The organism is Sphingobacterium humi (assembly GCF_009768885.1).
In the GTDB taxonomy this organism is placed as follows: Bacteria; Bacteroidota; Bacteroidia; order Sphingobacteriales; family Sphingobacteriaceae; genus Sphingobacterium; species Sphingobacterium humi.
The window spans coordinates 1-115343 of sequence record NZ_WSQA01000014.1 but is presented as its reverse complement, the minus strand read 5'-3'; the positions used below and the strand labels follow the sequence as shown (position 1 = coordinate 115343).

Here is a 115343-nt window from a genome sequence, read left to right as displayed (position 1 = left end):
TGAGGTTATCAGTGAATCCAGCATAATTAGTACATGAGCACCAAAAGTACTCAATATGATCAAAATAAAAAAATTCTTAATATAATTTCTCCCTTAGCTACCCAGGAGCTCCATGCACGCGTTTCTCCATCAACATTTTCTAGAATTGTAACGCTTGACTGAAAGCCCACATGTCAACCCATTTTAGGAGGGAAGGCTTGCCACTTTAATTTCAGTTTGTTTATCTTCGTATAAACCTAAAGAGCTGTAAAGCGTTCCCATGAGATATGATATCGTCTTTTTAAGGTGCATTGCTGTATTATCCGTCGTCCTATACCATCTGCGGGTACCTCTGTTCGCAAATGGATATCTAGGTGTAGACATTTTTTTCGTCGTCTCCGGATTTCTCATCAGCCAAATAATTTTAGAAAAGCAAAAACAAAAACGGTTCAAAATCACCCAATTCTACATCCAAAGAGCTAAAAGGATTATTCCTCCGCTTGCAACTATGCTCGTTGCGACGCTCCTATTGATCTATATATTAATCCCACTGAAAGTTTATGACTTCGCTCGCTTTGGATTCAGTAGTATTTTATTTCTCTCGAACGCTTATTATCATTCCATTCAGGATTATTTCGCACCATCCGCTCAGTTGAATTTTCTGCTTCACACGTGGACACTTTCCTTGGAATGGCAATTTTACTTGCTCTATCCGCTCTTGATCATTTCTTTTCAACCAGGGGGCAGGAAAAGCACCTTTAGGACTCTAAAAATACTAAGCGTTTTGATGTTATTGTCCTTTGTCATTTACATGCTATCGAACCATATCGCGCCCCGCTTTGCGTACTACATGCTTCCCGCGCGCGCTTGGGAATTTTTTGCAGGAGGGATTATATCCATCACTGGTTCGGAGGTACCAAAGCGCTTATCGCTAAAGTTTAGACAATGGGGCGGCGCGATCGCAATAATATCTCTGATGATTATTATATTGTCTAAAGATTTAGCAGCGGTAAGGGGTATCAATGTATTATTAACAGTAGCACTCACTTCGTTGGTTTTATGGTTAGAACCGAATTTCAGTTTATTTCGCCATCGATTAAGCAAGTTCTTTGGCAACATCTCATATTCGTGGTACCTATGGCATTGGCCCCTGATTGTTCTGGGAATATATTTTGGAGGAATAAATGAGTGGTGGATCAAATTAGCGATATTCTTAATATCGCTGATATTAGGTTGGACATCTTGGCACTATGTAGAAATTAAACGGACATCATTAAAAGTTGGCCCATTAGCTCTATGCTACGCTATTACCTTGAGCGTATTATTTCTGGGCACTAAAATTATCTTCGTTGCCCAAATAATGACGCCTATGAGCAGCTCGCTAACAAGATTTATGCACTATTATCCCCGAGTGGAGGCACACGGGCAGTTTGGATTTGGAGAAACCCATTCAACCCGTGCCTATCCAGTGACGGTTGATGATCTAAAGCGTAACGCACGGCTTGTGGATTCTTCGAAAAACTATTTGCTTCTGGGCGATTGTCACGCCGGAATGTTTGCAAGAACAATTGAAGAGCTATCGAAGGAATATGCTGTGAACCTCATTCAAGTTACACTAGATGACACTTTCCCTGCACCATCCGCCAACTCTTCCTTTAATGGAAATTATGATCTAATGAGTTATGTATTTGACAGCTACATACCTAATCATTATCAAAAGATTGATAAGGTCATTCTATCCGCAAATTATGCAGGTTACAGCAAGGATGAGGTAGCGAAGCTTATTACTGATACTGAAAAGTACTTCGCGCGATATCAAATTCCGACCGTCTATATCGGTCAAACTGAAGCCTATAACGTAGAATACCCTGTTGTCTGGTACATGAAGCGAGAGTATGACATCCCTGGGCATCGATTTTTACGTAACAATAGGACTTTAGTGAATGAAACGATGAAGAAATCATCTATCTCGAAGAAATATGTAGACGTTTATTGTAGCGATATATACAAGGATGACCAGCAGGGTATCTATATGTACGATACTGATCACTTCTCGATCTTTGGAACCGATGGTTATAAACCGCTGTTGCGAGAAACGATTTTCAACACCATAAAATAATGGAAAATGAAAACCCCTTCCATTTCGCGTTGGAAGGGGTCTAACCAAGTATATAGTACCTCCTGGAAGCACTAACGGGACGAAACTACAAAAAATGAAATCTAAATTTAATACTCGCCTTCGTGCTTGTAGCGATATAACGACTTAGCTGAACAGAAAACGCAAGTTCGCAGAGGCGTCTCTCGAACATTTATACTAAAACCATGAGTCAGCAAAAAAGGACAGCTTGTCTATTTAGTAAACATCGTAATTTCTGCGCTGGGATTTTTGCAACCCCTAGTGCATCTAAATGCTTACATCCGATGGTGGAGATTCCCGCAAAATTGCGTGTCGGGTATGCAAGAACAGGCAGTGCGTGTTGGGCCTGTCCACTTGCGCAATAAATTTCCTGCTGCATGGTTTATAAAAATGAGGTAATGAAGTAAGGATACCAAACAAAAAGAACACAGTTTTACCGCTGTACAGCGAACTTTAATCATATGTGGAGTTCCCCTGGCTCCTTTCATTAGGTTGTTAGCGATCAACACTTCACAACACAAAATTAAGCCAGGCCACAGCTTATTATAAGGACATAGGCATGCCATATGTTTTCGGTACTGCTTTTCATGTCTCAAGCAACATTTCGGAGCATACAGCAAATGGAAAGGCAATGACTGTTTGTTTTGACCATAAGCGTTTACGATGTACTTACTCAATGGAGTCCGCGTCGCCCCCTTAGCGTGGAAGCAAACTATATTCAAAGACAAGTGCTGCTCGTTTATCCTTTTTCCGTTCGATAGATCAATTATTAGGATATGGGCGGTAGCAAATCTATCCTTAAATTTTTTCAGATGAACATTCGGATTCGCTAAAAGTCTGATGGCTCAGGACTTGTTATTCGAGAACTTTATATGCAGCCACAAAAGAAATAGATCTAAACTATTCTTAAAGCCCCCTTGTATAGCCTATTCCTCTTGGAAAAGATTATAGTGTGAAGTTAACAGAACATATAATCGCATTAATTGTTGCTTTTAGCAATTGAGCAGTTACCTTAGAGCGATCCGAGTCGCACCTCGAATTCAAAATAGGAATGCGATTACCCAAACTTTAGCTAAATAGGATAGTCTTGGGCACTGAATGAGCTACATACACGTCGTGCGTGATAAATACCATGATTTTATCCTCGCCCAAACTTATCAGATTTTTCACGAGCTTACTTGCAGTGTCAGCATCTAAGGCAGAGGTCACTTCGTCAAACAGCCATATCGGATAATCTCCCAGTACTGCTCGCGCTACGGCGATGCGTTGCATCTGACCTTCCGACAATCCATAACCGGATTCTCCGATCTGGGTGTCTATCCCCTGCGGCAAATCAAAAACAAATTCCGCACAGCAGATCACGAGCGCTTGTCTTATCTGCTCATCGCAAAGGGAAGCCGTTTCTACATTTAAATTTTCGCGTATGGTTCCACTAAAGAGCTTATCTCCCTGAGGGACATACCCTATGTTGACACGGTGGCTCTCCTCAAGATCTATGCATTGACCATTCGTTCGGATTGAAATCTTGCCTCTCTGGGGCTCGAGAAGCTTAAGAAGTAAGCGCAACAACGTGGTTTTTCCTTTTCCGCTTGGACCTAGCACTGCGGTAGGAACACCTCTAGCAAAAGATACATTGAGCCCATTAAGAACCTGTTTATCTTCATATTGAAAGTATACATCGCTCAAGGAGATTTCCTCAATGACTTTTAATTTTTCTTCTTTGGGTTCAGTATAGGGTCCACCGGCAATTTCCAAGACGCGGTCTTTCGCAGCATTGAATTTCACCAAAGTAGGAATAAATCCCATCAACGATAGCGCAGGCCCCTGAATCCTCACCACCAGTTGAAGAAAAGCAGAAAGCGTCCCAAAGGAGATTTCGCCGACACTCAACTTACCTACGCCCCAATAGAATGTGACAAAAAATCCGACGCTTGCAATTATATTTATGGTACCCCGAGAAAATGTCGAAAAATTGATAATCGCGGCTTTTAAATCGTAAACATGTTTCTGGCCTTTGCGCAGCTTATCTATCCGTGACCCATACATATTGAATGAAGCGATCAGCGTTCGGAAGCGGAAGTTTTCCTCAAAGGTATTACCTAATTGTCCTTCAGCTGTCTTTAGACGGCCATGGAGATGTCGCAAGCGGCGAAAGTATACTTTTGAAATCAGCAGCAAGGGACAAATCGCCAAAAGAATAATTGCGAGTGCTGGATCCATAGACCATAGGAGGGCTGTCGCCCCGAGTAACCGTAAACCCATAACGATTGCAGAAATAATTGATTGCCCTAGCACCTGCACAACTTCTTGTGCATCAACATTCGTTCGATGCATTAAGTCCCCCGTATGGCTGGAGGTCAAGCTTGCCCAATTCGTGTAGATATTTGGAGCAAATATCCTTCCTTGGATATCGATGAGCATGAGCGCAAGCGTTCTCTCATTTAGCCATTTGGCATACTGGCTCGCAAACAATCCTGCACCCGCAGCTAGACCAAGGCCCAATAGTGAGCGTTTCATGGAAAGTATTTCACCGAAGACAGCAAAGTCGATTGCACGTTTAGAACACCAAATAAACGTTAGTCCCATAATTATCGAAAACGTTTCAAGAAAAAAATATAGCGTTAATTTAGCCGCATAGGGTCGCAAAAAAGCTAGGACCCATTTCTTTTCATTGCTTAACACCCTTTGTAAAAACATAATCAATTAACGATCGAATTTTGATGACAGAGGCAACAGGTAGCGAGTATCATCTGCTGTCGAGCTATCGAGTTTCAACACAGATACCGGTAGAGGTAACTGGCGCGAGGAGAATGGATTAAAATGGTTCGCAAAAACGAGACATCGTTTTAGGATCTGGAAAAAAACATAAATCAGTTTTAGCATAACAACCTATTTATAAATTTAGCATAAATGATCAGGATCAAGCTGCCCTTTAAACGAGGATAAATGGAGGCCACATTAGAAATGTTTCTAAAATTGATTCCATACACAACTGGAGTTCCAAGATGTGCGCGTTAACGCTACTCGGCCAATGCACAAGGTCATTTTCATCTGCCATCCCCTAAAGGTTCCAAATTTAAGTTAAATGTATCTATTTATTTTTAGAAATTTATCGATCACAATCCAGCATACTCTTATTGAAATAACTGTTATGCAGCAGCGTGCACACCGCGCGGATATTTTTAGGGGTGGCTACCAAGCCATTTCCCTTACATTTAATCGATGAATGTAAAGATTACGAAGCAAAGAGGAACAAATCAATGTTTTAACGATAATAAGAAGGGCTATCCATAAGGACAGCCCGTTTATACATATTACTATGGAAAAACTCTCTTAATAAGATGGGTATGGGTTGTATGTTGCTTGCTGGCTTTTTGCAGTCCACGATGCGTCTCTCACACAGCGTACATTATGAAATCCAGAACCCACAAGCCCTAAATTTAAAAGATCGATATTTAATACCCCTGCACTTCGAGCACCAATAGCACGCTCTGGACGAGGCGGAATCGCAATTAATCGTGCTGGTGCGGTAGATCCCAAATAACCCCAGGCCCCAACTTCAACTATTGACAAATCAGCTACACGGTCACTCGACCAAAGAGAAGCCAATTCCCCAACGTTCAATAAATTTAAATTAATCAGCCCACTTACTAAACTCACGTTGGTTTGCAAACCATTATAATTAAAACGCAGATTGTTAGTTGCGTCATTGTATGCTGGGTTTGGATTATTAGTAACCGAATATTGAATATAATTCGCTCCAAAAGTAGCGCCAGTCGTACCTGGTTCCGGGAAAACTGCTGCTAATAAGTTCGTAACCAAATCAAGAACAAGCCCATTTGAGCTCGTCAAAGAACTTAGTTCTTGATCACTAGGCGTTTTCCACAACCCTGCAGGATAAACCAGTGAGCACGGATCTTTTTGCAGCGATTCTGTAGCGTTCGCTAGTCTCCGAGGAAGATGTCCTCTAAATGAAAAAAAGCTCTTATTCTGTTCAGCCGCAGTTTGCGTAAAAGGATTCTTGTGAAAGAAACGATATGAATTATATGCCCCATCCTGATAGTAAAGATTCGATCTCGCCCAACGTACAGTAGTACCATTACGAGACGTAGTAAGAGGTGTTTCAATAAAATTTAAAATGATATTCTGCTCCATTCCAACTTGGGGTGCAAAACTTTGAGATAGCGATGAGGCACCGAAATCCCTTGTTGTATTATCGTCCAGCTGAATTTTTAAATTAGATACGCTCACATTGATATTTTCGTCTGAGTTACCTGCAAGATAAGCTGTTGCGATTCGACGTTGGCCTTCTGTATTTGGTACAGGCGAAAAGTTTGCAAATGTGATCGTTTGAGGCACAGAAGTTCCGACAAGCTCGCCTGTTACCACATCTATAGCATCAGGTTTAGCATAAGCCCCCGTAACTGTAGCGGTTGCCGAAGTGGGTGCAGCAAACATTCCCATTGTATTAATTTCAATATTTACTTTACTAACTCGGGGTCTGAAAACGATATTCAATGGCACAACTACATCACCATTTCCTGTAGGTACAGAAAATGTGCCCTTCGCATAGAGCAGGCTAGCGCCATCGGCAATTTCAACGATATTATTTGTTGCATCTGGCACGGTCGTAGCATTATTGTACGAGAGGGCGAACCACTCATAAGTTTGACCTTGCTCAACTGCTATGCTACCGGCAACACCTGCAGTGAATGGTGATGAGGTTAATCCAATCTCACCCTGCTTGCGTAGGTACAGGCGATATAGCGATCCTGTTGGCATCGGTGTCGCGGCTGCCTTAATTCCTCCGCTGGAACTTGACTGGGTACTATTCATCTTAACATCTGCCAGCGATTGACTACTAGATTGTGAGATCAAAACATCGAACCCATCTCCTTCTACCAATTTTGTTTTTAAAGCGTTTGTTGAAATTCCCACTCGATCCAAACTCTTCGAAACTTGCCCTTTAGATTCAATTTTCCCCATCTCGTCTATTCCTCCCACATTCACTACCACGCGAGTCCCTATTCCAGGTTCAGAAATGTCTTCTTTGGAATCCTTAGCACAGCTATTTGCAAATAGAATGCTCGAAGTTAACACCATACCGAATGCCAACTTACTAATGCAATTTTTTAATTTTCTGTTCATGTCCTTTCGTTTTAGATGGGAATTAAAATCCACTGTCATCTGTATTCCATCCCGTTGAACTTGAACCTTGTCCGAATGTATCATCAATCTGAGGTGACGAATTAAGAGAAGCGGCGGCAATTCCCTGCTCTAATTCTACGACTAGCACTTCCATGGAGGGCGCTTCGTAAGTTTTTTTTAATTGTGTTTTCATACTATATACTTTATGGTTAAAAATGCTAACTGAATGTTTAGCCAGAATCGGATAACTTCCTTTTCGCGATATTACTAAAAGAAGGCGGAATGCTCAGGCTGCATATGCTATTGTAGGTTGGCTTTTTCATTTCTAATTTATTTAAATTCCTTCATTGAGCAATTAAGATTAAATAAATATTGATGTCTTATAGAGAAGTTTTCTCGTAGGCTAATTGCGTTTATAACAGTAAAACACCTATATTACAAAAAAGTTTTAATATTAACAAGATTTTGTTCTCATTGAAATAAAATATTGAATATACTGTGCTCAAAAAGCCTACTAGCAATTTATAAAAAAATCAATTGTTTAAATAATGTGATGAGTAATTCATTGATCATGAATTGGAGTTTTCACATAAATACATTGCTCGGAAATTTTGCACAAGGGATTAGGTAAGAAGTTTTCTGAATATAAAAAAAGCACCGTAGCACTGCTGCCTTGATGCTTTATCATACAATTAGATGGTTTACAACCCCGCCTGCTTGAGTTTATAATACTTTTCACCAATAATTTCTCTGGAAAAGTCCTGTAAAATATAATAAGAAGTTTTCAAGAAAGATTTCTTTTCACCTTTTCTATCAATCACATACCCTTTTACAACAATACTTTCCTTTTGATCTTTTAGATTTACCAAACCTCTATTGCTGATGGAAAAACCGATTGACCTCATTGCGCTTTCGCTAGATTTTCCAGGAGTCAAAAAGAAGTTTAGTTTTTCGAATGCATTAACACGGATGTGCTTATTGCTGACATGCACACCCGTGATTACAACTTCTTTAACATGTTCCCCGTAGCTAGGAAGTTGAAAAATTATGCATCCGTAATGGGAAGTAAAATCCCCAATATTCTGATCTAATAGTACACTCACTGTTAAGTCAGCATAGTGATCGAAATTGCTATAGATTATTCTTCTATAAATGTAGAATAGACCAACGGCTAATGGAATAATAGCGGTTAATAATAAATAATTCATTAGTTAAACTTTTAATGAAATAAGTTGACATCCAAATATACAGGTATTAGTTACAACATGTCAAGTTCTGGGGGGTGGACATTGGGTGGACAAATGCATATTAGTGCCCTAACAGCTTTAAAACATAGCTTTTCAGAGGGAGCTACCTTCCGGGTAGTGTAATGAAATGGTTGAGTATAGTTTAGGTTAATGAACAGTTTCTAGTTTTTTTTTCAGCCTTTGCTTCGCTTTTTTAATTCCATCGACCGTGACACCCAATAGTTCACTCATATTTCTATTAGACAATTCTAATTTTATTAAGGCTAATAATCGAAGGTCGTTATCTGATAAGTTTTCAAACCTTTCCTTTTGGCTTGCAAGATAGCCAGGATAAACCCTATCAAATATTAACTTGAATTTTGTCCATCGATCTTCTGTCATAATATGACTATCAAGCATACTATTCAAATTATCATTAATTTGGTTATAAAATTCATGATCTATTTTTTCTGATTGATTCAATTCTTGCCTTAACTGGTCTATGGTTTGGTTATTAAATTTGATGGTGTCCGTAAATTCTTCTAAGGAGTCTTTGAGAACAAGGATTTCCTTATCAAGTTTATTTTTTTCAAATGCAAGTTGCAACTGATCTTTTTCCAGAAGGGTCGATCTTATTTTTTCTTTATTTCGGAGCCTGTTGATTAGGAGGACTATAATTACAAAAATCAAGAATAACGATATCGCTATAAATTGGTATTGGACTTTTAGCTGGTTTTTTTTCTGTTCTGCCTGAATTATAGATTGTTGATGCCTTTCACTTTCCCATTGCCAGTAGATTTTTTGCATCCTATCAAAACTTATGGATTTCGACAAGGTATCCCGATAGGAAATATAGTCCTTTAAGTAGTGTAGCTCTTTTAGCTTATTTCCTTCAACTTTGGCAACCTCTGCCATTGTCTTAGCAATATCCATTTTATAAGGAAGGAAATAGGGCTTGTTTTCAATATACCCTTGCGCCTTATATAGTGAAGCCTTAGCTGCACGGGGTTCATTTTTTTCGAGATAATACTGTGCTAAAATTATATAAGCACGCATTGCATCTAAATATTCTTCAAATTTTTCACTTAGGTATATGTTTTTATAGACCAAGTCTATTGCCTTTTGTAAGTTACCTCTATCTCTTTCAAACTCTGAAATATTTCCAGAAATAATACCAATCCAAACCGAATCTCGTGCCTGTTCAGCAACTTCTAAGGCTTGCAGAAAATAGCTTTCCGATTTATCTGGAATGGAGTCTTTACGAAGATATACGCCTATTGAGTTCAGCATATCTATCCTTTTGCGACTATTAACCCTTGTATAGGGGATGGCGCGCTTGAGGTATTCTACGGAAGAACCGTGATCACCAATGTAGCTATAAAAGCTTGCCATGTAGCTAAAATGATCTGCAACCAAAGGAATTTTCGATGGTGGTATTCTGTTTTTGTATTCGCTGGCCTTTAAAAAATAGGGGAAGGCTTGCTTGACTTTTCTATAAATGTAATAATAATAGCCCCACCTAATTTGGGTTACCATATACAGGTTAGTGAGCTCCTGATTATCATTTACTAGCGAGTCAGCCTGCTGGTAATAGTATAGAGATTTATTGTTTATATTATCATAATATACAGAATAGGCATCTGCCATTTTTATGTTATAGAGCCATTTAAGCTCTATAGATTTTTTTTCCTCTGCTAATTTCAACAGGGGATTTAACATCTCTGAAATTTTTAATGAATCCTCTCGATAATCTAGGTGAGCATTTAGGATGTACTCAAAAGCTTCGGTATTATTCTTATTCTTTATTACACTAACAAAGGAATTATTGTTTTGGGCCTTTATCGGAGAAATTAAGAACCATGAAAATATAAAAGGAAAAAGGAGTCGAAAAGGCATAACATGAAAAACCACAATAAGTCAAAAAATTTAGGATTTATGCTCGGGATATGATCTTTTTAACGTAGTCATAATATGGAGATTTCTTATTTTCAATACTTTTTATCAACTCTTGTGATTTTACATAACCTTTGGAAAAGGCGATCTCCTCGATGCAGCCAACTTTTAAAGATGTTCTTTTTTCAATAGTCTTAATAAACTCTGTTGCTTCAGAGAGCGACTCATGAGTACCCGTATCAAGCCAAGCAAAGCCTCTACCTAATAATTGCATATGAAGGTTATCCTCTACCAGATACGCTTGATTCACTTCAGTAATTTCTAATTCACCCCGTTTTGAAGGTATTACTTGGTGCGCGATATTAATAACCGAATTTGGATAAAAATATAATCCAACAACAGCGTAATTCGATTTTGGCGTATGCGGTTTTTCTTCAATATTTAATACCTTACCAGATTGATCGAATTCTGCAACACCGTAACGCTGAGGGTCATCAACATAATAACCAAATATAACAGCCTTTTTATCATTTTCTACAATATTACGAGCATCTATCAAAAGGCTTTGTAGTCCCGCACCATAAAATATATTATCGCCAAGAATCAGGCATACATCATCATCCTCAATAAATTCTTCTCCAATTATAAATGCCTGAGCTAATCCATCAGGATGAGGCTGCTCAGCATAGCTTATCCTAATCCCCAGCTGCACTCCATCTCCTAATAATCGAATAAAATTAGGTAAGTCTTGCGGTGTCGAAATAATCAAGATCTCCCGAATTCCGGCCATCATTAAAACTGATAGCGGGTAATAGATCATTGGCTTATCATAAACAGGCAACAATTGTTTAGACACCACCTGTGTTAATGGGTGCAGTCTAGTTCCAGAGCCTCCAGCAAGAATTATTCCTTTCATTTTATAGCTTCTATTGTCAATCTGACACTCACAATTCTGGGTATTGTTCTAACATTTTTGTTAGACTTTCCTTCCAGTGAGGGATTGTGATATCAAAAGTACTCTTAATTTTTGATTTATCTAACAAGGAGTTTTTCGGCCGCTTTGCTTTGGTCGGAAAGGCATCACTATTAACGGGTAGTACCTTACAGTCGAGTTGTGTTAACTGCCTAATAGCTATAGCAAAATCAAACCATGATGCTTCTCCTTCATTAGAATAATGATAAATACCGGGTATCCACAGGTCCTTTTCGATAATATTTAGCAAGAGGTCTGCCAGATCAAAGGCATTTGTGGGGCTCCCATGCTGATCGCTTACAACCGATATTTCATCCTTTGTGCGCATCAATTGCAACATAGTATTAACAAAATTTTTCCCAAAAGGGGAATAGACCCACGACGTACGAATAATTATACTTTGAGCGTTCACTTCAAAAGCCGCCTTTTCACCATTTAATTTACTACGTCCATAAACGTTGACTGGCGCAGTAGGTTGGTTTTCATCTAAGGGAAAGGAAGAGCTGCCATCAAAGACATAATCGGTAGATATACTCATAAATTTGCAATCGTATTGCGCAGCATAGGCAGCCATTTCCCTGACAGCCAAATGATTCACACGCTCGGCAAGCTCAATTTCTACTTCAGCCAAATCTACTGCGGTATAGGCTGCTGTATTTATCAAAACATGTGGCTGCAGGCTTTTTAACGAGCGAACCACCTGCTCCAGGTTTTCTAATGGAAGTTCTTGCCGATCTAAAAAGATAAACTCAAAACCAGGGATGCCTTCAGCACGTTCTTTTAAAGCTTGTCCGAGTTGCCCTGTTGCTCCTGTTATTACGACGCGTTTATTGCCATTCATCTTTTAGAACCAGTTTTCAGCGGTAAAAGGAGGATGAAGTTCATCTTTTTCCGAAATAATAAGTGCCTCTTTTGGCAGTTTCCAGTCAATGCCAAATGCCGGATCATCAAATCTGGCGCCGACTTCTGCTTCCTTGTCATAGCCATTATCGCATTTATAAAAGACCTCAGCTGTTTCCGATAAGACCACAAACCCATGCAAAAAGCCTCTAGGCACAAATAATTGCTTTTTGTTTTCTGCGGTGAGTTTGACCGAAATATGCATTCCAAAGCTTGCTGATCCTTTCCGAACGTCCACAGCCACATCTAAGATTTCACCTTGCAGCACACGAACTAGTTTAGCCTGCGCGGAATTCCCTCGCTGGGCATGAAGCCCACGCAAGACACCATAACTGGAAAAAGATTGGTTATCCTGAATGAAGTGAATGGATTGGCCAATTTCAGCTTGGAATTTCTTCTCATTAAAAGATTCAAAAAAATAGCCTCGACTATCGCCAAATACCTTAGGTTCGACTATAAAACAACCTTTTAATTCTGTTTCTATTAATTTCATAGATATCTTAACCCTCTACTGTTGGTAATGGTTCTTATAGTATTTTTGATAAGCTCCTGAAGTAACTTGTGACAACCACTCTGGATTGGTTAAATACCAATCAATAGTTTCTGATAGTCCCTGCTGAAAGGTGACGGTAGGATTCCAGCCTAACTCTTTATGCAGCTTAGTAGCATCAATAGCATATCGAAGATCGTGACCAGGCCTATCCTTAACAAAATTGATCAATTTCGCTGAGGTTCCGGTCTTCTTGCCTAATTTCTCATCCATTTGTTTACAAAGCTCTCGTACCAGATCTATATTCTGCCACTCATTAAAACCACCTATATTATATGATTCACCCCTTTTACCACGATGAAAAATTAAATCAATTGCCCTGGCATGATCCTTTACGTAAAGCCAATCGCGAGTATATTTACCATCACCATAAATTGGTATAGATTTACCCGCTAAAATATTCGTAATACATAATGGGATTAATTTTTCAGGGAAATGATTTGGACCGTAATTATTAGAACAATTACTAATCACAATCGGCAATCCATATGTATCAGAATAGGCGCGAACAAAATGATCAGAAGATGCTTTTGAAGCTGAATACGGGGAGTGGGGATCATATTTTGAAGCCTCGGTAAAGAGTCCTTGAGCTCCTAATGACCCGAAGACTTCATCAGTTGATATATGATAGAAGAGTTTGCCCTGAAAATGTTCTTTCCAATTCTCTCGAGCAGATTCTAGGAGATTAACCGTCCCTAGAACATTGGTATGAACAAAGCCTAATGGATCTGTTATCGATCTATCCACATGCGATTCAGCGGCTAAATGGATAACGGCGGAGGGATTGTACGCAGAAAATATTTCTTGAAGAATAGATCGATCTGTGATATCTCCTTTGATAAAAGTGTAATTTGGGGCGTCTTGAACATCAACGAGGTTCTCTAAATTTCCAGCATATGTGAGTGCATCAAGATTAATAATTTGGTACTTAGGATAATTTAGGACAAAATGCCGAACTACATGGGACCCAATGAATCCAGCTCCTCCGGTAATCAATAAACAATGATTCATAGGTCAAAAATACAAATTTTTAAGTCATTGGAAATTTAAATAAAGCCTTCAAAAGGCTTATTAACATTTTCACTGAAAACAATTCCTCTAGTGAAGCTTAAAAAAAATCTAACGAAAAAGATTATAGAACGTATTTTATTTTTATTGGCAATCCTAGAAATGGTTCAGAACAGCTAAATTAATAACAAGCCTACTTAAAATTATTTAGAAAAGTGATCCATTAACATTAATACATTCATTTAATGGTGAGTTTGTTGTTGGAGGAATAACCAACTGTTGTTGTCTTCCTATTTAACAACGGAGTCCAGAAATTCCCAAACTAATATAAAAGTGATCATTCCTAAAAACAAGGAAATAACAAGCTTGATTACATTCTGCTGCTCTTTCATATTATTATAACATTAATTCAATCCATTAGTACCTATTTCAAAGATAAAAATAACATACTAAACTATCGGAGGAACACTTGATTTATCTTCCACCGAAATTTATAAGTGCCACAATTATTTAGTATTAAAACAAGCTAAATCCTTGAATTAAAGTAAAAAAATCACAATATAAAACGAATTGTGATAATTTAGACAATATAGCTGGTGATCTATTTCTCGTTCCAAATTACAGCCAAATTTGTACATAAAAAGTCACTTATTAATCAACTTTCGACCTAACCGATTTATTAAACACAATTATGGTTACACATTTATAAGCTATAAAACAACAATAATATAACAATCTTATTTTATTGTATTTCCTGTAAAAAATGAACCCGACCTTTTAAAATTTTTGAATATTTAGGAATAAGTACTCTCATAAGGTAATTATTTCCTATGAACCGCTATTACCTCCTGAAATAATAAAAGAAGGTCGTTTATAACTACAATTTTTATTTAACTGTTTTTACATTATAATTTTTTTGGTCCTTGTTTTTATTCGCATGTTAATTGAATTAAATCGGTTCTGAAAATTTAAACTTTGCAATCAAGATTTTCTTCTTATTTTGCATGTTATAGAATGTTTTTTGTCTTCCCTTACCTAGACCGAAAAGTAATTCTCTAAACTGTTAGCAATGAAAGAGATAAAATGTGAGGATGAAAAAATTGGTTTTCTTGGTAAAGTTCAGAATATAGGATTTCTACTAATTTTCAGCAGTTCTGGAAATTTAGAAGCCTATAGTGATAATATCGAAGATTTCATAGGTAATATAGATCCTAATCATTTGATAGGAATCCATTATTCAGAATTTTTTGAGCGCCATTTGACATACCATGGTTTTGATCCAAGCCCGGTGAAGCATGAACATGGAAGAATTGAATTTCAGGAATTTTCTGACATATTAAAAATCGGAAATAACGAATTTTACCTTAATGCTTACGCTTCCGATGACCGTATATTCATGGAATTTGAAATAGGAATGCCCCAAAACATCAATTTGAATCGCATTTTAAATCAAAAGATTCTAGAAATTCAAACGGCCAAGAATGACCCTTGGACATTGTTATCCAATATCCTATCTAAACAATTGGACGTAGATCGGGTCATGGTCTATCAATTCAATGAAGACAAAAGTGGCAAAGTAATCGCTGAGACTTTAAGATCGCCGGAATTAGATTCTTATTTAGGGCTTAATTATCCAGAATTTGACATTCCTCAGCAAGCAAGGGCTCTATATCGCTTTAAGCATTGCCGTTTTGTTGTGGACTGTATCAGTGAGGGCTCATCTATCTTAGGACTCCAAAGCCAAGATATAGACCTCAGTGAAGTATCTATAAGAAGGCTTTCCCCTATCCACTTACAATATCTAAAAAATGGAGGGTTCCGTTCTAGTATTAGCTTTTCGATTATCATTGAGGGCGAATTATGGGGCTTGGTTTGCTGCCAGCATCAAGAACCCATGCATATCGATTTGAAGATCCGGGATTTTTGCTTGTTAGCGATCAATTTTACAAATAATAAATTCCAACAATTAAAGGACGCTAGTAAATTAAAATACTTACAAGAAGTTCAGAAGCTGGAGCTCCTGTTAAAAGAAAAGATATTACTAAAACCGTATATATTTCCGGAATTAAAATCTTTCGCCCCTACTTTGATGCGCTTATTAGCCTCCGATGGCATGGCCATAGTGTATGATAATACTATTTATATGGAAGGATTGCATCCGGGAAAAGAAGTTTTACGGTCGCAACTACAGCTATTAAAAGGATGGGCGAGTGAAGGACTTTTTATAACACATTCCCTTTCTAGCTATTCGGAAATATACGAAGCTTTTGACAAAAAAATCGCAGGAATCTCATTCGTAGAAATTGATAGTCAATCAGGTTTTTATATCCTTTTTTTTAGAGGAGAAATTGTTTTTGAAAAGGTGTGGGCTGGAAAACCTGAAAAAAACTATATAAAAGAAAATGGAATACTTCAGCCTTCTCCTCGGACTTCCTTTTCTAAATGGAAAAATATAGTGCATGGCACTTCCTCTATTTGGAATACTAAGGAGCGCCACTTTATACATAGAATAAGAGAAATTCTTCGGGAATCCTTGCTACAAAAATCAAGCGAAATAGAATCGCTAAATAAACAGTTAATTGAAACCAACAATGCGTTGGATACATATGCCTATACGATAAGCCATGACCTAAAAAATCCATTATCTGCTATTAAAGTATCCACTGAATTTATTCAGTATCGGCAGGATCTAAAACCTGAAATATTAAGCAAGATGACAAAAAACATTTTAGAATCCGTAAATATCATTCTAAATATGTTAGATAAAATCCATCAATTTTCTAAAGCCAGTAGCTTCAATTACTTAAAAGAGATTGTTGAACCTGAAGATTTCATTCCAGAGATTGTGGAAATTAATAGACACAGGTTTGGGTCAAACAATCTCCAGGTCCGTATAAATAATCTATTACCGGTACAAGGTGAAAAAATTTTACTGTATCAGTTATTTCTAAATTTAATTTCCAATGCCATAAAATATTCATCCAGCGTCGAGCAATCATTGGTAGTAATCGAATCTCACCAAACTGATAACGGTGTATTGTACCTTATCGAAGATAATGGCATCGGTATAGATAAGCAGGAACTAGAGTCTATTTATGAAATTTTTAAGCGTATGTCAAATGCCCAAGCATTTGAAGGCTCGGGTGTCGGAATGGCTATCGTAAAAAGGATAACAGATAAGTTAGGGATAGATATTACTATAAAGAGTAAATTAAACGAAGGCACTGTTGTTAAACTTTTGTTTCCCGTTTAATTTTCTTGAAATAATCTCTGGAGTGATAAAAACATTTTATTCGAAAATTCAACTGCAACTAAGTGATTACCATTGTCCATCTTACTGTCTAAAAACTCAATAAATTTAGGCCAATTTTGCATGTTCGTCGTTATCTGATCATTAAAATAATGAGAAGAGGAAATTACACCAGTTTTCTGTAGCATTTTACCAATGTGCGATTTGCCAAATGAAGACCCTTGTAATATATATTGGCCAATTAAAGCCTCTAAGGAATTATTTATTTTCGGGAATTGGTGAGAAATTTCAATGGAGCTACTTCCCCCTAATGCTAAAATATCGTCTTTTATATTCGCTGAACTTTTTTCAAAAGAACATCCTAGGTCTTCAGATTCCAAATAATCTGCGGTCGACTTCTCCACATATTCAAAGAAGGCTCGGAACTTATTTAAAAAAATTAAATAAGCTTCTTTATCCTTTATTGATTTTATTTGGTTAATAATAACTTTCTCGCTACTGATATGGGCATCCTTTGAATGATCTTTTAAGAACTGATAATACTTTAACATGAATATTTACATCAAACTATTTAACAATCCTTAGGCAATTTTTTTTTCATGGTCATGATTTTTTTCGAACATCGTTGCATTGCGAATAGGACATTCCTTTAACAGCTCCCGAACATCGTATTTTGTCACCAAGCCTTTTAATGCTTCCAGGTGTCTAGTATGGTGCATATCGGTGCCTACAAAATCATACATCCCTGCCCTAATCAATGTTAATGCTGCTGTTTTCACATGTTCACCATAATATTTACTGATGGAAAGCAAGTTTAGTTGCAACATACAGCCTGCATTTTTAATATCTTCGAAAATCTTGAAATTGTTGTGGTAGTAATTATAGCGTTCAGGATGCGCTAATATTGGCTGAAAGCCCTTCTCCTGCAAACTCTTGATAATGCTAAACAATGCTTTTGATTCCGCAAGGTAAGACATCTCGATCAGCACATAGTTATTAGGCATGCTACAAAGCTGATCTTCTTGAATCAAATGATCGAGCTGATCATCAATCATATACTCAGCGGAGAATTTTAGTTCAAAATCAACATCCCCCTGTTTTAGTGCAGCTTGAAGCTGAGCAAATGCTCCCTTTATTGATTCAGGGGTATTATCATGCACTCCATGCATAATGTGTGGTGTTGAAATAGAGCGGTGAATTCCTAAATCTTTTAGGCCTGCAATCAATTCTAATGATTGATTGGTATCTTGACATCCATCATCGATTCCTGGCAGGAGATGATTATGGATATCCCAACTCATCCAAGCCAATTTGTTATGATACGATCTTTCTTTCTTTTTGTCTCCTCCGAATAAATTATTCCAAAATCCCATAGCGTTCCAGTGTTGTTATATTGGATGTAAAAGCGTACAAACTTAAGTCTTTTGTTAAATTAACTTTAAGTTTCCGTAAATAGAATACGTGAATTGTAAAATAAACGCTACAGCAAAAAAAACTAAACTAAAGGAGAATTTTCTTTTTCTAATAATTCGTATACCTGTTTTACATCTTGCGCACGATTTCTGTCTAAGACCAAAACTGCATCCTCTGTATTGATTAACATGCAATTTGAAAGGCCTACAAAAACCGTATGCTTATTCGTACCTACAACAATGTTGCCATTTTCATCAACGGGGTATCCTTTTTCCTTCAAATAAGCAAACAAGGAGTCAAAAGCCCCCATATCAGACCATTGAAAGCGTGCCGGAACTACCTTTATCAGCTCACTACGCTCGAGAACGGCGTAGTCAATACTCTTTGATGGGATCTGCAGGGAATGTTCTTCATCCAGTACCAAATCATGCGCAAATTCAAAAGCTTTTTCGGCAGCCGTATAAAGCTTCGGTTCAAAACGCATAAGCTCCTCCAGGAAAACACCAGCCTTAAAACAGAAGATCCCCGAGTTCCAGAGAAAGCTCCCTTTTTTCAAAAACTCACGCGCGGTTTCCTGATTTGGTTTCTCGCGAAATGCCAATACCGTATTGCCATCATGCTCAATATAGCCATATCCCGTTTCCGGACGTGTTGGAACAATTCCAAAGGTGGCGATAAAGCCTTCCTGAGCAAAAACGATCCCCTGGTTAATCGCCTCCTGATAGCTTGCTTCACCTTCGATTAGGTGATCGGACGGTGTTACGATTAAAATATCGTCTGGTTCAGCATGAAATGCTGCGAAAGCAATAGCTGCTGCTGTATTTCTAGGTGCTGCTTCAGCGATAATATCACTATTTAATCCTTTTAAATAAGGCTCTGCTAAGTCTTTATTTTGAATCGACCCCACTAGGGTCACTTTAGACACCAAGGGTTGATTGCGCTCTACGGTTAATTCAAATAAGGTTTTACCTTCGAAAATCGGCAGGTATTGTTTAGGCTTGGCCCTTCTCGATAAAGGCCATAATCTTGAACCTACACCTCCTGACAAAACCACATTTATTATTTTACTCATGATTAACCGATTTTTAAATTACTTTTTACTTCATCTACCTTTAAATACAACTCTGCAGTTGCCCGGGCATCCGATAAGGCATCGTGATGTTGCAGGGATACGCCCATAATCTCACAACAGATACTCAGCTTGGTGCGCTGAAAGCCTAGTGCACGATATATTTTACTTGTACAATCCCACATCTGCGGCAGTTTTAAATCGCCATAAGGAAGGTTGTAGAATTTCATGGTTTCCTTCAGCACCGAACGGTCTAAGAGTTCATCATGCGCCACCATATGCTGTTCTGCTAAAAGGGCATTGATCTGCGGGAATAAATCGACAAAGGAAGGCGCGGACTCGGTATGCTTCGGCTTAATGCCGTGCACCCTTGAGGTTTGCCACATATATTTATTATCTGGTGGTCTTACTAAACTATAAAATTCATTGCTAATTATTCCATCGACAACATTTACGATGCCTACAGCACAAACACTGCTATATGCGGCAGTGGCCAATTCGAAATCTATACTTGTAAATGTTTTTGACATAGTGGGCAAAAGTACACAAATAAATTAATAGCTATATTTCTCTTTCCAATGCTCGCGTAGGGAAAGGCGGAGCTTCTCTTCCGCAGCATTCCTCCCTGGTTCGTATAATTTAACGCCGGAAAGTTCTGCCGGCATGTATTCCTGATCTACAAAATTACCCGGATAAGCATGCGCATATTTATAATCCGTGCCATAATCCAATTCCTTCATTAATTTCGTTGGTGCATTCCGTAAATGAATAGGTATGGATAAATTTCCGGTCCGTTTCACCAGCTCCTGTGCTTTATTTATCGCTTCATAAGCGGCATTACTTTTTGCCGAACTGGCTAAGTAAGTCACCGTTTGTGCAAGAATAATCCGCGATTCTGGCCAACCAATTACATTTACTGCTTGAAAACAATTATTCGCCAGCAATAAAGCATTCGGATTCGCATTACCAATATCTTCGGACGCCGAAATCAGCAACCTGCGGGCAATAAATTTCGGATCCTCTCCCCCTTCAATCATACGTGCCAACCAATACACAGCGGCATTCGGGTCAGATCCTCGAATCGACTTAATAAAGGCTGATATAACATCGTAATGCTGATCGCCAGATTTATCATATCGAATTCTATTTTGCTGCACATGTTGAGCCACAAATGCATTGGTAATGGGCTGCTGTTGTTGGATTGCGGCCTGGGTCACCAATTCCAAAATATTCAATAGCTTGCGGGCATCTCCAGAAGAAAGTTGCAACAAGGCCTCATACTCTTGAAGGTCGATTTTTTCGCCCTTTAAAAACTCATCTTCTGCCAATGCTTTATCCACGATGCTAATCAGGTCCTCCTTACTTAATTCCTGTAGCACATATACTTGACATCGCGATAACAAGGCCGATATCACTTCAAAAGAAGGATTTTCCGTGGTGGCACCAATGAGTGTCACTGTGCCACGCTCCACTGCCCCTAATAGGGAATCTTGCTGTGATTTTGAAAAACGGTGAATCTCATCAATAAATAAAATGGGCTGTTCCTGATTGAATTGCCGCATCTGCTCGGCCTTCTCAATTACTTCCCGCACCTCTTTCACACCGGATTGAATCGCACTTAAGTTATAAAAAGGACGATCGATGGCCTTGGCGATCAATAGGGCCAGGGTAGTTTTGCCAACTCCCGGGGGCCCCCAAAAAATCATGGAAGGTATTGCCTTTTGTTTCAAGGCATTGTTTAAAACTGCTCCCTCGGCAATGATGTGTTTTTGCCCTACATAATCTGTTATGGATTTAGGGCGCATTCGCTCTGCTAAGGGAATTCTTGTACTCATATAAACAAAGCTAGAGATTTTTAATGGCATCGGCAATGGTTTCCCAGATGCATATAATGTTAAACCACAATCCATAAATAATTTTCAAAGTTGATGATTAATAAATGAATATTTAGTATTTGCTTAATGGCTTCTCTCTAACCCTAATTATAATTTATCGCCCTAATTTTATAAATTGTTATATCTGTAAAATTTGCTTAAACAAAAAATTTCGACTTCAAGAACAATTCACTACAAACCACTTAAGATTGTGGAACTGAATAAAGAAACTAAAAACACATTTATATGGCAGTAAATTATTAGTCGATATATTTTGCTTTTATTGATTAAAGAAAATCGATAAAAAAAATAAAACCAAAAGTGATTGATCTTGTTTAGGATATGAAGTTAATATGTAATTTAAAAGTGAGAGCATCTATCTAGTATAGATGCTTTTTTTAATTTTAATTTGATAAATGAATATTGATTTGTTAAATTTATTCTAGCTTAAAATTACTGAATATTATAAGTCTCCTACCATCTTACCTTAAATAGATACGGGGTATTACATCACTTATTAATCTCAGAAAAATTGGATATATATTTTGAAAGGCCTGGTGAGTATTTATCAGGCTTTTTTGAATATTAAAATTCTTAGCGTTCTCTCAAAAGTAGCTATTATTTCTCCAAATCATCTTTTATAACATCGGTTTGTTTTGAAATTTACTTTCTGAAAGTATACAACTGAAAAACATTATCATTAAACAACTATTTTTAATAATAAAATCATATATTTAAATATTAAATCCTTTTAATAATAGACATACAACACTTTTAGCAAGGTATCTGATTAATTAATCGGGGACCTTGCTATTTTTTTAATATCGATTGCTTTTTAATATGAAGGGTTCTGATTGAGAAAATCTGACACTTATTTTTAGTTTGATAGTTGTGATTTTTCCTTGGGAATGTTAGAAAATCATTAGAAAGTTTTTGAAAATTTATAATTGCCAAACTTGCTTTTTTCATTAACTAAAAGAGGAGAATGCATTTACATATTAGGTGCTATTGGAATATCATTTTTTTGGAGGCACCCGAATTGTTGTTTTAATTTAGCTAGCTCTTATTTTATGAAAAAGAATGATTTATTTGAGGGTGACGATAATGAAGTAGTAATTTTTTTAATCACTATTATAACCATACTAATATTAGTCTACACTATTGACTATATCCTAGATTTCAAAGATAATTCCCAAATATTAATTTTATAGATTAATAGAAAGGCATTATTAGCAACGTTAATAGCAGTAGTGGCAATTGTATTTGTCCTTATTACCTACGCACTTCACATAAGGATTAATCTTCACATCATAAATATATAAATTTGATTATTGATGATTGAAAGTTTAATTAATATCTGTGTGGAAGGTTAATAAAAATTCATAATCCCTCCTAATTTATCTCATTCGTCAGCTTATAGAAAGATTTAGTGGTTAAAATCTAAATCAGCTAATTATTGATTTATTTAACAGGAAATATTTGATAATATGGATGTTTTTAAATCTGCTTCCAAAAAATTGGCAAAGTACAAGAGGATTTAATAAAACTTTTAATCCACTGTTTTGGGAAGGGAATCAAGGTGAGTTTTTAAAAAAATTAGTTAAATATAATTTAGCAATTAATTACATAAGCATCATTTTCATAAGAATGAATCTTATTATATAAAAACTAAGATCTTATTTTAATATAATCTAAAGATGTTAATATAATAAGATTTTCATAAATCAATTTTTTCTATGGCAAATGTTAAAACTGTCTAAATTATGTAGAATAAACCTTCTAAATTGGGAAAAATGACATCCAAAAGTATTAATGGTCAATTATAGATTATTTTTTCAATTCTTCTTAATATGGAAATCCATTTGCGGAAATGGTATTTCAATACCAGCATTATCAAGAGCTTCTTTACAGCTAATAAGAAGTTGCTCCTGCATAGTCCAGAAATTTTCATTATTAGTGGATACTCGAATTGATAGAGTAATTGAACTATCACCCAGAGTCGTCACCACCACTTCAGGAGCGGGCTCCGAAAATGCATGTTCATTATCACTAATACATTTCAGTAAGATTGATTTGGCCATGCGCAGATCTGCATCATACGAAATACCGATATCAAACCAAGTTCTACGGCCCCCCAGTTCGGTATAGTTGGTAATATTACTGTTCGAAAGCTCTCCATTAGGGATGATGACCAATTGATTTTGCGGTGTCACGAGTTTGGTATTAAAAATATCGATAATTTTAACCGTACCATCTACCCCCGTAGAAGAGGATATATAGTCACCTACTCGAAATGGTTTGAATAGTAAAATCAATACCCCGCCAGCAAAATTAGACAATGACCCTTGTAAAGACATGCCTATTGCTAAGCCGGCCGCACCAATCACCGCGATAAACGTGGAAGTTTGCACCCCCAATTGGCTAACGACCACAATAAAGAGCATTACTTTTAGAATCCAATTAATCAAGTTACCAAGAAATGTCCGAATACTCGGTTCAATATCTCTTTTTACAAAGATCCGATCCACTAGTTTTCGAACTATACGAATCAACCATAGTCCCAGGAATAGTACCAGTGCTGCTGACACCAATGAACTGATTAATATGGGAGCATATGCAATAGCGCTATCAATAAATTTCTCGATTTTCCCTTCTACGTTTTCCAATTGTTCTACTTTCATGTGTTTTTATTTTATACTTCGTTAGTGAAATTACTCTCCTCCAGTTCTCTGACAAAATCCTCCCCCCAATAATGAATGTCATAATATTTAATTTGTTCTAGGGACCTTTTGATTCGCAAACGTGCCTCATCTCCTTGCATGGTAAGAGCTTGATGTAAAGATTCAATCATGCTCCGGCGATCATATGGATTTGTTGGAACACAATACGGTAGTTCGACCGATGCGCCAGCAAATTCCGAAAGCACTAATACACCAGACTGGTTCAAGATGCCTTGTGTTGCCACAAACTCTTTGGAAACCAGATTAAGTCCATCGCGTAGCGGCGTAATCCATGCGACATCGGCCAGCGCATATTGAATAAGAACCTCTTCAAAGGGGAGTGCTTGGAAGAAATATTGTATTGGAGTCCAATCCAAAGTAGCGTACTTACCATTGATTTCTCTCACAGCCTGATTAACTTGATCCCTGATTTTATCATAAATACGCATACCCTTCGATGGTGGAGTACAGACGTTAATTAGTTCGACCTTGCCCCGAAATTCTGGGTATTCCTTCAAAAATTCCCCGAACGCCAATACCTTTTCTAACGGCCCCTTCACGTAGTCCATTCTTTCGATAGATACAATACGTTTCATATCTTTACGGGCTGCCTCCACTCTGTATGTTTCGATTCGCTGTGCGATCTCTTTTTTAGCTATCAAACTATCAATCAACTCATAATTAACGCCAACTGGTTGTGCCCCCAATCGAATCGTTCGTCCTTCCACAGAAATCATTTTGGTCATCTCTTCGACACCTAGAGCCATACTATAGGTAAGAAAGTGTTTAGATACATTGACTGTTTTCAGGCGCTCAAACGGAGTGTGACTGCGCAACACATCAATAAAATTTTCAACATACCTTGGGATATGAAAACTAATAAAATCACACATTAACAAGCTTCCTATAATCTCCCGTCGCCACGGAATAGTATTAAAAATATCCGCCGCAGGAAAAGCTGTATGGTGGAAAAAGCCGATTTTGAGATCCGGGCGCATCATTTTCAAGAATGAAGGAACCATCCAAAGATTATATTCGTGAATCCAAACTAACGCTTCCGGTTCGGCCTCCCGTGCTATCCGTGCCGCAAATAGCTTATTAATTTTTAAATAATGTTGCCAATCCAGATGATTAAATTTTGCCTTATCGACAAAAGAAAAAATTGTCGGCCAAAATGCCTCCTTAGAGAATACTCTATAAAATTTATCAATGTCTTTTTGGGAAAGTGAGATAGCCGAAACATCAAGGTTAGGAAATTTATCGACATCAACTTTTTGCCTCATATCCTTATCTCCATTCCCTAAATCAACTTCCTCACCAATCCAAATGCCCGGTCTACCCTTTTCAAAAAGCCCTAATAAAGAAGGAATAATACCATTGGGGCTTTGCGGAGGAACTTGCTTAATCTTACCGTCGTCCATAACACGTTAGTAAGGAAGCCGATGGTAAACCATTACTAGCTGTCGCTCCTTAGAAGACTGCTGAGGTAGTGGTTCTTCCGTAAAATTATTCAGGTAGGGAGCAAAGCTTTCGTAGGTCTCCATACTTTCAATTATGCCCCCCGCCCCTAAACGATCTGCCTGATATACATTCGAAAGACCTTCAGTCGCCTCTAGGAGAGCAATTTCGGACTGCCCTACGGCAACACCTTGATATCCGGTTTGAAACAATGAAAGGTCATTTAATGTATCTCCTGCGACTAACACTTCGCCAGCGGTGACCTCCAAATGAGCTACTAACTTTTTCAGTGTACTTCCTTTATTCACCCCCTTAGGAAGAATATCCAAATATTTATCCACAGAGGTAATCACATCACAACCTTTTTGTTCTGCAATAGCGTGCACCTTAGCTAGATTGGTATTTTCATCGTAGTAATACGAACAACGACGTTGCTGAGGAACACCTTGATACACCAAACTGGGAACCGCTGAAAATGCTTCCTGAAGTTCATATACCGATGGCCAATTACGTTCAATCTCATGCTGGATCTCGTCAATTGCAGTGAGTGTGGCACCGTCACATACCGTTGCGCCTACATCCGCAATTATATATTGCGGCATTGGAATCGTAGGATCATTTAACAGCGGAATGACCGATTCTAGTCCTCTTCCGGTTACAAAAACCAATTGAATAACCTTATTTTCTTTAATAATCTGGTAGAGCTTTAGGCGATCATCCATTGTTCCGCCTAAGAATGTCCCATCTAAATCTGTAGCTAATAACATTATATTAATTTTTCCTCCAATTTTTTAAACCCTGTTTCTATTGATTCTTTTCCAAAAAGTATTCGATAGACAGTGGTCAAAATAGGTAGATTCAATTCCTTTTCATTCGCATAACCAAAAAGTCCTTGAGTTGCATGATAGCCTTCAGCGACCATCCCTAATTTATTCACTGCTATTTCCGCCGAGTGCCCTTGGGCTATTAATTCGCCAAAACGACGATTTCGACTGTTATTCGAATATCCCGTAACCAACAAATCACCAGCGTAAGTAGAATTTAACATTTCTCTTTGCTCAGCGGGTGTCGATGCTAAGATATTTTGCATTTCGAACAAAGCATTGCTAACAAGTACAGCCATGAAGTTATCTCCATACCCTAAACCTGTGGCCATACCACTAGCGATGCCCAATACATTTTTATAGATAGAGGCATAGCCAACTCCCATTGGGTCGTCGTTACCACAAACTTTGATGTATGGTCTTCTAAATAAAACGCTTAACCTATCGACCGTATCCTGGTTTGTACAAGACAAGCTTAGGTAGGTTAGTTTGCTTGCTGCAATCTCTTCCGAATGACATGGTCCAGCAATTGTCGCGATTTGAGTCGCTGGTATATTCAATATTCTGCTTATAAAACTGCTCGGAACTTCATTATTCGCGCCAACAGTTCCTTTCATCGCGGATAAAACCATTTTATTTGTAAAAAGAGAACTGTCAAGCTCATTACAAACCGCTTGTATCGCTGCGCTAGGAACGGCAAAAATGACAATCTGCCCCCGCTCAATCACTTCCAACAGATTATCGCTGGGAAAAATAAATAAAGGATTAAGACGCACTTGCGGAAGATAACTAGGATTACTTCCTTTTTCTTTGATATGCTTGACCTGCTCATTTCTTCTCAGATACCAATTCGTTGGGATCTTATTTTCGGTTAATATTTTTACTAAAGCAGTAGCCCAACTTCCACCACCAACAACACTTACTTCAATCAAACTTTGGGGGATTTTTTTTTGCAGAATATAGGTTCGAATTCTGCTGTTATATAATTAATGAGCAACAAAGATAGGTAAAAATAAACTAATAAGCAAATTCACCTATAATTGAAAGCGCTTTAGAGAATTCAGCACGATTTTATAACTTTGAAAAAACCGAAGAGATTTGAAGAGATTCTACAACCCGGCCCAGCTTTTTGCTGGGAGTTTTATTTTGCTAATTCTACTAGGGACCTTACTGTTATACCTACCTATGTCAAATACCGTACCTATCTCTTGGATTGATGCGCTCTTTACAGCAACAAGTGCGGTATGTGTCACTGGACTAATTGTGGTTGACACGGCCTCCGCATTTACTCCACTAGGTAAATTAATCATTATGTTACTTATCCAGCTCGGAGGATTAGGCATATTGACGTTTGCCTCCTATTTCGCCTATTTTTTTAAAGGCGGTACCTCCTACGAAAACCAACTGGCGAGTAAAGATATGGTGAATTCGGAAAAATTGGGTGAGGTCTTCCTACTCCTAAAGCGTATCATCCTCATATCCTTTTCGATTGAGGCTGCTGGCACGCTATTAATTTATCTATGTACACCCGAATTCAGACATTTGGGATTTGGACAACATCTCTTCTTTTGTTTATTCCACTCGATATCATCCTTTTGTAATGCTGGATTCTCAACTTTACCTCTTGGACTAGCAGAAAAGTCCGTCCTTTTCAATTACCCTTTTCAGTTAATCATAATTGCATTATTTATCCTGGGCGGTCTGGGTTTCCCAATTGTAATTAACCTAATTCGTTACCTGAAGCATTTGATCAATAGAATTATAAAACGATATACAGAAAATCAATTTACGCACAAACCATGGGTAATCAACATTAATAGTAAGATCAACTTAATAACAACACTGAGCATCACATTGTTCGCTACGGTATTGCTTTGGCTCTTTGAAAGTCAAGGAGCATTCAACGAACATGGAACATTTGGACAATGGGTAACCGCATTATTTACAGCTAGTACTCCACGGACTGCTGGGTATAATAGTATAGATTTTGCACACCTACAAGTACATAGCATTCTTTTTATTATCTTTTTAATGTGGATAGGCGCCTCTCCGAATTCAACAGGTGGGGGAATTAAGACTAGTACATTTGCAGTAGCGGTATTCAACATTCTCAGTTTGGTCCGTGGAAAAGAAAGATTGGAAATATTCAGACGAGAAATTGCAGAAATTACCATAAAACGTGCATTTGCCACAATGACTCTCTCTTTATTTATTATCGGATTATGCATTTTGCTCATCAGCGTATTCGAGAAAGAGTTCAGTCTACTACAAATTGCGTTTGAATGCTTCTCAGCCTACAGCACAGTGGGACTTACATTGGGAATAACATTTAAACTTTCTACTGCGAGTAAAGTTATATTGATTGCTTTAATGTTTATTGGAAGGGTCACGATGCTGTCAATAATGATCGCACTGTTCAAAAAAGTAAAGTTTACAAATTATCGGTACGCAAAGGAAGAACTAACCATAAATTAATTATATGAAATTTATTATCATAGGACTTGGAAATTTTGGCGCCTCGCTAGCTATAAAACTCACAGCCCAGGGAAACGAAGTTATTGGTGTAGACATCAAACATGAACGCATCACTGCCCTTAAGGAACACATTACGCACACGATTTCTATCGACGCTTCCGATCCTATTGCCTTTAATTCCCTTCCTTTGAAAAACACAGACGTAGTCATTGTGGCCATTGGGGAAAACGAAGGGGCGAACATTATGGTGACCGCGCTATGTAAAGAAGCTGAAGTAAAACGACTAATTAGCCGCGCGGTCAACAGTTTACATGAGAAAGTGCTCAATGCAATAGGAGTTTCCGAAATAGTTCATCCCGAAGAAGAAACCGCAGAACGCTGGTCTAAGAAACTCTGTCTTAGCGGCTTAGTCGATTCCTTTGAATTAAATCCTAACTATAGCATTGTGGAAGCTATAATTCCCAAAAAACACATAGGATTAACCATACAACAAATTGGATTCCGAGAACGCTATGAAATTCTAGTATTGACTATTCTCAAAAAAACAGAACGGGAATCTCTTATCGGAAAAAGTAGGATTGTTACCACAGTTCTACATGGAATTCCGAAACCTGATACTGTATTGCAAGAAGGTGAAATTATTGTAATCTATGGCGACAACCAGAATATTAAAGCTTTTCTAAAAAATTAATTAACTATCTATGTTTTCCTCTACAAGGTTCTGCAGCCCTCCTTTTAAACCTAGAAATATATTTTTAACATTTTCTTACCAGATAACAGCTAGCTTTTAAAGCTTAGGCATATTCAATCCAAATGCATTTCTAAAAAATAGCATTTCTCTTAGTGTATACTTTTAATATTTTTAATATGATAATAAAGGAATATAAAACTGTTGTTTACTATTCCTTTATTATTTACAGAAAAAAATTAAAGGGATACTAAAAACATTCCTGTTTTAAACCTCCATATTTTCTAATATAATTCCCATATAATAAAACCTTCTTCAAAGATTTCTTTTCTAAAACTTAATTGCCAATCCTGCATTCAGGACGGAAACGCCATACCCCAATTCAGCATAGGCACCAATCCGTTCTGTGAAGAACCATCTCCCGCCCAAAAATCCAGAAAAGCCTATTCCACTTCCATAAGAATTAGAGATATCAACGTCATTACCATCAGAAGAGTAATTTACGATATTATATCCTAGCATTGCGCCGCCATATACATCAAGCTTCGGTACTGATGAAAAGCCATTGTAGTGGTATGCTCCTCTTGCTCCAACGATGAAATAATTCCATTTGGCCGTATATCCTCCACTCGAATATTTATAACCTGTATTTCCCAGATACCCCCCAAGGCTAATAACTCCGGGGCCTCCAACTGGCCATACTCCACGGTCCAAAGATAAGCTGATAGCGGGACGTGCTTTTCCCAAGCCACCGAGAGCGGTTCCTAACCCGATTCCAGCATTTACTACTGTTGTTCCTTTCTGAAACTGTTGTGCATAACTAAAGGTTGTAATGAGCACCCCCATAATTAAGAAAATTGTTCTTTTCATTTTATATTGATTTTAGATTTAAACTATTTGGCAGGTCTATAGGTAAATTCACGGATTTCTATAAGTGCATCTGTTTTTTTGTCATAAACCTCAGCCTTAACCGGATATCCCGAGCCATTGTAGGTATACTTCCAACGATCATTTCTTGTTGCTACGACGCCTCCTTCAACCTGAGAGGTCAAAGATTGGGATCTCGCATTATTCACAGAGCCTACTTTCCATGCCCAAGGGTAATTGGTATAACGACAAGGCTTCTCGTCATAATCGCTATATTCAATAGTCACCAGGCTAATATTCTGAAGGTTGAGGACCTGTTTAATTATATTTTTACCCGTATTGTCGAACGTATAGGTATTTACCCCTATTGATTTGCCTTCTCTATCAAATAAAGCTTCAGTCACATTGTTGCCCGAATAGGTATACCTAATATTTGAAAGGTTCTCCCCCTTATTATTCTTTTGAATTGCAGAGGTGGGCTTTTTACTGTTATCATACAAGTATTCCTCACTCATGACAAGCTGGCCATTTGACCTGCGCTCCACTTTAATAGGAATGTCTCCATTATAGGTGAAATCCTCTCTTGTTACATTTCCATCTACACCATGTACAAACCTCACGGACACCAAATTCCGGTCGTTGTATTCAAATCTCATCTCTGTCTTTCCATTTGTCTTTTCTTCAATCAACAATTGTTTACTATTCCCAAATGGGCCTGCATAGCAAGGACTGTCCTCGTCCTCAGGATCACAGTCATTATTTTTCGAACAGGAGGTTGAAGCTAACGTTATCAAACAGATACATACTACTTTCAGCATTTTTGTTTTCATAGTTTCTTTTTTAATGTTTATAATAGTCCAAACGGATTAGGGATTTGCATTGACCTATCCATTAATTAATAATCCAAAATTAGACGATCGCTATTTTCTTTGGCACCCCCAAAAGGGGGTTTTTATCCCGAATGAACCTGATTATCTTTGTATTGTATTTAACCTAATTTTCAAACGATATGGCCGGAAGATATTTACTCGAGGAAAAATCATTCTTATGGAGTGTCATTTTATTGTTTGTATGGATAATCCTACCGATGAGTAATATGGCGAAGTCTGTGGATTCATTAGAGCTCTTAATCAGTTCGAAAAAGCTGACTCAAAAAGAAACAATAGAGGCATATAAAGAATTGTCAGAAAAATATAGCAACATCAATCTGAAAAAGGCGATCGAATTTGGAAAAAGGGGATTAAGATTCACCCTCCATACCAAAAACAGAACTGCAGAAGCACAGTTTTATGAAGATCTAGGATTAGCTTATCTTAAAAGGGCTGATTATGATTCGGCAATCATCTGCTTAGATCGCGCAATGCCGATAGCCCTTGAGCTCCAAGATAGAACTCTGGAGGGGACACTCCACCGTGCCTATGGCGGGGTCCATCTCTACCAAGATGACTATGATAGAGCCATGGAACGATTTAAAAAGTCGGCTAAGATATTGGAAGAAATTAACAACGATTATGAACTGTGCCGGACATATTCAGCAATCGGCGGGCTGTATAAGATGCTTAATAATGCTGATCTTGCTTTAGCATATTATAAAAAAGCTGAACCAATTGCCCTAAAAACCGGCCACCAAAGGGTATCAGCAGATGTCTATCTTGGGCTGTCCTCTATTTACAGAAAGGAAGATAAAAGTATGGATAGGTCGATCGGTTTAATTAAAAAAGCAGTTGATATTTATCGGCTACTGAAAAATAGGTATGGAGAGAGCCAATCGCTTGCCGTTCTGGCCTCCACATACAACTACTTTGGCCAGTACGACAAAGCATTGCAGGCAGCAAACCAAAGCCTCCAATTGTCTGAAAAGTTAGATTTTCCTAACCTGACCAAAACCAATGCAACAATAATATCCGCGACCTCCTATTACATTGGAAGGTATAAAGAAACTATAGATGCTGCTTTAAAAGCTATCGAGATTGACTCTTCCGATGTAAATTTGTCTAAACATGCCTTTATCCATCTTTCCCTGGCACATGGACAATTAGGGCAGATGGACTCCATGGAGCACTATGTAAACTTATTTTTCTCCAAGCTACAAGAACAAAACAACGCAAGTAACCGCAAGGCGATTTCTGAATTAGAAATTCGGTACCAGACGGAAAGGAAAGAACTCAAAATAGACTCACTGGTAAAGCAGCGCCGACTGTACATCTGGCTGGGTATAGCAGCAGGCACCCTTCTTCTAGCGACTCTATCCTTTGCCTTAATGAGGTACCGTCTTGCGGAGAGCCGCCGAAGGTTAGCTGAGGAAGAAACGCAACGGATCAAAAGGGAAAAACAGCTTGTGGCAGTCCAGGCGACACTAGATGGGGAGGCCGCCGAAAGAACACGGCTCGCGAAAGATTTGCATGATGGACTGGGAGGTATGTTATCGGCCGTCCGGCTTAATCTTCCTCAGATCCAAGTTGGATCTGCAGTCCTGGAGAGTGTTGATGTGAACCGCTTTCAGAGAGCATTGGGTATGCTAGACGATTCTATTCAGGAGCTTCGACGCGTGGCGCACCATATGATGCCAGAATCGCTGTTACGTTATGGCTTGAAGGTCTCCCTGACAGATTTCTGCACTGCTATACCCATCGTTGAGTTTCATTATTTTGGAGATGAAATCCGTCTACCTGAGAAATTGGAGGTCATGGTCTATCGCTGTATTCATGAGTTGGTCAACAACGCGCTCAAACATGCTCAAGCAACCCAGATTAATGTCCAGTTAGTTCAGGAAGCTGACCGACTATCTTTTACTGTACAGGACAATGGAAGTGGATTCGATTTGAAAACCGTTAAAGAAGGAATGGGGCTGCACAATATCAGGCAACGGGTAGAAGTATTTGAGGGGAAATTGAATATATATTCATCAAAGGAAGGAACAGAAGTACACGTGGAACTAGAACTATCAACAAATGGACAGGATAATTAATGTAGTTATCGTAGATGACCACAAGATTTTGACAGATGGGCTAAGGACTCTTTTACATGATTCTGGCATTGCCAAAGTGGTAGGCATAGCACATAGTGCTACCGAATGTAGAAATTCCATCGGTTTTTGGATGCCTGATATTTTATTATTAGATGTCTCACTACCTGATATGAGTGGTGTGGAATTCTGCAAGGAACTCACAAGTCTTTATCCCACAGTTAAGATTCTAGCTCTTACTACGCACAATGAATACAGTGTAGTCAGGCAAATTTTGGAAAATGGAGCTTCAGGATATTTAGTCAAGAATGCGATGACCGAAGAAGTCCTGATAGGTATTCAGGCTGTAGCTAATGGAGAAGTATTTCTATGCCATGAGGTAGATCTTCTGATGAAGAAGCCAAGAGAAACACAGCTATGGCTTAGCCTGCGCGAGCGGGAAATGTTGAAACTTATTGTAGAAGGTCTAACAAACACAGAGATTGCAGCAAGGATATTCCTTAGTCCTGAGACCATACGTGGTTACCGGAAAAACCTGTTGTTAAAATTAGGCGCTAAAAACACTGCTGTACTTGTCAAGATAGCTATTGAGCACAAGCTAATTTAAGATATGTTACAAATTGGATTTTTCGTCATATAACCAAACATTTAAATTTCAAACATAAAGATACTTGGAATTTTACCTCCCAGCTTTCCAGTACAGTTATCATCTTAAAATCCAATCCCTTGTTCTTCTTAATTCCTGGTATAAATTATGAAATCTAAATAGAATTGATATTTTTGGGAAAAGCAATATTGAGGATGTTCAAAAAAGTGCGTGTGTTATTGGCCCTAGGGCTGATTTTTCCCTTAAGTGGATTAATGGCCCAGAGTGATGGAGAACTGTTGGACCCTGCTGGTTATGTTACAAAATACAACCCAAGCTTTAAAGGCATTGGCCCTAAAGTGTATGTATTACCGGCTCCCCGAACCAAGGAAGAAGTATTGGTAGACTCCTACCAAGAGAAAAAAGGTTTTTACGACTCTATTGCCCGTAAGCTTGATTACCAGAATTTAATCGAAGAATATAAACAGACCTCGAATGCGGCCTACCTGCAGCAGCATTTCACTCCTTTCCCGGAAACTCCGGAGCAATGGAACAAGCTGATTCAAACCCTGCATCGGAACAATAATATCCAACTGGCGACAGGACTCACCAACGAGTATGCTTGGCAAGCTCTAAAAGGCAAAAACATAAGCCAAACGATCGGGCTGCTGATTGGTGCCTTAAATAGTATTCAAAAAACAGAGTTCAACAGAGATATGGCCATTATCCAGTTTAACTTGGCCAATGCGTATCTCTATAATGGGAATTATAAAGATGCTGATGCGCTACAGGAGCAATACCTGCAAAAAGCAGTTGACAGCAAAAGCCTAACCGAGCAAGCCGATGCCTTGGTTAAAATTGCCTTAATCCGCGCTTACGAAAAAGAATACCGCGCGGCAGAAAGCAGCATAATCCGGCGGGCGATCCCAATTTATAATAAGACCAAAGACTATAACGGAAAGATTAAAGCCTGGATTCAGCTGGCCAAGATTTATCAAATTCAAAACAAACACACCGAGGCCCAATGGTTTCTTATTCAGGCTCGTGACCTTGCTGCGGCCAAAAACATGAAGCTGGACCTTCCTGAAATCGAATATATGCTCGCCTATTCGAAGTATGCCCAGCAGAATTATAAAGTAGCCAAGCGGGAATTTGAAAAAGCCATCGAGTTGGCCGGTCAAGAAGACAATAAGGTATTACAACTCGCTATCTATGATAAGCTCGGGGAAATAAACATGATTATGGGCGACTATGAAGTCGCAGAACAGCAGCTCTCTCAGTACTGGCAATTGCGAAAAGAATTGTTCTAACAGGGCCTGGTATCAGGCGATTTCCAAACAGAACATCGGTTCAAACTGTTAAGAAACCTAAAAAAAACGTCATTTCCGTAATTGAAATGATATTTTTACGTTCTCCCATCATACGGTGTCGATATTTTAATTAAATTTAACGGCTATTGCCCTTGTTAAGGGTAAAAATGCACGCAACATGCAGGAATTGGAAAATGAATAATATTAAGGAAACCATTTATATGTTAAGAAATCTCATCCTAGGTCTTTCATTAATATCCGTAGTCGCCTGTGGGGCGAAACCGCGGGTAGATTTAGCGGAGGAAAACCTACAACTTAGACCAACCACCCAACACGAGGTCATCGCTAAGGAAGTCGCCAATTTATTGGAGAACTTTAGCTATAAACGTGTACCCATGAATGATTCCATTTCCAATATTGTCTTCAATAATTTATTGGAGGGATTGGATCAAGGGAAAAATTACCTGTTAAAATCAGATGTTGAAGACTTTCAGCAATTTAAAAATAATTTTAGTCAGGATTTTAAAGCGGGCGACCTTTCCGGTGCCTTCTATATTTTCAATAAGTATTCCGATCGCTATCTGCAATGCCTAAACTATGCACTTGAGCAAGTAGATGCAAAGCATGATTTTACCACAGAGGAGACCTATACCAGTTTTCGGGAGAAATTAGACTGGTTTACTTCAGATGCTGAATTAAAGGATCAATGGCGCAAACGTGTTAAATACGACTTGTTGAACTTGAAATTAACCGGTGCTGATTCTGCAAAAATGGATCTTGAAAAACACAAAGAAACCTTGCGCAATCGTTATAAAAACTTAATTTCTCAAGCTACCAAGACCAATGCCAATGATGCATTTCAAGTGATTATGACCTCATTTACCGATGCTGTAGATCCTCACACCACCTATTACAACCCTTCTTTTGCCCAGGCTTTCAATGAAAGCATGTCGAATACCTTAGAAGGAATTGGTGCCCAATTGCAAATGGAAAATGAAATGGTGACCATAAAGCAAATAATTGCTGGGGGCCCTGCTTTTAAAGATAAAACCCTGCAAATTAACGATAGAATTGTTGCTGTAGCTCAAGGAAATGGCGAATTTGTTGACATCATTGGATGGCGCTTAGATGCTGCTGTTGCCAAGATTAAAGGTAAAAAAGGAACCGTGGTAAGATTGAAAATATTACCGGCCGGTGCCGAACTATCAACAGCACCAAAAATTGTGACCCTAACACGAGAAAAGATCGTTTTGGAAGAAGAGTCTGCAAAACGTGAAATCAAAGTAATCAAAGGTGAAGACGGTAAGAACTACAAAGTAGGGATTATCAATCTTCCTAAATTCTATATCGACTTTGATGCTGTACGCCGTGGAGATCAGAATTATAAAAGTACCACACGTGACGTGCGTCTATTGCTAGATAGTTTGAAAAAAGATGGGGTTGATGCTGTATTAATGGACTTAAGAAATAACGGTGGTGGTTCTTTACAAGAAGCTATCGAGCTAACAGGTCTATTTATCGACAAAGGTCCTGTCGTGCAGGTTCGCGACACCAGAAACCGTGTGCAAGTAGATAGCGACCAAGATTCAGGCGTTGCTTGGGATGGCCCATTCGGCGTGATGATCAACCGGTTCTCGGCCTCGGCCTCAGAAATCTTTGCGGGTGCTATTCAAGACTACGGACGCGGCGTTGTATTAGGATCAACCTCCTATGGTAAAGGAACTGTACAAAACGCTGTAGACATGTCGCGTTTCATTAGTGCAACGAACAAATTATTAATCAAAGCTTCTGGCGAAAAAGATACTGACACTCCGAACGGTGCACCTGAATTCGGACAGATCAACATCACCATGGGTAAATTCTACCGCGTAACAGGTAGCAGTACCCAACATAAAGGAGTGATTCCAGATTTATCGTTCCCAACGCAATACTCTGCTGAGAAATTTGGAGAGAGCTCTGAGCCTTCGGCCTTGCCTTGGGATCAAATTAAGCCTTCCACTTTCGTTAAAGTGTCCGACTTAAAAGGAATAACCAGCGAGCTGAATAAAATTCACGAGGCCCGTATGACGAAGTCGCCAGCTTACACCTTCTTATTAGAGGATATCGAAGAGTTTAATAAAGTTGATTCTATCCCTTCGGTTTCTTTAAACGAAGTGAAGCTAAAAGCAGAACGTGAGAAAAACCGCATCAAAAACCGCGACCGCGTCAATAAGCAATTAAGCTTCTTAGGCTTACCTGCTTGGAAAGAAGGTCAACCACAGCCGAAATTAGAGTATGATTTTGTGCTGGAGGAAAGCGCCAATGTATTGACAGATTATATTCGATTACACAAAAAATAGGAATATAAATTTTCAAAAAAGCGAGCAAGCAATTGCTCGCTTTTTTTATGCCTTTTGCCAAGCCAAATAATGGAAATCCCTCTTTCCATTAAAAATGAAAGCATATCGCTAAAAATACCTAAGCTTAGGTATTTTTAAGCCTAACAGCTCGGCTTACATTTGTATAATCTAATTCCGTAAGATTATGAAAATGATTCTATTTGTACTCGCGCTATGCTTTAGTGCCGAGTACTTAAAAGCACAAGATATCGAGAAATTTACCGTCGTAACTGGACAGGAGCATTATGGGACGAAGAAAATCCCCACAGATATTCTAAAGCTCCTCTTGGGCACTTACAAATACGACTTCAGCGACAATGGCGAACCTATTGCCGAGCTGAGTAACGGCAATAAAGGGCGATTTCAAATGCATGGCACCCCGCCCTACCCCATTGACTATTGGATAGAAACCAATGCTGAGGGCGAGCTGCTCATTCAGCGTGGCGAAGGCAACCCAAACTTCCGCATCGTTTTAATTGTGAAATATGGCCCCAACAGTGAGACCAATGGCGGCAAATGGAATGGTGATTACAATCGAATTCCGGTAACCTTCGATATAGAAAATAAAAAAGCAGATATCTTTAGCGAACGTTACAAAAACTTGTAAAAAAACAGATTTAAAAACTATCCATTTAACAATAAAAGGAAAGTTAACTTAAACAAGCCTAAAAAGAAAAACAAACGAATGATTTGACAAAAATTTAAAGTTAGAAATTGATTAAAAATAATTAAGGGAAAAACGAAGGTGTTTTAATGCTTTTTTCAATAGGACTAGTGAACTAAATTTAAATATTCTCAATAGATTTTTTTAATAAATTAGTTCTTGTTATAAAAACAGCAACGCAAGCCACCTCCGTTTTTGAATTGTTTTCAACTTTTATAAATAATATCAAAACCACTATTTAGATTCGATTAGATCAAGCGCGCAGTATTCGTAACTGTAATGACCACCTGCATATTGATGCATACCTTAAACTAATTGAAGACCCAAGTGAGGATACCTAATTACGTATCGTGATGGCAGAGACTTTAGGATGGTTTAACTATTCCTATGTAAAATCTCAAATAATAACAGGATTAAAAGAAATAGCCAAAACAAAAATTCCAAAAGTATTAAAAGCAGAAATCAACCAATCATTAATTCGATTAAATTAAATCTAGGTTGATAATATAATAAACCAGGGCAGTTTGAACTCTTTAATAACAAAAGCGAGGTTCCCTTCTTTAAAGAAATCAATCTGAAGATTGATTTTTTATACTTTAAATTTATTTGTGACAGTACAGATTTCAAATAAATAATTTTCCAAATTGATTCTTTCTCTAATATCCTTGGAACTTTTGGCAAAAGAGTTATGATACGTTGCTAGAATTCTTTAGTCATACTCACTTCTTACTGAACTCAAATTACCCTCAGGATTTATTAGATTGATTAATTAAAAGTGCTAATTTTTGAAAGTGTAACTTTATCTTTAATTATCCTTAAATCACTTGATGCCGGAAGTTCAAAGATCTCAAGATGAAAATATTTTATGGCTGCAAATAAGTGATCAAAGAGATCCGCCATTGTCTCTTCATAAAAAGCCCATTGCGTTCCAGATGTGAACATGTATAATTCTAAAGGCAGCCCCTTATCAGTTGGTTCCAACTGTCGAACCATTAAGGTTAGCCCTTTATGTATCTTAGGATTATTTTGGCAATAAGCTTGTACATATGCTCTAAATAAGCCGGCATTTGTCATTCTACGGCCATTTACGAGCATCTCTTGGTCAATGTTATTATTGAGGTTATAACTGTTTATTTCATTTTCCCTTTTGTCAATAAATGAAGCGAGCAGGGAGATTCTACGAAGTTCATTAATTTCCTGGGTATCTAAATATCGAATGGATGAAATCTTAATATGTAGAGCACGTTTAATTCTTCTCCCTCCACTGTCTTGCATACCCCTATAGTTTTTAAAAGAGTCACTCAATAAAGTATGGGTAGGAATAGTAACAATAGTTTTATCCCAATTTTGAACTCTTACGTTGTTAAGGTTGATTTGAATTACATCTCCATCAACACCATACTTAGGCATCTCTATCCAATCTCCAACCCGAACCGAATCATTTGCTGACACTTGAATGCTTGCTACAAATCCCAAAATTGTATCTTTAAAGACTAGCATTAAAATTGCAGAAGCAGCCCCAAGGGAAACTAGGAAAGACCAAGGAGAATTTCCGGTTAATAGCGAAAAAACTAGTGTTCCTCCTAAAAAAAATAAAAAAATTTGCACTACTTGAAGATAGCTATCCAAAGGTTTATCCTTGAAAGCTTTAGTTGTTTTGGCAATATCCCTTCCTGTTTTTAATAGGCTATTTATTAAAGAATAGGTTGCTATTATTAATAAAACTGTTAAAAACTTTGACAGGATTTCCATTAGTGTCGAAAAACCTAAAAAAAGTAAAGGAAATGACTGCTGGGAAATAACTATTAAAATTAATCGGCTGAGATGTTCATTGACTTTATTTTCTAGGAGATAGTCGTCCCAATGAGTTTTCGACCCTTTAATGATTTTGAAAACTAGGGAATGGAAAACTGCTTTTAAAATTTGATTGATAATAAGAAATAACACAAACGCACCTAACAAGAGACTAAAGGATGTAAACACGTGTGCTAGATTTGGTTGAACGCCTAGTGATTTAATTAAATCATAGGTAGATTGATAAATAACACTGGTAGGATTTCCGACAATATCATCTAAAAATAAATTTTTCATATTACCAATCAAATTTACGAAATTAATATGCAGGGTGGAAATTTCATTATAGATGATTTTTGCCTTCATAATTTCAGCTACTCTTATATTAGGGAATAATTTAAGACAATAATTTTAAGCATAATCTATTTTAACTATGTCAAAAGAACTTGTTGAATTTAACATCCATTATGAAACGAGAAATTCATTCGATATTTATGAGCCATACTATAATATTCTTATAATGAACAAGAGCGTAAGCTTTACGATTGATCTTCTTAAAGATACAACTAGTGATCCTACTATTGTTTTTCTTTCCCCTTATCAACATTTTAAAATGTTAAATACACAATCAACTGTTGCCATGATCAAATTCCATGGTGATTTCTATTGCATTGAATACCACAAGAGAGAAGTTGCTTGTAACGGCGTTCTATTTAATAATATCTATGAACAGCCTTCGCTGGCTGTTTCTAATGAAATCTATGAAGAGTTGATAACTTTATTTAAAAAATTAAGCCAGATAAATCTGCATAAAACAAATTATGACCTTCCAATTATTAAAACCTACCTTCAACTATTACTGGCAATTTGTAGTAAGGAAAAACTTATAAATATTAAAAATAAAGACAAATCTACGAATTACTACATGGAAGACCTTAATTTTCAAGACATTCTAGAAAACAACTTCTTAAACTCCAAGAATGTTAAATTTTACGCGGAAAAATACGGTGTGGCTGTTGATTCTTTTTCAAAAAAAATAAAAAAACAATATGGCCGTAGTCCTTTACAATTAATAAATGAAAGAATTATCCTTGAGTCAAAAAGGATGCTTCATCTCTCCACAGATCCAATAAAAACTATAGCTTGGAAATTGAACTTTAGGGATGAATATTATTTCTCAAGATTTTTTAAAAAACATGTTGGTGCTTCTCCTAAAATATTCAGAGAAAAGGTAGGAATTTCAATCGTTGCAAAATAGTTCATTTATTCTCCTTATAAGTCCATGGTTAACCAGCATAGAGATTTGTAGTATTGTATAAATTAACATGAAAGCTAATGAGAAATTTCCTAACGTTGTTTTGCCGGTTTGAATCCTTCTTTATTAACTCGTTGCGCGTGGCAATATTTATAGTTATGTTTTGGATTGGTGGTTTAAAAGCCTTCAAATACGAAGCTGAAGGAATTGTGCCTTTTGTCGCAAACAGCCCTTTAATGGAATTCTTTTATAAAGATGCCAATAATGAAATTATTAGTGAAAACAATCAGGCAATTAAGGAATATACTTTACATAGAAATCCAGAAGGAAAAGTTATTAAAGAAAATATTGAATGGCATATCAAAAATGGCACCTACCTTTTTTCCTATGGTTTGGGTGTTGTTATTGTTTTTATTGGATTTGCTGTATTATTAGGAATTTGGTTTCCGAATATTGGTTTTTGGGGAGGATTGTTAACATTTTTCATGTCAATCGTTACATTAAGTTTTTTAATAACAACCCCCGAAGTATATGTACCTAATTTGGGAGGAGATGCTCCAACACCAAATTTTGGTTTTCCATACCTATCAGGCGCGGGGCGACTCGTATTAAAGGATATTATTATGATGTTCGCAGGATTAGTAATAGCCACCAACAGTGCAAAGACTATTTTATTAAAAAGCCACGATAACTAATATTCGAAAAACAAGCAGAATAACCAATGTATATCGATATCTTCTAAAAAATCTGTCTTTGATTTTAAAAGCTTTCGATATTGAAGTTCCCGAGCTCAAACGGTAGCCCTAACTGTTGTAGACGATGCATGATCCAGTAATCTTTTTCAACTAAATATGGGTCAATACCTTTCTCACGCGTGGTAGTAGCTAGTATATCCTTAAAGTCGTTGTGATGGTGTAAGTAATTTGTGGCCATTATGGATTATATAACTTGCTATAATTTTTTTAGCTTCTACTGTAGCGTTATTTGAAGCATTCTGGTGTAGAGGCCCCTGTTGAGACATTGCGTGCAGTGATCCTGAATGCTTTGGTGCATCGTAATTATATGGGAGTACCACCTAAAATCAGGGTTTATGTTGATAAAATCGTCTTTTGGAACGAAGAAACTTTACCGCAAGGGTTAAGCGTAGAAGAACTCAAAGATTTTCACGCTTCGCAACCAAGAATTATACTCATTCCTAAAAATCGGATTAAATGAACGACAGTTGAAAGCGGTCGAGTTTGTGAAGGAAAACGGAAAATAACGAATAGTGAGGGCCAGAATTTAAACGAAACATCTGACAGAACATCTTCAAGAAACTTGGAGAACTTAGTAAAATTAGGCGTATTTGTGAAAGAAAGAGAAAAAAGGAACAAGCTAAAAATTATTTGGCAGTTAAATGGCGGAAACGTTGCGGATAAATTCGTTTTTCGGAAAAGGTTCGGGAAGGAAGTTCTCGAAACATTAAATTGGATAGAAAAAAATCCTTAATACACAGCAGAATAGATAGCCAAACTTATTGGTAAATCATCAACACGAATATCATAGTAATTCAGCCAAAGCAATAATGCCGGCTTCCAAATCTTTTTCAGAAAGCGACCCATAACCCAATCTTATACCGTTTATGGTTTCATCGAAGCTATACGTATCGGGCGTAATGATTTTAATGCTTTTGCTTTTTAGCTTCTTGGAAATCTGTAACCAGTCCACCTGCTTATTAGGAACGATCCAAAACGCCAAACCACCTTCGGGAATTGTATAAGTTGCTTTATCCTTAATATATTTATTCAACACAGTTGCCATAAAATCTCTTTTGGCTTTGTAGTGATTGGTTGACTTTTTGATATGCCGTTTTATTGTACCTTCTTTGATGAGTTGCAAAACCGCCTGTTCCATTATGCTGTCGCTCTGCACATCAATAATCTTTCGCAAACTGCCCACCTGTTCAATCAAATCACTGTCGTTACTTGCCAAATAACCGATACGTAAGGCGGGTGCAACAACTTTACTCATTGTACCAATGTAAACGTAGTTTTTTAGTTCCGTAAAACTTGATAATGGCAATACAGGACGATAACCAAAATGAAACTCATTATCGTAATCATCTTCAATAATTGTAAAACCGTATTTGTTGGAAAGCCCTATCAATTCCAACCTTCTTTTCAAACTCAATGTTATAGTTGTCGGATATTGGCGGTGCGGTGTAACATAGATTGCCTTTATCTTTTTTCCCCATTTCAAATAAGAAGTTACCTCATCAATCTTCAAACCTTCTTTATCCACACTTACAGGCAAAAGTTTTGCACCTGCATTCTCAAAGGCTTTCCAAGCAGGTTTATATCCTGGATTTTCAACAAGTACGTAATCACCTTTTTTAAACAAACATTGAGCCGTTAGATACATCGCCATTTGACTACCACGAGTGATGCAAATACTTTGTTCGTTTATCTGCATACCTCTTTGATGATTGAGCATCTGAACTATAGCTTTTCTAAATTCTAAATCGCCTAATTCATTGCCGTAGCCCATCATCTGCCATCTTGCTTTTTGGTTGAATATTTGACGGTATGCTCTTGCCAATTCCGAAATGGGTGCAATTTTACTGTCAGGGTTTCCGTCATCAATCTGCAGATGAAAATGCTTACCCTCTTTATTTTCTATGTTAGAAATTAAAGGCTTTATTTTTTGTACTTCTTTAAAATCAGGCAATGTATCGGCAACAAAAGTTCCCTGCCTTTCTTTGGAAACCAGCCAACCCTCAATAAGTAATACATTAAGGGCTTCTACAACCGTATTCCGATTGATTCTTAATAGTTGTGCAAGGTTTCTACTGCCTGGCAAGGCATCACCGGATTTTAACCTGCCCGAATGAATATCTTTTATAATCGCATCGGCTATTTGGAGATAAATGGCTTTATCCGATTGTTCGTCTAACTGTATTTCAAATTTCCAACCTCTTAGCATCTGGACTATCTATTTTTATAAAAACTGCATCATTATAACAGTCCAAATATACAATACTTTTGTAATGCAATAATGCAACAGAACAATAAAAAATTTCAGTTATGTCAAAATTAGAAGCAGCGACAGAAGTAAAAAAATCAATCCACGCAGAGCAAAAACAATTCAGTTCAAAGGACTTTCATCAAACCTTTGCAAGACCAACTTTTGTGAAGACATCACACGTTATCCACAAAAATGTTGAAAATGCAGGCGTACACAATCAGTTTTCGGAAGAAAGAAAACACCCTGTTTTCTTTGTGGATTTACCGAGCAAAAATGTGAGTATGACCATTGGAGGGTTACTTCCCGGACAAAAAACACACAAACACCGCCACACCTACGAAACCATATTGTATGTATTGGAGGGTAAAGGATCTACTCTTGTAGAAGACGAAATCGTAGAATGGGAAGCAGGAGATGCCGTTTATATTCCTTCGTGGGCTTGGCATCAGCATCAAAACCTTAGTGAAACTGAACCTGCAAAATACATCGCTTGCGAAAATGCACCTCAACTACAAAACTTAGGAGTAGCATTACGTGAAGAAGAAGGCAGAGATTTTTAATTTTTAAAACAGGACTACAAATGAACAAAGTACCATTTAAAGGCGTAATCGCATACCCGGTTACACCTTTTGATGACAACGAGAATGTCGATATCTCGTTATTCAAAAAACAAGTAGAGCGATTGGTTACAACAGGTTCTCACGGTATTGCTCCATTGGGTAGCACAGGTGTAATGCCTTACCTCAACGATGCCGAAAAAGAAGCCGTAGCCGAAGCGACTATGCAACAGGTAGCAGGCAGAGTGCCAACATTGGTAGGTGTTTCCAACCTTACTACGGAGAAAACCGTTTACCACGCACAATTTGCCGAAAAAGCAGGTGCTACGGCAGTAATGATTATCCCGATGAGCTATTGGAAACTGACTGACGACGAAATTGTGAAACATTACGATGCCGTTGCTTCTAAAATTTCCATCCCCATAATGGCATACAACAACCCTGCAACAGGCGGTGTGGATATGTCGCCTGCATTGTTGAAGCGTTTATTGGAAATTCCGAACGTAACGATGATTAAAGAAAGTACAGGGGATATTCAACGTATGCACTATTTGAGAAGAGAATTAGGTGAAGAAGTAGCTTTTTTCAACGGTTCTAACCCATTGGCACTATCCGCTTTTTCGGCAGGTGCAAGAGGTTGGTGTACCGCTTCGCCCAATCTAATACCCGAACTCAACATAGCCCTTTATGATGCCATACAAGAGAACGATTTGAAGAAAGCCCAACGATTATTCTACAAACAGTTTGATTTGTTGAAATTCATTGTAGCCAAAGGTTTACCACGTTCTATAAAGGCAGGCTTAGACCTATTGGGAGTAGGTGGAGGCGGTTTTAAAAGCCCTTTGAAACCACTTAGTGAAAATGAAATAACGGAACTGGACAGCATACTTTCGGCTATTGAAATCGAAATTTATCAGTATTAACCATAATTCTAAAATAACGTAAAATGGCAAAAGCAATTTTTTATCATGCAGGTTGTCCTGTATGCGTAAGTGCAGAAAAGGACATTTTAAATATTATACCTGAAAATCAGGTTGAAGTGATTCATTTGGGAACAGACAAAACAAAAGTAAAAGACGCCGAAAGTTCAGGTGTAAAATCTGTTCCTGCATTGGTTTTATCTAATGGCAATGTGTTACACATCAACTTTGGTGCTTCAATAGATGATTTGAAGTAATTCCAATTTCAAAGTCCGAAAGCAAAAGTAAACTTTCGGGCTTTATTAATTATTGTTTCAATGTTAAACTACAAGCAAATTATATTATGAACCCAAAAGAAGAAACTAAACTTGCCGAAGAACAAGACAAGTACTCAGAAAACGTGAAAGTAACATTGATATTGAATGGTAACACAAAACATATCCAATGGAACAAAAAGATACCTTTGCTTGATGCGATGCTCAATGCCGGAGTTGATGCTCCGCATTCCTGCTGCAGAGGTACGTGTGGCACTTGTGTATCTAAATTGGAAGAGGGCGAAGTGCATTTAAGGAGGAATTTCATTCTATCTGAAGCCCATATACAGCAAGGCTTGATTTTGGCTTGTGTGTCCACTCCTGTAAGCGACAGCATAAAAATAAACTATGATAAGTTTTAATACTTAAAAAAATGATCTTCAATATCCAATTCCTGTTAGAAAACGAAAAAGCAACTCTTCATCCATTGCAGGAAAAGGATTTTGAGGCTTTATATGCCATAGCATCCGACTAAAAATTTGGGAACAGCACTCCAATAAAGACCGTTGGAAAAAAGATGTATTTAAACATTCTTTGACCTTGCAATGTAGGGCGAAGGAGCATTTAAAATCGTGGATAAAACTATAGAGAACATTCTCGGAAATACACGCTTTTACAATTACAACGAACAGGAAAACTGCATTGGGGCAAAGGCATAAAACAAATTGGTAAAAGTCACGATGTTGGTTTATCTTTTCCAATTCGTTTCAAAAATATATTTCCATATCGGGGCAAACAATATTCGTTCACAGGGCGCCATCGAGCGAATCGGTACAGATAAAAATGCGGAGGCAGTAGCTACCTATTCGGACGGAACATCCCGATTGAGTTTGGTGTACCAAATAAGTAAAGCCAAATAGTATAATCAGAAAAGTGATAAGAGTTCTTTTGGACTACCTACTTATCCTAAAACTGTACCACCAAGCTAATCCTGCAATCTGATACTTTTGAGCTATAATCGAAATAACTAAAAGCAATGGAGTTCAACATCAAAAAAGTAAGTCTAACCGATTTAGACACAACAGCAGAATTATTTAACCACTATCGGGTTTTTTACCGTCAGAAAGACGATTACGAAAAATGCAAACAGTTTATTAAGGAACGATTAGACAACGATCAATCAAACATTTTTGTCGTATATGCAGACGGTAAAGCAGTTGGATTTGTTCAGTTGTACAAACTTTATCATTACATCAAATTGGCGAAGCAATGGTTATTGAGTGATTTGTTTGTTCAACCCGATTACAGAGGTAATGGACTTTCGGTAGCGTTAATAGACCGAGCAAAACAATGGTGTGATGAAACAGGAGCTTGCGGGTTGATGCTCGAAACCGAAAAAACAAACGACATTGGCAACAAATTATATCCACGTTGCGGATTTGAGTATGACGGCAACCACAATTATTACTATTGGTGGAAATAACGCACAAGGCGGACTAAATCGGTTCGCCTCTTTGCTGAAATATGGTCGGTTGGTCGAGTGGTTAGACAAGGTAACGCAGTACCTTTCACAATAGTTCAAATCCACTCCCGACCTCAATTAATTATATAATTTTGATAACGTATTTGACCTTATCATAACCGACAAAGAACAGGTGTTATTAAACGATATATTCCTTGATGAAGCTAACAAACAATAATTTGAATAGCTTATTAAGGAACATAAATATATTGAAGAATTAAGCCAATACGCACTGCCTGTAAATAAAAATATTGCTTCACGGCAGTTCGGGTTGTAGCAAAAACATTCTTATACTCAATTTGAGTAATATAGTTTGTTCACGTATTGGCGAAACATCGCAGAACAACAAATAGGTGTTTGACAAAGCAGGCAGGGAAAAATCCGTTTTGTTTTTAGATGAATTTAACCAAATTGGGAAAGTGAGGGATAACGATGATAAGGACGTAGGCGAAATGCGAAGATTGGTCCACACCTAAATGCAGCTCATAGATTACTATCCCGAAAAAGCAGTGTTGCTGTATGCGAACAACCATCCCGAAATCAATGATAAAACTTTGTTAAGACGGTATCAGCTGCTGAAATTTTGAAATGCCTGCTCAACAGGCTTTACACGAGTATTTCAGCAAACTGTTATTCCGATTTCAAACAGAATTGCAGAGCATAGCACGTATATACAATATCTCATTTGCCAAAGCCAAAGACCATAGGATTACATTGGTAAAATCGACATTGATAAAAGAATTGGAAGTAAGAGAAAAAAGTACAGAAGTATGAACGAAGAAATTTTACAGAAAATTGCCCTTATACAAGAACGGATAAACAACGCTTGTAAGGAAAGCAACAGAAATCCCAATGAAGTAAAATTACTATTGGCAACCAAAACCATACCTGCCGAACGTATCAAAATGGCATTACAGGCAGGACAAACTCTAATAGCCGAAAACAAAGTGCAGGAAATCAAAGAAAAATACGAAGCCTTGAAAGAAATTCCGCACACCAACCATTTCATCGGGCATTTGCAGACCAACAAAATCAAAGACCTGTTGAAATACAATGTGTCCTGTATTCAATCACTTGACCGTTTGGATTTGGCAGAAAAACTACACCAACGCTTACAGTTTGAAAACAAAACCATAGAAGTATTGATACAGGTTAATACTTCGTTTGAAGAAAGCAAATTTGGCGTAAACCCCGACAATGCTATTGAATTAGTAAAACATGTTGCACATTTGGAAACCCTTAAAATAAAAGGTTTGATGACCATAGGGCTGTTCAGTTCTGAAACGGAAAAAGTGCGTAAATGTTTTCGGTTGCTCAAAGATATTCAACAGCAAATAATTGCCCTAAATATCCCTAATGTAAAAATGCAGGAATTATCAATGGGAATGAGTGGCGATATGGAAACAGCCATTGCAGAGGGAGCAACCATTGTACGAGTAGGTACGGCTATTTTCGGACAAAGAATATATCCTGATAGTTATTATTGGAACGAAAATATTTAAATAAGGGTATGGAAGAATTTTACAAAGAAGCACTGAATAAATTAGAAACGGCAATAAAAGGTTTTAACAAAACAGGGAGCTTGTACACATCCACAAGCTCCCGTGTTTTTTTTAAACCCTCGATCAACTAAGACCGCCAGGATTTATATTGATTAATCAATCCATTGGTCGAGGAATCATGACTTTCCACCTCCTTGCCATCTTCCAATTCCGGCAAAATCTTATTCGCTAGCTGTTTCCCAAGTTCCACACCCCATTGGTCGAAACTAAAGATATTCCAGATAATGCCCTGGGCAAAAATCTTATGCTCATAAAGGGCAATCAACGTCCCTAGCGACTTCGGTGTCACCTCTTTCAGCAAGATAGAGTTTGTTGGTCTATTTCCTTCAAATACTTTAAAAGGTGTTAAACGCTCGATTTCAGAGGTAGATTTCCCTGCTTTCTGCAACTCCGCCACAACTTCCTCTTCGGATTTACCATTCATTAAGGCTTCCGTTTGCGCAAAAAAGTTGGACAGCAATAGCTGATGATGGTTTCCGATAGCATTGTGCGAGATTGCCGGCGCAATAAAATCACATGGAATTAACTTAGTTCCTTGGTGAATCAACTGATAAAAAGCATGTTGCCCATTGGTGCCTGGTTCACCCCAAATAATAGGGCCGGTTTGGTAGTCTACACGCATGCCATTGCGATCCACATATTTTCCATTGCTTTCCATATCTCCTTGTTGGAAATAGGCCGCAAAACGATGTAAATATTGATCATATGGTAAAATGGCCTGACTCTCGGCATCGAAGAAGTTATTATACCAAATGCCAAGCAAAGCCATAACAACAGGAATATTTTCCTCAAATGGGGTATTCCGGAAGTGCTCATCGGCCTCATACGCCCCGGTTAATAAGGCCTCGAAATTGTCATAACCTACCGCCAAACTAATGGACAAGCCAATGGCAGACCACAGGGAATAGCGTCCGCCTACCCAATCCCAAAACTCAAACATATTCTGCGTGTCGATGCCGAAGGCAGCAACGCCTTGCTCATTGGTACTCAAGGCTGCAAAGTGCTTGGCCACATCGCCCTCCTGCGCGCCGGTTGAAATAAACCAGGCCTTTGCCGAATGGGCATTGGCCATGGTTTCTTGTGTGGTAAAGGTTTTGGAAGCAATTAAAAATAAAGTCGTCTCCGGATCCAATTTATTCAGGGTTTCCGCGATATGCGTACCATCCACATTGGATACGAAGTGCACATTCAACCTGGTTTTATACGCTTTTAACCCTTCCGTTACCATCACGGGCCCTAAATCTGAACCCCCGATACCGATATTCACCACGTCGGTAATCTCTCGGCCAGTATAGCCTTTCCAACTTCCGGAAAGGATACGTTCGGTAAAGGACTTCATCCGATCCAACACCGCTTGAATCTGCGGCATCACATCTTGTCCGTCAACCAGCACAGGTTTTCCCGATTTGTTCCTTAGGGCAGTATGTAACACCTGACGACCTTCCGTTTCATTAATCTTCTCGCCATCGAACATCGCCGCAATCGCTTCCTCAAGCTTGCATTCCTTCGCTAACTGAATTAACAAAGCCATAGTCTCCTCATTGATCCTGTTTTTGGAATAATCGAAAAGGATATCGTTGAGGTATAAAGAGAATTTCTCGAATCGAGCCGGATCATCCTCAAAAAGTTCCTTTAAATTCTTCTCGTTAATGTCGATATAGTGATTGGCTAAGTAGCTGAACGCTTGGGTGCTTGTAAAGTCGATTTTTGGTAACATATATTGCTTGTTTTGTTCAAATATAAGGAATACGGGAAATGTATCCGTAAATTTTATATTATCTTTGCTACTATGACCAAGGAACAAATTCAAGACTTGAGGGATCGATTGACGTCCCTGAGGAGGCATCTTTGACATCGATGCCAAAAAAGCAGAGATAGACCGCGAAACAGCGATTACCCTTCAACCTGACTTTTGGGATTCACCAAAAGACGCAGAAAAAGTACTTCACGGTATTAAGAACAATAAAATATGGACTGATCAATACGATGCTGTCCAGGCATCTATCGATGATACCGGTGTGCTCTATGAATTTTTCCAATCGGGCGACGCTTCCGAAAAGGAAGTCGAGGAACAATATCAATTGGCCTTGAGTGAGATAGAAGAGCTCGAATTCAAAAATATGCTAAGTGCGGAGGAAGATCAGCTAGATGCAATCTTACAAATTACGGCCGGCGCTGGTGGAACAGAATCTTGCGACTGGGCCGCCATGTTGATGCGTATGTATATTATGTGGGGAGAAAAGCATGGCTGCAAAGTAACAGAACAAGATTATCAGGAAGGTGATGTTGCCGGCATTAAGTCCGTCACGCTGCAGTTTTCCGGTAACTTCCCCTATGGTTATTTAAAGGGTGAAAATGGTGTTCACCGCCTGGTGCGCATTTCTCCGTTCGACTCAAATGCGAAACGCCATACCTCTTTCGCTTCAGTCTATGTTTATCCCTTAGTGGATGATAATATCGAAATCGAGGTGAAAGATGCAGAAATCGAATGGGACACCTTCCGCTCCGGTGGCGCCGGTGGCCAAAACGTAAATAAGGTGGAAACGGCCGTACGCCTGCACCATAAACCAACTGGTATTATTATCAAGAACCAGGAGTCACGGTCACAGCTACAAAATAAAGAGAACGCCATGCGTCTATTGAAATCGCAGCTCTACGAAATTGAAATGCGCAAGCGCCAAGAGGCAACCGCAGCAATCGAAGGATCAAAAAAGAAGATAGAATGGGGCTCGCAAATTCGGAATTATGTGTTGCATCCTTATAAGCTTATCAAAGATTTACGAACAAATTACGAAACATCAAATACGCAAGCTGTCCTGGATGGAGATCTGGATGCTTTCCTGAAAGCATATTTAATGGAGTTTTAATACAAAATCCCCCAAAGTTTCCTTTGGGGGATTAAAAAAATTATCATAAACCTAAAAACTATAAATCTCGTAGTTCCTTTATTTTTTTATGCGCACTATTCTGTTCCACTAGCTGAATATGAAGAACGCTAACAAGTTCTGGATATACCTCGGAGGCCTCAGAAATTATATCATCATAAGTTTTCTTAAATTCATCCTCACCTTTTTCACAAAGCTCTAAAAGGGATTGAGAATTTGACGAAGATAAAGCTGTTTTCACTTCCATCCACATGCGATAAATTTTTCCTGTGAATTTGGTGTCATCTTCAGGTTCTCCGCCCATTTGTATATTTAACTGATTTAGCTCTGCCACGAACCCGGAAGATTGATCAACATAACTGTGAAAAATATGTTGCAACTCTCTTAAATGATCAGGTTCAGCAAGCTCTATAGCCTTTTCATAACCTTCAATTCTATCATTGTTAATAATAATAGCGCGGTGCAGTAGATCGATTTTATTCTCAATGTTTTCCATACTATATTTTTTATTATAAACACCTGAGCAGTGTAATAGTTGGAATAAGATGAAAAATTACGAAATTTTTCTAAAACGGGTTCTTCCACATCATGCTTTCTACCGGGCGAATGGTTTTATTGTTGTATTTGGCGTTTCCTTTGGTGTTATACAAGGTTTCGATGTCGCCTTCTACAACGAAATAAATCAATTGTCCGATTGGCATGCCGGCATAGACACGCACGGGTTGTGCGACGGAAATTTCCAGGGTCCAGGTGTTACAAAATCCTACATCGCCTTTACCGGCTGTCGCGTGGATGTCAATACCCAAGCGTCCGGTGCTAGACTTTCCTTCTAGGAATGGTACGTGGCCATGTGTTTCGGTATATTCAAGCGTTACGCCCAAGTATAGGGTTCCGGGTTGTAATACAAATCCAGATTCAGGGATTTCGAAATGGGTAATTTCATTGTGCTTCTTGGCATCTAATTCCTGCTCTTTATAGGTAGCCAAGTATTTGCCTAAATGCACATCATAGGAGTTTGTTCCTAAACATTTACGATCGAAAGGTTCAATAACAATGCTCCCTTTTTCGATTTCCTCTAAAATTCTTTTATCTGATAATATCATACCGAGTGTGACCTGCTGGTTAATAGCGGGATTCAAAAATACGTTATTACTGGAAATCAAGCAAATTAAGCTGCATAGTTTATGGATTTGGTACAGCGAGGCTGGCTTAATAAAAAAAATAAGGGTGCAGGTGGATAAACTAGGTTCGATTTTAGGGAATAAAATTAAAATCTTCTACTTTTGGATATGGCCTTAGCATACCTGAAAGAAATAGATGCGGAAAGTCGCATTGCCCTATGGAAGATTGAAGAAACCGAAGAAGAGCTGTTGAGCTTCTTGCAGTTGGATGATGCCGAGCGTGCCAAGCTGAAGAGCCTAGCGAAAGGCAAACGTACGCTGCATTGGTTAGCGACACGGGTGGTATTACGCTATTTGCTGGGAACCAAGGAATACATCAACTGCCCTTCGGATGCCAACGGCAAGCCCTACTTACCCGACTTCCCCTATGAAATTTCATTGACCCATTCCTACGATTATGCCGGCGTGATGCTCAGTACCAAAGGCTACTGCGGTATCGACCTGGAAATTGTGAAAGACAAGGTAACACGCATCAAAGATAAATTCCTAAAACCTGAAGAATTAGCCTTTATAGACCCGGAGAATGAGGTGGACCAATTGTATGCCTGTTGGTGCGCCAAAGAAGCCGTGTATAAGCTGCAAGGCAATAGAGGTGTTTCCTTTTTGCACCATATCCGTATCGATCCATTTCCTTACTTCCCACAAGGGGTAATGACCGCCCATTTGGAAAAAGAAGGCAGCCAGCAAAGCTTCCAGGTATACTACGAGCGCTTTAACGAATATATGTTGGGCTATGTAACGGCCTAACCCTCTTCCAGCTGATCTTGAATTCGATCTTTCTTCAGGGAAAGTCGTTTATTGGCTTTATAGATGCGTACGGCAATTAAGAAATAGGCCAACAAAAGCGGACCATACACCAAACCCATCAAGCCGAACAAAGGAATACCGATGATTACCCCCACGACGGTAATAATGGGGTGAATATCGCCGATGCGTTTCGCGATAATCAGGCGTAGTACGTTATCGATATTAATCACCAGTCCGAATCCCCAGATCAAGAGGCCTATCCCCTGCCAGCTTTGGCCATTAGCCAAGAGCACCACGGCTGCAGGCACAAAAATTAAGGGCGGCCCCAACAGTGGGATAAACGAGAGGATAGCCGTGATGACGCCCCAGAATAAGGGATCCTTAGCCCCGAAGATGACAAAGCCCAAGGCCAAACAAGCTCCTTGGATTATGGCGATGATGGTTTGTCCAATGATATTGGAATAGGTGATATTTTTTAACTCCTCCCCGAAAACGACGGCGCTTTCATCATCAAAAGGCAAGTAATGGATGAGCCCGCCTTCAAATCCTTTATAATTGACAAACAGGAAGTAAAGCAAGAAATACATCACGGTGATGACCAGGAAGGCATTGGCAGCACCGCCTAGAGCCGATGTCAATAAGCCTCCCAAATAGGTGGAACTGGCTTCCAGCTGTTTCTCAATTAGGTCGGGTTGCCCTAACTTATCGCCGGCAAAATGATCCACCGCATCCATAATGCGTTTTATCCATTGCGGATTTTGCTGCAGCTCGATCGCCTTGTCAAACAGCATTTTGCCAATACCTACGAAGGGGAGCACAATGATGAAAATAGACAGGATAATAATGAAAACGGAGGATACCGGCTTCGGCCATCGCCATTTTTCAATGAGGAAAATATTGAGGTTACGGAATAAGGTATACATTACCATAGTGCCCAGAAAGGCGCCAAAGATTCCGCGGGTGGCGTAGAGAATTATGCCCCCTAAAATCACAACAATAATCAGGATTATTATATTTCGCTCGCGTTGCGAAAAGACATCATTGTTACTCATAAATTAAGCTTATTTTATGAGTAACAATAAAATTAGAAGTTTGGTTTTCTTTTCTCTAAAAATGCGCTGACACCTTCTTTAAAATCTTCCGAACCGAAGCATTCGCCAAAGGATTCCATCTCAATCTGGTAGCCATTTACGGCCTTTTCCAGCCCGGCATTCACGGCTTTAATGGCCGCCGTAATGGCTGTGGAAGAACGACTGTACATTTTCGCCAATAAGCTGTTGGCTGTGTCTAACAATTCTTCTTGCGATACGACGTTGTTCACCAATCCCCATTGATAGGCATCCTGTGCATCGATCATATCTCCCGTTAGCACCATTTCTAACGCTTTGCCCTTGCCTACCAATTCGCGTAAGCGCTGTGTACCACCATAGCCCGGAATAAGGCCTAGGGACACCTCTGGCAAGCCCATTTTGGCGTTATCTGCCGCTAAGCGGATATGACAGGCCAAGGCGAGTTCCAAGCCTCCACCTAAGGCAAAGCCATTGATGGCGGCAATAACAGGTTTTGGAAACATGGCAATCGTATCCATTAATTCATGCCCAAAGGCTGAAAGCGCTGTTGCTTCCTCCCGCGACTTCTCCAGGAATTCCTGAATATCAGCCCCGGCCACAAATGCTTTTGCACCGGCCCCCGTCAGGATAACACCTTTAACATCTGCCTGTTGCGCTACTTGAGCGAAGGCTTCTTTGAGTTCGCCAATGGTATCTTTATTCAAGGCATTTAATTTTGCCTCCCTGTTTATGGTTATGGTAGCGGTATGGCCAGCTTGGCTCAAAATAATGTGTTGAAAGCTCATAATTAAAAATTGATATTTATAGAAACTCGGAAACGATCTTGATCTACACGAGGTAGTTGTTCATAGGTTAATCGTTTCACATACTCAACGCGTAGGCAATTTAAAATATTATCGATGCCAACCGATCCTTCCCAATACGGGGCTTTATCGTTTAGCACGTAGGTCAAAACTTCTCCGTCGGCATTTTTATCAAACTCAACGACTTTATCACTAAGGTAAGGATTGTTTTTATCATTCATCCGGCCGTAGAACATGTTGGCTCCCCATATTTCCCGAAGGTTCAACCGCTTCAGGAGGGGGATTTTATTAAACAGGAATCCCTGCATCTGATGAAATACACTGAACTTAATATACTCATCGGCAGCAAACTCCATCGGGTTCATCATACTGAAGTCAATGGTATGCCGGTCATCCGGCTGTTTCACATTCGGCAGCTCCAACAAGGTATAAGGCAGGGTTCCCCAGATCTTTCCTCCGGACAACTTCATATCCATAAAGCCCAGCTGATTCAGGAATAAGCGCTTGGATGCAGCTACTGCCAATTTATCGTAGGCATAGCTGCTGCCCCAGAATCCATCGATGGATTTGGTATACTTTACATTGAATACCGGATAGCGCTCGATGATACTACGGCGGGTCAGGTTTCGGTAGTAGAACTTCTCATTGGGTGCCCAGCGTAGATCAACATGCGCCTCGTTCGTCGTGATCTGGGTTAACAGCTCATCGGGATTGCCGGAGTTGATTAATAATAAATCGCCTACGGTATGCCGATCCTGATGGGTGAAACCTGTCGTCAGGCTGATGTGATTTCCGAATTCTATGACATGCTGCAATTGATAGCCCTGCATATCGAACCATTTTGTAGGCCTGTTCTTGCGAATGGATCGGAAAAAGCTATCCCCTTTAAGGAAAGAAAGATTCTGTCCGGGTTCCATAATATCATTCTGGACCGTGGCTTCCAAATAATGTGCGGGAAACGTAACGACTGATTTACCGTTCAGAGAGACCGCCGTGCTGACATAATATTTCCAACGCTGATCATCGGTTCCATAGGCTGCATAGGCTTCCACATAGGCCTTATCGGTTAGCTCCTGCGTAGAACGCCCGCCAATACGGAAGCGATTTCCTTCGATGTTATTTCGGCTGTATAGATACTCCAAGGGCCCCAGTTCAAATTTCCCAAGGTTATGATAACCCTGAGCAATCAAATAGCCGACGGCCAATAGGGTCTTAAAACTACCCTTATGGTTTAGCTGTTCGATATTGGAATAGGTGGCCTGTTCAAAGGGGTTCAAGTCTACCGCCCGCTTGGGTGGGGTTTGCTCGGCTGAAGCCAGGATTTCCACCGGAGCACCCTGGAAAGTTCCACTCGGGATTGCTGCCGGCAGCTCGTAATCCGTATGCACACTCAGGCGATCGGCAAAGACCGCGTCACCTCGCTTGGTTCCAAAGGATATAAAGGCATGAGCAGTATCCAAGAGCATGACACCTTCTTCATTCTTGCGGTAATGGAATCGCAGATCGCCCTGGTTGACCCAGTTTAGGTTCGCCTGCTTATCGATGGATAGAAAGGCCTGCTTAACGGCATAGCTACCATCCATGCTTACCTGTAGCTTGCCCTTAAACAATAGGTCGGTTGTATTGCGAGGCTCAAAGGCCAGCTGAATAAAATAACCCTCTTTATTAAAGATCGTATCGACGATATAGTACTTATAAAAATGCTTGCCATTATCGGCAATCGGACTTAAGAACTGCTTATTCAGGATGAAGATACTCTCGTCATATACATCAATGGGCTGAAAAACATAGTTGAGATACGACTGAATATTGTGGTTATTGATATAGCGTTTATCGAATTCTGTTTTCTTCTGGCTGTAGATCTGCTTTTTATATTTCGCCGGATTGCGCTGGTTATAGACCTTGGCATTGCTCTCTTCCATAAAGATAGTCAGCAATTTCTTATCGGGATATTGCAGGGTATCCACATTATCGAAGAAGAAATTCAATTCCGACAGTCCCATTTTGAAAATAGGCTTGGGATTGACCATCCCAAACTTCAACTTGTCGTACTGCTCGAAGGATAGGCTATCTTTTCCCTTTAATCGGTTTTGGTTCTTATGCTTAACAACAAGGTCTATTAATTCGACGGCTTTATTTCCACGGTTTCTATATTTCGCGCGGTGGGTAATGGAGATGGCCTCGAGGGTGTTCGACTCATGCTCTAAGGCAATCATCAAGCTGGTATCTTCGGTCGTAAAGCTTCTTCGCAATTCCTTATAGCCCATGGCGCGGATCTGCACCTCATGGGTGCCCGCCTTCACGTTAATAGAAAAATTCCCTAAACTATCGGTAGATGTAGCATTATTATCCGCTAAGCAGAGTATAGTGGCGCCAGCCAAAGGCTTTCTCGTATCCTTGGCAATAATCTTTCCTGAAATCTTTGATTGTGCATATAATATGCTATTGTTGCCCAGAAAGGATAGTAATCCAAGAAACAATAAGCACAAAATCCGTCCAATTCTCATAATCAACTTTGGGTATTTATAAAGATACAATTTGTTGCGAATCTTCAAATTATTAAACGAAAAAAGCACAACAAATATGTTGTGCTCATCTATTTTTTTAAAAAGAAATATGCCTTAAATCAAACTTACAATTATATCCGGGTATATTCCTATAATAATGGTCAGTAAAACGGCCAATCCAAACACCAATTTAAAGTTAATGGATAGTTGCACCGGCTCCTCGCCTTCGCCCTTCATAAAATACATGTGGACAATGACACGGAAATAATAGTAGATACCGATGGCGGCATTGATGGCGGCTAATAGCAACAACACCGTATGGTAATCGTTCATAACCGTGGTAAACATCATAAACTTACCGATAAATCCGGCAGTTAATGGAATACCGGCCAAAGACAACATGGCGACCGTAATGGCAAATGCTAAGCCTGGGTTTGTTTTGCCTAATCCATTAAAGGACTCAAACTGATCGGAACCGATATGGCGCTTCACCAACATCAAGGATCCAAAGGCTACGATGGAAGATAAGCCATAGGCAATGGCATAGGTCAAGATGCCCGAGGCAGAGTTTGCGCCGATGGATAAGATCGCAAATAGCATATAACCCGCATGAGAGATACTGGAATAGGCCATCATGCGCTTGAAGCTGGTTTGCATCAAGGCTGTAATATTACCCACAAAGAGGGTGATAATGACGATGGTTAATAATACGGGAGTCCAGAATTCATTCAATGGAATTAAGACCATGCTGAATAATTTCAGGAAGCCGGCGAAGGAGGCAATCTTTACTACCGTACTCATAAAGGTGGTAATTAGGATTGGCGCACCATCATACACATCGGGAGTCCAGAAGTGGAAAGGTGCAACGCCTACTTTAAAACATAAGCCTACCAACAGCAAAAGGATACCTCCATAAAATAATGGCGATACTTCGGTTGGGTTGGCAATAATATATTCTTTCAAGACAGCGAGGTCGAAGGTTCCTGTAGCACCGTAAAGTAAGGTGATACCGAATAATAGGAATCCGGTGGAGAATGCCCCCATCAGGAAGTACTTTAAGGAAGCCTCATTTGAGGCCTTGTCTTTCCGACGAATACCCACTAAGATGTATAAGGCCACAGACATAATTTCTAAGCCAATAAACAGCATAGCGAAGTTATGGTAGGCACAAACCATCAACGCTCCGGTTAAGGAGAAGATAATCAGGGTATAGTATTCGGCAATATTCTCCGAAATACTCTTGAAATACTCTTTAGATAATAATAAGATTAGTATTGTTAACACAATACATAGCATAGAGAAAGCCAGCGCAAAGTGGTCAAACAGGACCATTCCTTTGTACATTGGCACGGCATCACTTTGCCAATAGTAAAGCTCGTAGGCCAAGGCTCCAAGCAATCCCAATATGCTTACTGGTAACAATGCATTCTTGGCTTTGTATAAGCCTAAATACAAAATCAGAATACCTAGTAAAGAAAGCGTAATAATCGCACCCATAATATATCGTTAACTCGTTCTATTTAATTTGTTGTAATAATTGACTTACTGATGCTTCCGACAGGTGCAACAAGTAGTTTGGTAAAATACCGATGATAAGGACCAAAAGGACAATAATGCCTAAAACCAACACTTCGGTTCCTTTTATATCGCTTACGCCGGAATGGGTATCGTGAATCGTGCCCAGCATGGTCTTTTGGTATAAACGCAACATGTAAACCGCTCCAAAGATTAAGGTTGTTCCTGCCGCTACGGCAAACCAAACTCCGTATGCCGGTGCATTGAATAATCCTTTTAATAATAAGAACTCACCGATAAAACCATTGGTTAATGGTAAACCGATAGCTCCCATAATAATGATCAGGAAGCAAGCCGCTAATATTGGCATTTTGGACGCTAAGCCACCTAACTCGGACAGGTTGCGCGTTCCGGTCCGCTGTTGGATAATATCGATAATAAAGAATAAACCGATAACTGAAATACCGTGATTAATCGATTGTAGGATGGCTCCTTGTAAGCCTTCTTGGGTAAAAGAAAAGATACCGGCAGCAATAAGGCCAACGTGCGCTATAGATGAATAAGCGATTAAACGCTTGGCATCATTCATTTTAAAAGCAATCAATGAGCCGTATACAACGCCAATGACTCCTAGTAGCAAGGCTAGTGTTCCATATTGGCTTACCGCTTCTGGTGTTAAAGGTAGTAACCAGCGTAAAAGTCCAAATAAGCCCATCTTCAACATTATACCGGATAACAACATGGTTCCGGCCGCCGGCGCATGCGTATAGGTATCAGGCTGCCAGCTATGGAATGGGAATAAAGGAATCTTAATCGCAAAGGCAATAAAGAAGGCCCAGAATACATAGCGCTGTGCTGCGTCTGTTAAGGTTAGCTGTGTCAGTTTAGCCCAAGATAGATCGTTCGATCCGGTTTGCTGATATAAATAGATAATCGCAATCAGCATTAATAAACTTCCAAAGAAGGTATAGATAAAGAATTTCAAGTTGATGCGGATGCGATCGCCCTCACCCCAAAGGGCACAGATAAAATAAATCGGGATTAACGCAGCTTCCCATCCTACATAGAAGGAGAAGGCATCCAATGAAATGAAGACAAGCACCAAACCGGCTTGCATAAATGCGATCAAGGCGTAGAAGTCGCCCTTTATATCGTGGGCAAAACTTGCCAGGATAATTAAAGGGATTAAGCCGTTCGTCAAGATCAACATCGGCAGGGATATACCATCGAGGCCAATCTGGAAGTTGATGCCTAAGCTTGGAATCCAGGTATAGGACTGCGCAAACTGTATGCTGGCATCAGGAACAAATTGACAGATAAAAGGGATGGTAAGGCCCAATTGTACGATTGAAAAAAGCAATGCTGCCCATCGAGCGGATGAAGACTTGATAAAGGCTAAGATAATAGCACTCAATACAGGTAATAACAGCAGTATAAAAAGGTTATCCATTGATTCCTAAGTTCTTCTAGACGATAAATAATCCATAAAGCATGATCGCAATAACGCCGATCACCATCATAAAAATATAAAACCCTACATGGCCGCTTTGCAACTGTCGGATTCCCTTTCCGGAGGAATAAAACAGCTCGCCAATGCCATTCACCAAATTATCAATACCCGAGCGTTCTACGCTACGGTGTAAGAATTTGGATAAGCCGTTCAAGGGGCGAACAAATAAAGCGTTATATAGCTGGTCGATGTAAAGCTTTTGATAGGAAAGGTTGTACAATCCGGTATGTGGCAATGCCCCCTCTTCTTCTGGAACCTCCACTTTCTTCACGTATTTATTGTAAGCGAAGAAGGCCATGACGATAGCTCCAACAGCGGAAGCTCCCATTAAGATGAATTCCGTGCTATGGTCGAGGTGGAATGGCTCGGCAATCGCATTGGTCTGCGCAAATACCGGGCTTAAGAAATTCGCCAACCAATGGCCGCCACCTAAGGCTTCCGGAATATTTAATAAACCACCAACAACGGATAATATCGCCAAGATAATTAATGGCACCGTCATCTGCCAAGGGGATTCATGTAAGTGATGTTTCTGATCTGCTGTTCCGCGGAACTCACCAAAGAAAGTTAAGTATAACAAGCGGAACATATAAAAGGCCGTACATAAGGCACCTAGGAAACCTAAGCCCCAGAAGAATGGGTTGGCCACAAAGGCATGCGCCAATATTTCATCTTTGGAGAAGAAACCCGATAAAGGCGGAATACCGGAAATAGCAACTGTTCCCAATAACATCGTGATGTAGGTTATAGGCATATACTTCTTCAAGCCTCCCATGGAACGCATATCCTGATCATTGCTCATGGCATGAATCACCGACCCTGCACCCAAGAATAAAAGGGCTTTGAAGAAGGCGTGCGTTAATACGTGGAAGAAAGCCCCCGTAAATGCACCAACGCCAAGCCCTAAGAACATATAGCCTAATTGAGATACCGTTGAATAGGCCAATACTTTTTTAATATCGTTTTGTGTAATCGCAATAAAGGCTGCAATTAATGCGGTCGCAATACCGATGATCGCGATAATCTGCATGGTGACTGGCGATAGGGTAAACATGATATTGGAGCGCGCAATCATATAGATCCCGGCCGTTACCATGGTGGCCGCGTGGATTAAGGCTGAAACGGGCGTTGGTCCCGCCATCGCATCCGGTAACCAAGTAAACAATGGAATCTGCGCCGATTTACCGGTAGCAGCAATAAACAGCAATAGGGTAATGGTCAATAAGGTGATATCGCCCATCGGTAATTGTGCCGCTGCAGGAAGTACAGTCGCAAATTCTAAGGATCCGAAGTTGAAGATGATGAAGAACAGGGCAATTAGCAAGCCTAAGTCACCGATTCTGTTCATCACAAATGCTTTCTTCGCTGCCTTTGCATAGGTACTGTTCTTATACCAGAAACCAATAAGCAGGTATGAACATAATCCTACCCCTTCCCAGCCGATAAACATCACCAGATAGTTGGATCCTAACACCAATAAAAGCATGAAGAACACAAACAGGTTTAAGTAGGCAAAGTATTTTCCAAACCCATCATCACCTGCCATATAGCATGCTGAATACAGGTGAATGAGGAAACCCACGCCTGTAATAATCAACAGCATTAATGAACTTAAGGGGTCAACAAGGAATTTAATATCTGCGGAAAAGGATCCTACCGTAAACCAGTTAAAGATTTCTTTCGTAAAAATCGCATCTTGTCCAGCTTCACGTGCAGCACTTACTTCCATAAATACCCCACAGCTCAACAAAAAAGAAGTCAGGATAACACCACAACCTATAATGGATACCAAGGGTTTTGGGAGTGTGTTTCTGAGCAATCCCAAAATCACGAATCCTAGAAAAGGGATAAGTGGTATGGTCCAAATTAATTCTATCATATCTAGTTTTATCTAAATGCTTATCTAATTACCACCTTAATTTACTTAGGGATTCAATATCCACGGATTTGGTATTGCGATACACCATAATGATGATGGCCAAACCTACAGCCACTTCGGCTGCGGCCAAAGCCATAATAAAGAATACAAATACTTGTCCGCTAGCATCGCCACGGTAGGCTGAAAAAGCGGCTAATAAAAGGTTTACCGAGTTCAACATCAATTCAATGGACATCATAATAATGATGACATTACGCCGAATTAATACACCCGTAACGCCAATGGCGAAAATAATGCTGCAAAAAATCAAATAATGATTGAGGGGAATCCCCTGCATATTTTGAATAAGACTATCCATGCTGTTTTACTCGAGTTTCTTTTTTCGCTAATAATACTGCTCCTACCATCGCCGTCAACAACAGGATGGATGATATCTCAAATGGCAATAAGAAGTCACTAAAGAGTACCTTGCCCAGGTTCTTCACCAATCCAATGTTCTCATGCCCTTGCACCATGGCATTATTGCTCTCCAACAAACGGAAGGCCCCCAGGAAGGTTACGATGAGGCACATACCGGCAATAACGCCCATAATCTTCACCAGATTAGATTTCATAGGTTCACTTTCCTTGTTGAGATTCAATAACATCAATACAAAGAGGAATAACACCATAATGGCGCCCATGTAAACAATAAAGTTTACAGCAGCCAAGAACTGCGCATTCAATAGGATGTAATGTACGGTAAAGGTGGCAAAGGTTATCACTAAGTACAATACGCTATGTACCGGATTCTTCGTGAAGATGGTCATCAACGCAAAGAATATTGATAAAAATGCTACAAAATAAAATATCGTCATTTCTTAATTGCTAGTGGATTGTTGATTTAACTTCGTGATATCGAATTTTGGTTCCAACAACTTATCTTTTCCATAAATAAAGTCTTTCCGTAGGTAATCAGCCGTTACGTGTTTGCCATCTAGGTAGATGGCTTCTTTTGGACAAGCCTCTTCACAAAGGCCGCAGAAAATACAACGCAACATATTAATTTCATAAACTACCGCGTACTTTTCTTCCCGATAAAGCAGTTCCTCCCCTTTCTTACGCTCCGCAGCCGTCATGGTGATGGCTTCTGCAGGACAAGACAGGGCACAAAGCCCACAAGCTGTACAACGCTCTCTGCCTAACTCATCACGTTTCAAGGAATGCTGTCCACGGAAGTTTTTAGAGTAGGGGCGGATTTCCTCCGGATATTTCACCGTCGGGATTTTCTTAAAGAAGTGCTTGATCGTAATGGACAAGCCTTTGGCAATAGCCGGTAAATATATTCTTTCCCAAAAGCTCATCGGCTTTTGTTCCAGGACTTTCTTTCTATTGGATAAGGATTGCATACGCGCTTATTTAAAATATTCTTCAACAATAATGGTAATCACACCGGTCAATACGATATTCGCAATGGCCAATGGAATTAACATCTTCCATCCTAAATTCATTAATTGGTCATAACGGAACCTTGGTAAAGTCCATCTTACCCACATGAAGAAGAAGATAAATCCGAAGATCTTCAAAAAGAACACGATCACACCGATAATGGTGATCCAGTTTTCGGATAGCCCTAAATCATACATGAATGGGAAGTTATAACCACCAAAATATAATGCCGCCATCAAAGCCGAGGACACAAACATGTTGATATACTCAGAGAACATGTAAAGCCCCAACTTCATGGAAGAATACTCTGTATGATACCCACCTACTAATTCTGTTTCACATTCCGGAAGGTCGAAAGGAACCCGGTTACATTCGGCGAAAGCACATGTCATGAAAATCAAGAATCCAAGGGGTTGCACCCAGATATTCCAGTTTACAAATCCCTTTTGCTGCGCTACGATATCACCAATAGAAAGCGACTGAGTCACCATCAATAAGGCAATAATGGAAAGGCCCATGGCAATCTCATAGCTGATACTTTGCGATGCCGCACGGATTGCCCCCATCAAGGAGAACTTGTTATTGGACGCCCAACCGCCTAACATGATGCCATATACGCCTAAGGCAATAACCCCGAAGATATAAAGCACGCCGATATTTACATCCGCCACTTGTAAGGTAATCACTTTATCGCCAATGGTTAGGTTTTGTCCCCATGGAATCACCGCGGAACTGATACAGGCTGTAATGATGGCCAGGGTTGGTCCTAGAATAAATAAGGGTTTATGAGCTCCTGCAGGGATGATCTCTTCTTTGAAAAAGAACTTACCACCGTCACATAGCGGTTGTAAAATTCCGGCAATTCCGGCTCTATCTGGTCCGTAGCGATCTTGCATAAAGCCTGCAATCTTACGCTCGGCCAAGGTGGAGTACATCGCAATGACCAGGGTCACAACAAATACGATGACTACTAATATTAATTTCTCTAAAATAAAGGCTGTTTCCATCTTCCCTTCCTGTTATTTTAATTTTTCTGAACGAGCCAACTGCTCAATATTTGCTTCTTTCAACTGCGCATCTTCCTTAATTACTGGCGGCGGGTTGAAAGCATGGTAGTGATTGGAAGCAATAACCGATTGGTCGCTTACATCTGTTGGATGTTCCAGCACCCAATCGTCGGTATGCTTTTTCTCAAACCTACAGGTATTACAGATAAACTCATCCACCTCATCATATTCATCCTTACGGCCTGTCACCCGAATCACATCGGTTCCTTTGTACCATAGGGTTACTTTTCCTGAACAGGACGGACAATCGCGATGCGCATCCACCGGTTTAGTAAACCAAACCCTGTTCTTAAAACGGAAGGTTTTATCCGTCAAAGCGCCTACCGGACATACGTCGATCACATTGCCGATAAAGTCGTTGTCCAGGGCATTCTCAATGAAGGTCGAGATCTCTGCATGATCGCCACGATAGATAATGCCGTGCTCACGTTTACCCGTTAATTGATTTGCTGTATACACACAACGGTAGCATAAAATACAACGATTCATATGCAGCTGAATCTTATCACCGATATCGATGCGCTCGAAAGAACGGCGTTCAAACTCATAGCGCGTTTGCTCGGTTCCATGCTCGTAGCTTAAGTCCTGTAATTTACATTCTCCCGCCTGATCACAAACCGGACAATCTAAGGGGTGGTTGATCAGCAACATCTCCACTACGCCTTTCCGTGCATCTAGCACCTCTGGCGAGGTGATGTTCATCACCTCCATTCCATCCATAACAGTGGTACGGCAGGAAGCGACCAGCTTAGGCATTGGGCGTGGGTCTTTTTCAGAGCCCTTGCTTACCTTCACCAAACAGGTGCGGCATTTTCCGCCACTTCCTTCCAGCTTCGAATAGTAGCACATGGCAGGAGGTACAATATCACCGCCAATTTTGCGTGCTGCATTCAATATCGTTGTTCCGGGATCTACCTCAATGGTTATCCCGTCAATACTTACTTTAAATTTTTGAATTTCGTCTGCCATCTTTGCTTTCTTTAACAATTAGCCCTAGGAAACCACAGGCTCCAGCGGGTCGGCATATTGCGCCAATCCATAATTTCTAGTTTGGGCTTCCTGCGGATTCATGATATGCCACTCGAACTCATCTCTAAAGTGACGAATTGCCGCGGCCACCGGCCATGCTGCTGCATCGCCCAATGGACAAATGGTATTGCCTTCAATCCGACGTTGAATATCCCAAAGGAGGTCAATATCTTCCAGGTTTCCGGTTCCGGTTTCAATACGGTATAGCAATTTCTCCATCCAGCCGGTTCCCTCGCGGCAAGGCGAGCATTGTCCACAGCTTTCATGTCTATAGAAACGGGTATAGTTCCAGGTATTGCGCACAATACACTGATCTTCATCAAAGGCGATAAAACCACCGGATCCCATGGCTGTACCGGATACAAATCCGCCATCAGCTAGTGATTCGTAGGTCATCAATCGCGGATTTCCCTGAATCGTCTTTGTAATTAAGTTTGCAGGAAGGATAGGCACCGAAGAACCACCGGCCACCACAGCCTTAAGCTTCTTGCCGTTGGCTATGCCCCCACAGTATTCATCTGAATAGATGAACTCCTCTACCGGCAATCCCATCTCGATTTCATACACCCCCGGTTTCACGAGGTTTCCCGAGGCTGAGATCAATTTAGTACCGGTACTGCGTTCAATACCGATCTTCGCGTATTCTTCCCCGCCATCATTTACGATAGGCACCACTGCGGCAATAGACTCCACGTTGTTCACTACCGTTGGACAGCCGTATAAACCAGCTACCGCCGGGAAAGGAGGTTTAATCCTTGGATTCCCACGTTTTCCTTCCAATGACTCTAATAAGGCTGTTTCTTCCCCACAGATGTATGCACCACCACCCGGTTGCACATAGATCTCCAGGTCATAGCCCGAGCCTAAAATATTTTTCCCTAATAATCCAGCAGCTTTCGCTTCCTGGATGGCGTTTTCAATAATACGGATCTGTGGCATCATTTCGCCACGGATATAGATGTAAGAGGTTTTAGCACCTAAAGCATAGCTGGACACAATCATCCCTTCGATTAAGGCATGCGGAATATGCGTCATTAAGAAACGATCTTTAAAGGTACCGGGTTCCGACTCATCCCCATTGCATACCAAATAGCGTGGCACGCCTTCCGGTTTAGCCAAGAAGCTCCATTTCATGCCTGTCGGGAAGCCTGCTCCCCCACGTCCACGAAGACCTGATTTCTTCACCTCTTCCAGCACATCGTCTGGCGACATGGTTTTCAGGGCCTTCTCCACGGCTCTGTATCCACCCTTTTCGCGGTAAACCGCCAGGGTATTGATACCTGGTACATGAATATGTTCTAATAATAATTTACGTCCCATATCGTTAAGCCTCGGTTTTAGCTTTCTCTTTTAATTCATTAATCAATTTGTCGACGCTTTCTTCGGTCAGATTCTCATAGAAGGTATAGGCAGGTCCGATTTGTAAGACCGGGCCGAAGCCACAGGCTGCCAAACATTCCACGCCACGCCATGAAAATAGGCCATCAGGCGTCACTTCGCCTTCTTTTACGCCCAACTTGTTTTCAATATGCTGCATGATGCGTTCTGCGCCCACTAAGCAACAAGGTCCTGTACGGCATATTTCCAACAGGTATTTGCCTTGAGGCTGCAGTAAAAACATCGTGTAAAATGTAGCTACTTCGTAGACTTCGATAGGCTGTATGTTTAAGAACAAGGCCACTTTATCCATGGCATCTACACTTAGCCAGCCGTATTCTTCTTGCACCAAGTGCAAAAGAGGTAGCAATGCCGACTTCTGCTTTCCTTCCGGATAGCGACTTACGACTTCAGCAAACTTTTTCAGCAGGTCTGCCGAAAAATCGACAATAAGGTTTTCTTTAACACTAAGCATCTAATTCTCCTGCAATTACATTTAAACTACTCATATTAATAATCGCATCCGAGATCAACATGCCGCTGCTCATTGGCGCGAACATCTGATAGTTGATAAAGGATGGTCTTCTAAAATGCAGACGGTAGGGTGTTCTGCCCCCATCATGAACCAGGTAGAAACCCAATTCACCGTTTGCACCTTCTACGGCATGGTATACTTCACTTTTCGGCGCATCCCATTCGCCCATTACAATCTTGAAATGGTAAATCAATGCTTCCATATTGGTATATACCTGCTCTTTTGGTGGCAAGTAAAAGTCAGGAACATCGGCATGGAAAATGCCTTTAGGTTCCTTTTCTATTTTCTCAAGCGCCTGTTCGATAATGCGCATGGATTGCCACATCTCCTCATTACGCACCATAAAGCGATCATAAACATCGCCATTGGTTCCTACAGGCACATCAAAATCAAATTCTTCGTACGAGCAATACGGGTTATGTGCTCTAACATCGTAATCTACGCCAGTTGCCCGCAATATAGGGCCCGACCAGCTATAGTCCAATGCTTCTTCAGCGGTTACTGAGGCCACATTCGAAGTACGTTCGATAAAAATCCGGTTTCTATCGAATAGCTCTTGGAACTCCGTTAATACCGGTGGGAAGCGCTTTAAGAACTCGCGGATCTTCTCGAAGGCAACCTCATTGAAGTCGCGCTCAAAGCCCCCGATACGGCCAATATTGGTCGTTAAACGGGCACCGCAGATCTCCTCGTAAATCTCATAGATAAACTCACGCTCCTGCATCACATACAAGAAGCCCGAGAATGCACCAGTATCTACCCCTAAGATTCCGTTACAGATGATATGATCCGCAATGCGGGCCAATTCCATGACGATAACACGCATATATTGCACGCGTTTCGGAATTTCAATATCCAAAAGCTTCTCTACGGTCATATGCCATCCCATGTTATTGATGGGCGATGAACAGTAGTTCAAGCGGTCTGTCAGGGGCGTAATCTGGTAGAAGGGTCTATGTTCTGCAATTTTTTCGAAAGCCCGGTGAATATAGCCAATGGTAGAGACGCCGCTTACGATCCTTTCCCCATCAATCTGCACCACATTCTGGAATACACCGTGTGTGGCGGGGTGGGTAGGTCCGATATTGAGGGTCACCAACTCGTCTTGAGGATCGTTATCCTCATAAACGGGCATATTGGATGATATACGGGTGATAGGTTTGCTCATGATTACGATTTCACTTAACGTCCAAAATAAAAATCCTTCTTATCTACACGGTTAGGATCTTCCAACGGATATTCCTTCCGCATTGGGAAAACGCCCAGGTCATCCATGTTTAAGATTCTTCTCAAATCCGGATGGCCATCGAAGATGATTCCGAAGAAATCATAGGTTTCGCGTTCCATCCAATTGGCGCCTTGCCACAGCAGGGTAGCCGTAGGGATGTTCAGTTGTTCTTTCTCCAAGAACACCTTGATCCGCACGCGCACATTAAATACCAAGCTGTGCACATGATAAACCACGGCGTAAGGTTTTGCCAACTCCGGATAATGCACGGCGGTAATATCTGTAAGATAGATAAACTGAAGGGTATTATCTTCTTTTAAAAGGCGGAGTATATCAATAACGACGTCCTTGTCCGTTTCAAAGGTTAACAAACCCTTTGGTTCGCTTATATTCCGAATATGATCAGCGAATTGCGCTTGCAATTTTTCAAGAACCTGCTGATTCGTCAACTTATCCATTGTCTGTTGCTATTCCGTACTTTTCCAATAAGGCTTTGTACTCCGGTGTATTTCTTCTATTCAGGGATTCATTTTTCACGATATCCTGCAGGCGTAGTACGCCATCGAGGATGGCTTCTGGTCGCGGCGGGCAACCCGGAACATACACATCCACGGGAATAATCTCGTCGATGCCTTGTAACACGGAGTAGGTATCAAAGATACCGCCGGAGGAGGCACAGGCGCCAACAGCGATCACCCAACGAGGTTCGGCCATTTGAATATATACTTGTTTCAGTACGGGTGCCATTTTCTTGGCTATGGTTCCCATTACCAGCAACATATCGGCTTGACGGGGCGAGAAACTAGGTCGCTCGGCGCCGAACCTTGCCAAATCATAGGTGGATCCCATGGTTGCCATAAATTCAATCCCACAGCAGGAGGTCGCAAAAGGGAGCGGCCATAGAGAGTTCGCACGTGCTAATCCAATGGCTTTATCCAGCGTTGTTGCGAAAAATCCTGCTCCTTCAACACCCGGAGGCGCTTCTGATAAGGTTACATTGCTCATTTCTTGTTTTTTTTCTAGAAAAAGAAGGCGATGGGATTAGTCCCAGTCCAGTGCTTTCTTTTTGATGATATAAATAAAGCCCAACAACAGCAAGCCCATAAACACAAACATCTCGATGAGACCTTGCCAGCCAAATTCGCGGAAATTAACGGCCCAAGGGTACATAAAGATGACTTCTATATCGAAGATGACAAAGAGGATTGCCACTAAAAAATACTTAATGGAAAAGGGCTGTCGGGCATTCCCAATAACTTCTACCCCCGATTCGAATGCGCCTAATTTCTTTTCGGTACGCACCTTAGGACCGATTAAGTGGGTACCAATAATGGTCACCACACCAAAACCAATTGCCACAATTAATTGGATTAAAATAGGGATATAATCAATGGGGGTACTTTGACCCGCTAGCTCATTCATATCGTTGGTTTAAGAATATTAGTAGTTTAGCAAAAATAAAAAAATATGTCATAAAAAAAAGGAACCGTTGTCAGCAACGGCTCCTTTTTTCTTATTTTGAATCATTATAAATTAGTTGGCTCCGAGGGCATCCACCATTTGTTTGGCGAATGGATCTTCTGGCTTCACTTTTAATGTTTCTGCAAAATGTTGTTTCGCTTTGGCGTTATCACCTTTTAAGTATGCATAGTAACCAATGTAGTTATGTGCATCACCGGCGTAAGCTTTTTGATCTTCTGTCAAGTTAGTTGCCGATTGAATCGCCGCTAACAATTGGGTGAATGAATCGATGAACAATCCTTTTGCGTTCTCCGGATCGTACATTACGTTATCCAATGCCAATTCAGAAAGACCTTTAAAGTAAAGTGCATTTACTTTGTATTTGTCAATTACCTCTTGTTTTGTCGCTTTTGCTACTAAGTCCAAAGACTTCACAGCACTTTCCAGGTGTGGTTTTGCCTCTGCAAATTTAGCGGCAATCACTTCTGGTGTTGCTTCACCTTCCGGAATGGTAATTAATTTCGAACCTACACCGTATTCGCCTGTACCTAAGTAGTAGTTAGAGTCGTAGTAATAATCAGACTCAGGGTTAGCTGCAGGGAAAGCGAATAATTTACGTGCTACATCCGCTTCACCGTCTTGCAATTTAGCAAAAGCAGTTTCTGCGATCTCGCCATCGATATCCTCATCTTCTGTTTGTTTCGCAACGGCTTGTTTCAAGTATTCATTACCTTTTGCGGCATCACCAACGATTAACTCGTCCATACCAATGATGAAGAAGTCACGTCCGATTAAACGGCTTGTATCCACTTTAGAGAATAATTGGTTCATGTATTCCAAAGATTTGTTGTAATCCTTATCCTGCATGAAAGCAATATATCCTAAGTAACGGAACACTTTCGCATCTACACCTTGTACGGTTGATAATTCTTGAGAAACGGTTTTCAACTCATCGTAGTTACCCGAGTAAACCAAGAAGTCAGCGTAACGTACTTTCGCGTCAATGGAAGCATCACCAGTTAGAGACAAGTATTTTTTATAGTTTTCTACTGCCTTTTGGTTAATTTCACGGTACTGATCTTCTGGCGCTTTTTTAGAGGACAGGTAATAGGTTTCTGCCAACTCACGGTAGATCGGTCCGTATTCAGGATTCTCGCCCGCTAAAGTTGTCAATTGCTCTAATACCACATCATAAGCCTGCGCTCTACGACTGATAATTGCTTGACCGATTTTCGGTGCTAATAATTTATCGTTCAATGTTAAAGCGTCACGGTAGGCTACATATGCAGGGCTACTTTCGCGTAATCCAGCGTAAGCATCACCTAATGCGGTAGGCACTAACGGATCTTTAGCATTTCCTTCTTTTGCTTTTGTTAAATACTCCACTGCTTTTTTGAAGTCAGGTTTTGGCGCATCGATATAAGCTCTACCGATGTAGTACAAAGGCAAGTAATCTTTTTTACCTAAGCCCGTTGTTGCTTCGGCGAATTTAGATTCGGCAGCACTAACGTTCCCTTTTTCAAGTTCAACAATACCCAAACCTACTTGGTTTAATTTTTCCTTTGGAGCATTGGTTACCCCTTGTTGGAAAACATAAGCCGCAGAGTCGATTTTATCATTCACTAAATGAATCTGACCTAAATAAAAATAGTTTTCACCATCTTTTGCTTTCTTCTGCACCAACTGTTGCAACATGGTTTTCGCCTTATCATATTGCTCAGCTTCAATGGCAGCTTTCGCGTCTTTCAAACTTTGCGCACTCACTGTCCCTACAGCACCTGCAAACAAAAGACTTAAAAATAATTTGCTTTTTGTCATAATCTATTATTTACTCTTTGTTATAAACTAATTTATATTATCCCTAATTATAATTTCTCGTCCTGGCATGGTGGTTGGCAGCAGCCCGTACTTTAACACAATACGCTGTCCACGATCACCCGTTAAAAATGCCGAAAACCCAATACCTAATCCCATGTTTGGTTGATAGTTCAAAACATAGAATTCCGTTTTTAGGGGGTATTCACCGGTTGCAAAGGTCGATTGCGAAGGCTTGAAATACCCTGATTTTTCAGCAGTTTCCATATTTTGAAGGCTTAAGATACGAATTTTATTTTCTTCTCCAAATTTCCTTCTGTAATCTATGTATTGACCGTATGAAATTGCGCCAATGGCATTCTTGTTTTCCAAAAGGTACTTAAATACTTCCTGCGTATTTTTCATCCCTTTTACTGCGGCACCCGATACCTTCTGCACTTTTGCCCATTCTTTCACTTGCCTGAAGGTGCTGGAATTCACGTTGTCAAAGACCAAGGTTTTATCCTTTAATTCGCCCTTCAGTAATGATGATAACGTATTTACCGTTACTGAAGTATCTGCTTCTGCAATATTATTTACAAAAACTACGCCATCATAGAAGATTGGAAAAACACGGGGCGTAATTTTACGTTGATCAAAACCCGCGCTTTCTTCTTTGGTTAAGGTGCGATTCAAAATCGCCATCGCGCCCTCACCTTTCAATAAAGCATTGATGGCTTCCCGCTCTGGCAGGGCCTTTACCTTCAGGTTGGCCGATACATAACTATCTTTAAAAACCTGAATTTGTTCCTGAATCAAAGGGTACACGGCCTCATCTACAATGATGGCCATTTCTCCGGTCAAGATATCGTCTTTGGCCACGGTGCTGTCAGCAGTGCCTGTATGGTTTGCCTCGTTCTTCTTCTGCTGCGAACAAGAAGCGAAGGCCAACAGGCTCAGGCATAACAAAACCATGGAATACATGCGATGCTTCATCATATCCAATTAGATTGTAGTTAAGGACTAAGGATTAATTAATTCCTAAAGTTATTTTGCCACAGGCGGGCAAAACGCATAAAGGAATAAACAATGAGGAGAATTCCGAACAGCTTTTTATACGTAGGATCTATTTCTAAAGGGAAGTTATTCCAAAAGATAATCAAGAGCCCTAATATGAAATAAAAGGCGAACATGAATAGTCCTAAAATGGACAGAAATCGCTGTGTGGGCGATTTCTGTCTGAAGTTATTTCTTGTTGAATGATTCGACATATCGAATTACATTTGTGACAAGTCTAAGCGCAATGGTATTGAATAGCGTACCGGAACTGGACGACCGTTCTGAATACCAGGGCTCCATTTTTTTGATTTTTTCAAGGTATTGATCAATGCTTGACCCGTACCATAGGATAAATCTTTGTTAATCTTAATGTCTGTTACATTTCCAGACTTATCGATTACGAAAGATGCTTCCACTGTACCTTTTACCCCGGCATCAATTGCTGCTTGTGGGTAAGAGTAGTTGTTTTGTACCCATGTACGGAAGGCATTCACCCCTCCTGGGTATTCTGGTTGAACCTCAATGGCTTCGAAATCATAAACCTTATTGGCATCACCACCTTCTACTCCTTTGGTACTACCTGTAATGGCTCCTTCGACTTTCTTCGGACCGAACTCTCCTGTAGGAACGCCCGCCGCGCCTGGTGTACCTTTCAAGGTAATCCTTGCAGGTGTTGCATTTTTCTCTTTAATCTCTTCCTGAGATACCACTTCTTCTTTTACCTGTCTTGCATCAACAACCTTCGGCTCTGGGAAGCGGATTAAGTCTTCCGCCGGTGGTTCTTCGGCAATACGTTGAGGTGGTTCTTCTTCCTGAGGGATTGGTTCTTCCTCTTCCTCTGGTTCAGGAATCTCCAAGTCTTCCAAGGTAACCTCGGTCACGACTGGTGCTTCCTCAATCTTTTTCTCAGGAAAAATCTTGATATCGAAAGCTTTTACAGCTATGAACAAAAGAACAACAGTCGATACGGAGAATAAAGCGATATTGGTAGCGATTGGTGCATATTTACGTAATGCATAAGCTCCATATTCTTTATTTCTATTCTCGAAAACGACATCTAGCCATTCTTTCTTAAATAAATCTAATTTTGAACCTATCATGTTTTTCCAATTTTTATCAGTGACTATTTGTCGTTATAGATTCCGTTTGTTTTTAAAACCTCCACCTCTTCGGCTTTGATTTTAGAAATCATATAACGTTTAATATCAGTGATTTTCATTTCATCTAATATGTCAACGAGGTTACGTTGAACTGACAGATCACTTGGACGGATAACGACGATTAAGTCTTTACCACCTGACACTTTTGGAACCTGCGCCTTTTTCTCTAAAAGGACTTGACGGATTCCCTCTTTACTGTAGTCTACTACAGTTGGAGGTGTAATCGGGCTTGCCAACTGACCGTAATACCAGGCAATTTTGTTATCTGAACCTAATAACAAGGTGATTGAGCGGTTATCCGCGATTTCAATCTCTGGTTCTTTTTCGTTCCAGTCTTTGTTTTTATCAGGCATCGCAACGTCCATTGCTTGAGGCTTATTTAAAGACGTGGTAAGCATGAAGAAGGTGATCAGAAGGAAGGCAAGATCCACCATCGCTGTTAAATCTACCCGTCCGCCGTTTTTCTTCGACCTTACTTTGCCACCTTTTTTACCTCCACCGGAGTCTGAATTTAATTCTGCCATTTTCCTTATTAATTTTCCTGACGTAAACCGGTTACAAAGCTAAACTTGTTTTGTTTCTGGTTACGTAAGGTTTCAATGATCAAATTCATTATTGAATACTTCTCTTCAGCGTCTGCTTTAATGGCTACTTTCATCGGTCCTGGATCCTGATAGTTTTTCACTTTGGTTTCCTGATCACGATTGAATTCCACCGTTGCTAAACGTGCTTGCTGTACCCAGTGGTACAATTCGTTCGAAGTTTCTTCCGTACTATCCACCGGAATACCGGGTTGGATTTCTAAGGTACGTTTGTCATTTTCTAGCGAAAGAAGGGCACGTAATTGTTTAAAAGGCACGCCAAATTCATCTAGTCCTTTGAACTTCTCATAATCTTCTTCCGAGAAGCCAACGCCATATTTCGCAGACATGTTCTTTAAGGTTAGTTTTCTAACCTCCGGGTTTTTCACCCCGAAGAACACTTTTCCATTGTTACCAACTGTAATCACAGATAAGTTATCGTCTGGTAACTTATCGAGTGTAGTTGATGCAGGAGTATCTACGGGCATCACTTCTGGTTGACGCGCTGTTGCTGTCAATACGAAGAAAGTAAGCAGCAGGAAAGATACGTCACACATCGCCGTCATGTCGATGGTGGTACTGGCTCTTTTTACTTTTGCTTTTCCCATTTCTATACTTCTTTAAATGATTACTCTATTGCTTTCTTATAGTAAAGATGCACTGCTGTGAAAGATTCCATAAAAAATTTTCACAAAACAGTGAGGCTTCTTATTTATGGTTCGCCGCGTAAGTTTGTACGATGGAGAAACCAGCCTCGTCGATAGAGTAAGTTAAAGTATCGATCTTAGAAGTTAAGATGTTATAGAAGATAATGGCGATAGTAGATGTACCGATACCTGTAGCCGTGTTGATAAGGGCCTCAGAAATACCGTTTGCTAATTTTGCTGAATCCGGAGCACCACCAGTTGCCAATGCCGAGAAGGCCTTGATCATACCTGTTACTGTTCCTAATAGACCTGTCAACGTACCGATAGATACTAATGTAGCGATAACTGTTAAGTTTTTCTCTAACATTGGCATTTCTAAAGTTGTTGCTTCTTCAATTTCTTTTTGAATGGCTAATACTGATTTTTCAGTATCTAAACCTGGGTGCGCTTCTACGTCTTTGTATTTTAAAAGACCCGCTTTGATTACGTTTGCTACAGAACCTTTTTGTTTATCACACTCTTGGATAGCGGAGTCGATGTTTCCAGTTCTCAAAAGACCTTGTACTTTTCTTACAAAGTTACCTACATTTCCAGTTCCAGAAGCTTTACCAATTACGATAAAACGCTCGATTGAAAATACCCATACCATTAAGAATAATCCAAGAAGTACTGGTACAACGTATCCAGCATGGTACACCATACCGTAGTAGTTACCTGGTTTTGGTTGATTTTCAGGGTTATTGTCGATAAAGTTGCTAGGATCACCCATTACAAACTTATAAACCAAGAAACCAATGATTAAACAAATGATAATTGCTAAACTCGCAAATAAATTACCCGCATTGCCACTGTCTTGTTTAGCTGGGGCTGTTGTAGTTTTTGGTGCGTTTGCCATTTTTACTAATTTTTAGATTTTTTACTGTTGTTTAATTATTAAGTTAAATTCAATTTAATGCAATCCAAATGCCGTTATATTACATTAATTCAAAACAAATATAGCATTTTCTGTTAAAAACAAAATTAATTTGAAGATATCTGATAAGTCACCTTTTAGGCTGTGTTATGTTTTCCATTGATATACTTCAGCAGTCTCTAATCAATGCCTTCTCTTGTTTGTCACATAACGGTTGAATATTCCTGTCATATTTTTTACAATGAAAACCATTTTTTTTTTGATATGCAAATTATCAAATCGTTAAATGTAAAATTTAAGTGAGCGTTCACTCACAAAATAGGAAGGCATTTTCTGCCGTTCTTGAGCCAATAGGGCAAGTATTTCTTTGTTTTTTAACCCTTTAGGGCTGATTATCTTCTTTAGCCACCAAAACCTTTTACCTGATATCCTTCGCCTTGTAGGTAGCTGATAATTTTCACTTTAAATTCACCTTGTATCAATATCTCGCCGTCTTTCGCCGTACCTCCAACGCCACATTTTTGCTTCAAAAGCTTGGCTAAAACGTCTAAATCTTCTTGTTTTCCGACGAATCCGGTAATTAAAGTCACTACTTTCCCCTTGCGTGCCTTGCGGTCATGGCCCACTTTTAAGCGCTGCTTTTCCTTAGGCAGGGTATCTTCTTCCTGAAAACCATCGGCGTCGGAATAGCTATAATCCGAGTCGGTGGAATAGACAATTCCTTCAAATCGTTGTTTCTTCTGCTTGCTCATCTGTTAACATATAATATTTAACGCCTTTTCCATCACTTCTATTTCAACACAGTTGCCTAAATCTTTCGGTTCCCCATCTAAATGCACCGGATCGTTCCCTTCCTGAAAGATGCTGATCTTCTTACCTGGTATGATTTCCACATACTCTGATTGGTCGGCCGTTTTATTGAACAAATGGAATAACATTAAAGGTAAGCTGTATAAAGGGAACTTATGCACTATACAAACATCGAGCATACCATCTGTAATGGACGCATTTGGGGCGATATAGGCGTTGTTGCCATACTGCGGAGAATTGGCTACGGAAATCATAAAGGCTTCTCGTTCGTATTCTTTACCGTCAATCAACAATTTATATTTCTTAGGCTTATACTTACTCAGCACATTGATAGCGGTACGTAGGTACCCTACAGGGCCTCGGAAGGTTTCATTGGCGAACTTATCACTCACCGAGGCATCGAAGCCAATACCGGCGATATTAAAAAAGCGGCGTTCCCCAACCCGGGCGCAGTCTACCGCAATCGACTCAAAGCGATTAATCCGGCGTAAAGCTGCAGACTCATTCATCGGAATCCCTAAATAAAGCGCCAAGCCATTGCCCGAACCCTCCGGGATAATTCCCAAGGGGGTATTGGATCCAGCTAAGGCCGAGCCAATCTCATTAATAGTCCCATCTCCCCCCACGGCAACCACGGCATCATACTTTTCTTCGATGGCCTGCTGGGCCAATTCGTACGCATGGTTTACATGGTTTGTGGTTTTAAAGGTCGGCTCAAAGCGACTCATATCCAGCACTTCCAGCACTTGTTTATTGAATGCTGTTTTTTTCTTACCGCCTGAAACCGGGTTCACTACAAACAGAATGCGCTTTTTTGTCATCTCAATCTCTAAATTCCGCTAAAGATAATAATTTGAAGGAAATACTTTTTAAATATTGCAAAGTATCGTAGCTTTGTGCACACAAAATGTGGACTGATTTGCATTTTGCATTATTTTTAATGTAAATGGGAGATTGCAACCACAGTAAAAAAGTGCTAAAACTATCATTATCCGTGTTTTTCCACTCGCTGTGCTCGCCTTTTCCCTCAATTCGTTTAAATATATATGGCCTATTTATTTACATCCGAATCTGTGTCAGAGGGACATCCTGATAAAATCGCAGACCAAATTTCGGACGCATTAATCGACAATTTCTTGGCATGGGACGAAGATGCCCGTGTTGCAATTGAAACCCTAGTAACCACTGGTCAAGTGGTGCTTGCCGGGGAAGTTAAATCGAATATCTACCTTGATGTACAGAAAATTACCCGTCAAGTAATCGAGCGCATCGGTTACACCAAGTCGGAGTATATGTTTGAAGCCAATTCTTGTGGGGTCCTATCGGCCATTCACGAGCAATCGGCCGACATCAACCAAGGGGTAGATCGGAAAACGAAACAAGAGCAAGGTGCCGGTGACCAAGGTATTATGTTCGGCTATGCCAGCAACGAAACAGAAAACTACATGCCACTGGCATTAGACCTTTCCCACCGTTTATTATATGAACTAGCCGCCTTACGTCGCGAGAATAAGGAAATCACCTACCTACGCCCGGATGCTAAATCGCAGGTGACCTTAGAGTATGATGATAACCACAAGCCGGTTCGTATTGATACCATCGTTATCTCTACGCAGCATGATGACTTCGGAAGCGAAGCCGACATGCAAACGAAAATTAAAGCTGATATTATTAATATCCTGGTTCCACGTGTAAAAGCTCAGTTGAAGCCAGAACTACAGGCTTTATTTAACGATCAGATTAAATACCACATCAACCCTACCGGGAAGTTTGTAATTGGTGGACCGCATGGTGATACCGGATTAACAGGACGTAAGATCATCGTGGATACCTACGGTGGTAAAGGTGCGCACGGTGGTGGTGCCTTCTCCGGAAAAGATCCTTCGAAAGTGGACCGTTCTGCAGCCTATGCCACCCGCCATATCGCTAAGAACCTTGTTGCGGCAGGTGTTGCCGACGAACTATTGGTTCAAATTTCTTACGCCATCGGCGTGAAAGATCCAATGGGTATCTATGTGAATACCTTCGGAACTAGCAAAGTCAACAAAACCGACGGTGAGATTGCTGCAATCATCACGGAGCTCTTCGATATGACCCCTTACGGAATTGAAACCCGTTTAGGCCTGCGAAAACCAATCTACTCAGAAACCGCAGCTTACGGCCATATGGGCAGAACCCCGAAAACAGTAAGCAAAACCTTTGAATCGTCAAATGGCGATAGCAAAACGGTGGAAGTGGAGCTGTTTACCTGGGAAAAACTAGACTACGTAGATCAAATAAAAGTCGCTTTCGGCATTTAAAATAAAAAAAAGGGAGCTTCTAAATAGAAACTCCCTTTTAGTATGTACGTCTATGGTTATTCTCCGATCTTCGCGGAGGAAGTCGGGATTTGGCGATCTACTTTTTTTACTAATCCTTGCAATACCGCGCCTGGTCCTACTTCTACGAAGGCTTCTGCGCCGTCTGCGAGCATGGTTTGTATGGTTTGGGTCCAACGTACTGCGCCGGTTAATTGAGCAATAAGGTTTTCTTTAATCGCTACTGGATCTTGGTAAGGATTGGCATCGATATTCTGGTAGATTGGACAAACGGGAATCTGAATATCTACTTCCAGGATTGCTTGTTGCAATTCCTGCTTAGCGGCTTCCATTAATGGCGAGTGAAAAGCTCCACCCACGTTTAATTTTAAGGCACGCTTGGCGCCGGCCTCCAATAGTTTTTCGCAGGCTTTATCTACGCCACTTACCGAACCCGAGATCACCAATTGTCCGGGGCAGTTATAGTTTGCCGGAACAACCACGTCATCCACTTCTGCACATTTCTCTTCCACGATCACATCTTCCAGTCCTAAAATAGCTGCCATCGTACCCGGCTCTGCTTCTGTGGCTTCTTGCATGGCATTGGCACGTTTTGCCACCAAGCGTAAACCGTCTTCAAAGCTTAAGGCTCCTGCCGCTACTAAGGCCGAGAACTCGCCTAAGGAGTGCCCTGCCACCATATCCGGCTTAAAGTTAGCACCTAAGGCTTTCGCTAAGATCACCGAGTGTAAGAAGATGGCCGGTTGGGTCACTTTGGTTTGTTTCAAATCTTCTTCGGTTCCGTTGAACATCAAATCGGTGATGCGGAATCCTAAAATATCGTTTGCTCTTTCGAACAAGGCCTTGCTTTCTTCATTAAAGTTATACAAATCTTGGCCCATGCCTACAAACTGAGCACCCTGACCTGGGAAAATATAAGCTGTCTTCATTTGAATTCTATTTTACGCAAATATAAATATATAGTTAATCTTCAGGTACAAATGTTAATGATGATATTTTTTCAGGCGCAAAGAGCTCATTGGCGATTTCCTGAATCTCGGTTAAACTGACGCGGTCGATTTTATCAAACACCTCCTGTAAGCTTACAACACGATTATAGTCGAGTAGGTTTTTTGCTTCGGCAATAATCATACTCATTCTGTTTTCTTCGGCCAAGGCAATCTGCCCTTTGAACTTGGTTTTTGCCCGATCTAAAAAGCCGAGGCTCAAGGGCTGCTCCCGCAGCTTGTTCAGCTCCTTATACACGAGTTTTAAGGCCTTTTCTGCCTTTTCCTCATCGGTACCAAAGTAAATGCTAAATAGGCCTGTATCGCTGTATAAGCTGTAGTTTGACTCAATGGTATAGGCGATGCCGTATTTCTCGCGGATGTTCAGGTTCAAGATAGACGCCATGCCGAAACCGCCCAAGAGGCTATTCAGCAAGAGCAATCCGGTTTTACGTTCATCATAAATACTATAGCCGGTACTTCCCAGTACATAGTGCACCTGATTAATGGGTTTTTCCAGCGTTTTATGTTGGTTGCCGCTAAACTGTACCTCTTCCTCGGCATGGTCCCATTCATACACTTGCACCTGCCCAAACAGCTTATTGGCCAATCGATGTACCTTGGCTTCCGAGTAATTGCCGGCAATGGCAATCACCATCTTGGAGGTGGCATAATGCTGCGAAATAAAGGTTTTGATATCTTCTTTCTCAATGGCTTTCAGGTCATTCTCTAAGCCTAGAATATTATGGCCAAGGCCAGAGCCTTCAAAAATAAGGTCTTCGAAATCATCCATAATAGATTCTTCCGGGCTATCGAGGTAGGAGGCCATTTCATCGAGGATGACGCCTTTTTCCTTTTCCATTTCATCTTCCGGAAATACCGAGTGGAAGATGATGTCCTCAAAGAGGTCTAAGGCGCGGTCTAAATAAGGATTCAGAAAGGAGGCCTGTATGCAGGTATATTCTTTGGTGGTATAGGCATTTAAATCGCCACCAACGGCTTCCAATCGATTTAATATCTGATTGGTATTGCGTCTTGTGGTGCGTTTGAACAGCAGGTGTTCAATAAAATGTGCGGTTCCGAATTTTCCATGTTGTTCATGGCGGGAACCTACATCTACAATTAAACAGGCATGCGTAATCGGTGAATCTTGTTGATGCAGCAGAATTCGTAAGCCATTATCCAACTGGAATATTTTATGATCCATAGTACTTGATAGGTATGCAAAGGTAAGGAATAGGGCTGATATTGGGTAAAAGAAAGCGGTTACCTGCACAATGCAGGTAACCGCTTCTAAAAATCGATATGCTCTCCTTACATCCGTGGGCGTCTCATGCCTCCCGGGTAATGATTGTCTTCTACGGGTGCTACGCCGGAGAATTTCTGTAATTTAAAGGTGAAGGTCAACAAGAAATAACGGCCTAAGCGGTTGGTCTGTCTATCCAACATCATGTTTTCCTGTACGGTACGCGAGAGGTTGGTTTGCTCGTTCAGCAAATCGAATGCTTGCAAACGAATGGTTCCGCGCTGTCCTTTCAACATCTTTTGCTCGATATAGGTATTGATGATGAAAGGGTTTGCATTGGTCAATGGACCGTACCCGGTATTGAAGTTCTTGGATAAATCGGCGCCGAAAATCGTGCTTGGGGTAATGTTTACCGATCCGATTAAGCTCGGCGTCCAGGTAGACACATTATTGTTGTTGGTACCCAAGGTATTGCGCGTATAGTTATAAGAATAACGCACACCAGGGTTGATTTCCAGATTTTCAGACGGGTTATAGCGGAACATAAGCCCTTGCATAAATACATAGTTATTGGCAATGTTCTTCACCCCTTCTATGGCAGCCAGGTCGTTCGAGGTGTATGAAATGTTCTTATTGTAAGTTACCCCTCCCATCAACATCAAGTTGTAGGTTTTCTCTTTTAAAGATTTACCGTAATGGTAGAACGAACGCATGCTATACACCGGATCGGACTCATTCAAGTAATGCGTTTCGGCCAATAGTCCATTTTCCGCGCTTACCTCTCTCTTGTTAAAGGTCACGATCTTATCCTGCGTCAGGTTACCATTTAACATGGCAAAGAAGGTATTCCCTTTTTGGAAATCGCCCCCACGATACCGTAGGTTCATGCTATGGCGAAACTCTGGATTCAGATCCGGATTACCATACACAATATTGGTGGAGGTATTTCCTACCGCATACGGTAATATCTGATTGATGGACGGCTCGCTAGATGATCCGGAATAGTTGATACTGATATTCTTCTGGCGGGAGAACTTATACTCAAATCGTGCAATCGGCATCCAGTTTAAGTTTGTACGGTCGATAATGGCATGATTGTCGTCGTCGGAAGCATTACCGCGTAGTAGTGAAGGTTGCACCGCCGCCCCTAATGAATACTTGATTTTATCGTTTTCAAAAGCATAGCTTGCGCCGATACGATGCGTGGTAAAGGAATAATCCTGATCGTAATGGTAATTCAATAAACGCTCATCGGTATTAGGTAAACCTGTACCGTCTTCATCAAATGCATCTTGATATTGCTTATTGTTGTAATTGTTTTTATTGAAATCGTAGGCAATCTCTAATTTTCCGTACTGCGAAACAGGTTCTAAATACGAAACACTAGCGCCTGCATTCCAGCTTTTATTGTTCATTTCCCGTACGGTGCGTTCATAGATTTCGCCCATACTGGTTTCCGCGTTGGCCGGATCTTCCAATAAGCGGTTTAATATTCCTTCATAATCGCTTGTTGTGGAGGCATTATCGTAATTAAAGTTCATGAAGAGGTTTCGCCCCTTATCGCTTAATTTACGGTTATAAAGTCCGCTGATACCAAAACGTGGAACATCTGAACTGGTTTGCTCGACGCGATCATCGCTGTTCACCAAGACATCATTTTCAGCAAACAATTGTCCTAAGGACTTTGAATTTCCGGTGGATCCGTTGAATCCAAACTGTGGAGTTAATTTGATATAATCTTTATCGGTAATATTCCATTCCAAGTTTCCTTCAAAACGGTGGCTTGACAAAATATTATTAGCCGTGGAATCGGAAGATTGTTTCTGATCGCCCGTTTCGAAGTAATACTGGGTCAAGCTATTGGTCAAGGTGGTATTATCATCTCTACCATAGGAATAACTACCGTATACTTTTAATTTTTCGGAGAAATCGTGGCGTATGTTCAAACCAATGGATCCTAGATCGGTGAGTCCTGTGGAGCCACCAAACATACCACCACCGCGACCACCACCACCTGAGCGTCGGCGTGCGCCACCACCCATGGTATTAAAGTCGAATAAAGGCGCATTGATGTTATTTAAATTCCCTAATACGGAAACTTGCGTCTTATCGGTCATGCCCATCCACATCGCCGTGGCCTGGTATCTTTCTTCTGTACCATAACCAGCCCGTAAGGTGGTCATATAGCCCTTATTATACTTCGGATCGATCTGGATATTGATAATCTTCTCGGAATCGCCGGATTTGTTTCCGGTGATGTTGGCCATATCGCCATAATCGTCTACGACCTGAATTTTTTCGATAATATTTGCCGGCAGGTTTTTGGTTGCTGTTTTCACATCGCCACCAAAGAAATCCTTACCATTGATACGTACCTTGGTTACCGTTTCGCCTTGGGCTGTTACATTCCCGTCTTTATCCACTTCCACGCCTTGCAATTTCTTCAAGGCATCCTCCGCTACAGAACCTTCCCGCAATTTTAAGTCTTTGGTGCTATACTCTACTGTATCGCCTTTCACCTGAACGGTCAGCACCCCTTTCACTACCACTTCCTCAATCATGTTTTCATTCACCTTCAAGACGAAGCTAGGGATATTCAATTCGGTCTTTCCTGCCGGGAATTCATATTCCCGTTCGACGGCATCAAAACCTAAACTACTTACTCTAATTTTAAATTTTTCAGCCTTTACTTGCTCAAAGGTGTAAAACCCCGCTTGTGAACTACTGGTGCCCATGGAGTCTTCTGCGGAAATTAACCGAACAGAAGCACCCGAAATCGGACGCGACTCGGTATCGAGTAACATCCCTTGTACGGTTCGTTTGCTTTGCGCAAAACCCTGTGTACCTATCACCATCAAGCAAAAGCAGACGATGGCTCTTAGCAATTTATCCATATATAATTTTTAAACTAATTCTTGTTCAGTTGCCCCTGCATCCAAACCTCTGTTTTCACTTTATAAGGGTTTTTTAAGGATGTTTGCGGTTGCATTCCATAAATGCCTACGCGTTGGGGCGGTGCTTTGCGCATGGCCTTTTGCAATTGGGCAAAGCGATTATTGATGGCCAGCTGCAAAGCGAACTTCTCCTGATTGCGCTTGAAGCCGATGGCCTTGATGGGAATCATCGCTTCATACAGCAGTTGATCTTGTTCGTTCAATTTTGCAAATGCCTTCACATCATAGGTATTTTCGAAGGATAAAAGCCCGTCGACGATGTGTGCAAAGCCTTTCAGGCCATAGCCACGGCTACGCTTGATCAACTCCTCCCGGATATTCATATGCGCTAAATTGTCATCTCTAGACAAGGCACGAATGGATTCACTATCGGGGATGGGGTAGAACAGCTGTGCGCCCTCCTTTTTCTTTCCTTCGGTATTGATGTTGACGATAAAGCCATGTCTGGCTGCATCTTGTTGCAACATTTTGTCTTTCACTTGAATGGCGATGTAAAAAAAGTCGGCATCCTGGCTTACGGCGAAGCTCCAACTGGAATCCGCATCTACCGGGGTTAGCTTGTTACGCCATTCGCTTAAATCGCCGTCCACGGTTACGGGAAAAGCGGGTGTTAGCTGATATTCTGTTTTTTTCTGCGCCAACAGACCGGTACAAAGGAAGAGCATGAGGGTACTAAGAATGATTGTTTTCATGTGATTGCTAAGTCTTGTCTTATTTGGACAGTATGCGTTACGAAAAGTTTATCAACTAATCTCCTGCAAAGAAATAAAGAAGAAGTGTAAATAAATGTAAAGTAGGGCGTATCACAGAGAAGTTACATTGCCAGGGCCGGGAATCTTTCCCTATCTTTGTTTGAAGATGTTAGCACCCCTATTATCAACTTATCAACAGGCTTTTGTAGAGGCAGGCTGCGATGAAGCGGGTCGTGGCTGCTTGGCCGGTCCTGTTTTCGCTGCGGCTGTTATTTTTCCGGCCGACTACCATAATGCGGTTCTGAATGATTCGAAGAAATTATCGGAGAAGAAACGGATGGCCCTGCGCCCTATTATCGAGCAGGAAGCCCTAGCCTATGCTGTTGCCAGTGTTTCTGCGGAAGAGATTGATAAAATTAATATCCACAAAGCCTCGTACTTGGCCATGCATCGAGCATTGGATCTATTGCAGGTTAAACCTGAATATTTGATTATCGATGGCAATAAGTTCATTCCCTATGGCGAAACCCCTTATTCCTGCATCGTGAAGGGCGATGGGAAATACCTATCGATTGCTGCGGCGTCTATTTTAGCCAAAACCTACCGTGATGAGTATATGAATGCCCTGGCGGCCGACTTTCCGGATTACGATTGGCTAAGCAATAAAGGCTATCCGACCCTTAAACACCGGGAAGCGGTAATTCGGTTAGGCATAACAGAACATCATAGAAAAACCTTCAGAATTACCGATCCACAATTGACCTTATTCTGAAGGTTTCCCTTTAATGTATGCGCTTTGCGCGATTAATTGTTCTGTTTTACAACAGGCTTGTTTTTATGTTGCTTATAGCCCATCCAAGCGGCAAAAGCCAATCCGATTACTAATACAATAGAAGCAATCAAGGAAATGATGTTGCTGATTCGCATGGAATCCGGTGCGAAAACAAACTCCACTTTATGGTTTCCGCCTGGCAATTGCAAGCCACGCAATAAATAATCCGCACGGATAATAGGTGCTTCTTCGCCATCGATATAAGCCTTCCAGCCCTTATCGTAATAGATTTCCGAGAATACGGCAAACCCTTCAGCAGGTGATGTATATTCGTATTTCAAGGTATCTGGATGGTAAGAAGTCAATGTAATTTCAGCATTCGCTGATTTCGTAACCCCTTTATCGCTAAACTTATTTTTAAAGCCTTCGTTTACAATGGCCACTTTTTTCGGATCGATGGTGCCTAGGGCTTCCATTTCGGCATTATTGCTGTTCACGAAATTTACAGACTCTACAAACCAAGCATTTCCAAGTGCCGAACTGCGGCGTTGGATCTTGTCGGATTTATTGCTCGGGTCTTTGGTAATCACATAACGTACGTTCAACATATCCAATACATCTTCGTTAATGTTGTTGTTGAACTGTTGTTCCAATACTTCTTGGAATCGCATCAGCTTGGCTGCATGGTAGCCACCGATGCTTTTATGGAAATACGATGCACTGGCATCCTGGAACGGACTGGTTGTTAAATCGAATACACGGTAGGAAAGATCTTTATCCATATGGATTAACTGATCTACTTCGCGTTCCGGAATCGGACGATCGTAGGTGCTTTTATCTACAAAAGACTCATTATTCAAATAACGCTTATCTACTGTCCACAGGTCTACTAAGGTAATAACGGCTAATGCAGCGATCAATACGGTTGCGTTGAGTTTTTTCTTTAAGAAAAACCAGACCAAACCCAGGGTTAAGGCCACGATAAAGAAAGAACGCCATGCATCTTTAGAAACTAAGGAAGCACGGTCTTTTAACAAGGCGTTTGCTAACTCGTTGGCCATATTTTGATCTTGCACCATTTGCTGTAGGGCACCAACATATTGCTGATGTTCCGAGGTCCGCAAATCAAGCATACTAGGCATCAAAGCAAAAAGCAAACATACCGCAGCTACTGCTCCACCGGTATATAATACTTTTTTATCAAGGTTCGGGATTTGAGTTCCACGTACCAGCAACTCATTTACCGCCATAACGGCAAGCATAGGAATCAATACCGATGGAATTACCAAGATGGATTCCACGGCTCTGAACTTGTTGTACATCGGGAAATAATCGAAGAACAAATCCGATATTAATGGGAAATGGCGTCCAAACGATAATAAGATAGTCAGCAGGGTTGCTGCAACAATCCACCATTTCAACCGATTATTGACGATAAATAACCCTAGTATAGCTAAGAATACGATGCCAGCACCGAAATACCAAGGTCCGGAAGTAAAGGACTTCTCGCCCCAATAGGTTGGGAAGTAGGATCTGGCTAATTGTAGGGCCTCGCCTTGTGGCGCTCCCACTTTGGTCAGGGCTTTTACGACATTTGAATTTTCATCTAATACCCCTGTAGAGCGACCGCCGTAGGCGTTCGGAATCAGGAAGGTTAAGTTTTCACCTATCCCCTGACTCCAGGCATAGGCGTATTCTTTTTCCAGACCGGAGCCTGATTTCCCAGACTCATCCGTTTTGCTAATATTGGCTTTACCACGGATGGTTTCTTTGGAGTATTCGTAGGTTGGGAATAAGACCGAGGCATTGATTAATACCGCGATTACAACACCTATCAACTGTAGTCCGGTGGCCTGTACAAATTCCTTTACTTTTTTATCCTTGATGGCGTAATACAGTTCAAAGCCTACCAAAACCAGTAAAGCTAGGAAGAGGTAATAGGTCATTTGAATGTGGTTGGCACGAATTTCCAGGGCAAGGAATAAGGCCAATAAGGCGGGTCCCCAGAACTTACTGCCTCTATAACATAAGATTACGGCTCCGATGATAGGTGCCATATAGGCGATGGCATAGGCCTTATTGATGTGGCCGGCCTCGACATAAATGAGGTTATAGGAGGAGAAGGCTATGGCGACGGCACCAAGTGCAGCGAGCCAGGGCCTAATCTTTAAGACGCTAAACAGGAAATAGCCTCCAAGGAGGAATAAAAGCAGCACATCGGATGGTGGCGGAAATACCGCACGGATAGCAGGGCCGATGTGGCTGGTGATGTTGTTGGCATGGTCATACCATATTTGGTAGGTTGGCATCCCCCCGAACATGGAGTTGGTCCATAACGGTGTTTTACCATCCTTTTCCCGATAGTCGAAAATTTCTTTTTGACTTCCTCTTGCTTGCATTACATCGCTTTGCAACAAGGTTTTCCCTTGCCAAACCGGTGTAAAATAAAATACAACTAATAAGAGGAAGATCCCTATAATAGTTAGGTGGGTTGAATTTTCCTTAAACCAATTTTTCATGTACAGTATAGGATTATTAGATATAGCCCCAAAAATATAGAATTGATTTCAAATAATAGACAGGAGATTTGAGTTTTGAGAATTGCACCTTAAAAAACTGCAAAATATGGGCTATTAGCCTTTTTGAATGAGTTCTTTAATGTTTGACAATTCACCAAATAGCACTAATAAGTCGTTTTCACGCAGGACGGTATCAGATTTTGCGATGCCGGAGGCTTCTTTTCTTGTCTTCGAACTTCCATCGTTGTGGGTACTTGTTTCCAACTGTACCGTGGTTAAGACGATGACCTTGTATTTATTGGTTAGATCGGCTTCTTTGAGGGTTTTGCCGATATATTTGCTGGGTACTTTGGTTTCAATGATGCTGTATTTATCCGAGATCTTAAAAGAGTCTACAATATCGATATTGTCGAGGCGCATCGCTAAGCGTTCGGCCGCTTCCTCTTCCGGCATAATGTATTCGTCGATATTCATGGCCTCCAATACGGTTTTCTGCAAGTCAGAAACTACCCTCCCGATGATGCGTTTCACTTTCAACTGCTTCAAGAGGGCCACGGTCAGCAAACTCGCGCCTTCTTCTTCGCCAATAGCCACAATAACGGCATTGCTGTCGCGTAGTGGCAAAGAGCTAACGGCTTCCTTATCGGTGGAATCCAGGCATACGGTATGGGTAATTTTATCTTTGGTTTGTTCTACGATATTCAGGTTTTTATCGGCTGCAATAACTTCATGTCCTAATTCTGTGAGGTGAATAGCTAAGGATCTACCAAAATGTCCGAGTCCGAGTACAATATATTTCATGATTAGAACAGTATTTTTTCCGTTGGATAAATATAACTTTTGTTTTGTGTATTCTTAATAAAGGCTACCAAGAGGGTCAGCATGCCTACGCGTCCGACGAACATGGTCAGCATCAGGATAATCTTACTGGTAGCGGTAAGATTTGCTGTAATCCCTAAGGATAGGCCACAGGTGGTGTAGGCGGAGACCGTTTCAAACAACAAAGGGATCATTTGCTGGTTGGGGTCGGTGAAATTGAGCAGAATAAAGCTGAAGGTGATGGTAAGCACCGACAGTAAAATAATAGCGAAGGACTTGTTCACCGATTCTGACGCAATTTTACGTTTAAAGATCTCGATAGACTCCTTACCGCGGGCTAAGGCCACAATATTCATCAGCGCGATAGCTACGGTTGTGACTTTTACCCCTCCCCCTGTGGATCCCGGGGACACCCCTACCCACATTAGCGTGACCAACATAATTAACGTTGGAATACTGATAAAGTTTAGATCGACACTGTTAAATCCTGCCGATCGGGAGGAATTGGCCATAAAAATGGAGGTTACCCACTCACCGAAAACAGACTTATCATCCATTAAGCTATGATTTCGCTCCAACACAAAGAAGGAAACGGTTGCTAGCACAATCACGATCAGGTTACACAGGACAATAAAGCGTGAATTGAAGGTGAACACCTGCGGCTTATGGCGGAAATTACGCTGCAAGATATACTTATGAATGAGGGCATCGCCCTTGGTTTTAATAAAGGTATAGAAGTTAAAGATGGTTCCGAAGCCTAAGCTACCGATGATAAACATGGAGGAAACGGCCAGCTGAAAATGGTAATTAAAGCGGTAATTTTCATTGGTAACACCGTCTTTGATGATGGTAAACCCAGAGTTACAGAATCCTGAAATGGCATGAAAGGCCGCGAAGAACACGCGTTCACCGAGGCTTTCGAAAAGTTTCGGATCGAGGGAGAAAAAGATCAACAAGCCACCGATAAACTCAAAGAGAAAGGTGATCAGTATGATGGTCATCAGGGTTGATATTACGGAATTGAGTTTATTTTCTCCTAATATTTCGCCAAACATGAGTTGGTTTTTAAAGGAGAAACCACCCGAGAAAAAGTAACCGAAGAATCCGGTAAAGGTCATAATGCCGAGTCCTCCGACTTGAATCAAGGCCATGATGACGGCTTGTCCGAAAAAGGAAAAGTTGGTGGAAATATCGGTTACCGATAGGCCTGTGATACATACGGCACTGGTGGCCATAAAGAAGGCATCCACAAAACTAAGGGGGGCTTCAATGGTGGTTCGGGGCAGCATCAATAAGACGGCACCCAGAATGATCAATCCCAGGAAGGACACCACAAAGAGGATGGTGGGGTTAAAATAAAAATTGTCGAAAAAGAGGCTGCTGCGCGATAATTCCGAAAGGAACATAATGGCAATGCCCATATAGAGCCATTCGTCTTTGGCGAAGGTTTCTAAGAGACCGCCGGAATGCCGCGCCAGGGTGACAATAAGGAAATAACCTGTGATGAAAACGCCTGAATAATGGGAAACATTGATTCTTCGGGCCACCCAAATGGAGGAAACGGTTCTGAAGGCCTCAAATAAAAAGAGGCCATAGTACATGAATACGACAGTTTTCTTGGTTATTTCTGCAAGTTCCGGATCGGTGGTATAGCCGACATGGAATACCATTGTTACGGCACAGATTAAGCTGATGTAAAATAAGACTTGGTCTACCGCCTTGTTATGGTATCGAAAAATAAACTTCAGAAATCGAAATAAAGAATCCATGGGCTACAAACTTAGGCATATCTTGGGAAAAACGCGGTTTCCTTTTCACGTGAAACTAGTCTTGTTTTTCCTCTTCCTTATCTTTTTTCTTTAATATGCCCTTAAAGAAATTACCTGTTTTTTTAATGACGTTCTTCGATCCTTGAATTATATTTTTAGCTTCCTCGGCAGTCCCCATGAGTTTGGCCTCGCGTTCTTTGGAGATTCCTGCAGTTTGTTTGATCCCCTCCAGCAAGCTTTGCCATAGGGTTTTGAAGAAGGTATGTTCCGGCACACGGCGGTAATTGACTTTCCCGATGTGGTACTTCTCATTGGCGTCGGGATTGGAATCATTGATCAGGATCTGATTAACCAAGAAGGATACTACGCCTTTTTTAGATTTCTTGCTATCCGAATCGGGCGCATTGAGGAGGCTAATTTTCAAATGGTCGTAGTCGAATCGGAAATCTCCCCAATTTCGATAATCGTTTGCACTCATATTGAAGTTGATCTTGCGGATATTCCCAGAAGCGATCTCTACATTTAACAATGGCCGTAATATATTATTAAAGGCGGTGGCCTGCATCGGTCCTAAGGAGCCTTTATAGGTATGTGCACCGTCTTTACTCAGCATATTGAAGCCAAATTGAATCTTCAACTGCCCAGCATTCATAATTTTTGCCTGTAGGTCTGCCTTCATGAGGTTATTTTTTACCAGGCTGAGGCTATCGTTTGTAACATTCGTAAGTGTTCCGCGTGCATTATTGAAGGTAATGACCCCTTCTCTATTGAATTTGGCACTATGTTCGCCGTAGAGCACGTCGATGTTATCCACAAAAACCGTATCAATACGGATGAGCTTTTGCACCTTCATGAGTTGCTGATGTGGGGAACTCCCGATTTTAGAGACTGTTTTTTTCGGATATCGCTTATCGTTGTAAAGAGATACCGAACCATTCTTAATCTGCACATGCTGTGCTATGGTCTGCTGATCATCGATCAACTGTTTAAAATTGAGCTTTTCAAACCGCAGGGTATCAAACTTTAAGACCGCCATGGTGACGTTCTGGCCCCGAGTTTTAAAGTAATTGGCCTTACTCATCTTCGGTGCATATTCGACCTTGGTGAGCAGGACATTCTCTTCCTGGGTATTTATTTTCAAGTGATCGAATTTGGCCTGATAGATACCATTGGAGAGGTCGTATTTAAAGCCGGGAACATCGATCTCCACCATTTTAGTGTAGAATAAGCGGGTGGAATCATGCATGGACGTTTCATCTACCAGTACATCGTGAACCTTAATGCCTATACTATCCAACAGGATATCACTGGATTTCCCCTCTTCGATTTTAGAGAATTTAAATTTTACATTATCAATCTTGATATCCCGCACGTTAATGGCACTGAATATATCCTTGATATTATCGTAAAGGGTTTTATTCTTTTTATCAACAATGGTATCATTGTAGGCATGATACTCGGATATCATGTGCACATCCGGCGACTCAAAATCGATAGACTTAATAAAAAGGGTTCTATTTTTGATAACATCCCAGATATTAAACCGGCGGACCTTTAAGGCCTTTAGTTTAATATGATAGCGGCTGTTGGGTGCTAGTTTTTGGTCGACCATTTTCCTGTAAATGGCAGAGTCGGGAATGAGCGCTGCATTTTTCAGGGTTACATTTCCTAGGGCCACATTGAGATCTAAATCATCGTAGATCAACGCATATAAGCCGTTCGTTGAATTTGTAACGACTTCTTTCAGCTTCGTTTCCACGATGGGTTTCCAGTTTCTACTGTAATACCAAGCGACTCCTACTACAAGCAGTACCAGTAGCAAGAAAATCCCTAAAATCCATTTCCAAACAGACTTTCTCATATCATCACATACATGTTTTTGCCATAATTACTCTTAGCAAAAACAATAATATAGAAAATATGTTTATTTAATTCCGATTATTTTCGTTGTTGTAGATGCTGATGTAACTTTCATAGCGTGAGGGTTCAATCTCCCCCTCCTCTACCGCTGTTAAGACGGCACAGCCGGGCTCATTGATATGGCGACAGTTGTGAAACTTACATTGATTTAATAAGGCGCGCATCTCGGGGAAGAAATGAGATAATTCCTGCTTTTCGATATCAACAATGCCTAATTCGCGGATACCAGGGGTATCGATCAGCTTCCCGCCAAAAGGCAGGTCGATCATCTCCGCAAAGGTGGTGGTGTGCTTTCCTTTATCTGACCAGTCTGATATTTCTCCTGTCTTCAAGGCCATCCCCGGAACTATGGCATTTACCAACGTGGATTTCCCTACGCCGGAATGTCCGGATACCAAGCTTATTTTATCCGTTAGCAAGTCCCGTAATTCTTCAATATGATCGCCTTCTAAAGCAGAAACAGCATAACAAGGGTAGCCTAAGTTTTCATAGATCGCCATGTATTCGGCTAGGACTTCCAGCCCTTCCTCCGAAAACAGATCCAGTTTGTTAAAAATCAGAACCGCAGGGATGCTATAGGCTTCTGCTGTTACCAAGAAACGGTCAATAAACCCAGTGGAGGTGGGTGGCGAAGCTAAAGTCACGACTAATAGCGCTTGATCGAGGTTGGCACCGATAATCTGAGTTTGCTTCGATAAGTTGACCGACTTGCGGATGATGTAGTTTTTACGAGGTTCTAACTCGGTAATCAAGCCATTTTGCTGGCCAGGTTCCAATTCAAAATCTACCCAGTCGCCTACCGCTACAGGGTTTGTGCTTTTGATACCGTGCGTACGAAACTTTCCTTTAATCCTACATTCATAGCGATTCCCTTGTTCGTCTACCACTTGATACCAACTCCCTGTAGATTTCGTCACTAAACCACGCATAAAAAATCCCCCATTACCATTATTACTGTGAAATATCTACGCAAAAATGGAAAAAATTTATTAATCTTTGGGTCTATTTGATTTTGTTAACTTTGTTAGACAGCATAAACAATACAATTTTGAAAAAATTATTTCTATTAGATGGGATGGCATTGATCTACCGGGCCTACTTTGCCTTAAGCAAGACCCCTAGATTGACCTCCTACGGATTAAATACCGGTGCCATTATGGGTTTTACCAACACCCTTTTGGATGTATTGAATAATCAAAAACCTAGTCATATAGCTGTTGTATTCGATACTGCAGCACCCACCAATCGTCATATTGAATTTGAACAGTATAAGGCTCACCGGGAGAAAATGCCGGAGGATCTGGCAGCTTCCATTCCTTATATTCATCGCCTAATTGAAGGCTTTAACATCCCCATTATTACCATGGATGGCTATGAGGCCGATGATATTATCGGTACGCTAGCGAAGAAAGGAGAAAAGGAAGGCTATACGGTGTATTGCATGACGCCGGATAAGGATTTTGCGCAGTTGGTTTCGGATAACATCTTTATTTATAAACCGGCCCGTATGGGTAATGGTGCTGAAGTACTGGGCGTTCCTGAAATTCTGGAGAAATGGGAAATCAATAATGTACATGAGGTCATTGATATTTTAGGATTGTGGGGAGATGCTGTTGATAATATCCCTGGAATTCCTGGTGTGGGCGAAAAAACCGCCAAGAAGTTGGTTAAGGAATTTGGATCTATGGAGAACCTGATTCAAAACAGCGATCAGCTAAAAGGGAAATTAAAAGAAAATGTAGAGAATTATGCGGAGCAAGGCTTAATCTCGAAGAAATTGGCGACTATTTTATTGGATGTGCCGATTGATCTTGATGAAAAAGCCCTTGTGTTGGATGATCCGAACCGGGAGCATTTGGAAGCGTTATTTATGGAGTTGGAGTTCCGTACCTTAGGGAAGCGGGTATTTGGGGATGGTTTTTCCGTTGGGGAATCAGCGGTTGCCAAATCGGCTCAAATGGATTTGTTTGCGCCTATGGCTGCGGATGAAGTAGCCCCCTCGCAGCTTGCTCAAGCTTCAGAGCCTGTCGCATTAAATACCATAGCAAATACAACGCATCACTACACTTTGGTAGATACAGTTGAAGCACAGCAAGCCTTAGCGAAACAATTGGCAGGCTTGAGTTCCTTTTGCTTTGATACAGAATCGACTGGTTTGGATGCAATGACGGCAGAATTAGTTGGGATTTCTTTTTCCTTTCAATCCGGCGAAGCGTATTACATTCCGGTTTCTGCCGATCAAACAGCCGCGCAACAAACCGTAGATATCTTCAAACCGGTTTTTGAAGATGCCAACATCATGAAAATTGGTCAGAATATAAAGTATGACTTATTGATTTTAGCGCGTTATGCTGTTAAGATTAAAGGTCCTTTATTTGACACCATGCTTGCGCATTACTTGATCGATCCGGATACGCGCCATAACATGGATATCCTGGCGGAGACCTACTTAAACTATACCCCCGTTTCTATTACAGAACTTATTGGTGCCAAGGGCAAAAACCAAGGGAATATGCGGGATGTGGAACTCGACAAAATTAAGGAGTACGCAGGGGAAGATGCGGATGTGACTTTGCAACTGAAAGAAAAACTAACGCCATTACTAACAGAAACAGCAACGATGAAGTTGGCTGAGGATGTGGAATTCCCCCTAGTCTATGTATTGGCAGCGATTGAACAAAATGGGGTTAAGATTGACGAAGCGACCTTAAAGCAATTTTCTAAAGAAATAGAAAAGGATGTAGCTGAAATGGAAGCCAGCATTTATGAGAAAGCCGGCGTGGTTTTTAATATTGCTTCTCCAAAACAATTAGGAGAGGTTTTATTTGACAAGTTGCAGCTTGATCCGAAGGCTAAGAAAACCAAAACCGGTCAATATAAAACCGGTGAAGATGTGTTATTGGCCTTGGCTTCAAAATCTGATATCGTTCAAGACATCTTGACCTTCCGTCAATTACAGAAATTAAAATCAACCTATGTGGATGCGCTGCCAAGTTTGGTGAACCCAAACACAGGCTTAATCCATACGTCCTATAATCAAGCTGTTGCAGCGACCGGTCGATTAAGCTCGACCAATCCGAACTTACAGAACATCCCTATTCGTACCGAACGAGGACGGGAGGTTCGCAAGGCATTTATCCCAAGACAAGCGGGTTGGGTATTGCTTTCTGCGGATTATTCGCAGATTGAGCTTCGCTTGATGGCTGAATTGAGTCAGGATAAAAATATGTTGGACGCCTTTGAACAAGGTTTAGATATTCACCGGGCGACGGCTGCGAAGGTCTATAATGTGGCCTTGGAGGAGGTAACTTCCGACATGCGCCGCAATGCCAAGGCGGTAAACTTTGGTATTATCTACGGTCAATCGGCTTTTGGCTTGTCGCAAAACCTGGGCATATCTAGAAAAGAAGCCGCTGCCATTATCGATCAATATTTTACACAGTATACCGGCATCCGGAAATATATGGGGGATATCATTGAATTCGCTAAGGAAAAAGGTTATGTGGAAACCATATTGAAGCGTCGTCGCTATTTACGCGACATCAATTCCGCCAATATGACGGTTCGTGGTTTTGCGGAGCGAAATGCGATTAATGCGCCGATACAAGGATCGGCCGCCGATTTAATAAAAATCGCGATGATTAATATCCAAGCGGATATTGAAGCCAACAATTTGACCGGCAAAATGATTATGCAGGTTCATGATGAGTTAGTTTTCGATGTTCCTGAACACGAAGTGGATACCTTTAGGGCCATCATCAGCGAGCGTATGAAGAAAGCAATTCCTTTGCGCGTTCCGATTGAAATTGAAATTGGCGAAGGAAAAAACTGGCTTGAAGCCCATTAATTAGAGTATATGCGATACAGCTTGATCCTTTTATTTACTAGCCTTTGGTTTAGTTTATCTGCACAATCAGAAAAGCCGGTTTATTTTGAACGCGCTGACGATAGCCTGGTTCGTTTCTATTATGATATGAATTATTTTTTGGTGGATAAAAACTGTGAATTCAAAAGTATTGAGCGCCTTGCTGAATTTGAAGCCAAGACGACTAATTTTATTGGGAAGTTCAGCGATTATTATCCTAATGGCCGAAAAATGCTGGAAGGAAATTATCAGGAGGGTAAAAAAGAAGGTTTCTTTCAGGCGTTTCACCCCAATGGCCAAGTAAAATGGACGGTTACTTATCAAGATAATGTGCCTGTCGGCGAATGGAATTACTTTTATCCGGACGGCAAACCTTTAATGCAGGTTCTTTATTTCGAAGGTCGCTCTAAGCTGCAAAGTTATTGGGATCAAATGGGCAACCAGCGCATTAAAGAAGGAACAGGGAATTATGATTTTAAAGTTCCTTACCCGGGATATAATCCATATGGCTATCCGTTTATTAGGTATAAAGGCCGGTTTGAAGATGGATATCCGGAGGGTGTTTGGCAGATTTTCTTTGAAAATGATAAGAAAAGACAGATTGCAGGTCAGGAAGAGTATCGCAATGGCAGACTCGTTGCAGGGGAAGATTTCTATACCGGCGAGCCCTATAAAACGCCGAAATATCCTTTGATTCCGGTGGAAAGTTTTATCCAAGCAGAATCCATTTTGGCGAAAGGTTGTACGTACGATGATTTCTCAGGCTTCTTGGTCTATTTGCGTGATTTCTTTAATAATTCCTTTAATACCTTTCAAGTTGAATCATTGCCTTCGGAAGACTTTAGTGTAATAGTGCAGCTGACAAAGAATGGAGCCGTGAGAAAGGTTGACTTGCAGATTGAATTAGATCCTAACAATCAAGAATTGAGCAAAGCATTAATCTTTGTGGCGAATGCAGTAGAATATTATCAGCCTTCCTTTAAGAATGGGGAATATGTGGCTGATGAAATTAGCATTCATGGCAAGGCCATGCTGACTGCAGAAGGGAAACTCAATTTTCATAGCATTCGTATTGAGCGCCCTGCGGAACAAAATTAAGCAAATCGAAATAGGTCAGACCCATCAGAATATTTATATTTGCGTAAATCAACATGTATGAAATTCCATAAAGAAGGATATACCAGTTTAGCCCTCGTGGTTCTTTTGTTTTTTTTATTAAGCGCAATAGCCCATTATTATGATGGGGGAGCTGGTGTAAAATGGTTGATTTATATTCTGTGCGCGGTACTCTTGCTTGTTGTTTTATTCCTATTCAGAAGCCCCTCCCGTTTGCTTAAACCCAATGATAACGTATTATTGAGTCCGGCAGATGGCAAGATAGTGGCCATGGAAGAAGTGGAGGAGGCGAATCAAGATCGAAGACTAAAAGTCTCTATTTTAACCTCTCCTTTGGATGTGCATAGCTATAGAAGCCCGCTTAGTGGGGAGGTTGTTAGCTTCCAACAAACATCCGGCAATCCATCCCGCCTAATTTTAGTAGCTAAAGACAGCAGCAGAATTGCCATGAACATTGCCAGTGCTTCTGTTCCCGGAAGTACAAGCTATTATATTAAAGAGAAACAATCCATCAAGCAAGGGGAAGAACTTGCCTTCTTGCGATTCGGAGGTCGATTAGATCTATTTTTACCACCGACAGCCCTAGCAAACGTAAAAGTTGGCGACCAGGTTGCCGCCGGAACTACGGTACTTGCCAAGCTTACATCCTAAAGACATCAACAAAACTGCGTGCAATTATGAATTTTCGCACCCTCATTTTGGTTATTAGTTTAGTTTTTTCCTTGCTTCTAGCAGGTATGAACTATTATTACGAACGCCATTTACCCACCCTTATCTTTATCAGTGTTATAGGTTTTGTGCTTTCTTTTTCGCTCTTAAACTATGTGTTTCAAAAGTTTGTGTACGAAAGAATTAAAGCGGTATACAAGCTTATCCATAATTTAAAGCTTGGAAAAGAATTAAAAGACGCCTTAGGAGATCATAAGTCGGATGACCCCATTGGTGATGCTGAACGCGAGGTTCGCGATTGGGCCAAACAAAAAACGACGGAGATCAATCAATTAAAAGCCCAGGAAAAGTTTAGAAAGGAGTTCCTTTCCAATATCTCGCATGAGTTTAAGACGCCCTTATTTGCTATTCAGGGTTATATTGAAACCTTGCAGGATGGCATGATTGAGGAAAATCCGGAAATGGCCGCTTCTTTTTTGAAAAAAGCTTCCCGTAATCTGGATCGTTTAAGCTACCTCATTCACGATTTGGATGAAATAGCTAAGTTAGAATCTGGACAAATTGTCTTAAACAAAGAAAAATTTGATATCCAAACCTTGGTTAAAGAAACAATTGACGATTTAGAGGATAAAGCAAATACCGCTAATATAAAACTCAATTTTAATACAAAAGGGAATAACCCGATATATGTACGTGGAGATCGAAAAAAAATCCAACAGGTGCTGGTCAACTTAATTGACAACTCCATTAAGTATGGGAATCGAGGTGGTCAGACCCAAATCAAGACCATCCCCTTAATCGATCAGATTCTAATTGAAATTACCGACAATGGTCAAGGCATTGAAGAAAAGAACCTTCCCCGTGTTTTTGAGCGCTTTTTTAGAGCGGACAAAAGCCGTTCTCGGGAAGTTGGAGGCTCTGGATTAGGCCTCGCCATTGTAAAACATATAATCGAAGCCCATCAACAAAATGTACATGTTAGAAGCACTGAAGGCATTGGCACAACCTTCTCATTTACCATTGAAAAAGCCTAATAAGTGACTGTAATACAAAACTTAACATTAACTTAACATTAAGTCCATATTTTTGCGCTACTAAAATTAAAAGTATATGTCTTTGAACAGCATTTTTCAGTATTTTGTCCCTAAGGACAAAAAATTCTTTCCTTTATTTGAGCAAGCAGGCTCGAATTTAATCGACATGGCTAAGCTATTGAAGGAAAGTGTTCATACCTCTGACCTGCAATTAAGAAAAAATAACTCTAAATTGTTAGAAGATTTGGAACATAAAGGGGATAACCTAACCCACCAGATCCATTTAGAACTTGGAAAAAACTTTATTACGCCATTTGATCGCGAAGATATTCACGCCTTAGCAAGCTCTTTAGATGATGTTGCTGACTTTATCCATGGTGCCTCAAACCGTATGGAATTATATAAAGTAACAGAGCCTAGCGAAGCGATGAAAGAAATTTCGAGCTTAATCTTGGAAGCAACCGAACATGTTGCTAAAGCATTATTTGAATTAAAAGATTTGAAAAACATTCGTAACATCACCGATTCTTGTGTAAGAATCAACAGCGTGGAAAATAAAGCGGATTATATTTTCGACAAAGCCGTAGCTGAATTATTCGAATATGAAAAAGACGCGATTAACCTTATCAAAAACAAAGAGGTACTATCGGCTATGGAAGATGCAACGGATAAATGTGAAGATGTTGCCAATGTATTAGAAAGTATACTTGTTAAGAACGCGTAAGGATTTACCGTTCGCTTAAAACATCATCAATATATGCTTACAGTTTCAACATTATTAATTGTTGTGGTCGTTTTGGCCATCGCCTTTGATTATATCAACGGCTTCCACGATGCGGCCAACTCAATTGCAACAATTGTATCTACGAAGGTGCTTACGCCATTTATGGCGGTTTTATGGGCAGCCCTATTTAACTTCGTAGCCTATTTCGTATTCACCGACCATAAGGTGGCAAATACCATTGCCAAAACGGTTATTGAACAATATATTACATTGGAAGTTATTTTTGCCGGTTTAGTGGCCGCAATCTGCTGGAACCTATTTACCTGGTATTACGGCATTCCATCCAGTTCCAGTCACACCTTAATCGGTGGTTTTGCAGGTTCAGGTATGGCATATGCGCTTTTCTTAGGGGCAAATCCATTAGAGGCAATTAACTTAAATGCGACATTAAAGATTCTTTCTTTTATCGTATTGGCTCCTATCATCGGAATGACGATTGCTATTATTATCACATTAATCATTATTAATATCTGCAAAAAGGCAAGACCAAGTATCGCCGAGCGCTGGTTTAAAATCTTACAATTAATTTCATCTGCCGCATTAAGTTTTGCCCATGGTGGAAATGATGCCCAAAAGGTAATGGGTATTATTGCTACCGCTTTAATTGCAGAAAATGTAATTCAGAATTTTGAGCAGATGCCTGAATGGGTGCCTTTAGCGTGTTATGCGGCCATAGCTGCGGGTACCATGAGTGGGGGTTGGAAGATTGTAAAGACAATGGGTACCAAGATTACTAAAGTTACGCCTTTAGAGGGTGTCAGTGCAGAAACTGCAGGGGCATTAACCTTAGGCATTACAGAACACTTCGGTATTCCAGCATCTACAACGCATACCATTACCGGTTCTATTATCGGTGTTGGTGTAGTAAAAAGAGTATCAGCCGTTCGCTGGGGAGTTACCATTAGTTTACTGTGGGCTTGGATTCTGACCATTCCAGTGAGCGCAATTTTAGGAGGCCTTACTTTAGCCGTTATTCATTATATCCTGTAGTAAATTCCTATAGGGCATTGTATTTTATTGTTATATAATAAAGAATTGATAAAAAATTTGCGTTATCAGCAGATAATAATTATTTTTACGCGTCAATACGAGGGCTTTAAATAAATAAAAGCCGCGTTTTAATCGCTTAACATTTTTTGGCATCGTTATTGTTAAGTTATGTTAAATTGATTTTTTTGAACAACTAGAAACAATTAAAAATTTTAATAACCTTAAAAAAAAAGAGTATGAACTATTCTACAATTAAAAAAACAGCTGTTGCAGCTTCTTTAGTAGCCGCTTTAGGTTTCGCTGAAACTGCACAAGCACAAACCCCAACTGTATTTGGTGGTAGATCACAATACAGAACTTGGTCAATTGGTGTTCAAGGTGGTATCACTACTCCTAACACTATTTTGGGAGGTTCCAATGCTTTTGGTCAAAAAGTTGGTTACTTCCAAAATAAAGTTGGTGAGTACTATGGTTTAACTATCCGTAAACAATTCTCTCACCTATTCGGTTTAGAATTAGAAGGAAACCGTGGTCGTATCAAAACTTACAACCATGACTTAGCGCAAAACGGTGGTATTGAAAACAGTTTATTAGCAAAATCTGCTGAAACTTCAGTTAACTGGGCTGGTAGCTTAAATGGTGTTTTCCAATTAGGAACTATCGACTTCATGAGAAGAGAAAATGCAGTTAATTTCTATGCAAAAGTTGGTTTAGGTGTTATGGCTCATAACCCAGTTCAATTTGCTAACAATGACTTCACTGGAACAGAAGTGTTCAACAATGAAGGAAAATGGGGTGATGAAGTTTTCGGGGATCGTGAAGCTGTAGGGGATCGCGACAACCGTTTAACTGGATATGTACCTGTTGGTGTTGGTGTTAAATTCAAATTATCTGAAGTTGTTGCACTGAACTTAGGTTACACGATGAACTTCACTGATGATAACTTATTATACGGACCAGCTAGACAAGATGCTAAAGGGAAATTTGCTAACTTATATGGTGGTTTAGAATTCACTTTAGGTTCTCGTGATAAAGAAAGTTTAACTTTCACTAACCCAGTTGCTACGTTATATGATGAGTTGAAAGACCCTTCATTACGTAACGAAGTTGAAGCTTTAAAACAACGTGTATCTACTTTAGAAGGTACTGTTGATCAATTAAGCAAAGACTCTGATGGTGACGGTGTATCTGATAAATTCGATAAATGTCCTGGAACTCCTGCTGGTACAGTAGTTGATGGTTCTGGATGTCCAATCAAATTCCCAGAGCAACAACAATTAACTGAGACTGGTTCTGGATACTTTGCTCCAATTCAATTCGAATTCGATAGCTCTGTATTAAAAACTGAATCTTACGCTACTTTAGATAAATTAGCAAAAGACTTACGTGATAGCAATGGTACAGTAGCATTAGATGGTTATGCATCTGCTGAAGGTACTGAAGCTTACAACATGAACTTGTCTAAAGACCGTGCTAATGCAGTAAAACAATACCTAGTTAACGCTGGAGTATCTGCATCAAGCATCTCTGCTACAGGATACGGAGAAGCTAACCCAATTGCTTCTAACGATACTGAAGAAGGTCGCGTTCAAAACCGTCGTGTTGAGATCAAAAGATAATTGTTATTAACAATTATTCACAATACGGAAGCCGGTCCTTTTGGACCGGCTTTCCTATTTTACACACACTTAACAAATATTCCTTTACCTTTGCGCAGAGTTAAAGTCTAATAAGTGTGGATATGTTGATAAGATTATGGAATTAAAAAGTTTAAAAAACATTATTTTCAACATAGAATTTTGGAAATTGGTTGAATAAAAAAGAGAGAGGAGCATAATGGAAGAAGATTTTGAATTTGGATCACCAGAAGAACAAAAAGTTTCTGTAGATCGTTATGAGGAAATGCTGCGCAATGAGGATCAATATTTCTTTGACAGCAAGGCCTTCGAAAGCATCATCGACTATTATATCAGCAAAAATGACCCCATCAAAGCTCTTCAAGTTGTTGACTTTGCTGCTGCCCAACACCCTTTTGAGACCAGCTTTATGCTGAAGAAAGCGCAATTGTTGGCCAGCACACTTCAATACGAGCAAGCTCTTGAAGCCCTGGCTAAGGCAGAAATGCTTGAACCATCTGAAGGTGACATTTACCTTATCAAGGGTACAATTTTATCTTCCCTGCAAGAGCATAGCTTAGCGGAGGAGAATTTCTTTAAGGCTTTGGAGCTAACCGATAGCCCTGATGAGGTATATTATCAAATCGCTGGCCTGTATCAAATCCAAGGAGCTTATCAAAAAGCGATTGACTATTTGCAGAAATGCTTGAAGTTAAATCAGGAAAATCAAGATGCGCTGTACGAGATTGCATTTTGCTATGATGTATTAGAGCTTCAAGAAGAAAGCGTGGCCTTCTATCTAAAATATATCGACTCAGATCCTTATTCATTTACGGCTTGGTATAATCTAGGTAATGCATACCATAAGCTTGAGCAATTCGATGCGGCAATTGATGCTTACGATTATTCGATCTTAATTAAAGACACCTTCTCATCAGCTTATTTTAACAAGGGGAATGCCTTGGTTAATCTGGATCGGTATTCAGAAGCTATTGAAGTTTATAAACAAACATTCGAATACGAACCACCAACGGCCGACACCTATTGTGCAATTGGCGAATGCTATGAGAAATTAGAGCAGATGGATGAGGCTCGTCAATACTATAAAAAGGCGGTTAAACTGGATGCCAATCAGAGCGATGCTTGGTTTGGTATAGGTGTAACTTTAGATTTTGAGGAACGATACTTCGAATCCTTACACTTCTATAAAAAAGCCCTAGAAATAGATGATGAAAATCCGGATTATTGGTTTGCAATTGCGGATGCCCGTTATAAGTTAAAACAATTTGACGAATCCTTAGAGGCCTACAGCAAGGTTGTCGAACTAAACAGTACCGATATAGAAGCTTGGTTAGACTATTCATCCTTGCTATATGAACAAGCCAAATTGCAAGAAGCGATTGAAGTGATATCGGAAGCCATCAAATGCAATCCTGATGAGGCCCTATTGTATTACCGTTTAGTAGCATATCTATTTGCTGCAGGTCAATACAATGAAGCCCTGAACTTCCTGGAGCTTGCGTTGGACAGTAATCCAGACAAACATCATATCTTGTTTGAATACCTTCCTCAATTACAGGGCAACAAGATTATTATTGATATTATTAAGAAGTTTACGGAGAAATAATGAGGAAATTAGGCCTGATTGGGTATCCACTTGGACACTCTTTTTCCAAAAAGTATTACCAAGATAAATTTATTAAAGAATACATAGTGGGTATAGATTACGATCTATACCCTTTACCTCAAATCGAGGATTTCAGCGATATCATTCAAGATCCTGCCTTTTATGGAGTCAATGTAACGATTCCTTATAAGCAAAGTGTTATTCCATTTCTAGATGAGCTCTCTCCGGAAGCAGAAAGCATAGGCGCAGTTAACTGCATTCGAATAGAACAAAAGGACGCCAAGCCCTACCTTATCGGATTCAATACTGACGTCCTCGGTTTTAAGAATTCCTTACAACCTCTTTTGAAATCGCATCATCAAAAGGCCCTCATTTTCGGCAATGGCGGTGCCACAAAAGCAGTTTGCTATGCCTTGGATAAACTCGGCATCGCCTATCAAATTGTGAGCAGAACAAAGACTGCGGATACAATTAATTATGATGAACTCACCATCGACCTGATTCGGGAAAACAAGCTCTTGATTAATTGCTCGCCCGTAGGTACGGCTCCTCAGGTGGATGCCTGCCCTAATCTTCCTTACGAAGGTATTACTGCCGATCACCTCCTTTACGATCTAATCTATAATCCTGCAGAAACCCTATTCCTTAAAAAAGGAAAAGAACGTGGAGCAAGCATCAAAAACGGATTAGAAATGTTAGTATTACAAGCGGAAAAAAATTGGGAAATCTGGAACCAGTAAAATATAGCTTTATTTTGGCTTTCATCCTGCTTATCACAAGTTGCGGGCAAGCTGATTATAGTCCTAAACCCCGCGGATATTTCCGCATTAATTTTCCGGAAAAGTCCTATCATCAAATACCCAATGGCTGTCCATTTCAGTTTGAAATCCCCGATTATGCAAGCTATAATGATGAGGGCATCAATCAGCAGCATCCTTGCTGGAAAAACATAGACTTCCCGGCATTTAATGCACGACTACACCTGAGTTATTTCCCCATCAGCAAAGAAAGCACACTCGCACAACTTACGGAAGATGCCAGAACTTTTGCTTTTAAGCATAGCACGAAAGCAACGGCTATCGATCAAAGCAAAATCAGCATCCCCGAACACAAGGTTCATGGTCTCCAATATATCATAGGTGGAAATACCGCTTCGAATTACCAATTCTACCTGACCGATAGCAGCAAACATTACTTAAGAGGGGCACTCTATTTTAATGAGAAACCACAGCTCGATTCGATCCAACCGGTTCTCGAATTTATAAAAGCCGATATAAAACAGCTTATCCATAGTTTGGAATGGAAATAATTTCTATTTTTGACTATGCTACATATTCAAAGTTTTGTCTTCAATCCGTATCAGGAAAATAGTTATATCATTTATGACGATTACAAAAACTGCATCATCATTGATCCAGGTATGCACCATTATAAGGAAGAAGAAGCTCTATCTGCCTATATCCAAAGCGAAGGATTAACCCCTATTTCCTTAATCAATACCCATGGCCATATCGACCATGTATTAGGCAATAAATATGTAGCCGACACCTATAATCTCATTCCTCAATTTCACGAAAAAGAACTTCCTTTGGTCGTACAGGTTCAGAATTATGCGCCACAGATGGGTATTCGTTATGAGCCATCGCCCATTCCGGAGACCTTCCTAAGTGAAGGTGATAAGATTCAGATCGGAGACGATAAACTTGAGTTAATCTTAGCTCCCGGACATTCTCCTGGCCATTTATGCTTGTATAGCGAGAAGTATAAATTCCTTATTGGTGGCGATGTACTATTTAAAAACAGCATAGGCCGAACTGATCTTCCTGGTGGAAACCATCAGCAATTGCTGGATAGCATTGCGACCAAAATTTATAGCCTTCCAGAAGATACGGTAGTATATCCTGGACATGGCCCAACCACGACTATTCGAGAAGAAAAGCAAAACAATCCGTTCATTAGAGCCTAAGTAAATGAGGTTAGCACTTTTTTTCGCCAAGCGCTATTTGTTTTCCAAGAAATCAGTAAACGCCATAAACATTATCTCCTCGATAAGCGTTATCGGTGTACTTGTGAGTACTGCAGCCTTGGTTATCGTTTTAACGTTTTATAATGGCTTAGAAAAGTTCATCCTCTCTCAATACAGCATCTTCTCCCCTGAATTACGCATTGAGCCTGGCACAGGGAAAGTCTTTTCAACCCAGAATGAAACCTTCAAGGCTTTACGGAAACACCCAAAAATAAAGTCCTATACCGAAGTTCTAGAAGATAAGATCTTAGCGGAATATAATCATCAGCAATTTATTGGGCGATTAAAAGGGATTGAGCCTGAAAGCATCCATACCCATGCTTCTCAGGAGATGTTATTTGCGGGCAAATTGGAAGTGGAAATGGATAGTGTTAATTACGCTATTTTAGGGGCGCAGGTGCAAGCCAATTTGCAAGTGCCACTACAAGGCTTCGACAACTTCTTGAGCTTAAATATCCCCGATAAAAACGCACCAGCAAGCAGCATCAATCCGCTCGACGATATTCGTACGCGAAAGATTCCTTCCAGTGCTATTCTTAAATTTCAACCGGGCTTTGACGACCTCATATTAGTACCCATAGACTTTGCCAAAGACTTATTAAATGAATATGATGCCATTTCAGCCATTGAACTCTTTGGCGAAAACGATAATTCAAAAACGCTTCAGAAGGATATCCAAGAATTAGTAGGAAATGATTACCTCGTCAAAAACCGCGAGCAGCAAAATCCTACTTTATACAAAACAGTACGCTCAGAAAAGTGGATCGTATTCTTTATTGTCACCATCATTGGCATCATCGCTATTTTCAATATTATTGGATCCTTGACCATGCTTGTTATCGATAAGAAACAAGATATGGTGGTATTGAAAAGCTTAGGTGCGAACAAAAGCTTAATTCAACACATCTTCTTTTACCAAGGCGTACTAATCGCGCTCATAGGAAGTCTTGTAGGCGGGGTGCTCGGTCTCCTCTTCTGCATGTTGCAGGAACGCTATGGTTTCATTCAAACCAACGAAGGGTCGTTATTTGATGCTTACCCGGTAGACATTCGCTATACCGACTTTATCATTATTTTCCTAACCGTTATGCTGGTTTCTACCATCGTATCCTACGTGGCATCAAAATTAAGTATTAAGGGATTCGATAAGGTTGAGGTGCTAGATTCCAACTAGTATTTCAGGCGTTCGCGGCTATAATCACCACGCTTAATTTGATTGATCAACTGTCCCCATGCAAATGGATTAAGCAATGGGTTGGCAAAATTCTGGTTGATTGCCTTATTGGACATGTTAATATGACGCTGGAAGTTATTATACGCTTGAATTTCTTCTGCACTACGCGGAACAATCTTCGACAATGAAGCCAAAGCTTGCGGTGATAGATTACGCTTAGCCGATAAAATATCGTCATTACCCACATTTAAGGCTAAGAATTCCCGATTAAACTCTTCAATACTTGCCCAGGGCAGGGGTCGCCCGATGGTAACCACGGGTAATTCTTCCACCAAAGGCGTCAGTTCCACCTTGGTGCTATATTTATCGCCAGACACTTTAGGAATAGTAATCTGAATAGTGGCATATCCAATAGAGGATAGTTCAATCACATCACCGGCATGAACAACGAAAGAAAAATAGCCCTCATGGTTAGCTGAATAGGTATCATTGCCATAACTTGAATTCCGCAGCGTAACATAAGGTACAGCCACATCGGTATCCGCGGCAACAATGTAGCCTGAAAATTGGATAATATGTTTCTCCTGCGCATAACCGAACAAGGCTAGACACAACAATAAAGGAAGACATATAAATTTCAGGTATCTTTTCATTACCCACAAAACTACTGAAATCACAGTATAGACGCTGTTAAATTGTGTTAACAATCGTTATCAAATTTATTACAATTGGTTTGGAGTAATGGCATTAGGGTCATTGATATCCGTCAGGTTGATAGCTTCTACAGAAACGATCTCTGGAACAGCCTTTTTAATAGCCTGTTCTAGTCCAGCTTTGAAAGTCATGATACTCATGGAGCAACTGGCGCATGTGCCCAACAATTTAAGTTTTACAACATTGTCTGGCGTAATTTCTTCGATAGAAACGTTTCCCCCGTCAGTTTCCAAATATGGTCTGATAGAATCCAATGCCTGCTCTACTCTCTCTAATAAGGTCATTTTAATATCGATAATTTATAATAAACGTAAATATAGTTATTTTTTAATAAATCACTCGGACGCGCATGACAATTCAACATTTTGCTGACTTTTGTTCCCAGGCTCGTTAAAGATTGTTAAAAGCATGATAACAAAGCTTCTTGAATGTGGATTTCCGTTATTTTAGCGGGGAATTTTAATTGAAAATTAGTTTTAATTGACGTATCTTTGTGGGATGTTTTTAAAGAATCATGTATTTAGCCTAATTGTCGGCGTATCGTTGCTTTTCTTCTTTGGAAGTTGTAAGAGTAAATTCGAAAAATTACGCGCCAGCAATAATATACAGATGAAGTACCAGGAGGCCATCAAGTACTACGAAAAAGGGAAGTATGCGAAAGCCTTAACTTTATTTGAAGACCTATTATCGCGCTATCGGGGAACTGCGGATGCAGAAGATCTAGCCTATTATACGGCCTATGCCAGTTATCGTTTAAAAGACTATATTTCTGCACGTTTTCACTTTAAACAGTTTGCGCAGAACTATCCAAATAGCCAACGTGCTGAAGAGTGTAGGTTTATGACGGCTTATTGTTTCTACCTAGATTCGCCTCGATCGAACTTAGATCAAGAGAATACAAGAAAAGCAATTGATGAATTACAGTTATTTGTCAATCTATATCCGGAGTCTGAACGCGCCAAGGAAGCTTCTGATCTTATCCAGAATTTACGAGATAAATTAGAGAAAAAAGCATTCGATAATGCCAAGCTATATTATAACATGGGATTACCGGATGATTACCGTGCCGCAGTTATTGCATTAGAGAATGTGTTAAAGCAATATCCGGACACCAAACATGCTGAAGATATCGAATATTTACTGATTAAATCGCAGTATCTATTCGCCGATAATAGTTATGCGCACCGCCAAGAAGAACGTTTCAACCAAATGTTGGATTATTATGAAACCTTCTCGGAACATTTCCCAGAAAGTAAATACAGAAACGAGCTTACCGGCTTACGCTCGAGCGCAGAAAAGAAAATTGCTTTCGCCATTAAACGCGTAGAAGAAGATAAAAAACTACGTAAGCAACAAGAAGAAGAGTTAGGAATCTCGACATCCATTTCCGGACAAACTGAAAAAACGGAAACGGAAGAAAGCACGAAAAACAAGTAATCATTTGCACATTATATTTTTTGATATATGAACCAGAATAAAAATTCAATTCCAAACAGCACCGTAACTCGTGATTTAAGAGAGTTGGACAAAGGTACGGACAACATTTACGAGTCTATCGTTGTAATCAGCAAAAGAGCGAACCAGATTTCGGTAGACGTGAAAGATGAATTGAACCAAAAGCTATCTGAATTTGCAAGCAGCAACGACAACTTAGAGGAAGTTTTTGAAAACCGTGAGCAAATTGAGATCTCTAAACATTACGAGCGTCTACCAAAACCCTCTTTGGTGGCTGTTGATGAGTTTTTACACGATAAGATTTACTTTAGAAATCCTTCTAAAGAGCAAGACTAATTCTCGTATTGGATGTCCTTGCAAGGCAAATATATTGTAATTGGTATAAGCGGCAGCATTGCCGCTTATAAAATTGCAAGTTTAATTCGTTTGCTGCGTAAAGAGCAAGCTTCTGTACAGATCATAATGACCGAAGAGGCCACTCAATTCATCACTCCTCTCACGCTTTCCACGCTTTCCAACAACCCCGTTTTTGTAGATTACTACCAAGAGAAAACAGGGGAATGGAATAACCATGTCCTTATTGCCGAACAAGCCGATCTTATCCTGATTGCACCAGCCACAGCCAACACTTTGGCAAAATGCGCGTTAGGATTATGTGATAACCTTTTATTGGCGGTTTATCTTTCCGCTAAAGGACCAGTAAGTTTTGCGCCGGCCATGGATTTAGACATGTGGAAGCATCCAGCAGTTCAACACAATATCCAGCTATTAACGTCATTTGGCCATACCATTATTCCTCCTGGAAATGGCGAGCTTGCCAGTGGATTAGTAGGGGAAGGCCGCTTGGCTGAACCCGAAGAAATCTTAGCATTTATTCAGCAACAACTCATCGCAAATAAACCTTTAGCAGGCAAGAAAGCACTGGTTAGTGCAGGTCCCACATACGAGGCTATCGATCCTGTACGTTTTATTGGCAATCATTCCAGCGGTAAAATGGGTTACGCCATTGCGAAGCAACTCCAGGAATTAGGTGCAGCAGTAACCTTAGTGTCAGGTCCCACCGCATTAACAGCGGCTCCAGGCATACAGCGCATTGATGTACAATCCGCTGAAGAGATGTTTCAGGCTTGTCAATCCCACTTCTCAGCAGCTGATATTACCGTAATGAGTGCTGCCGTTGCCGATTATACCCCGGTGGAAGTAGCAGATCAAAAGATTAAGAAAAAAGCAGAAGACTTTAGCATAACCCTTAAAAAAACAACCGACATCTTGGCGAATCTGGGGCAACAAAAACAGCCTAATCAAACCCTAGTAGGTTTTGCATTAGAAACCAATAATGAATTGGAGCACGCCAAAGATAAGCTTACGCGTAAAAACCTTGATTTCATTGTACTCAACTCGATGCAAGATCCAGGTGCTGGCTTTGCACACAACACCAATAAGATTACTGTTGTGCGTAAAACAGGTAAAATAACCACCTACGACCTTAAATCAAAAGAAGAGGTAGCTAAAGACATCTGTGCACTCATCGTTCAAGAGCAAGCCCGTAAATAGCCTTATAGATTGGCTATTCTAACTTCCCGCGGATAATAATTATTAATCCGGTTTCCTAATACCTTTATCCATCCAATCGGCAGCTTTTTATATTGAATAAGGCACCATCCTTTCGCTATACCATCAAATAATTCAATCGGTAAAGCTTCTTTTCGTAAATAGTCCTGTGCTAGATCCAGGTTCAATTCCACTGCACTTAACCTGTGATCGAGGTGTACACTCAAAGCAAGATCATGGTTGGGCAGTAATTCTTTCCCTAACCATTTTCCGACAGTCGTACCTGCGTCTTTTAAATAGAGCACCTGTTGAAATGCTTTAATCGCCAACTCATGTTCCTTCGCACAGATATGAACGGTATCCTGATGCATAAGGCTTGCAAATTGGGAATAATCCTTCACCCATCCTTTTAAAGCATCTTTAGGCAAGGCTACTTTCTCTACTTTCAATTTCTTCAAAGAAAAGGAGGGCTGTACATCACGAACCTTCAACACTCCTACAAAAAATCCCTCACCTTGAACCAAGTGAGGGTAAAAACGGTATCCCGATGCCTTATACTTTTTAGAAGTAGTATGTTCCATTCCCCATGTGGAGTCACAAGGGATTTGCACAGATTCCATATGATATTCATCAATTAACCAATCTAACATAGCTTCGTTTTCTTCCTCAGAATAGGAACAGGTGGAATAGATTAAATAACCATTGGTTTTTAAGGAGGGCATCATTTCCGAGAGAATGCGCTGCTGCCGTTCTCTACAAAGCTTAACATTCGCTTCCGACCACTCATCAATAGCATCTTCATCTTTCCGAAACATCCCTGATCCTGAGCAGGGCGCATCCACCAAAGCCAAATCAAAAAAACCTGGCAGCCGCCGAAAGGCAGAAGGATCGTTATTACTGACCACAGTATTGGCAGTTCCCCATCGGGTAAGATTTTCCAGCAGGATAATGGAACGGCTTTTTATAATCTCATTGGCTAATAACAAACTCTCTGGATGCAAGGTACTATTCAATAAGGTAGACTTACCACCAGGAGCAGCACACAAGTCTAAAGCCATCAGAGGCTCTTTATTAAGACCTAAACTTTGAATAATATGCCCCACAAACATCGAAGAGGCTTCCTGCACATAATATGCACCAGCATGAAATAAGGGATCTAAGGTAAACTGTGGACGATTTGCCAGATAGTAGCCTTCCGAACTCCAAGGTACAGCATCTGCCAAATAAAAATCGAGCTCCACTGGCTTAAAAGGGTTTAATCGGATGGAAGTGATAGCCTGCCCTGGTTCATGTGCTTTAATAAAAGCTTCTTTGTTAAATAAGGGATTCGCACCTAATCGTTTCACTAAGGAATTTGGAAGAAAATTACTCATGCTTTGCTGATTAATCTGCGTAAATTTACGGAATTATCATTTTTTTTGGATAACAATGAAAGAATTTAAGAAATATTACATTATACCAGCCAGCCCGGAAGAGCTATACCGTGCATTAACAACCGAAATAACCATCCGTTTATGGACTGGTGACCTAGTTGAAATCGACCCAAGACCTGAAGGTGAATTTTCTTTATGGGATGGCGCCATCCAAGGAAAATTCCTTGAACTAGAACCCTATTCAAAGATTGTTCAGCAATGGTACTTTGGCGAACAAGAAGAAGCATCCATCGTTACCCTTAAATTACATGTACACAAAAAAGGAACTTCTTTCGAGGTAAAGCAAACAAACATTCCAGAGGAAGACTACAATGACATGGTTGATGGGTGGAATGATACTTATATCGCATCTCTTTTGGAGTTTTACGAAGAAGACGAGGAGTAGATAGAATTTAGTTTTGAGTACTGCGTGGTTAGTACTTATACTTAGGTGACCCAAGCAATTTTTTAAAGTTTCGACCTCTTTGTACGCCGTTTTGGCATGAATAAGGACTATATTTACCCAATCTAAAAATTCTATCAAAACCAAAAAAGCCCATGATCAATGATCACGGGCTTTTCGTATAAAAATAGGCGCCGACCTACTCTCCCACCTGTTACGGCAATACCATCGGCTCTGGCGGGCTTAACTTCTCTGTTCGGAATGGGAAGAGGTGGACACCGCCGATATAGGCACCTGAATATCTTTTTAAGATCATTAACAATAGATAGAGCTAGCAGAACCATACAGTTCTCAAATCGCATATCTACTATCTAATCATCTAGATATTGACATGTTATTGGAAGAAAAGATTCAAAAAGAGAGAGGACAACAGAACTATCCGCATTGGAAAGCTTCGGGCTATTAGTATCACTTGGCTTTGGTCTTTCAACCTTTACACCTATG

General features: G+C 40.3%; 104 protein-coding genes and 1 rRNA gene (1 of these 105 running past the window's edge). 39 read left to right on the top strand and 66 right to left on the bottom strand.

The window, feature by feature from the left end; all coding sequences use genetic code 11:
- On the bottom strand, positions 1 to 24 hold the beginning of the coding sequence (locus GQF63_RS16540; RefSeq protein ID WP_160370354.1) for a winged helix-turn-helix domain-containing protein. It extends 489 nt beyond the left edge of the window; the window shows 24 of its 513 coding nt (coding positions 1-24); the start codon lies at positions 22 to 24; its stop codon lies beyond the left edge, outside the window.
- Between the two features lie 235 nt (positions 25 to 259).
- Here GQF63_RS16540 and GQF63_RS16535 point away from each other — a divergent pair, with 235 nt between their 5' ends.
- The gene (locus GQF63_RS16535) at positions 260 to 2098 is read left to right on the top strand and encodes an acyltransferase family protein (RefSeq protein WP_160370353.1); all 1839 of its coding nucleotides are present in this window, start codon (positions 260 to 262) and stop codon (positions 2096 to 2098) included.
- Positions 2099 to 3184: 1086 nt separating this feature from the next.
- Here GQF63_RS16535 and GQF63_RS16530 read toward each other — a convergent pair.
- The 9 genes from GQF63_RS16530 to rfbB all read right to left on the bottom strand — a co-directional run bounded on the left by GQF63_RS16530 (position 3185) and on the right by rfbB (position 13817).
- A complete protein-coding gene (locus GQF63_RS16530; RefSeq protein ID WP_160370352.1) occupies positions 3185 to 4813 on the bottom strand; it encodes an ATP-binding cassette domain-containing protein in 1629 nt (542 codons plus the stop codon).
- Between the two features lie 636 nt (positions 4814 to 5449).
- Positions 5450 to 7264, bottom strand: coding sequence for a hypothetical protein (locus GQF63_RS16525; RefSeq protein WP_160370351.1), 1815 nt, complete (start codon positions 7262 to 7264; stop codon positions 5450 to 5452).
- Between the two features lie 22 nt (positions 7265 to 7286).
- Positions 7287 to 7457 (bottom strand): hypothetical protein, encoded by a 171-nt coding sequence (locus tag GQF63_RS16520; protein WP_160370350.1) that lies wholly within the window; start codon positions 7455 to 7457, stop codon positions 7287 to 7289.
- A gap of 508 nt (positions 7458 to 7965) precedes the next feature.
- A complete protein-coding gene (locus GQF63_RS16515; protein ID WP_160370349.1) occupies positions 7966 to 8472 on the bottom strand; it encodes a hypothetical protein in 507 nt (168 codons plus the stop codon).
- Positions 8473 to 8658: 186 nt separating this feature from the next.
- Positions 8659 to 10209 carry a hypothetical protein gene (locus GQF63_RS16510; protein ID WP_160370348.1) on the bottom strand — a complete coding sequence of 517 codons (1551 nt, stop codon included), beginning with the start codon at positions 10207 to 10209 and terminating at the stop codon, positions 8659 to 8661.
- Positions 10210 to 10423: 214 nt separating this feature from the next.
- A complete protein-coding gene (gene rfbA / locus GQF63_RS16505; protein ID WP_160370347.1) occupies positions 10424 to 11299 on the bottom strand; it encodes a glucose-1-phosphate thymidylyltransferase RfbA in 876 nt (291 codons plus the stop codon).
- Between the two features lie 28 nt (positions 11300 to 11327).
- Complete coding sequence (rfbD, locus tag GQF63_RS16500) at positions 11328 to 12197, bottom strand: dTDP-4-dehydrorhamnose reductase (protein WP_160370346.1); 870 nt, start codon at positions 12195 to 12197, stop codon at positions 11328 to 11330.
- 3 nt (positions 12198 to 12200) lie between these two features.
- On the bottom strand, positions 12201 to 12749 hold the full coding sequence (gene rfbC / locus GQF63_RS16495) for a dTDP-4-dehydrorhamnose 3,5-epimerase (protein WP_160370345.1): 549 nt from the start codon (positions 12747 to 12749) through the stop codon (positions 12201 to 12203).
- 15 nt (positions 12750 to 12764) lie between these two features.
- The gene (rfbB, locus tag GQF63_RS16490; RefSeq protein ID WP_160370344.1) at positions 12765 to 13817 is read right to left on the bottom strand and encodes a dTDP-glucose 4,6-dehydratase; all 1053 of its coding nucleotides are present in this window, start codon (positions 13815 to 13817) and stop codon (positions 12765 to 12767) included.
- A 1066-nt stretch (positions 13818 to 14883) separates the two neighbouring features.
- Here rfbB and GQF63_RS16485 point away from each other — a divergent pair.
- Entirely contained in the window at positions 14884 to 17067 is a 2184-nt protein-coding gene (locus GQF63_RS16485) for an ATP-binding protein (RefSeq protein ID WP_160370343.1), read from the top strand.
- Here the strand turns inward: GQF63_RS16485 and GQF63_RS16480 are convergent.
- The 9 genes from GQF63_RS16480 to GQF63_RS16445 all read right to left on the bottom strand — a co-directional run bounded on the left by GQF63_RS16480 (position 17064) and on the right by GQF63_RS16445 (position 27354).
- Entirely contained in the window at positions 17064 to 17615 is a 552-nt protein-coding gene (locus tag GQF63_RS16480) for a heme oxygenase-like domain-containing protein (RefSeq protein ID WP_160370342.1), read from the bottom strand. The two genes, GQF63_RS16485 and GQF63_RS16480, sit on opposite strands and share 4 nt — an antisense overlap.
- 30 nt (positions 17616 to 17645) lie before the next feature.
- On the bottom strand, positions 17646 to 18437 hold the full coding sequence (locus tag GQF63_RS16475) for a tyrosine-protein phosphatase (protein WP_160370341.1): 792 nt from the start codon (positions 18435 to 18437) through the stop codon (positions 17646 to 17648).
- 122 nt (positions 18438 to 18559) lie between these two features.
- Entirely contained in the window at positions 18560 to 19549 is a 990-nt protein-coding gene (locus tag GQF63_RS16470) for a mannose-1-phosphate guanylyltransferase (protein ID WP_160370340.1), read from the bottom strand.
- A 2-nt stretch (positions 19550 to 19551) separates the two neighbouring features.
- Entirely contained in the window at positions 19552 to 20076 is a 525-nt protein-coding gene (locus tag GQF63_RS16465; RefSeq protein WP_160370339.1) for an exonuclease domain-containing protein, read from the bottom strand.
- Between the two features lie 24 nt (positions 20077 to 20100).
- The gene (locus GQF63_RS16460) at positions 20101 to 21381 is read right to left on the bottom strand and encodes a replication-associated recombination protein A (RefSeq protein ID WP_160370338.1); all 1281 of its coding nucleotides are present in this window, start codon (positions 21379 to 21381) and stop codon (positions 20101 to 20103) included.
- A gap of 1874 nt (positions 21382 to 23255) precedes the next feature.
- The gene (locus tag GQF63_RS16455; protein ID WP_160370337.1) at positions 23256 to 24101 is read right to left on the bottom strand and encodes a mechanosensitive ion channel family protein; all 846 of its coding nucleotides are present in this window, start codon (positions 24099 to 24101) and stop codon (positions 23256 to 23258) included.
- An 11-nt stretch (positions 24102 to 24112) separates the two neighbouring features.
- A complete protein-coding gene (locus GQF63_RS19715) occupies positions 24113 to 25561 on the bottom strand; it encodes a trehalose-6-phosphate synthase (RefSeq protein WP_212592624.1) in 1449 nt (482 codons plus the stop codon).
- Between the two features lie 6 nt (positions 25562 to 25567).
- Positions 25568 to 26365 carry an HAD-IIB family hydrolase gene (locus GQF63_RS19710; RefSeq protein ID WP_212592623.1) on the bottom strand — a complete coding sequence of 266 codons (798 nt, stop codon included), beginning with the start codon at positions 26363 to 26365 and terminating at the stop codon, positions 25568 to 25570.
- Positions 26365 to 27354 (bottom strand): NAD(P)H-dependent glycerol-3-phosphate dehydrogenase, encoded by a 990-nt coding sequence (locus tag GQF63_RS16445; RefSeq protein WP_160370336.1) that lies wholly within the window; start codon positions 27352 to 27354, stop codon positions 26365 to 26367. Before GQF63_RS16445 ends, GQF63_RS19710 begins: the two co-directional genes overlap by 1 nt.
- Before the next feature lie 166 nt (positions 27355 to 27520).
- Between GQF63_RS16445 and GQF63_RS16440 the strand changes: the two genes are divergently transcribed.
- The gene (locus GQF63_RS16440; RefSeq protein ID WP_212592622.1) at positions 27521 to 28897 is read left to right on the top strand and encodes a TrkH family potassium uptake protein; all 1377 of its coding nucleotides are present in this window, start codon (positions 27521 to 27523) and stop codon (positions 28895 to 28897) included.
- 4 nt (positions 28898 to 28901) lie between these two features.
- Complete coding sequence (locus GQF63_RS16435; RefSeq protein ID WP_160370334.1) at positions 28902 to 29588, top strand: potassium channel family protein; 687 nt, start codon at positions 28902 to 28904, stop codon at positions 29586 to 29588.
- Positions 29589 to 29915: 327 nt separating this feature from the next.
- On the opposite strand, the gene GQF63_RS16430 is transcribed toward GQF63_RS16435, so the two are convergent.
- Together GQF63_RS16430 and GQF63_RS16425 are read right to left on the bottom strand one after the other, a co-directional pair.
- Positions 29916 to 30455: a hypothetical protein gene (locus GQF63_RS16430; protein WP_160370333.1), complete on the bottom strand. Its 540-nt coding sequence runs from the start codon at positions 30453 to 30455 to the stop codon at positions 29916 to 29918.
- Positions 30456 to 30478: 23 nt separating this feature from the next.
- Positions 30479 to 31282: a hypothetical protein gene (locus tag GQF63_RS16425; RefSeq protein ID WP_212592621.1), complete on the bottom strand. Its 804-nt coding sequence runs from the start codon at positions 31280 to 31282 to the stop codon at positions 30479 to 30481.
- Between the two features lie 179 nt (positions 31283 to 31461).
- Here GQF63_RS16425 and GQF63_RS16420 point away from each other — a divergent pair, with 179 nt between their 5' ends.
- The 6 genes from GQF63_RS16420 to GQF63_RS16395 all read left to right on the top strand — a co-directional run bounded on the left by GQF63_RS16420 (position 31462) and on the right by GQF63_RS16395 (position 38846).
- Positions 31462 to 33420 carry a tetratricopeptide repeat-containing sensor histidine kinase gene (locus tag GQF63_RS16420; protein ID WP_160370331.1) on the top strand — a complete coding sequence of 653 codons (1959 nt, stop codon included), beginning with the start codon at positions 31462 to 31464 and terminating at the stop codon, positions 33418 to 33420.
- Entirely contained in the window at positions 33404 to 34024 is a 621-nt protein-coding gene (locus tag GQF63_RS16415) for a response regulator (RefSeq protein WP_160370330.1), read from the top strand. Before GQF63_RS16420 ends, GQF63_RS16415 begins: the two co-directional genes overlap by 17 nt.
- A gap of 194 nt (positions 34025 to 34218) precedes the next feature.
- Positions 34219 to 35313, top strand: a complete 1095-nt coding sequence (locus GQF63_RS16410; RefSeq protein WP_160370329.1) for a tetratricopeptide repeat protein — start codon at positions 34219 to 34221, stop codon at positions 35311 to 35313.
- A 194-nt stretch (positions 35314 to 35507) separates the two neighbouring features.
- Complete coding sequence (locus tag GQF63_RS16405) at positions 35508 to 37652, top strand: carboxy terminal-processing peptidase (protein WP_246163585.1); 2145 nt, start codon at positions 35508 to 35510, stop codon at positions 37650 to 37652.
- Between the two features lie 184 nt (positions 37653 to 37836).
- Positions 37837 to 38298 carry a hypothetical protein gene (locus tag GQF63_RS16400; protein ID WP_160370328.1) on the top strand — a complete coding sequence of 154 codons (462 nt, stop codon included), beginning with the start codon at positions 37837 to 37839 and terminating at the stop codon, positions 38296 to 38298.
- Positions 38299 to 38708: 410 nt separating this feature from the next.
- A complete protein-coding gene (locus GQF63_RS16395) occupies positions 38709 to 38846 on the top strand; it encodes a hypothetical protein (RefSeq protein WP_160370327.1) in 138 nt (45 codons plus the stop codon).
- Positions 38847 to 39120: 274 nt separating this feature from the next.
- Here the strand turns inward: GQF63_RS16395 and GQF63_RS16390 are convergent, their stop codons facing one another.
- Positions 39121 to 40515: a mechanosensitive ion channel family protein gene (locus GQF63_RS16390; protein ID WP_160370326.1), complete on the bottom strand. Its 1395-nt coding sequence runs from the start codon at positions 40513 to 40515 to the stop codon at positions 39121 to 39123.
- Between the two features lie 67 nt (positions 40516 to 40582).
- Here GQF63_RS16390 and GQF63_RS16385 point away from each other — a divergent pair, with 67 nt between their 5' ends.
- Complete coding sequence (locus GQF63_RS16385) at positions 40583 to 41407, top strand: helix-turn-helix domain-containing protein (protein WP_160370325.1); 825 nt, start codon at positions 40583 to 40585, stop codon at positions 41405 to 41407.
- Between the two features lie 77 nt (positions 41408 to 41484).
- Positions 41485 to 42099, top strand: a complete 615-nt coding sequence (locus GQF63_RS16380; protein ID WP_160370324.1) for a DUF417 family protein — start codon at positions 41485 to 41487, stop codon at positions 42097 to 42099.
- A 64-nt stretch (positions 42100 to 42163) separates the two neighbouring features.
- On the opposite strand, the gene GQF63_RS19705 is transcribed toward GQF63_RS16380, so the two are convergent.
- Entirely contained in the window at positions 42164 to 42337 is a 174-nt protein-coding gene (locus GQF63_RS19705) for a hypothetical protein (protein WP_212592620.1), read from the bottom strand.
- 606 nt (positions 42338 to 42943) lie between these two features.
- Positions 42944 to 44365, bottom strand: coding sequence for a MocR-like pyridoxine biosynthesis transcription factor PdxR (gene pdxR, locus GQF63_RS16375; protein ID WP_160370323.1), 1422 nt, complete (start codon positions 44363 to 44365; stop codon positions 42944 to 42946).
- A gap of 101 nt (positions 44366 to 44466) precedes the next feature.
- On the opposite strand from pdxR, the gene GQF63_RS16370 reads away from it, so the two are divergent.
- From GQF63_RS16370 to GQF63_RS16340, 7 genes are all read left to right on the top strand, one after another.
- A complete protein-coding gene (locus GQF63_RS16370) occupies positions 44467 to 44967 on the top strand; it encodes a cupin domain-containing protein (RefSeq protein ID WP_160370322.1) in 501 nt (166 codons plus the stop codon).
- A 20-nt stretch (positions 44968 to 44987) separates the two neighbouring features.
- Positions 44988 to 45887: a dihydrodipicolinate synthase family protein gene (locus GQF63_RS16365; protein ID WP_160370321.1), complete on the top strand. Its 900-nt coding sequence runs from the start codon at positions 44988 to 44990 to the stop codon at positions 45885 to 45887.
- Between the two features lie 23 nt (positions 45888 to 45910).
- Positions 45911 to 46141 carry a thioredoxin family protein gene (locus GQF63_RS16360; protein WP_160370320.1) on the top strand — a complete coding sequence of 77 codons (231 nt, stop codon included), beginning with the start codon at positions 45911 to 45913 and terminating at the stop codon, positions 46139 to 46141.
- A gap of 86 nt (positions 46142 to 46227) precedes the next feature.
- Positions 46228 to 46560, top strand: coding sequence for a 2Fe-2S iron-sulfur cluster-binding protein (locus GQF63_RS16355; protein WP_160370319.1), 333 nt, complete (start codon positions 46228 to 46230; stop codon positions 46558 to 46560).
- A gap of 318 nt (positions 46561 to 46878) precedes the next feature.
- Positions 46879 to 47058 (top strand): hypothetical protein, encoded by a 180-nt coding sequence (locus GQF63_RS19700; RefSeq protein WP_212592619.1) that lies wholly within the window; start codon positions 46879 to 46881, stop codon positions 47056 to 47058.
- Positions 47059 to 47174: 116 nt separating this feature from the next.
- Positions 47175 to 47621, top strand: coding sequence for a GNAT family N-acetyltransferase (locus GQF63_RS16345; RefSeq protein ID WP_160370318.1), 447 nt, complete (start codon positions 47175 to 47177; stop codon positions 47619 to 47621).
- 809 nt (positions 47622 to 48430) lie between these two features.
- Positions 48431 to 49162 (top strand): YggS family pyridoxal phosphate-dependent enzyme, encoded by a 732-nt coding sequence (locus GQF63_RS16340; protein WP_160370317.1) that lies wholly within the window; start codon positions 48431 to 48433, stop codon positions 49160 to 49162.
- Between the two features lie 127 nt (positions 49163 to 49289).
- On the opposite strand, the gene pgi is transcribed toward GQF63_RS16340, so the two are convergent.
- A complete protein-coding gene (gene pgi, locus GQF63_RS16335) occupies positions 49290 to 50939 on the bottom strand; it encodes a glucose-6-phosphate isomerase (protein WP_160370316.1) in 1650 nt (549 codons plus the stop codon).
- Positions 50940 to 51011: 72 nt separating this feature from the next.
- On the opposite strand from pgi, the gene prfB reads away from it, so the two are divergent.
- Positions 51012 to 52089 (top strand): peptide chain release factor 2 gene (gene prfB / locus GQF63_RS16330; RefSeq protein WP_160370315.1). Its coding sequence is split into 2 segments (ribosomal slippage): positions 51012 to 51071 and positions 51073 to 52089, totalling 1077 coding nucleotides; the frame shifts between segments, so codons are not numbered across the junction.
- 58 nt (positions 52090 to 52147) lie between these two features.
- On the opposite strand, the gene GQF63_RS16325 is transcribed toward prfB, so the two are convergent.
- Positions 52148 to 52603 (bottom strand): PA2169 family four-helix-bundle protein, encoded by a 456-nt coding sequence (locus GQF63_RS16325; RefSeq protein ID WP_160370314.1) that lies wholly within the window; start codon positions 52601 to 52603, stop codon positions 52148 to 52150.
- Positions 52604 to 52673: 70 nt separating this feature from the next.
- Positions 52674 to 53210 (bottom strand): dCTP deaminase, encoded by a 537-nt coding sequence (gene dcd, locus GQF63_RS16320; protein ID WP_160370313.1) that lies wholly within the window; start codon positions 53208 to 53210, stop codon positions 52674 to 52676.
- A gap of 186 nt (positions 53211 to 53396) precedes the next feature.
- Between dcd and GQF63_RS16315 the strand changes: the two genes are divergently transcribed.
- Entirely contained in the window at positions 53397 to 54035 is a 639-nt protein-coding gene (locus tag GQF63_RS16315; protein WP_160370312.1) for a 4'-phosphopantetheinyl transferase family protein, read from the top strand.
- On the opposite strand, the gene GQF63_RS16310 is transcribed toward GQF63_RS16315, so the two are convergent.
- The 26 genes from GQF63_RS16310 to GQF63_RS16190 form a co-directional block, all read right to left on the bottom strand.
- The gene (locus GQF63_RS16310) at positions 54032 to 55087 is read right to left on the bottom strand and encodes an AI-2E family transporter (protein WP_160370311.1); all 1056 of its coding nucleotides are present in this window, start codon (positions 55085 to 55087) and stop codon (positions 54032 to 54034) included. The two genes, GQF63_RS16315 and GQF63_RS16310, sit on opposite strands and share 4 nt — an antisense overlap.
- A gap of 32 nt (positions 55088 to 55119) precedes the next feature.
- Positions 55120 to 55890 carry an enoyl-CoA hydratase/isomerase family protein gene (locus GQF63_RS16305; RefSeq protein WP_160370310.1) on the bottom strand — a complete coding sequence of 257 codons (771 nt, stop codon included), beginning with the start codon at positions 55888 to 55890 and terminating at the stop codon, positions 55120 to 55122.
- Positions 55891 to 55892: 2 nt separating this feature from the next.
- Positions 55893 to 58415: a DUF5686 and carboxypeptidase-like regulatory domain-containing protein gene (locus tag GQF63_RS16300; RefSeq protein ID WP_160370309.1), complete on the bottom strand. Its 2523-nt coding sequence runs from the start codon at positions 58413 to 58415 to the stop codon at positions 55893 to 55895.
- Between the two features lie 114 nt (positions 58416 to 58529).
- Complete coding sequence (locus GQF63_RS16295) at positions 58530 to 59912, bottom strand: NADH-quinone oxidoreductase subunit N (RefSeq protein ID WP_160370308.1); 1383 nt, start codon at positions 59910 to 59912, stop codon at positions 58530 to 58532.
- Between the two features lie 19 nt (positions 59913 to 59931).
- Positions 59932 to 61380: a complex I subunit 4 family protein gene (locus tag GQF63_RS16290; RefSeq protein WP_160370307.1), complete on the bottom strand. Its 1449-nt coding sequence runs from the start codon at positions 61378 to 61380 to the stop codon at positions 59932 to 59934.
- Positions 61381 to 61396: 16 nt separating this feature from the next.
- Positions 61397 to 63319 (bottom strand): NADH-quinone oxidoreductase subunit L, encoded by a 1923-nt coding sequence (gene nuoL / locus GQF63_RS16285; protein ID WP_160370306.1) that lies wholly within the window; start codon positions 63317 to 63319, stop codon positions 61397 to 61399.
- Positions 63320 to 63347: 28 nt separating this feature from the next.
- Positions 63348 to 63677 carry an NADH-quinone oxidoreductase subunit NuoK gene (nuoK, locus tag GQF63_RS16280; protein WP_160370305.1) on the bottom strand — a complete coding sequence of 110 codons (330 nt, stop codon included), beginning with the start codon at positions 63675 to 63677 and terminating at the stop codon, positions 63348 to 63350.
- Entirely contained in the window at positions 63670 to 64176 is a 507-nt protein-coding gene (locus GQF63_RS16275; RefSeq protein ID WP_160370304.1) for an NADH-quinone oxidoreductase subunit J family protein, read from the bottom strand. The genes nuoK and GQF63_RS16275 overlap by 8 nt, the downstream gene beginning before the upstream one ends.
- A 3-nt stretch (positions 64177 to 64179) precedes the next feature.
- The gene (locus tag GQF63_RS16270; RefSeq protein ID WP_160370303.1) at positions 64180 to 64707 is read right to left on the bottom strand and encodes a NuoI/complex I 23 kDa subunit family protein; all 528 of its coding nucleotides are present in this window, start codon (positions 64705 to 64707) and stop codon (positions 64180 to 64182) included.
- Between the two features lie 6 nt (positions 64708 to 64713).
- Positions 64714 to 65754: an NADH-quinone oxidoreductase subunit NuoH gene (nuoH, locus tag GQF63_RS16265; protein ID WP_160370302.1), complete on the bottom strand. Its 1041-nt coding sequence runs from the start codon at positions 65752 to 65754 to the stop codon at positions 64714 to 64716.
- A gap of 12 nt (positions 65755 to 65766) precedes the next feature.
- On the bottom strand, positions 65767 to 66783 hold the full coding sequence (locus tag GQF63_RS16260; RefSeq protein WP_160370301.1) for an NADH-quinone oxidoreductase subunit G: 1017 nt from the start codon (positions 66781 to 66783) through the stop codon (positions 65767 to 65769).
- Positions 66784 to 66807: 24 nt separating this feature from the next.
- A complete protein-coding gene (gene nuoF, locus GQF63_RS16255; protein ID WP_160370300.1) occupies positions 66808 to 68163 on the bottom strand; it encodes an NADH-quinone oxidoreductase subunit NuoF in 1356 nt (451 codons plus the stop codon).
- A gap of 4 nt (positions 68164 to 68167) precedes the next feature.
- Complete coding sequence (locus tag GQF63_RS16250) at positions 68168 to 68695, bottom strand: NADH-quinone oxidoreductase subunit NuoE family protein (RefSeq protein WP_160370299.1); 528 nt, start codon at positions 68693 to 68695, stop codon at positions 68168 to 68170.
- Positions 68688 to 69923: an NADH-quinone oxidoreductase subunit D gene (locus tag GQF63_RS16245; RefSeq protein WP_212592618.1), complete on the bottom strand. Its 1236-nt coding sequence runs from the start codon at positions 69921 to 69923 to the stop codon at positions 68688 to 68690. The genes GQF63_RS16250 and GQF63_RS16245 overlap by 8 nt, the downstream gene beginning before the upstream one ends.
- Before the next feature lie 14 nt (positions 69924 to 69937).
- Entirely contained in the window at positions 69938 to 70441 is a 504-nt protein-coding gene (locus GQF63_RS16240) for an NADH-quinone oxidoreductase subunit C (protein ID WP_160370298.1), read from the bottom strand.
- The gene (locus tag GQF63_RS16235) at positions 70434 to 70988 is read right to left on the bottom strand and encodes an NADH-quinone oxidoreductase subunit B (protein WP_160370297.1); all 555 of its coding nucleotides are present in this window, start codon (positions 70986 to 70988) and stop codon (positions 70434 to 70436) included. Before GQF63_RS16235 ends, GQF63_RS16240 begins: the two co-directional genes overlap by 8 nt.
- 36 nt (positions 70989 to 71024) lie before the next feature.
- On the bottom strand, positions 71025 to 71405 hold the full coding sequence (locus GQF63_RS16230) for an NADH-quinone oxidoreductase subunit A (protein ID WP_160370296.1): 381 nt from the start codon (positions 71403 to 71405) through the stop codon (positions 71025 to 71027).
- Between the two features lie 111 nt (positions 71406 to 71516).
- Positions 71517 to 73262: a tetratricopeptide repeat protein gene (locus tag GQF63_RS16225; RefSeq protein ID WP_160370295.1), complete on the bottom strand. Its 1746-nt coding sequence runs from the start codon at positions 73260 to 73262 to the stop codon at positions 71517 to 71519.
- 27 nt (positions 73263 to 73289) lie between these two features.
- A complete protein-coding gene (locus GQF63_RS16220) occupies positions 73290 to 74237 on the bottom strand; it encodes a PstS family phosphate ABC transporter substrate-binding protein (protein WP_160370294.1) in 948 nt (315 codons plus the stop codon).
- Between the two features lie 35 nt (positions 74238 to 74272).
- Complete coding sequence (locus GQF63_RS19695; protein ID WP_212592617.1) at positions 74273 to 74509, bottom strand: hypothetical protein; 237 nt, start codon at positions 74507 to 74509, stop codon at positions 74273 to 74275.
- A 6-nt stretch (positions 74510 to 74515) separates the two neighbouring features.
- Complete coding sequence (locus GQF63_RS16215) at positions 74516 to 75397, bottom strand: energy transducer TonB (RefSeq protein WP_160370293.1); 882 nt, start codon at positions 75395 to 75397, stop codon at positions 74516 to 74518.
- Positions 75398 to 75420: 23 nt separating this feature from the next.
- Positions 75421 to 75981: an ExbD/TolR family protein gene (locus tag GQF63_RS16210; protein WP_160370292.1), complete on the bottom strand. Its 561-nt coding sequence runs from the start codon at positions 75979 to 75981 to the stop codon at positions 75421 to 75423.
- Between the two features lie 8 nt (positions 75982 to 75989).
- Positions 75990 to 76646: an ExbD/TolR family protein gene (locus GQF63_RS16205; protein ID WP_160370291.1), complete on the bottom strand. Its 657-nt coding sequence runs from the start codon at positions 76644 to 76646 to the stop codon at positions 75990 to 75992.
- Between the two features lie 100 nt (positions 76647 to 76746).
- Positions 76747 to 77580, bottom strand: a complete 834-nt coding sequence (locus GQF63_RS16200; protein WP_160370290.1) for a MotA/TolQ/ExbB proton channel family protein — start codon at positions 77578 to 77580, stop codon at positions 76747 to 76749.
- 419 nt (positions 77581 to 77999) lie between these two features.
- Entirely contained in the window at positions 78000 to 78350 is a 351-nt protein-coding gene (locus tag GQF63_RS16195; protein WP_160370289.1) for a translation initiation factor, read from the bottom strand.
- Between the two features lie 3 nt (positions 78351 to 78353).
- Positions 78354 to 79229 carry a diacylglycerol/lipid kinase family protein gene (locus tag GQF63_RS16190; RefSeq protein WP_160370288.1) on the bottom strand — a complete coding sequence of 292 codons (876 nt, stop codon included), beginning with the start codon at positions 79227 to 79229 and terminating at the stop codon, positions 78354 to 78356.
- A gap of 225 nt (positions 79230 to 79454) precedes the next feature.
- Here GQF63_RS16190 and metK point away from each other — a divergent pair, with 225 nt between their 5' ends.
- Entirely contained in the window at positions 79455 to 80708 is a 1254-nt protein-coding gene (metK, locus tag GQF63_RS16185) for a methionine adenosyltransferase (protein ID WP_160370287.1), read from the top strand.
- A gap of 56 nt (positions 80709 to 80764) precedes the next feature.
- Here the strand turns inward: metK and fabD are convergent, their stop codons facing one another.
- The 4 genes from fabD to GQF63_RS16165 all read right to left on the bottom strand — a co-directional run bounded on the left by fabD (position 80765) and on the right by GQF63_RS16165 (position 86604).
- Positions 80765 to 81655: an ACP S-malonyltransferase gene (gene fabD / locus GQF63_RS16180; protein WP_160370286.1), complete on the bottom strand. Its 891-nt coding sequence runs from the start codon at positions 81653 to 81655 to the stop codon at positions 80765 to 80767.
- 34 nt (positions 81656 to 81689) lie between these two features.
- Positions 81690 to 82919, bottom strand: a complete 1230-nt coding sequence (locus tag GQF63_RS16175) for a M16 family metallopeptidase (RefSeq protein WP_160370285.1) — start codon at positions 82917 to 82919, stop codon at positions 81690 to 81692.
- A 107-nt stretch (positions 82920 to 83026) separates the two neighbouring features.
- Positions 83027 to 85852: an outer membrane beta-barrel protein gene (locus GQF63_RS16170; protein WP_160370284.1), complete on the bottom strand. Its 2826-nt coding sequence runs from the start codon at positions 85850 to 85852 to the stop codon at positions 83027 to 83029.
- 14 nt (positions 85853 to 85866) lie between these two features.
- Positions 85867 to 86604 carry a DOMON domain-containing protein gene (locus GQF63_RS16165; protein ID WP_160370283.1) on the bottom strand — a complete coding sequence of 246 codons (738 nt, stop codon included), beginning with the start codon at positions 86602 to 86604 and terminating at the stop codon, positions 85867 to 85869.
- Positions 86605 to 86770: 166 nt separating this feature from the next.
- Here GQF63_RS16165 and GQF63_RS16160 point away from each other — a divergent pair, with 166 nt between their 5' ends.
- Positions 86771 to 87376: a ribonuclease HII gene (locus GQF63_RS16160; RefSeq protein ID WP_160370282.1), complete on the top strand. Its 606-nt coding sequence runs from the start codon at positions 86771 to 86773 to the stop codon at positions 87374 to 87376.
- Between the two features lie 32 nt (positions 87377 to 87408).
- On the opposite strand, the gene GQF63_RS16155 is transcribed toward GQF63_RS16160, so the two are convergent.
- From GQF63_RS16155 to rsgA, 5 genes are all read right to left on the bottom strand, one after another.
- On the bottom strand, positions 87409 to 89895 hold the full coding sequence (locus tag GQF63_RS16155) for a YfhO family protein (RefSeq protein ID WP_160370281.1): 2487 nt from the start codon (positions 89893 to 89895) through the stop codon (positions 87409 to 87411).
- Between the two features lie 114 nt (positions 89896 to 90009).
- Positions 90010 to 90696, bottom strand: coding sequence for a potassium channel family protein (locus tag GQF63_RS16150; RefSeq protein ID WP_160370280.1), 687 nt, complete (start codon positions 90694 to 90696; stop codon positions 90010 to 90012).
- Between the two features lie 2 nt (positions 90697 to 90698).
- Positions 90699 to 92483 carry a TrkH family potassium uptake protein gene (locus tag GQF63_RS16145; protein ID WP_160370279.1) on the bottom strand — a complete coding sequence of 595 codons (1785 nt, stop codon included), beginning with the start codon at positions 92481 to 92483 and terminating at the stop codon, positions 90699 to 90701.
- A gap of 55 nt (positions 92484 to 92538) precedes the next feature.
- Positions 92539 to 94344 carry a hypothetical protein gene (locus GQF63_RS16140; RefSeq protein ID WP_160370278.1) on the bottom strand — a complete coding sequence of 602 codons (1806 nt, stop codon included), beginning with the start codon at positions 94342 to 94344 and terminating at the stop codon, positions 92539 to 92541.
- A 67-nt stretch (positions 94345 to 94411) separates the two neighbouring features.
- On the bottom strand, positions 94412 to 95332 hold the full coding sequence (rsgA, locus tag GQF63_RS16135; RefSeq protein WP_160370277.1) for a ribosome small subunit-dependent GTPase A: 921 nt from the start codon (positions 95330 to 95332) through the stop codon (positions 94412 to 94414).
- Between the two features lie 119 nt (positions 95333 to 95451).
- Between rsgA and polA the strand changes: the two genes are divergently transcribed.
- The 12 genes from polA to GQF63_RS16075 all read left to right on the top strand — a co-directional run bounded on the left by polA (position 95452) and on the right by GQF63_RS16075 (position 109304).
- Positions 95452 to 98250: a DNA polymerase I gene (gene polA, locus GQF63_RS16130; RefSeq protein WP_160370276.1), complete on the top strand. Its 2799-nt coding sequence runs from the start codon at positions 95452 to 95454 to the stop codon at positions 98248 to 98250.
- Positions 98251 to 98259: 9 nt separating this feature from the next.
- A complete protein-coding gene (locus tag GQF63_RS16125; protein ID WP_212592616.1) occupies positions 98260 to 99366 on the top strand; it encodes a toxin-antitoxin system YwqK family antitoxin in 1107 nt (368 codons plus the stop codon).
- A 57-nt stretch (positions 99367 to 99423) separates the two neighbouring features.
- Entirely contained in the window at positions 99424 to 100035 is a 612-nt protein-coding gene (locus GQF63_RS16120) for a phosphatidylserine decarboxylase (RefSeq protein ID WP_160370274.1), read from the top strand.
- 26 nt (positions 100036 to 100061) lie between these two features.
- Entirely contained in the window at positions 100062 to 101087 is a 1026-nt protein-coding gene (locus GQF63_RS16115) for a sensor histidine kinase (RefSeq protein ID WP_160370273.1), read from the top strand.
- A gap of 76 nt (positions 101088 to 101163) precedes the next feature.
- Positions 101164 to 101811, top strand: a complete 648-nt coding sequence (locus tag GQF63_RS16110) for a DUF47 domain-containing protein (protein ID WP_160370272.1) — start codon at positions 101164 to 101166, stop codon at positions 101809 to 101811.
- 33 nt (positions 101812 to 101844) lie between these two features.
- Complete coding sequence (locus GQF63_RS16105) at positions 101845 to 102861, top strand: inorganic phosphate transporter (protein ID WP_160370271.1); 1017 nt, start codon at positions 101845 to 101847, stop codon at positions 102859 to 102861.
- Positions 102862 to 103097: 236 nt separating this feature from the next.
- Positions 103098 to 104480, top strand: a complete 1383-nt coding sequence (locus GQF63_RS16100; RefSeq protein ID WP_160370270.1) for an OmpA family protein — start codon at positions 103098 to 103100, stop codon at positions 104478 to 104480.
- Between the two features lie 217 nt (positions 104481 to 104697).
- The gene (locus GQF63_RS16095) at positions 104698 to 106104 is read left to right on the top strand and encodes a tetratricopeptide repeat protein (RefSeq protein ID WP_160370269.1); all 1407 of its coding nucleotides are present in this window, start codon (positions 104698 to 104700) and stop codon (positions 106102 to 106104) included.
- Positions 106104 to 106844, top strand: coding sequence for a shikimate dehydrogenase family protein (locus GQF63_RS16090; protein ID WP_160370268.1), 741 nt, complete (start codon positions 106104 to 106106; stop codon positions 106842 to 106844). The genes GQF63_RS16095 and GQF63_RS16090 overlap by 1 nt, the downstream gene beginning before the upstream one ends.
- A complete protein-coding gene (gldD, locus tag GQF63_RS16085) occupies positions 106832 to 107413 on the top strand; it encodes a gliding motility lipoprotein GldD (RefSeq protein ID WP_160370388.1) in 582 nt (193 codons plus the stop codon). The genes GQF63_RS16090 and gldD overlap by 13 nt, the downstream gene beginning before the upstream one ends.
- 15 nt (positions 107414 to 107428) lie before the next feature.
- The gene (locus tag GQF63_RS16080) at positions 107429 to 108070 is read left to right on the top strand and encodes an MBL fold metallo-hydrolase (RefSeq protein WP_160370267.1); all 642 of its coding nucleotides are present in this window, start codon (positions 107429 to 107431) and stop codon (positions 108068 to 108070) included.
- A gap of 4 nt (positions 108071 to 108074) precedes the next feature.
- Entirely contained in the window at positions 108075 to 109304 is a 1230-nt protein-coding gene (locus GQF63_RS16075; RefSeq protein ID WP_160370266.1) for an ABC transporter permease, read from the top strand.
- On the opposite strand, the gene GQF63_RS16070 is transcribed toward GQF63_RS16075, so the two are convergent.
- Together GQF63_RS16070 and GQF63_RS16065 are read right to left on the bottom strand one after the other, a co-directional pair.
- Positions 109301 to 109957 carry a carboxypeptidase-like regulatory domain-containing protein gene (locus GQF63_RS16070; RefSeq protein WP_160370265.1) on the bottom strand — a complete coding sequence of 219 codons (657 nt, stop codon included), beginning with the start codon at positions 109955 to 109957 and terminating at the stop codon, positions 109301 to 109303. The genes GQF63_RS16075 and GQF63_RS16070 overlap by 4 nt on opposite strands.
- Before the next feature lie 69 nt (positions 109958 to 110026).
- Positions 110027 to 110302, bottom strand: a complete 276-nt coding sequence (locus GQF63_RS16065; RefSeq protein ID WP_160370264.1) for a NifU family protein — start codon at positions 110300 to 110302, stop codon at positions 110027 to 110029.
- Positions 110303 to 110516: 214 nt separating this feature from the next.
- Between GQF63_RS16065 and GQF63_RS16060 the strand changes: the two genes are divergently transcribed.
- From GQF63_RS16060 to coaBC, 3 genes are read left to right on the top strand one after another with little or no spacing between them, the layout of a single operon-like run.
- Positions 110517 to 111455 (top strand): outer membrane protein assembly factor BamD, encoded by a 939-nt coding sequence (locus GQF63_RS16060; protein WP_160370263.1) that lies wholly within the window; start codon positions 110517 to 110519, stop codon positions 111453 to 111455.
- Positions 111456 to 111482: 27 nt separating this feature from the next.
- A complete protein-coding gene (locus GQF63_RS16055; RefSeq protein ID WP_160370262.1) occupies positions 111483 to 111809 on the top strand; it encodes a DNA-directed RNA polymerase subunit omega in 327 nt (108 codons plus the stop codon).
- A 12-nt stretch (positions 111810 to 111821) separates the two neighbouring features.
- Positions 111822 to 113027, top strand: coding sequence for a bifunctional phosphopantothenoylcysteine decarboxylase/phosphopantothenate--cysteine ligase CoaBC (gene coaBC, locus GQF63_RS16050; protein ID WP_160370261.1), 1206 nt, complete (start codon positions 111822 to 111824; stop codon positions 113025 to 113027).
- 2 nt (positions 113028 to 113029) lie between these two features.
- Here coaBC and GQF63_RS16045 read toward each other — a convergent pair whose 3' ends face one another.
- Positions 113030 to 114397 (bottom strand): methyltransferase RsmF C-terminal domain-like protein, encoded by a 1368-nt coding sequence (locus GQF63_RS16045; protein WP_160370260.1) that lies wholly within the window; start codon positions 114395 to 114397, stop codon positions 113030 to 113032.
- A 55-nt stretch (positions 114398 to 114452) separates the two neighbouring features.
- Between GQF63_RS16045 and GQF63_RS16040 the strand changes: the two genes are divergently transcribed.
- Complete coding sequence (locus GQF63_RS16040; RefSeq protein ID WP_160370259.1) at positions 114453 to 114842, top strand: SRPBCC domain-containing protein; 390 nt, start codon at positions 114453 to 114455, stop codon at positions 114840 to 114842.
- Between the two features lie 183 nt (positions 114843 to 115025).
- On the opposite strand, the gene rrf is transcribed toward GQF63_RS16040, so the two are convergent.
- Positions 115026 to 115137: ribosomal RNA gene (gene rrf / locus GQF63_RS16035) — 5S ribosomal RNA — on the bottom strand.
- Positions 115138 to 115343 lie beyond the last annotated feature (206 nt).

What these genes read in the sequence shown, in the direction of transcription:
- GQF63_RS16535 (WP_160370353.1), top strand. Translation starts at nt 260, where the DNA reads ATGAGATATGATATCGTCTTTTTAAGGTGCATTGCTGTATTATCCGTC.
- GQF63_RS16530 (WP_160370352.1), bottom strand. Translation starts at nt 4,813, where the DNA reads ATGTTTTTACAAAGGGTGTTAAGCAATGAAAAGAAATGGGTCCTAGCT.
- GQF63_RS16525 (WP_160370351.1), bottom strand. Translation starts at nt 7,264, where the DNA reads ATGAACAGAAAATTAAAAAATTGCATTAGTAAGTTGGCATTCGGTATG.
- GQF63_RS16520 (WP_160370350.1), bottom strand. Translation starts at nt 7,457, where the DNA reads ATGAAAACACAATTAAAAAAAACTTACGAAGCGCCCTCCATGGAAGTG.
- GQF63_RS16515 (WP_160370349.1), bottom strand. Translation starts at nt 8,472, where the DNA reads ATGAATTATTTATTATTAACCGCTATTATTCCATTAGCCGTTGGTCTA.
- GQF63_RS16510 (WP_160370348.1), bottom strand. Translation starts at nt 10,209, where the DNA reads ATGTTAAATCCCCTGTTGAAATTAGCAGAGGAAAAAAAATCTATAGAG.
- rfbA (WP_160370347.1), bottom strand. Translation starts at nt 11,299, where the DNA reads ATGAAAGGAATAATTCTTGCTGGAGGCTCTGGAACTAGACTGCACCCA.
- rfbD (WP_160370346.1), bottom strand. Translation starts at nt 12,197, where the DNA reads ATGAATGGCAATAAACGCGTCGTAATAACAGGAGCAACAGGGCAACTC.
- rfbC (WP_160370345.1), bottom strand. Translation starts at nt 12,749, where the DNA reads ATGAAATTAATAGAAACAGAATTAAAAGGTTGTTTTATAGTCGAACCT.
- rfbB (WP_160370344.1), bottom strand. Translation starts at nt 13,817, where the DNA reads ATGAATCATTGTTTATTGATTACCGGAGGAGCTGGATTCATTGGGTCC.
- GQF63_RS16485 (WP_160370343.1), top strand. Translation starts at nt 14,884, where the DNA reads ATGAAAGAGATAAAATGTGAGGATGAAAAAATTGGTTTTCTTGGTAAA.
- GQF63_RS16480 (WP_160370342.1), bottom strand. Translation starts at nt 17,615, where the DNA reads ATGTTAAAGTATTATCAGTTCTTAAAAGATCATTCAAAGGATGCCCAT.
- GQF63_RS16475 (WP_160370341.1), bottom strand. Translation starts at nt 18,437, where the DNA reads ATGGGATTTTGGAATAATTTATTCGGAGGAGACAAAAAGAAAGAAAGA.
- GQF63_RS16470 (WP_160370340.1), bottom strand. Translation starts at nt 19,549, where the DNA reads ATGAGTAAAATAATAAATGTGGTTTTGTCAGGAGGTGTAGGTTCAAGA.
- GQF63_RS16465 (WP_160370339.1), bottom strand. Translation starts at nt 20,076, where the DNA reads ATGTCAAAAACATTTACAAGTATAGATTTCGAATTGGCCACTGCCGCA.
- GQF63_RS16460 (WP_160370338.1), bottom strand. Translation starts at nt 21,381, where the DNA reads ATGAGTACAAGAATTCCCTTAGCAGAGCGAATGCGCCCTAAATCCATA.
- GQF63_RS16455 (WP_160370337.1), bottom strand. Translation starts at nt 24,101, where the DNA reads ATGAAAGTAGAACAATTGGAAAACGTAGAAGGGAAAATCGAGAAATTT.
- GQF63_RS19715 (WP_212592624.1), bottom strand. Translation starts at nt 25,561, where the DNA reads ATGGACGACGGTAAGATTAAGCAAGTTCCTCCGCAAAGCCCCAATGGT.
- GQF63_RS19710 (WP_212592623.1), bottom strand. Translation starts at nt 26,365, where the DNA reads ATGTTATTAGCTACAGATTTAGATGGGACATTCTTAGGCGGAACAATG.
- GQF63_RS16435 (WP_160370334.1), top strand. Translation starts at nt 28,902, where the DNA reads ATGAAATTTATTATCATAGGACTTGGAAATTTTGGCGCCTCGCTAGCT.
- GQF63_RS16430 (WP_160370333.1), bottom strand. Translation starts at nt 30,455, where the DNA reads ATGAAAAGAACAATTTTCTTAATTATGGGGGTGCTCATTACAACCTTT.
- GQF63_RS16425 (WP_212592621.1), bottom strand. Translation starts at nt 31,282, where the DNA reads ATGAAAACAAAAATGCTGAAAGTAGTATGTATCTGTTTGATAACGTTA.
- GQF63_RS16420 (WP_160370331.1), top strand. Translation starts at nt 31,462, where the DNA reads ATGGCCGGAAGATATTTACTCGAGGAAAAATCATTCTTATGGAGTGTC.
- GQF63_RS16415 (WP_160370330.1), top strand. Translation starts at nt 33,404, where the DNA reads ATGGACAGGATAATTAATGTAGTTATCGTAGATGACCACAAGATTTTG.
- GQF63_RS16410 (WP_160370329.1), top strand. Translation starts at nt 34,219, where the DNA reads ATGTTCAAAAAAGTGCGTGTGTTATTGGCCCTAGGGCTGATTTTTCCC.
- GQF63_RS16405 (WP_246163585.1), top strand. Translation starts at nt 35,508, where the DNA reads ATGAATAATATTAAGGAAACCATTTATATGTTAAGAAATCTCATCCTA.
- GQF63_RS16400 (WP_160370328.1), top strand. Translation starts at nt 37,837, where the DNA reads ATGAAAATGATTCTATTTGTACTCGCGCTATGCTTTAGTGCCGAGTAC.
- GQF63_RS16395 (WP_160370327.1), top strand. Translation starts at nt 38,709, where the DNA reads ATGGCAGAGACTTTAGGATGGTTTAACTATTCCTATGTAAAATCTCAA.
- GQF63_RS16390 (WP_160370326.1), bottom strand. Translation starts at nt 40,515, where the DNA reads ATGAAGGCAAAAATCATCTATAATGAAATTTCCACCCTGCATATTAAT.
- GQF63_RS16385 (WP_160370325.1), top strand. Translation starts at nt 40,583, where the DNA reads ATGTCAAAAGAACTTGTTGAATTTAACATCCATTATGAAACGAGAAAT.
- GQF63_RS16380 (WP_160370324.1), top strand. Translation starts at nt 41,485, where the DNA reads ATGAGAAATTTCCTAACGTTGTTTTGCCGGTTTGAATCCTTCTTTATT.
- GQF63_RS19705 (WP_212592620.1), bottom strand. Translation starts at nt 42,337, where the DNA reads ATGGCCACAAATTACTTACACCATCACAACGACTTTAAGGATATACTA.
- pdxR (WP_160370323.1), bottom strand. Translation starts at nt 44,365, where the DNA reads ATGCTAAGAGGTTGGAAATTTGAAATACAGTTAGACGAACAATCGGAT.
- GQF63_RS16370 (WP_160370322.1), top strand. Translation starts at nt 44,467, where the DNA reads ATGTCAAAATTAGAAGCAGCGACAGAAGTAAAAAAATCAATCCACGCA.
- GQF63_RS16365 (WP_160370321.1), top strand. Translation starts at nt 44,988, where the DNA reads ATGAACAAAGTACCATTTAAAGGCGTAATCGCATACCCGGTTACACCT.
- GQF63_RS16360 (WP_160370320.1), top strand. Translation starts at nt 45,911, where the DNA reads ATGGCAAAAGCAATTTTTTATCATGCAGGTTGTCCTGTATGCGTAAGT.
- GQF63_RS16355 (WP_160370319.1), top strand. Translation starts at nt 46,228, where the DNA reads ATGAACCCAAAAGAAGAAACTAAACTTGCCGAAGAACAAGACAAGTAC.
- GQF63_RS19700 (WP_212592619.1), top strand. Translation starts at nt 46,879, where the DNA reads ATGTTGGTTTATCTTTTCCAATTCGTTTCAAAAATATATTTCCATATC.
- GQF63_RS16345 (WP_160370318.1), top strand. Translation starts at nt 47,175, where the DNA reads ATGGAGTTCAACATCAAAAAAGTAAGTCTAACCGATTTAGACACAACA.
- GQF63_RS16340 (WP_160370317.1), top strand. Translation starts at nt 48,431, where the DNA reads ATGAACGAAGAAATTTTACAGAAAATTGCCCTTATACAAGAACGGATA.
- pgi (WP_160370316.1), bottom strand. Translation starts at nt 50,939, where the DNA reads ATGTTACCAAAAATCGACTTTACAAGCACCCAAGCGTTCAGCTACTTA.
- GQF63_RS16325 (WP_160370314.1), bottom strand. Translation starts at nt 52,603, where the DNA reads ATGGAAAACATTGAGAATAAAATCGATCTACTGCACCGCGCTATTATT.
- dcd (WP_160370313.1), bottom strand. Translation starts at nt 53,210, where the DNA reads ATGATATTATCAGATAAAAGAATTTTAGAGGAAATCGAAAAAGGGAGC.
- GQF63_RS16315 (WP_160370312.1), top strand. Translation starts at nt 53,397, where the DNA reads ATGGCCTTAGCATACCTGAAAGAAATAGATGCGGAAAGTCGCATTGCC.
- GQF63_RS16310 (WP_160370311.1), bottom strand. Translation starts at nt 55,087, where the DNA reads ATGAGTAACAATGATGTCTTTTCGCAACGCGAGCGAAATATAATAATC.
- GQF63_RS16305 (WP_160370310.1), bottom strand. Translation starts at nt 55,890, where the DNA reads ATGAGCTTTCAACACATTATTTTGAGCCAAGCTGGCCATACCGCTACC.
- GQF63_RS16300 (WP_160370309.1), bottom strand. Translation starts at nt 58,415, where the DNA reads ATGAGAATTGGACGGATTTTGTGCTTATTGTTTCTTGGATTACTATCC.
- GQF63_RS16295 (WP_160370308.1), bottom strand. Translation starts at nt 59,912, where the DNA reads ATGGGTGCGATTATTACGCTTTCTTTACTAGGTATTCTGATTTTGTAT.
- GQF63_RS16290 (WP_160370307.1), bottom strand. Translation starts at nt 61,380, where the DNA reads ATGGATAACCTTTTTATACTGCTGTTATTACCTGTATTGAGTGCTATT.
- nuoL (WP_160370306.1), bottom strand. Translation starts at nt 63,319, where the DNA reads ATGATAGAATTAATTTGGACCATACCACTTATCCCTTTTCTAGGATTC.
- nuoK (WP_160370305.1), bottom strand. Translation starts at nt 63,677, where the DNA reads ATGGATAGTCTTATTCAAAATATGCAGGGGATTCCCCTCAATCATTAT.
- GQF63_RS16275 (WP_160370304.1), bottom strand. Translation starts at nt 64,176, where the DNA reads ATGACGATATTTTATTTTGTAGCATTTTTATCAATATTCTTTGCGTTG.
- GQF63_RS16270 (WP_160370303.1), bottom strand. Translation starts at nt 64,707, where the DNA reads ATGCAATCCTTATCCAATAGAAAGAAAGTCCTGGAACAAAAGCCGATG.
- nuoH (WP_160370302.1), bottom strand. Translation starts at nt 65,754, where the DNA reads ATGGAAACAGCCTTTATTTTAGAGAAATTAATATTAGTAGTCATCGTA.
- GQF63_RS16260 (WP_160370301.1), bottom strand. Translation starts at nt 66,783, where the DNA reads ATGGCAGACGAAATTCAAAAATTTAAAGTAAGTATTGACGGGATAACC.
- nuoF (WP_160370300.1), bottom strand. Translation starts at nt 68,163, where the DNA reads ATGGGACGTAAATTATTATTAGAACATATTCATGTACCAGGTATCAAT.
- GQF63_RS16250 (WP_160370299.1), bottom strand. Translation starts at nt 68,695, where the DNA reads ATGCTTAGTGTTAAAGAAAACCTTATTGTCGATTTTTCGGCAGACCTG.
- GQF63_RS16245 (WP_212592618.1), bottom strand. Translation starts at nt 69,923, where the DNA reads ATGAGCAAACCTATCACCCGTATATCATCCAATATGCCCGTTTATGAG.
- GQF63_RS16240 (WP_160370298.1), bottom strand. Translation starts at nt 70,441, where the DNA reads ATGGATAAGTTGACGAATCAGCAGGTTCTTGAAAAATTGCAAGCGCAA.
- GQF63_RS16235 (WP_160370297.1), bottom strand. Translation starts at nt 70,988, where the DNA reads ATGAGCAATGTAACCTTATCAGAAGCGCCTCCGGGTGTTGAAGGAGCA.
- GQF63_RS16230 (WP_160370296.1), bottom strand. Translation starts at nt 71,405, where the DNA reads ATGAATGAGCTAGCGGGTCAAAGTACCCCCATTGATTATATCCCTATT.
- GQF63_RS16225 (WP_160370295.1), bottom strand. Translation starts at nt 73,262, where the DNA reads ATGACAAAAAGCAAATTATTTTTAAGTCTTTTGTTTGCAGGTGCTGTA.
- GQF63_RS16220 (WP_160370294.1), bottom strand. Translation starts at nt 74,237, where the DNA reads ATGATGAAGCATCGCATGTATTCCATGGTTTTGTTATGCCTGAGCCTG.
- GQF63_RS19695 (WP_212592617.1), bottom strand. Translation starts at nt 74,509, where the DNA reads ATGTCGAATCATTCAACAAGAAATAACTTCAGACAGAAATCGCCCACA.
- GQF63_RS16215 (WP_160370293.1), bottom strand. Translation starts at nt 75,397, where the DNA reads ATGATAGGTTCAAAATTAGATTTATTTAAGAAAGAATGGCTAGATGTC.
- GQF63_RS16210 (WP_160370292.1), bottom strand. Translation starts at nt 75,981, where the DNA reads ATGGCAGAATTAAATTCAGACTCCGGTGGAGGTAAAAAAGGTGGCAAA.
- GQF63_RS16205 (WP_160370291.1), bottom strand. Translation starts at nt 76,646, where the DNA reads ATGGGAAAAGCAAAAGTAAAAAGAGCCAGTACCACCATCGACATGACG.
- GQF63_RS16200 (WP_160370290.1), bottom strand. Translation starts at nt 77,580, where the DNA reads ATGGCAAACGCACCAAAAACTACAACAGCCCCAGCTAAACAAGACAGT.
- GQF63_RS16195 (WP_160370289.1), bottom strand. Translation starts at nt 78,350, where the DNA reads ATGAGCAAGCAGAAGAAACAACGATTTGAAGGAATTGTCTATTCCACC.
- GQF63_RS16190 (WP_160370288.1), bottom strand. Translation starts at nt 79,229, where the DNA reads ATGACAAAAAAGCGCATTCTGTTTGTAGTGAACCCGGTTTCAGGCGGT.
- metK (WP_160370287.1), top strand. Translation starts at nt 79,455, where the DNA reads ATGGCCTATTTATTTACATCCGAATCTGTGTCAGAGGGACATCCTGAT.
- fabD (WP_160370286.1), bottom strand. Translation starts at nt 81,655, where the DNA reads ATGAAGACAGCTTATATTTTCCCAGGTCAGGGTGCTCAGTTTGTAGGC.
- GQF63_RS16175 (WP_160370285.1), bottom strand. Translation starts at nt 82,919, where the DNA reads ATGGATCATAAAATATTCCAGTTGGATAATGGCTTACGAATTCTGCTG.
- GQF63_RS16170 (WP_160370284.1), bottom strand. Translation starts at nt 85,852, where the DNA reads ATGGATAAATTGCTAAGAGCCATCGTCTGCTTTTGCTTGATGGTGATA.
- GQF63_RS16165 (WP_160370283.1), bottom strand. Translation starts at nt 86,604, where the DNA reads ATGAAAACAATCATTCTTAGTACCCTCATGCTCTTCCTTTGTACCGGT.
- GQF63_RS16160 (WP_160370282.1), top strand. Translation starts at nt 86,771, where the DNA reads ATGTTAGCACCCCTATTATCAACTTATCAACAGGCTTTTGTAGAGGCA.
- GQF63_RS16155 (WP_160370281.1), bottom strand. Translation starts at nt 89,895, where the DNA reads ATGAAAAATTGGTTTAAGGAAAATTCAACCCACCTAACTATTATAGGG.
- GQF63_RS16150 (WP_160370280.1), bottom strand. Translation starts at nt 90,696, where the DNA reads ATGAAATATATTGTACTCGGACTCGGACATTTTGGTAGATCCTTAGCT.
- GQF63_RS16145 (WP_160370279.1), bottom strand. Translation starts at nt 92,483, where the DNA reads ATGGATTCTTTATTTCGATTTCTGAAGTTTATTTTTCGATACCATAAC.
- GQF63_RS16140 (WP_160370278.1), bottom strand. Translation starts at nt 94,344, where the DNA reads ATGAGAAAGTCTGTTTGGAAATGGATTTTAGGGATTTTCTTGCTACTG.
- rsgA (WP_160370277.1), bottom strand. Translation starts at nt 95,332, where the DNA reads ATGCGTGGTTTAGTGACGAAATCTACAGGGAGTTGGTATCAAGTGGTA.
- GQF63_RS16125 (WP_212592616.1), top strand. Translation starts at nt 98,260, where the DNA reads ATGCGATACAGCTTGATCCTTTTATTTACTAGCCTTTGGTTTAGTTTA.
- GQF63_RS16120 (WP_160370274.1), top strand. Translation starts at nt 99,424, where the DNA reads ATGAAATTCCATAAAGAAGGATATACCAGTTTAGCCCTCGTGGTTCTT.
- GQF63_RS16115 (WP_160370273.1), top strand. Translation starts at nt 100,062, where the DNA reads ATGAATTTTCGCACCCTCATTTTGGTTATTAGTTTAGTTTTTTCCTTG.
- GQF63_RS16110 (WP_160370272.1), top strand. Translation starts at nt 101,164, where the DNA reads ATGTCTTTGAACAGCATTTTTCAGTATTTTGTCCCTAAGGACAAAAAA.
- GQF63_RS16105 (WP_160370271.1), top strand. Translation starts at nt 101,845, where the DNA reads ATGCTTACAGTTTCAACATTATTAATTGTTGTGGTCGTTTTGGCCATC.
- GQF63_RS16100 (WP_160370270.1), top strand. Translation starts at nt 103,098, where the DNA reads ATGAACTATTCTACAATTAAAAAAACAGCTGTTGCAGCTTCTTTAGTA.
- GQF63_RS16095 (WP_160370269.1), top strand. Translation starts at nt 104,698, where the DNA reads ATGGAAGAAGATTTTGAATTTGGATCACCAGAAGAACAAAAAGTTTCT.
- GQF63_RS16090 (WP_160370268.1), top strand. Translation starts at nt 106,104, where the DNA reads ATGAGGAAATTAGGCCTGATTGGGTATCCACTTGGACACTCTTTTTCC.
- GQF63_RS16080 (WP_160370267.1), top strand. Translation starts at nt 107,429, where the DNA reads ATGCTACATATTCAAAGTTTTGTCTTCAATCCGTATCAGGAAAATAGT.
- GQF63_RS16075 (WP_160370266.1), top strand. Translation starts at nt 108,075, where the DNA reads ATGAGGTTAGCACTTTTTTTCGCCAAGCGCTATTTGTTTTCCAAGAAA.
- GQF63_RS16070 (WP_160370265.1), bottom strand. Translation starts at nt 109,957, where the DNA reads ATGAAAAGATACCTGAAATTTATATGTCTTCCTTTATTGTTGTGTCTA.
- GQF63_RS16065 (WP_160370264.1), bottom strand. Translation starts at nt 110,302, where the DNA reads ATGACCTTATTAGAGAGAGTAGAGCAGGCATTGGATTCTATCAGACCA.
- GQF63_RS16060 (WP_160370263.1), top strand. Translation starts at nt 110,517, where the DNA reads ATGTTTTTAAAGAATCATGTATTTAGCCTAATTGTCGGCGTATCGTTG.
- GQF63_RS16055 (WP_160370262.1), top strand. Translation starts at nt 111,483, where the DNA reads ATGAACCAGAATAAAAATTCAATTCCAAACAGCACCGTAACTCGTGAT.
- coaBC (WP_160370261.1), top strand. Translation starts at nt 111,822, where the DNA reads ATGTCCTTGCAAGGCAAATATATTGTAATTGGTATAAGCGGCAGCATT.
- GQF63_RS16045 (WP_160370260.1), bottom strand. Translation starts at nt 114,397, where the DNA reads ATGAGTAATTTTCTTCCAAATTCCTTAGTGAAACGATTAGGTGCGAAT.
- GQF63_RS16040 (WP_160370259.1), top strand. Translation starts at nt 114,453, where the DNA reads ATGAAAGAATTTAAGAAATATTACATTATACCAGCCAGCCCGGAAGAG.